93 protein-coding genes and 1 pseudogene (2 of these 94 running past the window's edge) are annotated in these 114665 nt (G+C 73.1%); 39 read left to right on the top strand and 55 right to left on the bottom strand.

The window, feature by feature from the left end; all coding sequences use genetic code 11:
- The 9 genes from WME75_RS34250 to WME75_RS34210 form a co-directional block, all read right to left on the bottom strand.
- Nucleotides 1-652: the 5' portion of a hypothetical protein gene (locus WME75_RS34250; protein ID WP_437479681.1), read on the bottom strand. Its footprint begins 185 nt before the window's first position; 652 of the gene's 837 nt are visible here — the first part of the coding sequence; the start codon lies at nt 650-652; its stop codon lies off the left edge, out of view.
- Complete coding sequence (locus tag WME75_RS34245; RefSeq protein WP_437479678.1) at nt 649-2613, bottom strand: BatD family protein; 1965 nt, start codon at nt 2611-2613, stop codon at nt 649-651. Before WME75_RS34245 ends, WME75_RS34250 begins: the two co-directional genes overlap by 4 nt.
- Nucleotides 2610-3683: a tetratricopeptide repeat protein gene (locus WME75_RS34240; protein ID WP_437479675.1), complete on the bottom strand. Its 1074-nt coding sequence runs from the start codon at nt 3681-3683 to the stop codon at nt 2610-2612. Before WME75_RS34240 ends, WME75_RS34245 begins: the two co-directional genes overlap by 4 nt.
- Nucleotides 3670-4824: a vWA domain-containing protein gene (locus WME75_RS34235; RefSeq protein WP_437479672.1), complete on the bottom strand. Its 1155-nt coding sequence runs from the start codon at nt 4822-4824 to the stop codon at nt 3670-3672. Before WME75_RS34235 ends, WME75_RS34240 begins: the two co-directional genes overlap by 14 nt.
- On the bottom strand, nt 4821-5966 hold the full coding sequence (locus WME75_RS34230) for a vWA domain-containing protein (RefSeq protein WP_437479670.1): 1146 nt from the start codon (nt 5964-5966) through the stop codon (nt 4821-4823). Before WME75_RS34230 ends, WME75_RS34235 begins: the two co-directional genes overlap by 4 nt.
- Complete coding sequence (locus WME75_RS34225; RefSeq protein WP_437479667.1) at nt 5963-7225, bottom strand: hypothetical protein; 1263 nt, start codon at nt 7223-7225, stop codon at nt 5963-5965. The genes WME75_RS34230 and WME75_RS34225 overlap by 4 nt, the downstream gene beginning before the upstream one ends.
- A complete protein-coding gene (locus WME75_RS34220) occupies nt 7222-8130 on the bottom strand; it encodes a DUF58 domain-containing protein (protein ID WP_437479665.1) in 909 nt (302 codons plus the stop codon). Before WME75_RS34220 ends, WME75_RS34225 begins: the two co-directional genes overlap by 4 nt.
- Nucleotides 8127-9113 carry an AAA family ATPase gene (locus tag WME75_RS34215; protein WP_437479663.1) on the bottom strand — a complete coding sequence of 329 codons (987 nt, stop codon included), beginning with the start codon at nt 9111-9113 and terminating at the stop codon, nt 8127-8129. The genes WME75_RS34220 and WME75_RS34215 overlap by 4 nt, the downstream gene beginning before the upstream one ends.
- 123 nt (nt 9114-9236) lie before the next feature.
- Complete coding sequence (locus tag WME75_RS34210) at nt 9237-10589, bottom strand: serine/threonine-protein kinase (protein WP_437479661.1); 1353 nt, start codon at nt 10587-10589, stop codon at nt 9237-9239.
- Nucleotides 10590-10788: 199 nt separating this feature from the next.
- Here WME75_RS34210 and WME75_RS34205 point away from each other — a divergent pair, with 199 nt between their 5' ends.
- Nucleotides 10789-11937, top strand: a complete 1149-nt coding sequence (locus WME75_RS34205) for a hypothetical protein (RefSeq protein ID WP_437479658.1) — start codon at nt 10789-10791, stop codon at nt 11935-11937.
- The gene (locus tag WME75_RS34200) at nt 11934-13628 is read left to right on the top strand and encodes a hypothetical protein (protein ID WP_437479655.1); all 1695 of its coding nucleotides are present in this window, start codon (nt 11934-11936) and stop codon (nt 13626-13628) included. The genes WME75_RS34205 and WME75_RS34200 overlap by 4 nt, the downstream gene beginning before the upstream one ends.
- 27 nt (nt 13629-13655) lie before the next feature.
- On the opposite strand, the gene WME75_RS34195 is transcribed toward WME75_RS34200, so the two are convergent.
- From WME75_RS34195 to WME75_RS34185, 3 genes are all read right to left on the bottom strand, one after another.
- Nucleotides 13656-15221: a dipeptidyl-peptidase 3 family protein gene (locus WME75_RS34195; protein WP_437479654.1), complete on the bottom strand. Its 1566-nt coding sequence runs from the start codon at nt 15219-15221 to the stop codon at nt 13656-13658.
- Nucleotides 15222-15391: 170 nt separating this feature from the next.
- Entirely contained in the window at nt 15392-16327 is a 936-nt protein-coding gene (locus WME75_RS34190) for an SDR family oxidoreductase (protein WP_437479652.1), read from the bottom strand.
- Nucleotides 16324-17187: a lysophospholipid acyltransferase family protein gene (locus WME75_RS34185; RefSeq protein WP_437479649.1), complete on the bottom strand. Its 864-nt coding sequence runs from the start codon at nt 17185-17187 to the stop codon at nt 16324-16326. Before WME75_RS34185 ends, WME75_RS34190 begins: the two co-directional genes overlap by 4 nt.
- Before the next feature lie 379 nt (nt 17188-17566).
- On the opposite strand from WME75_RS34185, the gene WME75_RS34180 reads away from it, so the two are divergent.
- Nucleotides 17567-18037, top strand: coding sequence for a GNAT family N-acetyltransferase (locus WME75_RS34180; protein ID WP_437479647.1), 471 nt, complete (start codon nt 17567-17569; stop codon nt 18035-18037).
- Here the strand turns inward: WME75_RS34180 and WME75_RS34175 are convergent.
- The 3 genes from WME75_RS34175 to WME75_RS34165 all read right to left on the bottom strand — a co-directional run bounded on the left by WME75_RS34175 (nt 18004) and on the right by WME75_RS34165 (nt 22720).
- The gene (locus WME75_RS34175) at nt 18004-18324 is read right to left on the bottom strand and encodes a hypothetical protein (RefSeq protein ID WP_437479644.1); all 321 of its coding nucleotides are present in this window, start codon (nt 18322-18324) and stop codon (nt 18004-18006) included. The two genes, WME75_RS34180 and WME75_RS34175, sit on opposite strands and share 34 nt — an antisense overlap.
- Nucleotides 18325-18814: 490 nt before the next feature.
- Nucleotides 18815-20614, bottom strand: coding sequence for a protein kinase domain-containing protein (locus tag WME75_RS34170; RefSeq protein WP_437479642.1), 1800 nt, complete (start codon nt 20612-20614; stop codon nt 18815-18817).
- A 213-nt stretch (nt 20615-20827) separates the two neighbouring features.
- Entirely contained in the window at nt 20828-22720 is a 1893-nt protein-coding gene (locus WME75_RS34165; protein WP_437479639.1) for a radical SAM protein, read from the bottom strand.
- Between the two features lie 183 nt (nt 22721-22903).
- On the opposite strand from WME75_RS34165, the gene WME75_RS34160 reads away from it, so the two are divergent.
- The 4 genes from WME75_RS34160 (at nt 22904) to radC (ending at nt 27130) form a co-directional block, all read left to right on the top strand.
- A complete protein-coding gene (locus tag WME75_RS34160) occupies nt 22904-25099 on the top strand; it encodes a HEAT repeat domain-containing protein (protein WP_437479637.1) in 2196 nt (731 codons plus the stop codon).
- Between the two features lie 2 nt (nt 25100-25101).
- The gene (gene xseB / locus WME75_RS34155; protein WP_437479634.1) at nt 25102-25449 is read left to right on the top strand and encodes an exodeoxyribonuclease VII small subunit; all 348 of its coding nucleotides are present in this window, start codon (nt 25102-25104) and stop codon (nt 25447-25449) included.
- A gap of 16 nt (nt 25450-25465) precedes the next feature.
- Entirely contained in the window at nt 25466-26194 is a 729-nt protein-coding gene (locus WME75_RS34150) for a competence/damage-inducible protein A (RefSeq protein ID WP_437479631.1), read from the top strand.
- Nucleotides 26195-26341: 147 nt separating this feature from the next.
- Nucleotides 26342-27130: a RadC family protein gene (radC, locus tag WME75_RS34145; protein ID WP_437479629.1), complete on the top strand. Its 789-nt coding sequence runs from the start codon at nt 26342-26344 to the stop codon at nt 27128-27130.
- On the opposite strand, the gene WME75_RS34140 is transcribed toward radC, so the two are convergent.
- Nucleotides 27114-28304 carry a tetratricopeptide repeat protein gene (locus tag WME75_RS34140; protein ID WP_437479626.1) on the bottom strand — a complete coding sequence of 397 codons (1191 nt, stop codon included), beginning with the start codon at nt 28302-28304 and terminating at the stop codon, nt 27114-27116. The genes radC and WME75_RS34140 overlap by 17 nt on opposite strands.
- A gap of 101 nt (nt 28305-28405) precedes the next feature.
- Complete coding sequence (locus WME75_RS34135; RefSeq protein ID WP_437479623.1) at nt 28406-29125, bottom strand: hypothetical protein; 720 nt, start codon at nt 29123-29125, stop codon at nt 28406-28408.
- A 265-nt stretch (nt 29126-29390) separates the two neighbouring features.
- Here WME75_RS34135 and WME75_RS34130 point away from each other — a divergent pair, with 265 nt between their 5' ends.
- From WME75_RS34130 to WME75_RS34115, 4 genes are all read left to right on the top strand, one after another.
- The gene (locus WME75_RS34130; RefSeq protein ID WP_437479620.1) at nt 29391-30728 is read left to right on the top strand and encodes a Stp1/IreP family PP2C-type Ser/Thr phosphatase; all 1338 of its coding nucleotides are present in this window, start codon (nt 29391-29393) and stop codon (nt 30726-30728) included.
- Nucleotides 30729-30928: 200 nt separating this feature from the next.
- Entirely contained in the window at nt 30929-32503 is a 1575-nt protein-coding gene (locus WME75_RS34125; protein ID WP_437479618.1) for a hypothetical protein, read from the top strand.
- Nucleotides 32504-32563: 60 nt separating this feature from the next.
- Nucleotides 32564-34063: a hypothetical protein gene (locus WME75_RS34120; RefSeq protein WP_437479616.1), complete on the top strand. Its 1500-nt coding sequence runs from the start codon at nt 32564-32566 to the stop codon at nt 34061-34063.
- 5 nt (nt 34064-34068) lie between these two features.
- Nucleotides 34069-35013 carry an RluA family pseudouridine synthase gene (locus tag WME75_RS34115; RefSeq protein WP_437479613.1) on the top strand — a complete coding sequence of 315 codons (945 nt, stop codon included), beginning with the start codon at nt 34069-34071 and terminating at the stop codon, nt 35011-35013.
- 62 nt (nt 35014-35075) lie between these two features.
- Here WME75_RS34115 and WME75_RS34110 read toward each other — a convergent pair whose 3' ends face one another.
- The 6 genes from WME75_RS34110 to WME75_RS34085 all read right to left on the bottom strand — a co-directional run bounded on the left by WME75_RS34110 (nt 35076) and on the right by WME75_RS34085 (nt 42694).
- Entirely contained in the window at nt 35076-35996 is a 921-nt protein-coding gene (locus tag WME75_RS34110) for a M23 family metallopeptidase (protein WP_437479610.1), read from the bottom strand.
- A gap of 211 nt (nt 35997-36207) precedes the next feature.
- A complete protein-coding gene (locus WME75_RS34105; RefSeq protein ID WP_437479608.1) occupies nt 36208-38508 on the bottom strand; it encodes a CapA family protein in 2301 nt (766 codons plus the stop codon).
- Between the two features lie 523 nt (nt 38509-39031).
- On the bottom strand, nt 39032-39367 hold the full coding sequence (locus tag WME75_RS34100; protein ID WP_437479605.1) for a hypothetical protein: 336 nt from the start codon (nt 39365-39367) through the stop codon (nt 39032-39034).
- Between the two features lie 102 nt (nt 39368-39469).
- Nucleotides 39470-39955, bottom strand: a complete 486-nt coding sequence (locus WME75_RS34095; RefSeq protein WP_437479603.1) for a hypothetical protein — start codon at nt 39953-39955, stop codon at nt 39470-39472.
- Nucleotides 39956-40057: 102 nt separating this feature from the next.
- On the bottom strand, nt 40058-42043 hold the full coding sequence (locus tag WME75_RS34090; protein ID WP_437479600.1) for a hypothetical protein: 1986 nt from the start codon (nt 42041-42043) through the stop codon (nt 40058-40060).
- A gap of 132 nt (nt 42044-42175) precedes the next feature.
- On the bottom strand, nt 42176-42694 hold the full coding sequence (locus WME75_RS34085) for a hypothetical protein (RefSeq protein ID WP_437479598.1): 519 nt from the start codon (nt 42692-42694) through the stop codon (nt 42176-42178).
- Nucleotides 42695-42763: 69 nt separating this feature from the next.
- Here WME75_RS34085 and WME75_RS34080 point away from each other — a divergent pair, with 69 nt between their 5' ends.
- Both WME75_RS34080 and WME75_RS34075 read left to right on the top strand, forming a co-directional pair.
- Nucleotides 42764-43321: a hypothetical protein gene (locus WME75_RS34080; protein ID WP_437479595.1), complete on the top strand. Its 558-nt coding sequence runs from the start codon at nt 42764-42766 to the stop codon at nt 43319-43321.
- Nucleotides 43322-43332: 11 nt separating this feature from the next.
- Nucleotides 43333-45192, top strand: a complete 1860-nt coding sequence (locus tag WME75_RS34075; protein WP_437479592.1) for a hypothetical protein — start codon at nt 43333-43335, stop codon at nt 45190-45192.
- Between the two features lie 146 nt (nt 45193-45338).
- Here the strand turns inward: WME75_RS34075 and WME75_RS34070 are convergent, their stop codons facing one another.
- From WME75_RS34070 to WME75_RS34045, 6 genes are all read right to left on the bottom strand, one after another.
- Entirely contained in the window at nt 45339-45587 is a 249-nt protein-coding gene (locus WME75_RS34070) for a hypothetical protein (RefSeq protein WP_020739535.1), read from the bottom strand.
- A gap of 225 nt (nt 45588-45812) precedes the next feature.
- Nucleotides 45813-46304, bottom strand: a complete 492-nt coding sequence (gene rraA, locus WME75_RS34065; RefSeq protein WP_437479589.1) for a ribonuclease E activity regulator RraA — start codon at nt 46302-46304, stop codon at nt 45813-45815.
- Nucleotides 46301-47665 carry a sigma 54-interacting transcriptional regulator gene (locus WME75_RS34060; protein ID WP_437479587.1) on the bottom strand — a complete coding sequence of 455 codons (1365 nt, stop codon included), beginning with the start codon at nt 47663-47665 and terminating at the stop codon, nt 46301-46303. The genes rraA and WME75_RS34060 overlap by 4 nt, the downstream gene beginning before the upstream one ends.
- A gap of 130 nt (nt 47666-47795) precedes the next feature.
- Nucleotides 47796-48722 carry a Grx4 family monothiol glutaredoxin gene (gene grxD, locus WME75_RS34055; RefSeq protein ID WP_437479585.1) on the bottom strand — a complete coding sequence of 309 codons (927 nt, stop codon included), beginning with the start codon at nt 48720-48722 and terminating at the stop codon, nt 47796-47798.
- 216 nt (nt 48723-48938) lie between these two features.
- On the bottom strand, nt 48939-49457 hold the full coding sequence (locus WME75_RS34050) for a hypothetical protein (protein WP_437479582.1): 519 nt from the start codon (nt 49455-49457) through the stop codon (nt 48939-48941).
- Between the two features lie 145 nt (nt 49458-49602).
- Nucleotides 49603-52641: a beta-propeller domain-containing protein gene (locus WME75_RS34045; RefSeq protein WP_437479580.1), complete on the bottom strand. Its 3039-nt coding sequence runs from the start codon at nt 52639-52641 to the stop codon at nt 49603-49605.
- 417 nt (nt 52642-53058) lie between these two features.
- On the opposite strand from WME75_RS34045, the gene WME75_RS34040 reads away from it, so the two are divergent.
- Entirely contained in the window at nt 53059-53973 is a 915-nt protein-coding gene (locus tag WME75_RS34040; RefSeq protein ID WP_437479578.1) for a hypothetical protein, read from the top strand.
- A 226-nt stretch (nt 53974-54199) separates the two neighbouring features.
- On the opposite strand, the gene WME75_RS34035 is transcribed toward WME75_RS34040, so the two are convergent.
- Nucleotides 54200-57061, bottom strand: coding sequence for an Hsp70 family protein (locus tag WME75_RS34035; protein WP_437479576.1), 2862 nt, complete (start codon nt 57059-57061; stop codon nt 54200-54202).
- A 133-nt stretch (nt 57062-57194) separates the two neighbouring features.
- Between WME75_RS34035 and WME75_RS34030 the strand changes: the two genes are divergently transcribed.
- Both WME75_RS34030 and WME75_RS34025 read left to right on the top strand, forming a co-directional pair.
- A complete protein-coding gene (locus WME75_RS34030; RefSeq protein ID WP_437479573.1) occupies nt 57195-57704 on the top strand; it encodes an OmpA family protein in 510 nt (169 codons plus the stop codon).
- A 436-nt stretch (nt 57705-58140) separates the two neighbouring features.
- Entirely contained in the window at nt 58141-60582 is a 2442-nt protein-coding gene (locus tag WME75_RS34025; RefSeq protein WP_437479570.1) for a GH36-type glycosyl hydrolase domain-containing protein, read from the top strand.
- A gap of 6 nt (nt 60583-60588) precedes the next feature.
- Here WME75_RS34025 and WME75_RS34020 read toward each other — a convergent pair whose 3' ends face one another.
- On the bottom strand, nt 60589-62007 hold the full coding sequence (locus tag WME75_RS34020; protein WP_437479567.1) for an amidohydrolase family protein: 1419 nt from the start codon (nt 62005-62007) through the stop codon (nt 60589-60591).
- 676 nt (nt 62008-62683) lie between these two features.
- Here WME75_RS34020 and WME75_RS34015 point away from each other — a divergent pair.
- Complete coding sequence (locus WME75_RS34015; protein ID WP_437479564.1) at nt 62684-63172, top strand: hypothetical protein; 489 nt, start codon at nt 62684-62686, stop codon at nt 63170-63172.
- Nucleotides 63173-63294: 122 nt separating this feature from the next.
- Here WME75_RS34015 and WME75_RS34010 read toward each other — a convergent pair.
- From WME75_RS34010 to WME75_RS33995, 4 genes and pseudogenes are all read right to left on the bottom strand, one after another.
- Nucleotides 63295-63516, bottom strand: a pseudogene (locus WME75_RS34010) (transglutaminase N-terminal domain-containing protein); the annotation flags it as partial.
- 155 nt (nt 63517-63671) lie between these two features.
- Complete coding sequence (locus WME75_RS34005) at nt 63672-65549, bottom strand: Hsp70 family protein (RefSeq protein ID WP_437479561.1); 1878 nt, start codon at nt 65547-65549, stop codon at nt 63672-63674.
- Nucleotides 65546-66160 carry a DUF2760 domain-containing protein gene (locus WME75_RS34000; protein ID WP_437479558.1) on the bottom strand — a complete coding sequence of 205 codons (615 nt, stop codon included), beginning with the start codon at nt 66158-66160 and terminating at the stop codon, nt 65546-65548. The genes WME75_RS34005 and WME75_RS34000 overlap by 4 nt, the downstream gene beginning before the upstream one ends.
- A 101-nt stretch (nt 66161-66261) precedes the next feature.
- The gene (locus tag WME75_RS33995) at nt 66262-66906 is read right to left on the bottom strand and encodes a hypothetical protein (protein WP_437479555.1); all 645 of its coding nucleotides are present in this window, start codon (nt 66904-66906) and stop codon (nt 66262-66264) included.
- A gap of 351 nt (nt 66907-67257) precedes the next feature.
- On the opposite strand from WME75_RS33995, the gene WME75_RS33990 reads away from it, so the two are divergent.
- The 3 genes from WME75_RS33990 (at nt 67258) to WME75_RS33980 (ending at nt 71355) form a co-directional block, all read left to right on the top strand.
- Nucleotides 67258-67467: a Sec-independent protein translocase subunit TatA/TatB gene (locus WME75_RS33990; protein ID WP_437479552.1), complete on the top strand. Its 210-nt coding sequence runs from the start codon at nt 67258-67260 to the stop codon at nt 67465-67467.
- Between the two features lie 89 nt (nt 67468-67556).
- The gene (locus WME75_RS33985; protein WP_437479550.1) at nt 67557-70709 is read left to right on the top strand and encodes an MXAN_5808 family serine peptidase; all 3153 of its coding nucleotides are present in this window, start codon (nt 67557-67559) and stop codon (nt 70707-70709) included.
- Nucleotides 70710-70800: 91 nt separating this feature from the next.
- Entirely contained in the window at nt 70801-71355 is a 555-nt protein-coding gene (locus WME75_RS33980) for a TerB family tellurite resistance protein (RefSeq protein ID WP_437479547.1), read from the top strand.
- Nucleotides 71356-71381: 26 nt separating this feature from the next.
- Here WME75_RS33980 and WME75_RS33975 read toward each other — a convergent pair whose 3' ends face one another.
- A complete protein-coding gene (locus tag WME75_RS33975; RefSeq protein ID WP_437479544.1) occupies nt 71382-71687 on the bottom strand; it encodes a hypothetical protein in 306 nt (101 codons plus the stop codon).
- A gap of 69 nt (nt 71688-71756) precedes the next feature.
- Here WME75_RS33975 and WME75_RS33970 point away from each other — a divergent pair, with 69 nt between their 5' ends.
- Nucleotides 71757-72743, top strand: coding sequence for a uroporphyrinogen-III synthase (locus WME75_RS33970; protein WP_437479542.1), 987 nt, complete (start codon nt 71757-71759; stop codon nt 72741-72743).
- On the opposite strand, the gene WME75_RS33965 is transcribed toward WME75_RS33970, so the two are convergent.
- Nucleotides 72731-73552, bottom strand: a complete 822-nt coding sequence (locus WME75_RS33965) for a hypothetical protein (RefSeq protein WP_437479539.1) — start codon at nt 73550-73552, stop codon at nt 72731-72733. The two genes, WME75_RS33970 and WME75_RS33965, sit on opposite strands and share 13 nt — an antisense overlap.
- A gap of 94 nt (nt 73553-73646) precedes the next feature.
- Nucleotides 73647-76421, bottom strand: a complete 2775-nt coding sequence (locus tag WME75_RS33960) for a tetratricopeptide repeat protein (protein ID WP_437479536.1) — start codon at nt 76419-76421, stop codon at nt 73647-73649.
- A 534-nt stretch (nt 76422-76955) separates the two neighbouring features.
- On the opposite strand from WME75_RS33960, the gene WME75_RS33955 reads away from it, so the two are divergent.
- From WME75_RS33955 to pdxA, 3 genes are all read left to right on the top strand, one after another.
- Nucleotides 76956-78401, top strand: coding sequence for a TldD/PmbA family protein (locus WME75_RS33955; RefSeq protein WP_437479534.1), 1446 nt, complete (start codon nt 76956-76958; stop codon nt 78399-78401).
- A 107-nt stretch (nt 78402-78508) separates the two neighbouring features.
- Nucleotides 78509-79462, top strand: a complete 954-nt coding sequence (locus tag WME75_RS33950; protein ID WP_437479532.1) for a winged helix-turn-helix domain-containing protein — start codon at nt 78509-78511, stop codon at nt 79460-79462.
- Nucleotides 79459-80568 (top strand): 4-hydroxythreonine-4-phosphate dehydrogenase PdxA, encoded by a 1110-nt coding sequence (pdxA, locus tag WME75_RS33945; RefSeq protein ID WP_437479529.1) that lies wholly within the window; start codon nt 79459-79461, stop codon nt 80566-80568. The genes WME75_RS33950 and pdxA overlap by 4 nt, the downstream gene beginning before the upstream one ends.
- Before the next feature lie 24 nt (nt 80569-80592).
- On the opposite strand, the gene WME75_RS33940 is transcribed toward pdxA, so the two are convergent.
- The 4 genes from WME75_RS33940 to WME75_RS33925 form a co-directional block, all read right to left on the bottom strand.
- Nucleotides 80593-81573, bottom strand: a complete 981-nt coding sequence (locus WME75_RS33940) for a ketopantoate reductase family protein (RefSeq protein WP_437479526.1) — start codon at nt 81571-81573, stop codon at nt 80593-80595.
- A 73-nt stretch (nt 81574-81646) separates the two neighbouring features.
- Nucleotides 81647-82096, bottom strand: a complete 450-nt coding sequence (dtd, locus tag WME75_RS33935) for a D-aminoacyl-tRNA deacylase (protein ID WP_437479524.1) — start codon at nt 82094-82096, stop codon at nt 81647-81649.
- 2 nt (nt 82097-82098) lie between these two features.
- Nucleotides 82099-82563: a hypothetical protein gene (locus WME75_RS33930; RefSeq protein WP_437479521.1), complete on the bottom strand. Its 465-nt coding sequence runs from the start codon at nt 82561-82563 to the stop codon at nt 82099-82101.
- Nucleotides 82560-83309 (bottom strand): hypothetical protein, encoded by a 750-nt coding sequence (locus WME75_RS33925; protein WP_437479519.1) that lies wholly within the window; start codon nt 83307-83309, stop codon nt 82560-82562. Before WME75_RS33925 ends, WME75_RS33930 begins: the two co-directional genes overlap by 4 nt.
- A 765-nt stretch (nt 83310-84074) precedes the next feature.
- On the opposite strand from WME75_RS33925, the gene WME75_RS33920 reads away from it, so the two are divergent.
- The 8 genes from WME75_RS33920 to WME75_RS33885 all read left to right on the top strand — a co-directional run bounded on the left by WME75_RS33920 (nt 84075) and on the right by WME75_RS33885 (nt 91023).
- Nucleotides 84075-85490: a YcbK family protein gene (locus WME75_RS33920; protein ID WP_437479517.1), complete on the top strand. Its 1416-nt coding sequence runs from the start codon at nt 84075-84077 to the stop codon at nt 85488-85490.
- Nucleotides 85491-85502: 12 nt separating this feature from the next.
- Nucleotides 85503-86051 carry an NUDIX hydrolase gene (locus tag WME75_RS33915; protein WP_437479514.1) on the top strand — a complete coding sequence of 183 codons (549 nt, stop codon included), beginning with the start codon at nt 85503-85505 and terminating at the stop codon, nt 86049-86051.
- A gap of 485 nt (nt 86052-86536) precedes the next feature.
- Nucleotides 86537-87784, top strand: a complete 1248-nt coding sequence (locus WME75_RS33910; protein WP_437479511.1) for a serine hydrolase domain-containing protein — start codon at nt 86537-86539, stop codon at nt 87782-87784.
- A gap of 104 nt (nt 87785-87888) precedes the next feature.
- Nucleotides 87889-88269: a hypothetical protein gene (locus WME75_RS33905; protein WP_437479508.1), complete on the top strand. Its 381-nt coding sequence runs from the start codon at nt 87889-87891 to the stop codon at nt 88267-88269.
- A gap of 226 nt (nt 88270-88495) precedes the next feature.
- Complete coding sequence (locus WME75_RS33900; protein ID WP_437479506.1) at nt 88496-89008, top strand: hypothetical protein; 513 nt, start codon at nt 88496-88498, stop codon at nt 89006-89008.
- A 197-nt stretch (nt 89009-89205) separates the two neighbouring features.
- On the top strand, nt 89206-89490 hold the full coding sequence (locus WME75_RS33895) for a hypothetical protein (protein ID WP_437479503.1): 285 nt from the start codon (nt 89206-89208) through the stop codon (nt 89488-89490).
- Entirely contained in the window at nt 89402-90271 is an 870-nt protein-coding gene (locus tag WME75_RS33890; protein ID WP_437479501.1) for a Smr/MutS family protein, read from the top strand. The genes WME75_RS33895 and WME75_RS33890 overlap by 89 nt, the downstream gene beginning before the upstream one ends.
- The gene (locus WME75_RS33885) at nt 90268-91023 is read left to right on the top strand and encodes a hypothetical protein (protein ID WP_437479499.1); all 756 of its coding nucleotides are present in this window, start codon (nt 90268-90270) and stop codon (nt 91021-91023) included. Before WME75_RS33890 ends, WME75_RS33885 begins: the two co-directional genes overlap by 4 nt.
- Before the next feature lie 9 nt (nt 91024-91032).
- On the opposite strand, the gene WME75_RS33880 is transcribed toward WME75_RS33885, so the two are convergent.
- Both WME75_RS33880 and WME75_RS33875 read right to left on the bottom strand, forming a co-directional pair.
- Complete coding sequence (locus tag WME75_RS33880; protein ID WP_437479498.1) at nt 91033-91869, bottom strand: hypothetical protein; 837 nt, start codon at nt 91867-91869, stop codon at nt 91033-91035.
- Nucleotides 91870-91894: 25 nt separating this feature from the next.
- Complete coding sequence (locus WME75_RS33875; protein WP_437479496.1) at nt 91895-92911, bottom strand: isocitrate/isopropylmalate dehydrogenase family protein; 1017 nt, start codon at nt 92909-92911, stop codon at nt 91895-91897.
- A gap of 348 nt (nt 92912-93259) precedes the next feature.
- Between WME75_RS33875 and WME75_RS33870 the strand changes: the two genes are divergently transcribed.
- Nucleotides 93260-94084 carry an OmpA family protein gene (locus tag WME75_RS33870; RefSeq protein WP_437479494.1) on the top strand — a complete coding sequence of 275 codons (825 nt, stop codon included), beginning with the start codon at nt 93260-93262 and terminating at the stop codon, nt 94082-94084.
- Between the two features lie 161 nt (nt 94085-94245).
- Here WME75_RS33870 and WME75_RS33865 read toward each other — a convergent pair whose 3' ends face one another.
- Both WME75_RS33865 and WME75_RS33860 read right to left on the bottom strand, forming a co-directional pair.
- Nucleotides 94246-96147, bottom strand: coding sequence for a hypothetical protein (locus WME75_RS33865; RefSeq protein WP_437479492.1), 1902 nt, complete (start codon nt 96145-96147; stop codon nt 94246-94248).
- A 302-nt stretch (nt 96148-96449) separates the two neighbouring features.
- On the bottom strand, nt 96450-99011 hold the full coding sequence (locus WME75_RS33860) for an alpha/beta fold hydrolase (RefSeq protein WP_437479490.1): 2562 nt from the start codon (nt 99009-99011) through the stop codon (nt 96450-96452).
- Nucleotides 99012-99309: 298 nt separating this feature from the next.
- Here WME75_RS33860 and WME75_RS33855 point away from each other — a divergent pair, with 298 nt between their 5' ends.
- Nucleotides 99310-99594 carry a transcriptional regulator gene (locus WME75_RS33855; RefSeq protein ID WP_437479489.1) on the top strand — a complete coding sequence of 95 codons (285 nt, stop codon included), beginning with the start codon at nt 99310-99312 and terminating at the stop codon, nt 99592-99594.
- A 16-nt stretch (nt 99595-99610) separates the two neighbouring features.
- Here the strand turns inward: WME75_RS33855 and WME75_RS33850 are convergent, their stop codons facing one another.
- Complete coding sequence (locus tag WME75_RS33850; protein WP_437479488.1) at nt 99611-100582, bottom strand: hypothetical protein; 972 nt, start codon at nt 100580-100582, stop codon at nt 99611-99613.
- Nucleotides 100583-100929: 347 nt separating this feature from the next.
- Here WME75_RS33850 and WME75_RS33845 point away from each other — a divergent pair, with 347 nt between their 5' ends.
- On the top strand, nt 100930-101541 hold the full coding sequence (locus WME75_RS33845) for a hypothetical protein (protein WP_437479487.1): 612 nt from the start codon (nt 100930-100932) through the stop codon (nt 101539-101541).
- A 241-nt stretch (nt 101542-101782) separates the two neighbouring features.
- Entirely contained in the window at nt 101783-102982 is a 1200-nt protein-coding gene (thrS, locus tag WME75_RS33840) for a threonine--tRNA ligase (protein WP_437479485.1), read from the top strand.
- 152 nt (nt 102983-103134) lie between these two features.
- Here thrS and WME75_RS33835 read toward each other — a convergent pair whose 3' ends face one another.
- Entirely contained in the window at nt 103135-104451 is a 1317-nt protein-coding gene (locus WME75_RS33835) for a cytochrome P450 (RefSeq protein ID WP_437479483.1), read from the bottom strand.
- A gap of 37 nt (nt 104452-104488) precedes the next feature.
- Nucleotides 104489-104818, bottom strand: coding sequence for a hypothetical protein (locus WME75_RS33830; RefSeq protein ID WP_437479481.1), 330 nt, complete (start codon nt 104816-104818; stop codon nt 104489-104491).
- 478 nt (nt 104819-105296) lie between these two features.
- On the opposite strand from WME75_RS33830, the gene WME75_RS33825 reads away from it, so the two are divergent.
- The 3 genes from WME75_RS33825 (at nt 105297) to WME75_RS33815 (ending at nt 108214) form a co-directional block, all read left to right on the top strand.
- Nucleotides 105297-105617: a hypothetical protein gene (locus WME75_RS33825; protein ID WP_437479479.1), complete on the top strand. Its 321-nt coding sequence runs from the start codon at nt 105297-105299 to the stop codon at nt 105615-105617.
- 345 nt (nt 105618-105962) lie between these two features.
- Nucleotides 105963-107294 (top strand): aminotransferase family protein, encoded by a 1332-nt coding sequence (locus WME75_RS33820; protein ID WP_437479477.1) that lies wholly within the window; start codon nt 105963-105965, stop codon nt 107292-107294.
- A 92-nt stretch (nt 107295-107386) separates the two neighbouring features.
- A complete protein-coding gene (locus tag WME75_RS33815) occupies nt 107387-108214 on the top strand; it encodes a Uma2 family endonuclease (RefSeq protein WP_437479475.1) in 828 nt (275 codons plus the stop codon).
- Between the two features lie 12 nt (nt 108215-108226).
- On the opposite strand, the gene WME75_RS33810 is transcribed toward WME75_RS33815, so the two are convergent.
- The 6 genes from WME75_RS33810 to WME75_RS33785 all read right to left on the bottom strand — a co-directional run.
- Nucleotides 108227-109522, bottom strand: coding sequence for an RNA polymerase sigma factor (locus WME75_RS33810; protein ID WP_437479473.1), 1296 nt, complete (start codon nt 109520-109522; stop codon nt 108227-108229).
- Nucleotides 109523-109575: 53 nt separating this feature from the next.
- Nucleotides 109576-110001: a YciI family protein gene (locus WME75_RS33805; protein ID WP_437479471.1), complete on the bottom strand. Its 426-nt coding sequence runs from the start codon at nt 109999-110001 to the stop codon at nt 109576-109578.
- Nucleotides 110002-110198: 197 nt separating this feature from the next.
- On the bottom strand, nt 110199-111137 hold the full coding sequence (locus WME75_RS33800; RefSeq protein WP_437479470.1) for a tetratricopeptide repeat protein: 939 nt from the start codon (nt 111135-111137) through the stop codon (nt 110199-110201).
- A gap of 62 nt (nt 111138-111199) precedes the next feature.
- On the bottom strand, nt 111200-112768 hold the full coding sequence (locus WME75_RS33795; RefSeq protein WP_437479468.1) for a protein kinase domain-containing protein: 1569 nt from the start codon (nt 112766-112768) through the stop codon (nt 111200-111202).
- Between the two features lie 209 nt (nt 112769-112977).
- The gene (locus tag WME75_RS33790) at nt 112978-113748 is read right to left on the bottom strand and encodes a VTT domain-containing protein (RefSeq protein WP_437479466.1); all 771 of its coding nucleotides are present in this window, start codon (nt 113746-113748) and stop codon (nt 112978-112980) included.
- A 170-nt stretch (nt 113749-113918) separates the two neighbouring features.
- Nucleotides 113919-114665 carry the end of a deoxyribodipyrimidine photolyase gene (locus tag WME75_RS33785; protein WP_437479465.1) on the bottom strand. The gene runs 780 nt beyond the window's last position, so only the last 747 of its 1527 coding nucleotides appear in the window; its start codon lies off the right edge, out of view — the gene reads right to left on this strand; the stop codon is at nt 113919-113921.

Genomic DNA, 114665 nt, shown 5'->3' with positions numbered 1-114665 from the left:
CGACGCCTGCCCGGGTCGTGAGGCGGAGGTGCCGCGCCGCATAGGTGAGCGGCACCAGCGCGAGCAGCGCGACGAGCGCCGTCGGCGCGAGGACGCTGCCCGCGACGTGCGCGGGGCCGGCCGGACGGCGCCGCAGGACCACGCCCAGCGAGAGCAGCAGCGACGCGAGGAGCGCGGCCGCCGCCCAGGTGCGCTCCGAGGCGAGGCCGACGATGACGCGGTCGAGCGTGGGGCGCGCGTCGACCGCATCCGCGGCGCGGCGCGAGCGCCGGCGGGTGATCTCGGCGCGCACGAGATCGAGCGCGCGATCCGCGTCCGCGTCGCCAGGGCGGAGGCGCAGCGCCTCCTCGAAGGCGGCCGCCGCCCGGCCGAGGTCGCCGGGGCGATCCGCGCCCTCGCGGATGCGCGTGACGTAGGCGAGGCCGCGGTTGTAGCTCGCGTCCGGATGCACGAAGCCGCGGTCGGCGAGCAGCTCGAACGTGTCGACCGCCGCGCCGTACTCGCCGCGGCCGAGCGCCGCCGTGCCCTGCTGGAACAGCGCCTCCGGCGGCCCCGCCGGCTGCGCGCGCGCCGCGAGGGGCAGCGCCGGCGCGAGGCACGCGGCGAGGAGGAGCGCGGCGGCGAGACGGCGCCTGCAGCGGCGGCCGTTCATGCCGGCTTCCTTCGGGCGAGCTCGTTGATGACGGCGCGGCCCTTCTCGAGGAGCGCCGCGGCGGTCGCCGCGCCGCCCTCCTGCGCGGCCGGCTCGAACCGGATCGCCTCGCACGCGGCCAGCGCCTCGCAGGCGCGCGCCGACAGCGGCTCGGGGAGGCCGCGCTGGCCGAGCTCGTCCGGGAGCGCCGCGAGCAGGACGCCTCGGGAGCGGAGGCCCGTCGCGGACTCGATCGCCCGGTGCACGGCGCGCTCGATCGCCGCGGCCGTCGCCCCGAGATCCCCCTGCGCGGCGGCCTCTTCCGCCTCGCGTTGCGCGACCGCGGCGAGCCGGGCGGGCGAGCTCGCGCCCGCCGCGCGACGCTCGCGCGCCCGGCGCACGAGCCGATCGCCCGCGCCGAACAGCGTGACGACGAGCGGCGGCGCGGCCAGGAGCAGCCAGAACGGCGCCCCGTCGAGGGGCAGCGTCGCGGGCGGGGAGTACGGGCCGAGCGACGTGCGGAGCCCCGGGATCCCGGCGAACGGCCCGGCGCTGCCGGCGGCGTCGCCGGCGCCAGGCGCCCCGGACGGCGGCCCGGACGGCGCCGGCGGCGCGACCGGGGTCACCTGGATGACGCCGAGCTCGGCGCTCTCGACGACGTAGCGCTTCTGCGCCGGATCCCAGTAGGGGAGCTCGATCTTCCCGAGATCCACCGCGCCGCTCTCCTGGACGCGGACGACGTAGCCGAACGAACGGAAGCCGCCGATCGCGCCGCCGCGCGGCTCGAGCGACTCGCGCTTCTCGGGGTCGAGCCACTCGAGGCCGGTCCGCTCCGGCACCCGGAGCGACTGCGGGAAGTTGCCGGTGCCCGCGACCTGCACGGTCACGGCCACCGAGCCGCCCTGCTCGATCTGGCGCGGCTGCACCGTCGCCTTCAGGGTGAACTGACCGACGTCGCCGAGGACGTAGCCGGACGGGCGGCCGGCGAGCGGCGGCTCGGTGACCCGGACGACCACGTCGTTCGACTCGCGCAGCACGCGCGCGCCGATCCGTCGCCCCGTGATGCGCGCCTGCATGCTGCCCGTGTGCAGCTCGCCCGCCTTCAGCGGGAACAGCGCGAGCTTGTCGACGAGGCGGGCCGCGTAGCGGTGCCCCCCGACCCGCGTGTACACGGGCCGCTCGTGGCGCGGGTCCTCGAGCAGGGCGTGGCGGAGGAAGTCCGCGGTGGGCGCGGCGCGGGGCTCGCTCATCTCCGCGTTCTCGCGGAAGTACAGGTAGAACGAGACGGTGACCTGCTCGCCGACCACCGCGGTCGTCTTGTCGGGGATGGCGCGCAGGAACACCACCGGGGCGGGCTCGCTCGGCATCGCGAGCTCCGGCGCCTGGTCCTCGGGCTCGTCCTCGACCACCTCGTCGTCCAGGAGGCCGCCCGGACCGCTGAACGGCCACGGGAAGCCGTGCAGCGGGCCGCCGGGCAGCAGGAACGGGTTGTTCGGCCGGCGCGGCCGCCCGCTCGCGGGCACGACCTTGATCAGGATCGGATCCGCCGGCAGGCGCCTGCCGTTCCACACGATCGTGGGCCCCGGGATCGTGTAGCGGCCGGGCTTGTTCGCGACGATCTGCCACGTCGCGCTGATGCCCAGCTGCGTGGTCATCACGCCGCCGCTGAGCTGCGTCTTCATCTGTGTCCCGATGCTCGGGCCGGAGGCGACGGAGAGGTCGGGCGGGACGCGCAGCTCCGGATCGGACGGCATGCCGGCGCCGCGCTCCACGAGCGCCTTCACCTCGACCGTGAACGGCTCGCCGACCTCGACCTCGGTGGAGCTCGCGCGCGCCGAGAGCTCCGGCTGCTGGGCGCGCGCGCGGAGCGGAGCGAGCAGCGCGAGCAGCGCGAAGAGCAGCGCCGTCGCGAGCGGCGCAAGGCGCGGGGCGGCGAGCGCGGCGAGCGTGAGCGGGGCGGGGGAGCGCGGCGGGCGCGTCACTTGTCCTCCATCGCGCGGCCGCGGCGCATGCCGGCTTTGCTCTTCGCTTCCTGCTCCTGGTACGTCGGCGCCTCCTCGAGCTGGTCGAGGATGCGATCGTCCTGCCGCCCGGTCGGCGGCTGCTCCTGGGGCTGCTCGGGCGGCGGTTCGGGCTGCTCGGGCGGGCCCGCGTCAGGCGGCTGATCCTGCGGGCCGGCGTCAGGGCTCTGGTCCTGGTCGCCGGCGTCCTGGTCGCCGCCGTCGTCGCCGGCGTCCGGCTCGCCGCCGTCGTCGCCGGCGTCCGGCTCGCCGCCATCGTCGCCGGCGTCCGGCTCGCCACCATCGTCGCCGGCGTCGGGCTCGGCGTCCGGCGGGGCATCGGGCTCGGCGTCCGGCGGCGCGGCGTCCTTCTGCTCCTCGATGCGCCGCAGCGCGATGGCCCGGTTCCAGGCCGCGTCCCGGCCGATGCCGTCGCCGCCCGCCTCCTCGAAGATGCCGGGGATGATGGCCAGCGCCTGGTCGTAATACGTCACGGCGTCCTCGTACTTGCGCCGCAAGAACTCGAGGTTGCCCGCGAGGTAGCGGGCGCGCGCGCGCAGGTCGGCCGGCACGCTCGGATCGGCGCCGATCGCCTTCACCAGGATCAGCGCGCAGTCGATCTCGATCCCGCGCAGCGCGTCGTTCTGCTCCTGCTCCGGCCCGCCGTCCGCGAGCCCCTCGTCGCCGAACCGGTGGCCATAGCGCTCGGCCAGGTGGAACAAAGTCAGCCCGAGGTCGAACGAGCCGTTCGGCTTCTGGCGCACGGAGTCGGGCAGCCCGATGCCGGCGTCGCTGCACGCGCCCGTCCCCAGGTAGCTCTCGAGCGCCTGCTCGGCGGACTCGAGGTCGCCCGCGTCGAGATCGCGGATCGCCTGATCGACCGCCGGCGCGTTCCGCTCGAACGGGGACGACGGATCCCACCCGCTGCACCCCGTCGCCGCCGAGAACGCGGCCCCGGTGAGGCACGCCGCGGCGAGCCCCATCGCGAGCCAGCGCCCGTGGCGCGCGAAGAACCCGGAGAGATCTACCCGCTTGCGATCACGACGCGGCATGCTGCCCTCCCGCGTTGCCCTCCGCCGCCGGCCCCGCCTCCGCGGCGAGGTCTGCGCCGCCCGCGCGCCCCTTCAGCAGCGCGGCGCGCTTCGGCGTGGCCTTGGGGCTCGTCGCCACGAACCGCCGGCGCGGAGCGTCCTTGAGGAACACCTCGGCGATGAGGAGCAGGATCGCGAGGCCGAGCGGGTAGAAGTAGACGTCCGCATAGACCGTCTCGACCCGCTCCGAGAGCTCGCTCTTCATCTGCCGCCTGAGCTCCGCCGCGATCGTCTCGATGCCCGTGGTCCCCTTCTCCGCGCGGATGATCTGCCCGCCCGGCGTCGCCTGCGCGATCGACGCGAGCTGCTGCTCGCCCGACAGCGACAGCTCGGTCGTGAGCGGCTTGCCCTGGCGGTCGGTCCGCCACCCGACGATGCGGCCGTCCGGGCCGATCTCCGGGATCGGCTCCGGCGTGCGACCGCCGATCTGCACGACGTGGACCGTCGTGCCCTGGGCGCCGATCGCCTGGGCGACGCTCAGCGGGTAACCCTCGAGATCCTCGCCGTCGGTGACGAGCAGGATGATCCGCTTGTGCTCGGCGGACTTCGGATCGCGCTTCAGGAGATCGTTCGCCTGGTCGAGCGCGCGCGCGATCGCGGTGCCGCCGATCGGCATGTCGTTCGGGTCGAGCTGGCGGAAAAATTGAGCGATCGCGGCGCCGTCGGCGGTGAGCGGGAAGCCCATCGGCTCGCCGGCGAACGCGACCGCGCCGAAGCGCGCGCCCTCGAGATCCTTGATCAGGCGGGCGACCTCGACCTTCGCCCGGAAGATGCGGGAAGGCTCGACGTCGCGCGCGTACATGCTCTTCGAGTAGTCGAGCACGACCACCACGTCGACGTTGGTCGCCGGCACGAGCCGCGTGCCCTTGCCGTACTGAGGCCGCGCCGCGGCCACGAACGCGAGCGCGGTCGCGAGCACGAGGAGGACGCCCTTCCACGCGCGGCGCTTCGCCGGGTCGGCGGTGGTGAGCGCCTTCACGCGATCCTCGTCGCCGAAGCGCTTGATGGCGCGCGCCACGCCGAAGCCGCCGAGGATGAGCAGGAGGCCGATCAGCGCGGCGAACGCCGTGCCGAGCAGGAACCACGGGGCCGCAAAGTTCACGGGAACCTCCGGAGCAACCAGGCGCGCAGGAGCGCGTCGAGCCCGATCAGCAACACCCCGGGCAGGAGCAGGAACGGGAAGAGATCCTCGTACGCGGCGCTCGAGGCCTCGAAGCGGGTCGTCTCCAGCCGGTCGAGCACGTCGTGCATGCTGTCCGCGAGCGCCTTCGCGTCGGTCGCCACGTACGACTCCCCGCCGGTCTTCTGCGCGATCTCCTGGAGCAGCGCGGGGTTCACCGGGAAGCGGTGGCGCACGTAGCGCGGCTGCCCGAAGAGATCGACGCCGTCCTCGACCTCGACCTCGTCGTCGGTGCCGATCTGGATCGTGTAGACCTTCACGCCGAGCGAGGTCGCGAGGTGGGTCGCGTACTCGGGGGAGATCGACCCCGCGTTCGAGTCGCCGTCGGTCAGGAGGATGACGACCTTCGACTGCGCGTCGCTCCTGCGCAGGCGGGCGACCGCGGTGCCCACCGCGTCGCCGATCGCCGTCGCGCTGCCGTCGATCACGTTGAGCGTCATCTGCGAGACCATCTGCGTCAGCAGGTGGTAGTCGAGCGTCGGCGGCGACAGCACGTACGCGGCCTTGCCGAAGACGACGACGCCGAGGCGATCGGTCTTCCTGCGGCCGATGAAGTCCTGGAGGACGAGCTTGGCCGTGTCGAGCCGGGTCAGCCGCTTGCTGCGCGGCAGCTTCGGCTGGCCGGGCAGGTCGCTCGGCCGCGCGTCGAGGATCGCGCGCATCGAGCCCGACAGGTCGAGCGCCACGACGATGTCGATGCCCCTGTCGTCCGTGCGCTGCTCGCGGAGCACGCTGACCGGCCGCCCCATCGCCAGGATCAGGAGCGCGAGCGCGACGGTGCGCAGCACGCCCGGCAGGTCGCGCAGGTGGCTGCGCAGGCCGCGCGGGCCGCGCACGAGCGGCGCGACCGTGCCGAGCCGGAGCCGCGGCTTGCGCGCGTCCTCCGCGAAGATGCCCCAGTACCAGACGACCGGCACCGCGAGGAGCGCCAGCAAGAACCACGGGGTCTGCCAGCTCGCGCCCGTCCAGGCGTCGCGGCGGGCCAGGTAGGGGTAAACGCCGGCGAGCGCGGCGACGACAAGCGTCGCCCCGATCGCGAGCGCCGCGCGCCTCGCGCGGCTCAAGGCGCCTCCTCCGGCGCCCGGGACGGGCGAGCGGGCGGGGGCTGCTTGGCGGCGGGCGGGCCTCCGGGCCCTGCGCCCTCGGCGGGCCGCACCGCCGGCGGCGTCGTGCGGTGCACGATGACCTCGCCGCGCTCGATCGCCTCGAGGCAGTCGGCCTCGCTCGGCTGGAGGCGCGCGAACTTCACGAGGTCGCAGTCGGCGAGGAACCGCGCGATCTGCGGCAGCACCGGCACGGGCGGGCGCACCCGCGCGAGCAGCGCGCGCATCTCGTCGCTTGTGGTCTCGAGGCCGTCGAAGCCGTACCGCGCGCCGAGGTACTTGCGCACGCTGTCGCTCACGCGGTCGAAGTACTCGTCGGTCCGCCCCTCGCTGAGCAGGCTCGAGCGCCGGAGCGCCTCGAGCTCCTCGAGCGCGGCGACCCACGGCAGCTTGGGCGGCGGGGCGGCCACGACGCGGGGCCGGCGCATCCAGCGCCGGACCAGCCAGGCCACGATGAGCCCGAGCGCCGCGCCGATGAGGATGCCGGCCGTGAGCTGCTTCGCGAGCACCCACTCCTCCCGCTGCGGCCGCGGCGGCGGGTTCGGCCTGACCTTGGGATCCCGCTCGTTGGCGATCGGATCCTCGACCACGATCTCGTGCGGCCGGGTGCAGACGGTGACGAGCTCGCCGCTCGCGCGGGACACGGCGATCGGCACCGGCGGCAGCTGCAGCACGCTCCTGCCCGGCTCCTTGGGGAGCGGGACGAACGGGATGACCAGCCGGGTCGTCGCGCCCGTTTCGGTCGCCGTCGTCGTGCGGGTCGGCCCGGCGCCCGCGTCGGCCTCGGGCAGGATGAACCCCGCCTTCTCCAGCGCGCGCGCCGCGTCGCTGTCGCCCTGGACCTTGAACCCCTCCGGCAGCACCGTCTCGCCCTTGCCGTGCGCGACCGTGATCTCGAGGGGCGCGGCGTACCCGCTGAACCCGTTCTTCGGGAACGTCTCCTGGAGCTTGGGCCGCGTCGCGCCGGGCGGCACGTGCTCCGCGCACGAGGCCCACACGCTCCCGCCGCGCTCCGTCGCGGCGGGCGGCGGCGGCGGCGGCGGCGGCGGCGGCGGCGGCGCGTCGTCGTCCCGAGCGGCGGGCCCGCCGGCGCCGCCCGCGTCCGGCTGCGCGAGCGCCGGCGCCGCGCACGCGAGCGCCGCCGCGAGCGCGGCCCACGCGGGCAGGCGCGCGGCGGGCGAGGCGCCCGCGCCGTCGATCCAGGAGCGGCGCGGCCTCATCGCCTGAGCCTCCGCGCCCGCTTGGCGAACAGGTCGCGCAGCGGCGTCACGAAGCTCTCCCCCGTCTTCACCACCACGGCGTCGAGCGCGAGCTTCTTGAAGAGCTTGTCCCGGTCGCCCCGCAGCTTGCGCATGGCGGTGCGGTAGTGGTCGCGCACCGCCCGGTCGCCGGTGTCCACCACGACCTCCTCGCCGGTCTCCAGGTCCTCGAAGGTCGCGAGCCCCACGTCGGGCAGCTCCTCGTCGCGCGGGTCGACGAGCATCACCGGGATCACGTCGTGCTTCGCGCTCGCGAGCGAGAGCGAGCGCTCGAAGCCGGTGGCGAAGAAATCGCTGATCACGAACGCCACGCTCCGCCGCTTCGCCACCTTGACCAGGGTCTCGAGCGCGAGCTTCAGGTTCGTCCCCGTGTACTTCGGCTCGTGCCCGAGGATCTCCCGGATGACGCGCATCACGTGCTTGTCCCCCTTCTTCGGCGGGACGAGCTTCTCGATGGCCTCGGTCGCGAGCACGAGGCCCACGCGATCGTTGTTCTTGATGGCGCTGAACGAGCAGAGCGCCGCGATCTCGGCGGCGATGCGCGCCTTCGACGCCCGCCGCGTGCCGAACTGCTCGCTCTGCGAGGCGTCGACGACCAGCATGACGGTCATCTCGCGCTCCTCGACGAACACCTTCACGAACGGCTCGCTCATGCGGGCCGAGACGTTCCAGTCGATCCAGCGCACGTCGTCGCCGGGCATGTAAGCGCGGACCTCGCGGAACGAGAGGCCCTGCCCCTTGAAGACGGACGAGTACGTGCCGGAGAGCTGCTCGTTGGCGAGCCGTCGCGTCCGGATCTCGATGCGCCGGAGCTGCTTCAGGAGCTCGGGCGGCAGCGGGTTCTTCGAGCCCGAGGCCTTGATCACGGCACCTCGACCACCTCGAACACGCGCCGGACGATCTGCTCGGACGTCACCTCCTCGGCCTCCGCCTCGTAGGTCAGGACGACGCGGTGCCGGAGCACGTCGGGGCCGATCGCCTTCACGTCCTCCGGCGTCACGTAGCCCCGGTGGCGCAGGAAGGCGTGCGCGCGCGCCGCGAGCGCCAGCGCGATCGAGGCGCGCGGGCTCGCCCCGTACTCGATGAGGCTGCTCAGCTCCCGCATCCCCTTCTGCCCGGGCTCGCGGGTCGCGAAGACCACGTCGACGATGTAGTCCTTCACGCGATCATCCATGTACACGTCGCGCACGACCTTGCGCGCGGAGACCAGGTCCTCGGGCGTCGTCACCTTCGCGGCCTTGCCCTCGATCACCGAGGTCGTGCGGTCGATGATCAGCCGCTCCTCGGCGCGCGCGGGGTACCCGACCTTGACCATGAGCATGAACCGGTCGACCTGCGCCTCCGGGAGCCGGTAGGTCCCCTCCTGCTCGATCGGGTTCTGGGTCGCCATGACCACGAACGGGCTCGGCAGCGGGTAGGTCGTGTCGCCGATGGTGACCTGCCGCTCCTGCATCGCCTCGAGGAGCGCGCTCTGCACCTTCGCCGGCGCGCGGTTGATCTCGTCGGCGAGCACCAGGTTCGCGAAGATCGGGCCGAGCTTCGAGGTGAAGTCGCCCTTCTGGTGGTTGTAGATGACGGTGCCGATGAGGTCGGCGGGCAGGAGATCCGGCGTGAACTGGATCCGGGAGAACTTCGCCTCGATGGCGTCGCAGAGCGTCCGCACCGTGAGCGTCTTCGCGAGCCCCGGGACGCCCTCGAGGAGCACGTGCCCTCCGGTGAGCAGCCCGATGAGGATGCGCTCGATCATGTACGTCTGGCCGACGATGACCTTGCCAACCTCGTTGAGCAGGGTCTCGATGAAGGCGCTCTCTTTGGCGACCAGCTCGTTCAGGGCGCGTACGTCGTGCATAACGGGTGGGAGCTCATAGCAAGCCCGGCCGCCCGAGGACAACCGGCGCCGCCCGAATATTCCTCGAGGCGCGCCGGGGCGCGGCGCGCGCCGAGCTTCTAGCGCCCCGCGCGCCGCGCGGCGCTAGAAGCCGGGCTCGCGGAACCTGGCGCGCCCGGTCTCGGCGGGCGCTCGCGGGCGCGGCGGGCCCGGGCTCGTGCTCGCAGCCGGGGCGGAGGACGGCGGCGTCGCGGGCGAGGCGGAGGGCGCCGGCGCGGAAGCGCGCGGCGGCTCCGGCGCGCGCGGCTCGGCGGTCGCGACCCCTGGGTGCGGCTCCACCGTGAGGGGCGGCACCGCGGGCACCTCCACGGCCGGCGCGGCGGGGCCCTCCCCGAGGCCGATCCACAGGAGCGTCGCCGCACCGAGCAGCGCGCCCGAGGCGACGAGCGCCGCCGCGGTGGCGATCGTCCGGGCGCGGCGGCGCGGATCGAGCCGGGAGGGCGACCGCCCCCGCGACCTGTCGTCCGCGGCGCGCAGCGCGTCCTTGATCACCGCCGCGCGCCGCGAGGAGCGCGAGGCGAGCGCGTCGCGGATGTACCCCGTGACCTCCTCGTGGCGGCCGCCCAGCGTCGCGTTCACCGCCTCCAGCGCGTCCGCGAGTTCGGCCATCGTCGCGAACCGCTCGGCCGGATCCTTGGCGAGCGCGCGCATCACCGCCGCATCGAGCGCGGGCGGGTAGCCGGGGGCGAGCGAGCTCGGCGGATCGACCGGCTCGGGCCGCGCGATGCGCGCCATCGTCGCGAGGTCGTGGCTGGCGGCGAAGGGGTGCGTGCCCGTCGTCAGCTGATAGAGAACGATCCCGAGCGCGAAGATGTCGGACCGCCGGTCCAGCTGCTCGCTGTAGACCTGCTCGGGCGCCATGAAGAGGATCTTGCCCTTCATGTGCCCGGTGTTTGTCGTCGGGTTGTCCGCCTGCGCCATGGCCTTGGCCACGCCGAAATCGGCGATTTTGACCGAGCCCTCCCGCGTGATCAGGATGTTGTGCGGCGAGACGTCGCGGTGCACGAGCCCGACCAGCGCGCCGTCCTCGTCCCGGAGCTCGTGGGCCGCGTGCAGGCCGCGCGCCGTCTCGATCGCGATCCGCACCGCGACGGGCAGGGGGAGCGGCCGGCCCTGCGTGCGGGTGCTGCCGCCGAGCAGCGCCACGAGCGCGTCGCCGTCGATCCACTCCATCACGAAGTAGAGCACCCCGCTCTGCTCACCTTGATCCAGGATCGCGCACACATTCGGGTGCTTGATCCGGGCCGCGATGCGAGACTCCGTGAGGAACATGCGCTTGCAGCGCGGATCGCTGGAGAGCGCCGGCAGCATCGTCTTGACTGCCACGATCTTGTTGCCCGCCGCCCCACCGCGCTCCCGGGCCGCCCACACCGTGCCCATTCCGCCCTGCGCGATGGCGATCAGCAGCTCATAGCGGCCGAGAAATTGGCCTGGCACAAGATCGACGGGCGCTATCACAGCTCGTACCTGCGACTCCTGTGTCGTCCTGAATCCGACCATGTTGAAGCTCTCGCGGGCTGTGCAAGAGCGTTCCAGGATCGGGCACCAATCTCAAACAATTTTCCAGTTGTCTAGAATAGTGCAGCGTGAGTACGTTTAGATTGCCTCTATCGCTTCGTTGAGGAAGGAGGCGTGGGTGGAGCATCGGATCACCATCGGCGGAGTGGTATTCTTCGCCGTGGTCGGCGTCGGTCCGGCTGCGTTCGCCGAGCCTTACCCGGAGGGCGCCGACCGCGGTCCGCCGGGCGCCGTCGCGGGCGACACGGCGGCGGCCGCTGCGCCGGGCGCCGTCGCGGGCGACACGGTGGCGGCCGCTGCGCCGCGGCAGCCGAGCGCCGCGGAGCTCGCGTCCGCGCGGCACCTCTTCGCGCTCGGCCTCGCCGCCGAGGACCAGGGACGGTGGGCGGAGGCGCTCGAGACCTACGAGCGCATCCGCAAGATCGTCGTGTCACCGGCGCTCTGGTATCACCTCGGCGTCTGTCACGAGGCGCTCGGCCACGTCGTCGAGGCGCTCAACGCGTTTGAGCTCGCCATGTCCGGCGCGGCCGCGCGGAAGGAGCTCGCGCTCGCCAGCGAGTCGCGGTCACGCATCGAGAAGCTCCGCACGAAGACGTCGCAGATCGTCCTGCAGCTGCCCGAGGACGCGACCGGCGTGCGCGTCGCGATCGACGGCGAGCCGATCCACCCGGCGCTCGTCGGCGCGGCCATCCTCGTGAGCCCCGGGGCGCGGCGGATCGCGGTGAGGGCCGAGAATTACGCCGAGCGGTTCGAGGCCACGGTGCAGGCCGAGACGGGCGCGGTCGTCGAGCTCCGGGCCGAGCTCGGCCGCAAGCGCCCGCTCGCGGTCCTGCGGCCGAGCGCGCCGGCTCGCCCGGCGCCGCCCCGAGCGCCCGCGCCGGGCCTGAGCATCCCGCCGGTGGCCGTCGTGGGGGCGGCGGCCGCGCTCGGCGCCGCCGCCGTGCTCACGGGCGTGATGGCCTACGACGTGCGGCACACCTTCCTGAAGAAGAACGCGAGCCCCGCTCCGGGCTCGCTGGGCGAGCGGCAGGCGCTGCGTGATCGCGGGCAGGCGCTCGCCATCACGAGCACGGTGCTCACCGGGGCGGCCCTCGTCGCGGGCGGCTTCGCCACGTACCTCTTCTGGCCTTCTGCCTCGCCGCGCGCGGCGCCTCAGGACGCCGCCGGCCGGCGGCCGTCGCCCGCGCCGCGCGCTCCCGGCCCGACGGCGCTCTCGCCGTGGGTCGGCGTGACTGGCGCGGGCGTCGCCGTGCAGGGGGTCCTGTGAGCGCCGCGCGCCGCCTCGGAAGGGGCGCCGTCGCGGCGCTCGCCCTGGCCTGCTCCGGCATGGGCGCGTGCGCCTTCCTCGCGCCGTTCCCCGACGTCGCGCTGGACCCGGTGGTCGAGGGGGGAGGCGGCAGCGGAGGCGGCAGCGGTGCGGGCGGGGGCAGCCCGGAGGTGGAGGTCTGCGTCCCCCGCGTCGCGACGGCCTGCTACGCCGGGCCGCAGGGCACGGAGGGCGTCGGCCTCTGCACGCCCGGCGTCGCCACGTGCAACGACGACGGGACGGACGCCGGCGCCTGCGTCGACGAGGTGCTGCCCGCGTTCGAGAGCTGCGCCACGCCCGAGGACGAGAACTGCGACGGGCGGGCGTGCACGGGCGATCCCGTGCAGAGCGTCGCGCTGGGCGGCACCGGCGCTCAGCACGGCATGGGCGTCGCCGTCGGCGCGCGCGCCGCCGTGGTGGTCGGGTCGGCGTCCGGCAGCACCGATCTCGGCGCGGGCCCGTCGGATGAGCTGGGCGCGCTCGCCGAGCCGGACGCCTTCCTCGTCTCGTTCTCCCGCGACGCCTCCAGGCGCGAGGGGCGCTTCCGGTTCAGCCGCCGCTTCGCGGACAGCGTCGCGCGGGGGGTCGCGCTCGCGCCGGGCGGCGACGTCGTGCTCGCGGGCAGCGCGTCGGGCGACGTCGATTTCGGCGGCGGCGTGCGCGAGGGCCGCGGGCGCCGCTCCGACGTCGTCGTGGCGCGGTTCGACGCCTCCGGGGCGCACCAGTACAGCCGGCGCTTCGGCGACGGCGCCACCCAGCACGCGACGGCGGTCGCCGTGGACGAGGCGGGGAACGCGTTCGTCACCGGCGAGTTCTGGGGCACGCTCGACTTCGGCGAGAGCCGCCAGGGCGAGCGCTTCCTCCTGGAGAGCCAGGGCAAGAGCGATGTGTTCCTCGCCAAGCTCGATGCCGCCGGCAACGTCCAGTGGGCCAGGCAGTTCGGCGACGCGGAGGACCAGGCCGGCACCGGCGTCGCCGTCGACGGCCACGGCGACATCGTGCTCGTCGGCCGGTTCGGCGGGAGCATCGATTTCGGGGGGGACGAGAAGGGGCTCTCCACCGTGGCCAAGAGCGACCTGTTCATCGCGAAGCTCGACCCCTCGGGCGACCCCATCTGGAGCAAGTCGGCCAACGCGACAAACGCCGCCGAGGCGCTCGGCGTCGCGGTGGACGGCGCGGGCAACGTCGTCGTGACCGGCTCGTTCCGCAGCTCGGTCACCGTCGGCGAGTCCGTGCGCACGACCGCGGGAGACAAGGACATCCTCGTCATCCGGCTGGACGAGAACGGTGTCCTGCAGTGGTGCGAGGACTTCGGCGACGACGCCGACCAGGAGGGCGCGTCGGTCGCGATCGACCTGGCCGGCAATATCGTGCTGACCGGGGCCTTCCACGGGAGCATCGAGCTCGGGGACGTGGTGCGCTCGGCCACGGGCGCCGCCGACGCGTTCGTGGCCAAGCTCGACCCGGCCAGCAACCCGATCTGGTTGCGCTCGTTCGGCGACTCGGGCGAGCAGCAAGGCGCCTCGGTCGCCGTCGATCCCCTCGGCGGCAGCTGGGTGACCGGCCGCTTCGACGGCGTCCTCGATCTCGGGAGCGGTGTGGTCACGAGCCGCGGCGCCGGCGACGCGTTCCTTGTCCAGCTCGGGCCGTGAGCGCCGCTCGCTCGCCGTGAGCGCGGCTCACTCGCCGGCGAGCGGGTAGATCGGCCGGATGTCGATCGGGATCCCCTCGAGGCCGCCGAGCGCCAGCCGCATGGGCTCCGAGACCTCCCCGTAGCGGGCGAGGAGCTCGCCGGCGGCCTGCCTGTCGCCGCGGTGCTGCAGGAGGCAGAGGTCACGGACGAGGCGGGTGATGGCGGCCTCGAGCTCCGCGGCGTCGACCGTGAAGCGCCGGGTCTGCGGCTCGAAGCGGGCGGCGCGCTCCTCGAGGAAGCGGTTGATCTGGAGCGCGGCGCCCTTGCCGTGCGCCTCGGCCACGCCGAAGCGGGTGCTCCGGAAGAGCCCCGCGAAATACGAGACGAGGAGCTTCTCCCGGAAGTCTTCGGCGAAGTGGCCTCGCTGGATCATGAAGAGGACGTTGTAGGCGCCCATCACGTCGGCCTTGGCCTCCTCGATGGCCGAGTAGGTCGCGCCGAGCGCGAGCCGCACCTCGACCCGCTCTCCGTCGGCGCGCGTGAACGCCGGGCCCAGGCTGTGCGAGAGCTCGTGGAAGAGCGTCTCGTTGAAGAACGCGTCGGCGGACAGGTGCTCGAGCTGCGCCGGGTCGAGGATGCGCTCGGCGATGGGCCGCATGATCAGCTCGAACTTCGTCTCGATGACGTTGCGGAGCAGGACCTTCTTGGCCCCCTTCTCGGCGCGGACGCGCTCGTCGTTCGGCAGGTTGAACGCGATCGTCTGGACCGATTTGCGGGCGTCGCCGGCGCTGAAGACAAGGTCCACGACCTGGATGGGGCTCTCTCCGCCGCGCTGCGTCTTCACTTCATCGGGGATGGGCAGGTTGCGCTCCATCTCCGGGAGGAGCTCCTTGTACTTGGAGAGCCTCCGGGAGGCCGCCGGGTCGCTCACCGTGACGAACGACTCGAACGATGCCTTGAGGCCGAGGAGCTCGTCCTCGTAGGTCTCGTAAGGGCCGATGGTCACCTCGACAGGGCTGTCGAGATCCATCCAGTCCTTGTCGGATGCATAGTAGTCGTCCGAGCGGAACGCCGCGGCCCGCGACCTCAGGAACCGGCGGAGGCTCTCGTTCGCCGTGAGCGCCGCCGCCTCCTCGAGGAGCGCGCCGGCGGGGCCGAGCCACGCCGCGTAGGCCTGGCTGTACGGCACGGCGACGAGCCCGCCCTGGTCGCGGCGGATGAGGGTGAACAGGCCCTCGAACGCCTCCTTGTCGCCCGGGTGCTGCTTCGTCCACGCGTGGAGCTCGTCGGCCGCGAGATCTTCCGGGTAGAAGCCGGCGCCGGGCGGTCGGGGCCTGTCGATGGCGAAGGGGCGGTGGTGATCCTGCCTGTCCCACGGGCCCCGCATGATGTCGAAATAGGCGAGCTTGTCCCGCCCTTCCGGGGTGGCGTCCGAGAGGAGCCGCTCGCGGAGCTCGGGGTTCGCGGCGTAGGCCTGCCGGTCGAACACGGGATCGAGCCACCGCGAGGCCTCGATGAGCTTGCCGAGCGCCCTCCTCTCGGGCTCGGGCAGCGCGCTGACGTCCGCGGTGAGCCTGGCCGGCGCGAACTGCTTGACCTTGTCCGACAACAAAGGGACCTCCTATCGCGGGGCGCATCTTCGTGCGCTGTGGGCTCAGCCGCGTCGTTCGGCTCGCTGCGGCGTACTTTCGTACGCCTCACTCGCCTGCCTAGCGGCTGAGCCCGTATCACACGAATCTGCATCCCGCTATGAGCGGTGATGTCCGGAGATCTCCGGACGGTTCAGGGGCGGCCCGCCTGGACCGGGTGCGCGTCGCGGAACTCGCGGACGGCCTGGGCTTCGTCGATGGCGTGCTTGAACCCGGTGGCGGCGCGGAAGGCGGCGCTGTCCACGACGACAGGATATTTGATGTGGGTCAGCGCCGCGCGCGGGAGCTTCGGGAGGCCGAAGCGGCCGAGCGCGTTGCGCAGCACGAACTCGGGGAGGGGGACCGCCACCCTGCCCGCTGCCCGGATGATGAGCGACAGGGGCACGGGCTGGGGGCCCGAGACGTTGTAGACGCCGCGGATGCGCTTCTCGAGCGCCAGGCAAATGGCGGTCACGACGTCCTGCTCATGCATGAACTGGAATAGCGGGTCGAACCCGAGGACGTACGGGACGTGAGGCCCGCGGAGGAAGCTCGCCAGCGTGCCGTGGCCCGTCGGGCCGAGCGTGTAGCACATCCGCAGCACGGTCGTGCAGAGCTCGGGAGCGCGCCAGAGCGCCGTGCAGGCGTAGAGATCGGCCGCCACGAGGTCGGCGAGCTCGGGGAAGGTGGATACCGCCATCGGCGGATCCTCCTCTGTGTGGTAGAGCGGCGACTCGGGGCCAGCGCCGTAATACGTGTGTCGTCCGACGAAGATCACGTGCTCGGCCCCGCAGGCGCGGCTGTTGTCGAAGACGACGCGCGTGCCGCCGAGGTTGATCCGATACCGCTCCTCGGTCTGCTCCACGAGGTGCGTCACGGTCGCCATGTGGATGACGGCCTGGGGCCGGCTCTTGCGGAACACCTCCTCGGCGGCGCGCTTCTGCAGATCCACGTTGTGCATCTCGACGCCGGCCGGCGCGGTGGGCCACGGCCGCCGGTCGATGCCGATCACCTGGTGCCCCTCCTCGAGGAGGCGCGTCGCGACCCTGCGGCCGAGCTGACCCGTGATTCCAGGGATGAGGACCCTCATGCGCGCTCCTTCGACGAAGCAGGCCTGGGCGGCGCGGCGCCGCGCTGGTCCAGCGCGAGCTTGCTGCGTCGCCGCCTTCGCCCGGCCTCGATGAGCTCGGCGATCCTCGCCTTCACCTGCTCCACGTGGCCCAGGATCACCTCGTCTTCCTCCGCGCCGGTCCCGGCGAACGTCATCGGCTCGCCATAGGTGATCTCCAGCTGGACCGGCAGCGGGGCCGGGACGAGGTACGGGGTGATCGGGATATACGGCACCCCGAACAGCCGGCCGATCGTGTACGAGTTGGCGACGGTGGGCACCGCGTCCCCGCCGCCGACGAAGCCGAAGGGGAGGATGGGGGTCCTCGTCTTCATCGCGAGCCGGACGAACCCGGACCCGAAATTCACGAGCGAGTTGCGCTCGCTGTAGAGCTTGGCGGTGCCGCGCGCCCCCTCCGGGAACACCATGAGCAGCCGCTCGTCCTCGAGCAGGCGGCTCGCGTGCTCGGGGAGGCCGGTGAAGTGCCCTGTGCGGCTCGACCAGAGCGAGGTGAACGGGAGGCGATTGATGAATTTCTCCGCCATCCCCTCCGCCAGCCGCGGCGGCTCCATCTCGAAGAACATCGATGCGACCACCATCGCTCCGTCGATGGCGATTCCCCCCGAGTGGTTGCCGACGAGCATCGCGCGCCCGCGCACAGGGACATTCTCCGTGCCCGTCACGCCCACCGAGAAATAATGACGGTAAAAGAAGTCGAGGAGCGAGAAAAAGAGACCCAGGTGCTTCCGGGAGATGCCGTAAGGATCGACCCCGAAGCTGTTGAAAGGGATTTCCAGGCGCTGGACGCGCTGGGCAATCGAGTCGCTGACGAGCAGTGTCAAGGGGCACCCTCCGGAGGCTGCGCGCCCGGAGGGTACGCGCGATCGGGCGGGGAGCACAACCTCCCCGCCGGCCGGCACAGGGGGCGGCCGGACGGCGCCGCGCCGGCGCGAAGCTCCGTGGATCACCGCGGTGCGCCGGATTGCCCGCCGCTCACGTCGATGATCGCATCTCGAAACATAACGCACCGCGGCGGCGCCTTCGCCGCTGCCTTCTGCGCTCTCGCCGCGAGACCGGGACGCAGCCGTTGAGCAGCCGCGCGGTCCGCGGTATGGGGTCGGCCATGTCGATCCGACGCCGCGCTCCCGAGCTCCCCTGCAGGCCGCCCTCCGGCCGCTCGCCGGGAGCACGCCCCTGCGACGCCCGCCGGGAGGTCGCCCCGTGACAGAGCTCGTCATCCGCCGGGCGGTCCCCACGGACGTGGCGATCATCGCGGCGAACAACCGGGCCATGGCGCTCGAGACGGAGGGCAAGGTGCTGGACACCGCCACCACCCTCCGCGGCGCCGCCGCGCTGATCGCGGATGAGGCCAAAGGGTTCTATCTGGTGGCCGAGCGCGCCTCCGACGTGGCTGGGCAGCTGATGGTGACCTACGAATGGAGTGACTGGAGAAACGGCACTTTCTGGTGGATCCAATCCGTCTACGTGTCACCCGCGGCGCGGCGCAGCGGGATCTTCCGGGCGCTGTACAGGCGAGTCCACGAGGTGGCGGCGGACGCGGGGGACGTATGCGGCATCCGCCTCTACGTGGAGACCGCGAACGCGCGTGCTCAGTCGACCTATGTCGCGCTCGGAATGAAGCGATCGCACTACGAGCTTTACGAGCTCGATTTGGCGTTCGGCTCCTCCTGATGTGTCCGGCTCTCCTGGTTCTGGGCGGGGGGGACGACGGCGGGCATCGACGGCCAGGAGCCCTTGACGAGGGCGCGCATCGCGGCCGTCTTCAGCGCGACCTCCGAGGGCTCGAGGAAGACGCCGAGGGCCTGGCGGATCTGGGGGAGTGAACGGATGAGATCGGCAGGCGTCATCGCTTCGGGCGGCGACACACCGCTCCGGTCGCAGGCCTCCTGGATGATCTTCCTGGCGAATGTGGGCGCGAGGCCGCAGCACTCGACCACCTGCTCGAAAAGCGAGCGCATGAGCTGGTTCCCCCGGGGTAACGTCTGACGCGCGGCGCGTCTTTCACTTGGGCGAGCACATACCGCCCCACGACAAGAATAGCCTACCTCCTATGTCGCGCTCGTGAGATGACGACTGACCTTCTGCTGTCTCTTGCGACGATGTAGGTGACGCAGCGAGGCGTTCAATGTGTGACAGCGCGACCTCGGGTCGCGCGAGCTGAGCCGAGGCAGCGGAAGGTCGTGGTCGCCGGAGCATTGGACGGGCCTCCATGGCCGGAGTGTTGGACGAGGCGGCAAAAAGGAGCATCGCCAGGCCGGCGTCGCGCGACGCGCTCCGCCGCGCCGGTGCTCAGGCGCCGCGTGCCGCGTCTGTCCAGCGCTGACGTCTTTGGGACGCAGGTGCGCCGATGGCGTCTCACGACCGTCGTGACGTCGCGCGTCACCGCTTCGCCGGGTTGCGCGTCACCGCTTCGCCGGGTTGCGCGTCACCGCTTCGCCGGGTCGCGCGTCACAGCCCTGTTGGGTTGAACGGCGTCCGGGAGGTCGCCCGCGGAACGCTCCGCTTCGGCTCCGGCGCCTTCGGCGCTGCGCTGCGAACGGCCGATGAGCGGGGCGCCGGCTTCGTCTTCGAGACGTTGGAGCCGCTCGCTGTGCGCGTGTCCGGCCGGCTCGTCCTGGGCTTGACGGCCACGGGCGGGGTCGCTCTGGGAGCCGGCCGCGGGGCCGCGTTCGTCGCGCGGTTGGCGGTGGAAGCAGGGCCGTGTGCGGACCTGCCGAGAGCGGAGCCCTGGGCGGCTCGGCCAGCCACGGGGGTCTGAGCGGGTCGGTCGGGAGGAGGACCGTGTGCGATCACGCCCGGGGCAGGGCCCTGGGCGGAGCCGCCGGGGACGGGAGCCTCGGTGGGCCCGCCGGGCTGCTCCGGCGCGGCCGCGTGGACCGTCGCGCTGTCGGCCACGGTCGTGGGGAGAAGCGGTGAGCTCGGGGGGGCGGGGACGCTCTCCGCCGATTCTCGAGCGGCGGGCTCGCGCTGACCGACGGCGAGGAAGGCGCCCACCCCGGCCGCGAGCGCGACCGCGCAGACGCTGGCGATCACGCTGCGGCGCACGATGTGCTGCCGGCGGAACACGGCCTCGGAGACGACGGCGCTCAGCCCCGGCGCGCTGCCGTCGGCGCCCGAGCTGTCCGGCGCCGCCCCGAGGATCCGCAGGCCCAGAGGAGAGCGCTGGCTCAGGGGCTCGCTCGGTGGAGAGCGCTGGCTCAGGGGCTCGCTCGGCGGAGAGCGCTGGCTCAGGGGCAGGGGCTCGCTCCGAGGAGAGCGCTGGGTGAGCGGCGGGCGCGCCGATCTCGGCCCGGACGCGGGGCCGCTCCGCACGCTGATGGGCGCGGTGACGTCGCGCAGGCCGATCTCCTTGATGAGCGCCTCCACGGCGCGAGGCGACGACACCGCGACGCCCGGCGTGTGCGCGGCCGCCTCTTCGAGCGCCTCGGCGAAGGCCGCTGCGGTAGGGAACCGCTCGTCCGGGTCGGCGCGCAGCGCGCGCAGGCAGATCCCGTCGATCGCGGCCGGGACCGACGGCACCACGCCGCGCGGACCCGCGGGCGGGCCCTGGAGGATCTGCGCGATCAACGCACCGTCGTTGTCGGCCTTGAACAGGCGCTCCTCCGTGAGCATCTCCCAGAGCACCACGCCGGCCGAGTACACGTCGCTGCGGCGATCGACCTGCTCGGCCCGGATCTGCTCGGGCGCCATGTACGAGAGCTTGCCCTTGAGCGCGTTGCCCTGCGTCGACATGAGCCTCGTCTCGGCGCGGGCCACGCCGAAGTCGGTGATGCGCGAGACGCCGTCGATGCCGACGAGCACGTTCTGCGGCGAGACGTCGCGGTGCACGAGGTGGAGCGGCTCGCCGTCGGACCCGGTGAGCTCGTGCGCCGCGTGGAGACCCGCGAGCACGTCGAGGAAGATGCGGAGCACGATCCCGATGGGGACCGGCCGCTTCGCCCGCGCGCACGTGCGGAGCAGGAGGTGCAGCGACGGGCCCTCGATGTACTCCATGACGAGGAACAGCGGGTCCTCGACGAGATCGAAGGTCGCGACGACGTTGGGGTGGCGGACCCGCGCCGCGAGGCGCGCCTCGTCGAGGAACATCGCGACGAACTCGGGCTCCGCCGCGATGTGCGGGTGCATCATCTTCAGGGCGACGAGGCGCTCGAACCCGCCGGCGCCGACGGCCCGCCCGAGATACACCGTGGCCATGCCGCCCGACGCGATGGCGCGCAAGCTCTCATAGCGGCCACCGTGCAAGGTCACATGGCCAGGCTACACCATGCGTGGCGCGTTCTCCACGAGTCATGCGCCGCTCTCCGCATTGCGCGCGCCCGTCCCACACAGCCACGGCGACAACCCGACTCCCTGCCGATGTGAGGTGTACTACGACCGTTCGCCGACAGGCGGGGCCGGCGTGACCTCTCTGTCGGCGCTCGGGGACGGTGGCGCAACGCGCGCGGGGGGGAGGATGCGCGATCAGCTCACGATCGGCAGCCGCCTGGCCGGCGGTCGCGCGCGCGGGACGCCCTGCTCGCGCTCGTGCAATGCAAGATCGTGCTCGATGATCGTTAGGGGGTTGTCGTAGGCCGGTAAAGGAAGATCCTTATTCTTCGCGTGCACAGGATGCCTGCCGTGCTTCTTGTACCACTCGGCCACCGTGGCGTTTGCCTTCATCTTCTCGAGGATGTTTCGCCACCCGGCGCCGGTGTTGTACGCGCAGAAGCTGATCTCGCCGAGCTGCGTTCCGTACGGAATGATGCACATCTCGGTGCGGCGGAAATCGTAGTTGAACAGATCCTGAAACCACATGCCCGCGACGAACAGGACCCGCCACTCGTACGCGCTGGCGTCGCCCTCGCCGGCGTGCGCGGCGCCGGTCTGGCTCATGAACTGCTTCACCAGCGTCGCGAGATTGAAGTTGGACGGCGCCTTCTCGGGCTGGTAGTGGCGCAGCAGCGCGGCGACGACCTGGGCCTTCGTGAGCGTGGGGCCGCGCCCGGCGTCGAAGATGGCGCGCAGGTCGGAGAGCAGCCCCTCGACATCGATGAAGTCGAGCAGCGGGACCATCTTCTTCGTCTTCTTGTGGACGAACAGCACGGTCCCGATCCCGCAGTTCGGGTGGCACCCGCAGTTGATCTGCCCCCAGTCCTTGTCGGGGCCGTCGAGCAGGTCGGTCACGTTGCCGAAGGGGCTGAGCGCCGACAGGGGGAACCAGTCGCGGAGCGGGTCGGTCACGCCGGTCTGCCGGGCGATGTCGTGCGCGAGGTGGCTCAGCGTGTAGCGCTGCTTCTCGCGCAGCTCGTCGGAGATGTCCTCGTCGCGTCCGGTGAAGCTGACCGGCTGGAAGCTGACGACCGTGATCTTGTCGGCGTTCTGGACCGCGAAGTCGATGATGGGGCCCACCTGGTCGTTGTTCACGCCGTTGACGATCGTCACGACCAGGATGACGTCGATCCCGGCGGCCGAGAGCTCCTCGATCGCCCGCAGCTTCACGTCGTAGAGGTTGCCGATCTTCCGGTGGCTGTTCGCGGTGTTCGTGACCCCGTCGAACTGCAGGTACGCCATCCGGAGGCCGGCCTCCCTGGCCTTCATGGCGAAGCCCGGCTCCTCCGCGAAGCGGATCCCGTTCGTCGCGCACTGCACCGCGAAGTACCCCTTCTGGCGTGCGTACCGGATCGCGTCGAGGAAATGCGGGCTCAGCGTCGGCTCGCCGCCGGAGAACTGGATCGACATCTGGCGGCGCGGGCGCACGTCCGCCGCGTCGTCCAGGATCCGCGTGATCTCCTCCCAGGACAGCTCGTGCACATAGCCGACCTGATTGGCATCCATGAAGCACGGGTCGCACATCATGTTGCAGCGGTTCGTCAGATCGACAGTGAGCACCGCGCCGCGCCCGTACCGGATGGTGCTCGATCCGTGGTTGTGGATCTTATCCGGCGTCATCTCGACGTCGCGGCCGGCGAAGAGGCGCTCGATCCGGGCGAGGAACTCCGGGTCGATCGAGATCGTGTCCGAGAAGAAGCCGTGCTTCGGGCACGTCTTCTCCATGACCACGCGCCCGTCGCGCGCGACGATGCTGGCGCGGATCTCCCCGGGCTTGTCGTGGATGAGCTTCGTCCAGTCCGCCTTGCCACTCAGGATCTCGGCGCGCGCCTCCTTGACGCAGCGCGGGCACAGGCTGTCCGTCTCGCGAGGCCAGCCGAGCGGGGGCTTCGAGCGCTGGCCGCCCCTCGGGATCGGCTTGTCGCTCCACTTCGGGTGAAACGGCTTGGGCTCGCCGCCGAGCCGGCTCAGGCGCTGCAAGACGGGCCACGCCTTGTTGGCGGATACCGTGATGGCCTTTTCCAGTGTCCGTACCAGGTCGATCAAGCGTCACCTCACTCACAGGCGCATTTCGCGGCTGCACCGTAGGTCGACCTAGCGCGTGCTTCCATCAAATTCCAGGCTCGCACGGGGCGCTGAGCGGCGTTGAGCGGCGCTGACAGGGCCCGGCGCCGCTCAGCCTGGGGAGTGACAGCGGGCCGTCGATCGCGGGATAGTACGGCGCAGCGTATGCGATTCCTCCCTGGAAGCCCCCGCGCCCTGGGCCTCGCCGCGGCGATCGCGGCCACGGCGGTGGCGGGCTCGGCAGCGCCGCAGCCGGTCGCGCGGGCGCCGCAGGCCGCGGAGGAGGGCGGCAAGACGCCGGCGGGCGCCGAGGCCGGCGCGGCGCCGCTGCGCGGCAGCCTGGGCGTGCCCGTCGCCGAGCGGCTGCTCTCGTCGGGGGACCCGGAGGCGCGGCTGCGCGGCATCGAGCGGCTCGGATCGATCGGCACCGAGGAGGCGGTGAGCGCGCTGCTCGCCGCGCTCGAGCAGGGGTCGCCCGCGGCGCGCGATCCCAGGGCGCGCCTCGCCGCGGTGCGGGCGCTCGCCGCGCACGCACCGCGCGACAGCGTGCGCCAGCTCCTCTCGCGCGAGCTCTCGGAGGGCGGCGGCCCCGCGCGCGGCGCCGCCTCGCCGCTCGGCGAGGTGCTGCGCGGCACGGCCGCCCTCGCGCTCGCGCGCACCGGCGAGCGGCGCGCGCTCGGCGCGCTCGTGAACGCGATCGTGCAGGGCGGGGCCGCGGGGGAGGCCGCGGCGCGCGCGATCAAGGCGTACCCGCCCGAGTCGCTCCAGCTCCTGCTCGGGAGCCGCAAGCGGATCGAGCCCGCGCTCGTGAGCTTCCTCGGCGAGCTCGGCGATCTCCGGGCGATCGCGGCGCTCCGGCCGATGCTCGAGGGCGGCGACCGGGCGGCGCAGGTGGCCGCGGCGCGCGCCCTCGCGCGGCTCGGCGACGAGGCGGCGCTGGCGAAGGCGCGCGCGTGGCTGCGCAGGCCGGAGCCGGGGCTCTTCGAGCCGACCGTCGAGATCCTCGTCCACCTCGGCGCGCCGGAGGCGCCGGACGCGGTGGCCGCGCTGCTCGGATCCGAGCTCGGCCGGCTCGACGGGCTCAGGATGGCCGAGCTCGCGCCGGCGGAGCGGCTCGCGCCGGCGCTCGCGCGCGCGCTCCCGCTGCTCCCGGCGGACGCCCAGCCGCGCGCCGTCGCCGCGATCGGCCGCGCGGGCGGCGCGGAGGCGGCGCGGCAGCTGCGCCGGCTGACGACCGAGCGCCCCGAGCTCGCGACGGCGGCGGCGTTCGCGCTGGCGACGATGCCCGGGGCCGAGGCGCGGGCCGCCGTCGCGGAGCTCTTCGAGGGCCCGCGCGCCGCGAAGGACGCAGACCTCCGCAGGCTCGGCCTGCGCGCGGGCGTCGTGCGCGGGCTCGTGCTGCGCGACGCGCCCGCGGCGCTCGAGGGGCGGCTCCTCGCCGCGCTCGCCGCGCCGAAGGGGTCGAGCGATCGCGCCGTCGGGGTGTTCGGCGCCGTGGCGCTCGGCCTCCGCGACGCGGTCGAGGTCGTCGGCGGGTGCTCTCCGGCCTCCTGCGATCGCGCGGCGGTCCACGCGGCGGCGCGCGGCGCGCTCGCGCTCGGCGATCGCGCCCTCGCCGCGCTCGCGCCGCTCTTCGCGGAGCTCGCCGCGCGCCGCGCCGCCGCGCCGGGCGGCGACGACGCCGCGCCCGACGCGGCGGCGATCTCCGCGGGGGTCGCGCTGCTCGCGGAGCCCGGGGGCGGGGCGATCGCGACCTCGCGGCTCGCCGCCCTCGCGGAGGAGGGGGGGCCGCTGTCGCCGCTCGCGGCGCGCGCGCTCGCGACCCGCGACGACGAGGTGGTCCGCGGCAGGCTCAAGCGGCTGCTCGAGGGGAGCGATCCCGTCGTGCGCGCGCACGTCGCCCTCGGCCTCGGGAGCGACCCCATGCCCGACAGCGTGTCGCTCCTCGCGCGCGCCTACCGCTTCGAGGACGACCCCTCGGTGCGCCGCGCGATCGTGCGCGGGCTGTCGCGGCGCACCGAGGTGCAGCGCAGGCGGGTCCTCCTCGCGGCGCGGGATCTCGATCCCGACGAGGGGGTGCGCGCGCTCGCGCGGGCCGCCCTCTCCGGCGCCGGCGCGCCGGCGCTCGCCCCGCCGCGCTCCGCGCTGGCCACGGGTGTGGTGTGGATCGCGATCGTCCCGAACGACCGGAGCGCGGCCGCGAGCGCGTCCTCGCGGCCGGCGCGGCTCGTCCGCCCGGATGGGCTGGCGGTCCCGGTCGTGGCCGATCCTGACGGCGTGCTCCTCGTGCCGGCGGTGCCGCCCGGCGTGAGCTCCGTCCTGCTTGCGCCGGCCGCACCTCCGGGGGACGCTGGCTCATGACGATGAGCAACGCGACGGACGGGGGCGGCGCGGCCGTGGAATCGAGCGCTGAGCCCCGCGCCGCATCGACGCCGTCCGCGACCGAGGCCGATCGCGCTCCCGCGAGCGGCGACAAGGCCGCGGTCGCGGGCGCGACGTCGTTCGAGGAGTCGACGCGCCGCCTCGCGAAGATCGTGGCGGAGCTCGAGGGCGGGGACCTGCCGCTCGAGCGCGCGCTCTCGCTCTTCGAGGAGGGCATCCGCCTGTCGCGGTCGGCGCAGGAGCGCCTCGACCGCGCGGAGAAGCGCGTCGAGGAGCTGCTCGGGATGGACGCCGACGGGCGCCCGGTGACGCGCGAGTTCGAGGGCTGAGCGGAGCGAGGGTGAGATGAGGACGGCAGCGGCGCTGATCATCGGCAACGAGCTGCTCAGCGGGAAGATCGCTGACGAGAACCTGTTCGTGCTCGCGAGCACCCTGCGCGCGCTCGGCGTCAAGCTGGAGCGGGCGGTCATGGTGCTCGACGACATCGAGGTGATCGCCGCGGAGGTGCGCGCGCTCGCGGCGTCGCACGACTGGCTCTTCACGAGCGGCGGCGTGGGCCCGACGCACGACGACCTGACGATCGCCGGCGTCGCTCGTGCGTTCGGCGTGCCGGTGGTCAGCGCGCCCAACATGGAGAGCATGCTGCGCGAGTACTACGGCGACCGGCTCACCGAGGGGCACCTGCTCATGGCGCGCATCCCGGACGGCGCGCGGCTCGTGACCGGCGGCAGCGCCGCGTGGCCGGCCGTGGTGATGCGCAACGTGTGGATGCTGCCCGGCGTGCCGCAGATCTTCCGGGCGAAGCAGGCGCTCATCCAGGCGGAGCTCTCGGGCGGCACGCCGTTCATCTCGTTCGCGGTGTTCACGACGCTCGACGAGGGGCAGCTCAAGCCGATGCTCGACCGCGTGGTCGAGGCCCACCGCGACGTGGACATCGGCTCCTATCCCCGGTGGTCCGGCGTCGAGTACCGCACGAAGCTCACGTTCGACGGCCTCGTCGAGGCGAAGGTGCGCGCGGCGCGCGACGCCTTCGCCGAGAGCCTGCCCGCGGGGACGGTCGTCCGCGTCGAGTGACGCGCGCCGCGCTCGCCGCGCGCCGGGCCCGCCGCGCGGCCCTGGCGGTCGCCACCCTCCGCCGCCGCTCCGCCGCCTCGCCGGCGCGCTGATCCCCGAGGCCCCGCGCGCCGGCCGCCGGGCCCGTCGCGTGCTTGTCGCCCGCGCATGAGCCTGTGGAAGCGCGCCGCGCTGCCGTCCGATCACCTCCCCGATCCGTACGCCAACGATCCCGCGGCGCTCGCCGCCTTCGCCGGCCCGCGCGAGCGAGCGCTCGAGGAAGGGATCTGGTCGCTCGGCGACGCCGACCTGCTCGCGATCGTGCTCGGCACCGGCCTGGTCGGCACCCCCGTGACGATCGTCTCCGCCGCGCTCCTCTCGCGCTTCTCCGGGCTGGAGGGGATCTCGCGGCTCGGTCCGCACGCGCTCGCCGAGCACCCCGGCCTCGGCCTCGCGAAGGCGCTCCGCATCGCCGCGTCGCTCGAGCTCGGGCGGCGCGCCTTCGAGCGCGCGGTGCGCCCGCGGCCTCCGGTGCGCACCTCGGCGTCGATCGCGGCGTGGTGCGCGGCGCAGCTCGGCCCGCTCGATCACGAGCAGATGTGGGTGATCTCGCTCGACGGCCGCAACGGGATGAGGGGAGCGCGACGGGTCGCGCAGGGCGGGCTCCACGGGTGCTCGGTCACGGCCAGGGACATCCTGCGCGCCGCGCTCGCTGACGCGGCCTCGGCGCTCGTGCTCGTGCACAACCACCCGAGCGGCGACTCGGCGCCGTCTCCCGAGGACGTGGCCATGACCGACGCGGTCGCCGCGGCCGGCGAGGTGATCGGGGTGCCGCTCGTCGATCACGTCATCCTCGCGCCGGACGGCCACTACTCGTCGCTGCACGATCTCGGGATGATCAAGGCCGGCGACGCGCCGCCCGGCACCGCCGATCGGCCGCCTAGCCGCGCCGGCTGACCAGGACGCCGTGCCGCTCACCGCCGGGCTTGCCCGCGGCGCCCGGGACGCTCGCGAACCGCAGCGTCGCGCCGCCCCAGTCGACCGAGGGGCTCCCCTGGAGCAGCGAGGCGTAGAGCGCGCTCGCCTGCGTCATCGGGCAGCCGATCGCCTCGCGCAGGAACGTGAGCGACGCGCCCGTCGCGTAGCTCACCGGCGCTTGCCGGCCGTCCTCGCCGATCACGGTGACGTTGAAGACATCGTCCTCGGCGCGCGCGGCGCGGTCCGGATCGGTCAGCGCGAGGTGCAGCGCCTCGATCGCGCCACCGCCGGGGCCCCCGCTCGCGTCGAGGGTCACGCGGAGCTCGAGGAGCGGCGCCGTGTAGCGGACGATCCGCCGCGCCGCCCCTCCCTCCGCCGCCACGGGCGGCGCCAGCGTCTCGCGGCGCCTGAGCTGCGCCTCCACGACGAGCGCCGATTGCGCGAGCTCCCGCTCCGTCTTGCCGAGCAGCCGGCGCGCTCGCATCTCGGCGAGCGCGCGCTGCAGCACCTCGCGGTTGCGCGCCGCCCGCTCGTGGCTCCGCTCGCGCGCGAGCAGCGCCTCGAGCTCGCGCAGCGCCTGCTCGTGCTCTCCGATCGACGCGAGCGCGTCGGCGAGCGTGAGCCGCGCGTCGGCGAACGCCGGCGCGCGCCGCACCGCCTCGCGGTAGGCCGCGATGGCCGACGCGATGTCCCGCCGCGCCTCGTGCGCGAGCCCGAGCGCGAAGGCCGCCCGCCCGTCCTCCGGCGCCGCCTCGCACGCCCGCGCGAGCCAGCGCGCCGCCTCGTCATGGAGGCGCTCGTCGTAGAGCACGATCCCGAGCTCGCGCAGCACCCGCGGGTCGGGCGGCTCGATCGCGGCGCCCTGCCGGAGCTCTGCGGCCGCGTCGTCGAGCCGGCCGAGGCGGACCAGCGCGCGGGCGTAGGCGAGGCGCGCCTCGACCTCGCCGCCGTCGAGATCCACCGCGCGCGCGAGCGCCCGCGCCGCTTCCGCCCAGCGGCCCGCCGCCGAGCACGCCGCCCCGAGCGCGCGCCACGCCCCCGCGTCGTCCGGCGCGCCCGCGAGGTACCCCTCGAGCCCGGCGATCCCGCCGGCCATGTCTCCTCGGCTCAGCAGATCGAGCGCGCGGGCTCGCTGCGCTTCGGACGGCGTCATGCCGGCAAGGGTACGCCCGCGCGAGGAAGCGGGTCGAGCGTCGCCGGGCGCGCAGCGCGCGGCATCGGTGGAGCGGGCCCGGCCACGCCGGGGGCGCGGCGTCAGTAGCCCGGCGGGAGATCGGCCGTCAGGCACGAGACGGTGTTCGGCGCCGTGCGCGACGACCACGCGGCGCCGGCCGGCTGCCCGCCGGAGAAGCGCACGCCCTCGCGCGGATCCCACGACGGCGCCTCGCCCGGGCGCAGGGAGTGCGCCCCGCTCTGATAGAACGCGATGATGTACGTGTGCCCCGCGACCCGGCAACCGAGCCGGCTCGCGAGCGCCCGCGCGAACGCCTGGCCGGTGTGGCCGAAGGCGCTGCAGCAGCGGAGCCACACGAGCGCGTCCGGCCCCGCGAGCTCGGCCCTCAGGGCGTCGAGCGCCCCGTCGAGCGGCGAGCCCGGCTGCAGCGCGGCCTCGTCGAGCCGGGTCTCTCCGAGGCGCATGTACCCCCAGCCCCCGTGCCCCCAGGCCTGCAGCGACGTGATCTTCCGGCCGCGCTCGCGCGCCGTCCGCGCCGCCCACCCGAGCGCCTCGGTCCAGCTCGAGGCCGCGAGCCCCGCGTCGGCCGCGCCCCGCAGGCGGTGGAGGAGCGCTCCGGCGCGCCAGATCGGCGTGAGCCCGATCGTCGCGCCCACCGCCTCGCCCACGACCGCGAGGTCCTCGGCTTCGGGGGCCGGACCGTGCGCAGGCTCCGCGCCCTCGCGCCGGCGGCGCGCGCCGTTCCCCCGCCGCGCGCTGCCCCACCCGAGGTCGGTGTTATCGAAGAGGACGAGCCGCATCGAGCCTCCATTCTACCCATTCCGAATGTACCGCCGCTCGCAGCCGCGGCCACGCGGTCGATCCCCCACCCGCACCCCGAGCGCCTCCCGACGGCGCCGGCACGCTCCTGGTGCGGCGGTGCGGCGGTGCGGCGGTGCGGCGGTGCGGCGGTGCGGCGGCGCGGCGGCGCGGCGGCCCGTCGAGACGCGAGACGGACGTCCCGTTCGCGGCGGGCGCAATCGCTAGTGATTTCCTCCCGCGGCCTCGGGTAGCCTGCCCGAACCGATGGGCCTGTCCGAAAACATCAGGTTTTATGCGGCCACCGATGTCGGCCGCATGCGGGACCACAACGAGGACAACTACCTCGTCGACAAGAAGCTCGCGCTCTTTGTGGTTGCCGACGGAATGGGCGGACACGCCGCCGGCGAGGTCGCGAGCGCCCTCGCCGTCCGCATCATCCACGAGGAGCTGAAGAAGGAGCGGGACCTCATCGAGAACCAGGCGCGCAGCAACGTGCGGCGCGCCGCGATGAAGGAGGTCCTCAGCCTGCTCGAGCACGCCGTCCAGCGCGCGTGCGCCCGGATCCACGAGGAGGCGAGGGCCGACGCGACGAAGCGCGGCATGGGCACGACGCTCTCCGCGCTGCTCATCGCCGGCTCGCACGGCTACATCGCCCACGTCGGCGACAGCCGCATCTACCTCCTCCGCGAGGGCCGCATCCAGCAGGTCACCGAGGACCACACCGTCTACAACGAGCTCATCAAGCGCGGGAAGCTCACGCGCGATCAGATCGAGAAGGTCGCGCAGAAGAACGCGATCACCCGCGCCGTCGGCGTGTACGAGCGCGTCGAGGTCGACACGCTCACGATCGAGGTGCTCCCGGGCGACCAGTTCCTCCTCGCGTCCGACGGGCTCCACGGGTACATCGCGCACACCGCCGAGCTCGAGCCGTTCTTCGAGGAGGAGAACGGCGAGGTCGCCGCGAACGGCCTCATCGATCTCGCCAACAGGAAGGGCGGCAAGGACAACATCACCGCCGTCCTCGTGCGGCTCGGCCAGGGCGATCACCGCGACAGCGTCCGCGCCCGGCTGCTCGCCCTGAAGCGCGACGTGCTCGCGAAGATGCCGCTCTTCGCGCGCCTCCAGGAGCGCGAGATGCTCCGGGTCATGCAGGTCGCCGAGGTGCTCTCGTTCGAGCCCGGCCAGATCGTGGTCCGCGAGGGAGATCGCGGCGACGAGCTGTTCATCGTGCTCTCGGGCCTCGTCCGGATCCTCCGCGGCGACGCCGTGCTGAGCGAGGTCGGCCCGGGCGAGCACTTCGGCGAGATGGCGCTCATCCGCAGCATGCCGCGCTCGGCCACCGTCTCGGCCGTCGAGCAGAGCGAGCTCATCGCCGTCCGGCGCGCCGACTTCTTCGAGATCCTCCGCAAGGAGCACGAGCTCGCGGTCAAGCTGCTCTGGCAGTTCCTGGGGGTGCTTGCCGACCGGCTCGATCAGACGTCGCGCGACCTGACCACCGCCCGCGAGGAGCTCGCCGCGGAGGACATCACGAACGAGATCTTCCCCGACAGCGAGGAGGGGAAGAACCCGTTCGCCGTCGAAGAGAGCTCATCTGCCCGCTGAGCCCCGCCCCGCGGCCGGCCGCTGCCCGACACGCCGGACGGAGCGCGGCGGCCCGGCGGCCGCCGGTGGTTGCGCCCGTGGCGGCGGCCGTGGTGGCGATCGACGGGGCTCGGCGGGGCCGTGCGTGCCGGGCGAGCGATTCGCGGATTGACACCCTCCTGCCCCGGCCGGTAGCGTCCGTCCGACGGATAACCATGAGCATGCACGGCAGAAGGTACTGCGAAGGCCACCTCGCTCGCGTCGCCATCAGCTTGGCTGGGGGCCCGGCGTTCGCGTCGCTCGCCGTCGCTGCGGCGGCTGTCCTCTCGGCGCTCCCCGCGGCCGCCGACGAGCCTCGGAGCGCCACCGAGCCGCGGCTCATGATGGAGACCGGCGAGCTCACGAGCGTCGTCGACGCGTTCGACGAGGGTGACACCTTCGATCTGAACTTCAGCTTCGGCTTCGAGCACGCGTCGAAGAGCGCGAAGATCCGCCGCGAGACGAGCATCGCGGGGCCGGGGCTGTCGACGGGCGGCTACACGTCGAACCTGCTCAACGTCGCGAGCTACAGCGAGGCGACGTCGAAGTTCAACATGCGCCTCGACGTCGGTCTCTACCGCGACCTGGCGCTCTACCTCAGGATGCCGCTCATCCTGAACCACTCGCGCGAGCTCACGGATCTCGACGGCAGCGAAGGCCACCAGAGCGTCGCGCTCGCGGGGGCTCCCGGGGAGCAGCTGTTCTCGCTGCCCTTCACGTCGCCGAACCGGAGCGGCATCGAGTACCTCGCCGTCGGCCTCGACGTGAACATCATGAACCAGGCGCGCGACCGGACGAAGCCGACCTGGCTGTTCGGCGTCGAGGGGCGCTTCCCGGTGAGCGAGCCGATGCACGCCTGCACCGAGTCGCCGAGGAGCGGCCAGGTGAAGTGCGCGGCGCCGGGGGACATCGACCGGAGCGGCGCGAGCAACGGCGAGTTCGAGGCGGCGAAGGTCGACCAGCGCGACCCCGGCGTCTCGCGCGGCACCATCGGCCTCGAGGTGCACACGTTCCTGTCGAAGCGGGTCAAGTACGTCGAGCCGTACGGCGGGTTCAAGGCGCTGTTCGAGTTCCAGCAGGAGTCGAGCGACTACGGCCTCACCGACCTGAAGACGTCGCTGGTCAACCACCCGCCGCTCGTCGGCAGCGTGCTGCTCGGCGTGATGATCATCCCCTGGGAGAACCGCGAGAAGTTCACCGGGCTCACGTTCGATCTGCGCTTCACCGGCGAGTACCACTCCGAGGGGCGCGACTACTCGGAGCTGTTCGACGCGCTCGGATCGAGCGACGCGCCGACGCTGCGGCAGCCGCAGTGGGCGTCGTTCCGCGAGAACGAGGCGTACAGCGTCGCCTCCTGCCGGAGCGGCGACGCGCGCGCGTGCGCGCCGTCGGTCATCGACGAGGGCTCGCAGCGGACGTACTTCACGGGGCTCAGCGACATCCAGCCGTACGGCTCGTACCGCGGCTCGGCGAGCGTGACGTGGAGGGCGGCCGAGCTCGTGAAGTTCCAGCTCGGCGTCGGCTTCCGCCACGACCAGGGGCACGGCATCGGCGGCGATCAGCCGTGCAACTCGCAGTACAAGGACAGCGTCGGCGCGGCCGGGCCTTGCCGCCGCCAGCACGATGACGGGAGCTTCACCGTCACCGGCAGCCCGAACCCCAACTACCGCCCGACCATCAACGCGATCGGCCGGCGCTTCTACGTCAACGACAGCAACACGTTCGACCTCTTCGCGAGCGGCACGTTCATGTTCTGAGCGGCGCCCCAGCGGCGGTGGCCACCGCGGCGCGCGCCCGGTGGCCGAAGCATCGACACCATGATCGACCTCTGGCACCTCCGCGGTCGCGCGGGCGTCCTGGCGCTCGCCGCGGCGTTCACCGCGGCGCTGCCGGCGTCGGCCGAGCCTGCGGGTGCGGCCTCGCCCGCGCGGCTCGGGCAAGCCGCCCAGGCCGCGCAGCTCACGGGCTCCGGGCGAGCCGCGCACCCGGCGGGCTCCGGGCAATCTGCGCGGCCCGCGCGGCGTTCCGTGGTGCTCCCGACGGCGCTCGCGCCCGAGGCCGTCGAGCGCGCCGCGCCGCTCGCGAGCGCGCTCGACGGGCTCCTCTCGGACACCGCGCAGGACCTCGGCCTGTCGGTGGATCTGGCCGACCGCGCCCCCTCGCGATCGCGGCCCGACGAGGCCGAGCTCATGGAGCGCGCGCGCTCGAGCGACAGGCTCTTCATCGCGCCGAGCCTCGACCTGCGCGGCGACGAGGTGGTGCTCAGGCTGGCGCTCGCGTCCGGCGGCGCGCGGTCGCTGCGGGTGCGCGTGGAGCGCGTCGCGCGCGACGACCTCGCGGTGCGCGCCGCGGTGATGCTCCGCGATCTCGTGGCCGAGCTCGACGCCGGCGCCGCGGGCCCGTTCCCCGGCCACGAGGCGCCGTGCGCCGAGCGGTGCCGCGGGCGCCTCGCCACGCCGGCGCGCAGCCTGGGGAAGGCGACGCTCGCGGCCAACGCGACGCTCTACGGCGGCCTCGTGGGCTTCTCGATCCAGCGATCGAGCGGCTCGGACGACCCGCGCCTGCTCTACCCGCTCCTCGCGGTCGGGGCCGGCATCGGGCTCGGCGGGGCGATCATCATCGCGGAGGAGTGGGACGTCGGCGTGGCCGACGCGTGGTACCTCGGGTCCGGCACGTGGTGGCCGACGATCGCGGGCCACCTGATCTACCAGGGCCGCTTCGCGAAGCACGCCGCGGATCCGGGCCAGGAGCGCTGGGCTTCCGGGCTCATCGGGGGCACCGCCGGGATCACGCTGGCCGCGCTGGGGCTCTCGCTGGGCCGCATGTCCGAGGGCGGCGCGCTGATGGCGCAGTCGGGCGGCGGGCTGGGGCTCCTGCTGGGCGGGCTCGTCGAGTGGGCGGCCCGGGGCGACGTGCAGCGCACGCCGATCGCGGGGATGGGCTACGGCGCGGCGCTCGGCTGGCTGGCGTCGGCCGCGGCGGCGACGCAGCTCGACGTCACCGCATCGGAGGTCCTGACGGTCGACGTGGGCGCGCTGCTCGGCGGCCTGGGCGCCGCCGCGCTCGCCAGCCCGCTCGTCTTCGAGTCTCCGACCGAGGCCCAGCAGCGGGCCTGGGTCGGCGCCGCCGCCGGCGGGTTCTTGCTGGGGGCGGGCGTCGCGTGGTGCGTGGCGCGCCCGGCCGCCACAGGCGCCCGTGCCGCGAGCCCCTCGTGGAACCGGTTCGGCCTGCCCATGCTGGGAGTGATAGGAGAGAGCGTGGTCGGGAGCCGGCGAGCGCCCGCGCTCGGCCTCGGGTGGCAGGGGGCGATTCCGTAGGATTTATGAAGATCACGATCACCGAGCTGGATGCAGGGACGCGCCTCGACAAGCTGCTCGTGCAGCTGTTGCCCGGGCTTGGCCGGGCGGGTGCGAAGCGGCTGTTCTCCGAGGGGCGCGTGCGCGTGCTCAGCGAGGGGAGCAGCGGTGCCGGCCGGCGCGCGTCGAAGGGCGACGTTGCGGCGGCGGGCGAGGTGCTGGAGGTCGACGTCGAGCCGACCGAGGCCTCCGGGGCGGCGACGCCGGATCCTGAGGTGCCGCTCGAGGTGGTGCTCGAGCGCGACGACCTCGTGGTGGTGAACAAGCCCGCCGGGATGCCGACGGCGCCGCTCGATCCCGGGGAGCGCGGGACGCTCGCGAACGCCCTCGTCGCGCGGTACCCCGAGATGGCGGCGATCGGCTTCTCCCCGCGGGAGCCCGGGCTGTGCCACCGGCTGGACACCGACACGAGCGGCCTCGTGCTCGCGGCGCGCACGGCCGCGGCGTTCGCGGCGCTGGGCGCCGGGCTGAAGGAGGGGCGGCTCGACAAGCGCTACCTGCTGATCTGCCAGATCGGCGATCTCCCGGAGATGGGCTCGATCGAGGTGCCGCTCGCGCCGCACCCGAAGGACAAGAAGCGGGTCTACCCGTGCATCCACCCGCGCGACGTGGTGCGCTACGCGCCGCGGCCGGCGGCGACGATGTACAAACGCGTGCGGCAGGTGGGGCTCTGGGAGCTCGTCGAGGCGCGCGCCCCGCGGGCGCTGCGGCACCAGATCCGGGCGCACTTCGCGTCGGTGGGGCATCCGCTGGCCGGCGACGTGCTCTACGGCGGGCCCGCGGTGGAGGGGCTGAGCCGCCACGCGCTGCACGCGCACTACATCGGGTGGGGCGGCAGCGAAGCGGTGCCTGCGTTCGTCGTGACGTCGCCGCTGCCCGCGGACATGGCGGCGGTGGTCGGCGAGGTCTGAGCCGGGCCCTCCCGATCGCCGCCGCCGGCCGCGCGCCCGCCGAGCGCGCGCGCCGCGGCGGCTCAGGGCGCGCTCGCCTCGACGACATGACCGTTCACGTCGCGCGCCCGCGCCGTGATCCGGAGGTCGTCCGCCGCCGCCGTCCCGTCGAGGTTGCTGAAGCGGAACGCGATGAGATACGCCGAGGACTCCGCGTTGAACTTCGCCGGCTCGATCCGGATGCCGCCGAGGCTCTGTTCGTCGATGATCGCGGCGTCGCCCTCCGCTGTATATTTGCGATTCCACTCGTCGTAATTGAACACCCGCTCCTCGATGACCTCGCCGGTCGAGCGGCTCTCCGTCGCGACCGCGATCTCGGTGAGGCCTGGCGCGATGCCGGGCAGGGTGGCCTCGACCTCGACCGAGACGCTCGACGTGGAGTCCTCGTCGGTGCGGCGCACGGCGAGCGCCGGGGGCAGCCCGCCCGGCGTCGGGAGGAAGCGGAGCGGGTGCACGCAATACACCTTCTCGGTCCCTCCCTCGCGGATCTCGAAGTGCAGGTGGGGGAACAGGCTGCTGGCGGCGAGGCCCGTGTAGCCGATGTGCTCTCCGCGCCCGACCTGATCGCCGGTCTCGACGAGCGGTAACGCCAGGTGGATGTAGGTGCTGTAGAAGCACGCGCCCGGCCCGTCGCAGTGCTCGATCTGCACCACGACGTCCTCGAAATCGTCGTAGCGGCCTGCGCGCGTCACCCTCCCGTCGGCCACCGCGTACACCGGGGTGCCCATGACGGTGGGGATATCGATGCCCCGGTGAAAGTCATAGACGCCGTCGCGCGAGGTCTGAAGACGGGGCCCGAAGCTCGACGACATCGGCTGGAGCTCGTCCGTCCCCCCGATCGGCCACACGAGCTCCGCGCCCTCCGGGTCCGAGCCGCAGCCGGCGACGACCGCCGAGAGGGCCAGTAAAAGCGCGAGATACGGTGGCTTCCGCGATGGCTTCATGGTGGGGAGTCCGTGGCGCGCGGGCGCAGTGCAGGTGTCGAGTCCACGACGCGGCGCCGCGCGCTCATGGTATCGAAGCAGAGCACGGAAGTCGAGGCCACGGGCCCGCGCGCGGCCCTGCCGGATCGGCGCCGTCGACGTCGCCGACGTCGTCGACGTCGCCGACGTCGCCGGCGATCTCGCGGGGGGTCGCTCCTCTGCGGCCGCGCCCTCAGGGCGTCGCCGGGGCCAGCGCGTACGACCGGTGCGTCATCGTCACGCCGAGGCTCGTGAGCGCCGGATCCACGGCGGTGCAGCGGACGAAGCTCCAGTTGTTCGGCGTGGCGAACGCGAACCCGAGGGAGCTGTCGGCGACCGTGCCCTCCCACTCGACGAGCGACACGTCGTCGAGGAACGCGGCGGCCTCGCCGCTCGCCGGCGCGCCCGCCCGGAAATAGAGCCGCACGGAGCCCGCGTTCGCCGGCGGGGTGAGGTTGACCGAGAACTGCTGCCAGCCGTAGGTGCCGCCCACGCGCGTGAACACGACGCTGTTCGACACGCTCGCCCCGCCGCTCGTGTACCAGTAGACCTGCACGCGCATCTGCCCGGCGTTGTCCCCCTTCATGAATCCGGTCAAGGTCAGCTTGCGGCCGGGCTCGAACTTGACGCGGTTGTTCATGTACGTCGAGACCTCGGACGTGCTGTTCGACTTGCGCAGGAACACCATCGCGCCGGTCCCGCCGTGGACGACGCTGTTCTGGATGTAGCGGTATTCGCTCATCGACCACATCGAGCCTTCGTGGAAGGCGTCGTCGACGTCGCTGTCCTCGAAATCGCCGTAGAGCATGATCTCCCGGCCGTAGTCGCAGCTCGCGGCGGCGGTCGTCCGGAGGGCGGCGAGCGAGTCCGAGGCGGAGGGCCGCAGGTGCTCGACGGGCCCTGTGGTGCGGCTCCTGAGCGGCACATCGCGCGTCTCGGCGTGCTCGCTCGTCGTGTACTGCGACGGATCGCTCACCGCGACGGCCCGCGGGCCGCTCGCGAACACGACCGCTCCGGTCATGCCGTCCGCCGCCTCGCTGGGCGACGGCGCCGCCGGCAGCGTCGTGGAGAGGTGGCCGATGTGGCGGGCCGCCCGGCCGAGCCAGGCGCCGCTCACGAGCTTCGGGACGTAGTCCTCGTTCTGGAACGGGATGAGCTGCACGCGGTGCACCGCGCGGTTGCCGCTCGAGTCCTCGTCGACGTCGATCGCGGCGAGGTACGACTGGTACGTCTCGAAGACGTCCTGATCGAAGACCATGTTGCCGAGCGACATGAAGACGAAGCGGGGGCCGGCGCCGGCGTCGTACAGCCCGACGCCGTGGATCGTGTGCGGGTGGTGCGCCACGACCATGCCGGCGCCCTTCTGGACGAGCTGGACGAAGCGCCGCCGCATGCCGGACGTCGGATAGTCGCTGTACTCGGTGCCCCCGTGCAGCACCGGGATGCCGAAGCGCCCGGCCGCGTCCTCCTCCATGAAGTCGCTGAGCTCCGCGAGGCTGAGCTCGAGCGCGCCGGCCTTGGCGGGAGGCCCGTCGGAGGCGGTGAGCGTGTACGCCGAGGCCGTCGTCCCGTCGTTGACGAGCTGGTTGAACCCCTGGAAGGCCATGTCGACGCCGCGGAGCGTCCGGTAGAGCACGGTGCCCTTCGCCGTCGTCTCGTCGGGCCCGGCGCCGAACCAGTCGAGGCCGGCGCTCGGCACGGCGATGAGCGTGTCGGTGACGCCTCCCTCGAGGTAATCGAACATGTGGTTGTTCGCGAGGCTCACGGCGTCCACGCCGGAGAGCGCGAGCGCCCTGACCGTCTCGGGGTAGGAGAAGAACGTGAACGACTTGTACGGGTGGGGCGTCGCCGCGTTGGCGGTGGCGGGGGACTCCAGGTTGACCTGCGTGTAGTCGGCCGACGAGAGGACGTCGCGCAGGAAGGAGAGGACGGCGAGCGCGTCCGCCTCCCGCGTCTCGGGGCGGATCAGGTCGCCGGTCTCCCCCTCGACCCCGTCGGCGTCGCTGTCGACGAAGCGCCGCCCGAACATCGTATCGCCTCCCACGAGGAGCCTGGCGCGGCCCGCGCGCTGCTCGGTCAGCACGACGCGGCCGACCTCGGCGCTGGCCGCGGCGAGCGGCCGGTGCAGGTCGGCGGGGACGATCTCGCTGTAGTACCCGTCGACCTCGACGCGCAGCAGCACCGAGCGCCGCGCGAGCGTCGCCAGCGTGAACGCGCCCGTCTCGTCGGTGAAGGCGAGCTCGCCGTCGTTGACCGCGCCGCTCCCCCAGCCGATGGCCGTCACCTCCGCCCCCGCGATCGGCGCCCCCGCCTCGTCGACGACGACGCCGGTGGCATCGATGGGGGTCGCCGCGTACGTCGCGTCGAACGCCGCCTCGGTCGCGTCGAAGCGGTAAGCGGCCATCGCCTCGCCCGCGGGGAGCGCGGCGCAGAGCGCGGCGCACGCGGACAGGGAGGGGAGAGTGGTTGCGGAGAGGACGCGTTTTCTTGCCATGATCGCTCCCGGTCTGTTGGGGCCTGTCCTAGACGACCGATATCAAGAGAAGGGTGCCGACGCCGGAAGAGGAGAGCTCCGCCGGGACCGGTCAATCACGTGCCAAAACGCCGTGTGGCCGGATACCAGCGTTTCTCATCAGGCCGCTGGTAGGGCCGTGAGCGCCGATTGGCCGCTCAGCTCTCACTGCAGAGACAGCGAGAGCGCCGACCCATGCATGATTCGATCCGTTTCAGCGCTGGCGTTTGAGATAAAGACGATTGATGCGAGATTATCATGCTTGGGTCGGCGCTCGCTATGGGTTCGAGTGGAGCTGCCTGCGATTTGTTGTCTCGTCGACGTGGCGAGGTGTCACTGCACGTGGAGGCATGCGCATGGACGGCGCGCTGTGGCGATGCGCGCCTGTGTCGCACAGGTGCACGCCTCGTTGCATGGGCGCTGTCCTGGTAGGGCGTGTGTCTCTCGCGCTGACGCCGAAGCACCGACGGTGGCCGGCGAGGGCGATTGAGATTGCCTCGTCGGGCTATCGGCGCGACCTCAGCCCGCCGACCATGCTCACCAGCGCGACGATGCCCCCGAGCGGCACAGCGAACAGCCCCGCCGCGGCGCAGTTCAGCAAGGTCGCGAGGGTCTCTGCGAGCAGCTGGGCCTTCTGCGCGGCGTCCGCGCTGCCCGATGCAACGGCGGACGCGAGCACGACGGGCAAGGCGCCGCACGCGACGCCTCCCGCCACGGCGAGGAGGCCGAGCGTCGTCCCGCGACCCCACCGGCGCTGCAGCAGGGCACGCAGGCCGAGCGCGGCCGCGCCGAGGGTGGCCAGCCCGAGGACGATCATCAGCGCGCAGAGCGCCTGTATCACGGGTTCGCTCTGCTCCGCTGCATGGTGGAGGTCATTGCGGCGCGAGCCTGGCTGATGCGGACAGCCGCCGAACGAAGCCGTTCGGTGGTCGAGCTCGCGGCGTCATTCCTTGGGTCCAGGTCTTTCGTCCTCTTCAGGCCCCACCCATTGATCCCAGCCTTCGGCGGGCTCGTGTTCCCCGTACGCCGCGAGCCAGCCCCGCGCGGCCTGCACGATCGGCGCGGGCGCCTCGAGGCTCCACGCCCAGGTCTCGAGCAGCGCCCGCAGCCGGCGGGTCGCGTCCTCGGTGCGCAGGAACTCATGGTCGTGGATGTTGGCGGTCGTGCGCTTCCAGCCGTCGAGGAGCGCGATGTATTTGTCGAAGAGCCCGAGGAGCTGCTCCGGCGTGGGGCGTTTGTCGGGATTTCCCCGCGCGAGATAGCGTGGCGCCGCGAAGGCGTACATGAGATTGAGCACCCCGAACAGCGTGCCCATCACGTCGTTGAGCTCGTCCCATGAAGCCTTCCACCTCTCTGGCTCCTTGGTCGCCAGCTCGTGGGCTGCTGCCAGGGCAGCCCTCCGCAGCTCTTCATCTGCATGCTGGGGCATGGAGCTTCCTCACGGGGCTTTGCAGATCGGGCCGATGAATGGATTGCGTATCGGTGAGATCCCTCCAGCACCTATTGCGATCGGCTTGCCGTCGTACACACCTCAGGCCGCAGTGGAGACCGTCTTGTTCCGGGGGCGCAGCACCCGGGGCGCGCCGGCGCCCTGCGGCTTTGTCGGCGTGGCGCCCGCGGGCGGGGTGGAGACGGCGCGGGCGAGCGCGGCGGCGATGGCCGCCGTCATCCGCGCGGTCGGCAGCCGCGGCGTGAAGGCGAGCACGCGCTCGCCGGGGCGCCGGCCGCGCGAGGACCGGCCGCTCCTCGCGAGCCGCTCGACGGCGCGCTCGCACGGCGAGCCCGGGGCGACGCGCAGCAGGATCTCGGGCAGCCCGATGGCGCCGCCGGCGCCGGGCGCGTAGACGACGCCGACCTCGATCGCCACGAAGCCGGGGAGCGCTGCGCGCGGCGAGAGGCCGAGACGGAGCTCGTCGGCGTCGGGGCTGCCGTCCGGGATGCGGAGGCGGCCGACGATGCGGAGCTCCGGCGCCGTGGCCGCGGCGCGGGCCGCCGCGCTGGTCGCCCTGGCCGTCGCGCTCGCGGGCGTCTTGGCCGCAGGGCGTGGCGCCGCGCTCGCGGGCGCCTTGATGGACCGCCGCACGCGCCGCGCGACGTCGCGCAGGAACGCGACCGGCCGCGCCGCCGGATCGGCGGGGAGCTCGGCGAGGCGGCCGGTGCAGAAGATCGCGAGCAGCGCCGTCGCGTCGAGCGCGAGCAGGTGGGCGTGGTACGGCGAGATGCCCGCCACGGCGTAGACGCCCGCGCCGAGCGCGCCGAGCAGCGCGGCGAGCAGCGCCTTGCCGGCGCGCGTCGAGACGTCGAGGTAGACGCCGCGCGCCCGCGGAGGCTCGCGAAAGGCCTCGGCCTCCGAGACGGGGAGCCACTTGCCCGGGCGCCGCAGGGCCGCGCCGGCGCGCTCCGGGCGGGGGGTGCGGTGCGCGGCGAGCGCGGTCGCCGCGACCACGAGGGCGGCGCCCGCCGTACCGTCCCGCAGCAGGAGCTCCAGCGCGACGCCCGCGACGAGCGCGAGCCCCGCGAGGGCGGCGCGCGGCGCGAGCGGGATCGGGACGAGGGGCCGAGGCGCGACGCCCGCGGCGCGCGCGAGGCGCTCGTGCTCGCGCCCCTTGAGCGCGACGAGGGCGCTGTAGAGCGCGAAGAGGACCGCGCCGGCGGCGAGGTAGAGCGTGCGGCTGCGGTCGGGGCTCGAGGCCGCGGCGTCCGCCAGCCGTCCGAGCACGTCGGCGCCCGGTGGCGCCGCGGCGGGCTCGGGCTGGAAGGCGCGCGCGTCGGCGCGGATCGCCCACCTCATCGGCTCGGCCTTCGGGGCGTACGGGCGGAGCAGCTCGATCTCGTCCTTGTCGACCGAGCGGCGGAGCGTGGAGAGCGTCGTCGGCGCCGCGAACGCGCCTTCGTCCTGCGCCTCGCCCGCCGCGTCGGCGCGCGGCTCGTCGACGCGCGGCTCGTCGGGCGCGGCCGGGAGCGCGACGGTGAGCCGCGCCGAGTCGTAGCCGTCGTCCCAGAGGGGCCCGGTCCACGAGATGCGGGCGCTCGGGCCGTCCTGCTGGATGAGCCCTCGCTTCATGAGGTCCGTGCGGTAGCGGAAGAAGAGCACGAACACGCCGCGGCTCAGGCCCTTGCCGTCGAAGCGGGCCCGCAGCGCCGGCGGGCGGGGCGTGCCGTCCTCGCGCGGGCGGAGATCGGGCGGCAGGAGCTCGATCGCGACCGGCGTCGCGGACGCGAGCGAGCTCGCCTCCGCGGCCTTGAGGGGCACGGCGTAGCTGCCCGGATCGAGCTCGGCGTCCGGGTCGACGCCGCGGATGTCGAGCGCGCGGAGCGGCCCGCCCGAGATCTTCAAGGTGACCTTGTGCTCGATCGTGGCGGCGCCGGCCCGGTCGATGGCGAGCCGCACGTCGTCTCCGGCGACGTGCACCTCGACCCACGCGCGCGCCGGGAGCGCGAACGCGAGCGACACGAGCGCCGCCAGGAGCGGGAGCAGCAGCGCCGGCCCGGGGCGGCGGGCGATGCGAGAGGGCATGGTGCAGACGTCCCACGGCGCCGCGCGCGGGGCCAAGTTCCGGGGGCGGCGCTCGGCCCCCGGCGCCGGCCTGCCGGCGCGGCGGGGGCCGCGCTGCCTGCGCGATCGCCGATCAGGGGGCGGCGGGCGTGATCAGAACGCGACGCCGAGCGAGAGCGACCCCATGAGCTTGATCTTGCCCGTCTTCTCGTAGAAGACGTACGGCTGGTAGTTGCCTGCGGTGACCTCCGCCGGAGGGGCGAGCGCGACGCCGAGCCCGAACCCGCCCGACATGGCGAACCCCCCGTCGCGGCCGAAGATGTTCGTGCTCCCGATGATGAGGCCGAGGACGGCGCTGCTCACGTCGCGCTTCCCGGTGACGGCCTGGGAGGGCGTGTAGACCGCCTCGAACGACTCGTAGCCGAGGCGTCCTTTCACCCAGAAGCCCCGCAGCGGCTTGCCCTCCACGTAGACACCGATGTCGGCCGCGAGCGCGTATCCGGTTGTGTCCATGGTCGCGTCCTCGAGCGAGCCCCAGATCCAGGACGGCGCGAGGCCGATGGTGAGCGGTCCGAGGATGGCCATCTCGCCCTCGAAGGTCACCCGGCCGAACAGGAGATCCAGGGCGTTGTAGCGGATCGACCAGCGGCAGCAGGTCGCCTCGGGCGGCATCGGGGGCGGCGGCGGTCCGGCCGGGAGGGCGTAACCCTGATCATACCCGGGCGGCTGCTGGGGATAGCCTTGCTGAGGGTAGCCCTGCTGAGGGTAGCCTTGCTGCTGGGGATAGCCTTGCTGCTGGGGATAGCCTTGCTGCTGGGGATAGCCTTGCTGCTGAGGGTAGCCTTGCTGCTGAGGGTAGCCCTGCTGGGGATAGCCTTGCTGCTGGGGGTAGCCTTGCTGTTGAGGGTAGCCTTGCTGCTGAGGATAACCCTGCTGGGGGTAGCCTTGCTGCTGGGGATAGCCTTGCTGAGGATAGCCCTGCTGCTGAGGATAGCCCTGCTGCTGAGGATACCCGGTCTGCGGCTGGGCAGCTCCGCCGGGCTGTCCCTGGCCTTGCGGGAGCGGCTGAGCGGGCTCTTGCGCCGCCGACGCGGGCGCGAGGAGGAGCGCGCCGAATCCGAGCAGCACGCCGCAGGCTGCCGAGCGGGGAGCCATCCCGGAGGAGGGCGCGCGCGCTGCGCCCCGACCCGTGGTGAAAGCGCAATCCATGGCGGTCGACTCTACCGAATCCCGAGCAGGCCGGCTACACGCGCGCCGCGGACCGTCGCTGCGCTCGCGCGCGCGATCTGCTGCCTGTAGTCTCCGTCCCAATGCCGCCGGTCCCCGACGTCGTCACCGCTGCCTTTCCCGCGCCCGGAAGCCTCGTCTCCAGCGGGCCCGCGGCCGTGCCGGCGGCCGATCCGGGCCCGGGGCGCGGCGCCGAGACCTCCCCGGCAGAGCTCGATCGCGCGCTGTTCGAGCTGGGCGAGGCGGCCCTCGGGTTCGCGCGCATGCCGCCCCGCGAGAAGGCCTCCCTGCTCCGCTCGTTGCTCCCGGGCCTGCTCGCCGCCGCGCGCCCGCAGGTCGAGGCGTCGTGCGCCGCCGCCGGGCTCGACCCCGGCGCGGCGGCGAGCGGCGAGGCGTGGCTCACGGGGCCGTGCGCGACGCTCTCGCAGGTGCGCCTCCTGGCCGAGGCGCTCGAGGACATCGCCGCGCGCGGCCGCCCGCAGCTCGGCCGCGGCGCGGTGCGCGCCCGCGCCGACGGCCGGATCGAGGTGGACGTGTTCCCGGCGGGCCTGAAGGACGCCGCGCTCCACGGGCCCCTCCGCGCGCGCGCCCTGATGCAGCCCGGAGCGACGCGCGCCGGCGTCCGGGAAGAGCAGGCGCGCTTCTACCAGCAGCGCGACCCCGAGGGCGGCGTCGCGCTGGTGCTCGGCGCGGGCGACGCCGCGAGCCTCCCGCTCCGGGATGCGCTCCACGAGCTCTTCGTCGACGGGCGGGTCGTGGCGCTCGCGATGAGCCCCGGGAGCGCCCCCCTCGGCGCCCTCCTCGAGCGCGCCCTCGCGCCGCTCGTCTCGCGCGGGCTCCTCCGCTTCGTGTACGGCGGCGCCGAGGCGGCCGCCTACCTCGCGGCCCACCCCGCCGTCTCGGAGGTCCACGTCAACGGCGCGGCGGCGGCGCACGACGCGCTCGTCTGGGGGCCCCCGGGCCCTCTGCAGACGCTCCGGCGGGCGTCGGGAGAGCGGCTGCTCGACAAGCCCGTCTCCTCGGTGCTCGGCGGCATCCGCCCCGTCCTCGTGACGCCGTGGCTCTACGGCGAGGACGAGCTCTGGTTCCAGGTGCGGCTCCTCGCGAGCCGGATCGTGAGCAGCGCCTCGCTCGGCGACCCCGCGGCGCACGTCCTCGTGCTGCCCAGGGGCTTCGTGCAGCGGCCGCTGCTCCTCCGGATGCTCCACCGCGCGCTCGCCGCGGTGCCGCCGCGGCGCGCCGCCCATCCGGAGGCCGAGGCGCGGCACGCCGCGCTCACGGCGGGGCGCCCGCCGCTCGAGCGCGAGCGCCTCGACGGCTCCGCCGACGCGCCGCTGCCGAGCGGCGTCGTGCGCATCGGCGAGCCCGCGCCGGGCGCGCTCCCGTGGACGCTGATCGCCGGGCTCTCCGCGTCGGACGCCGACGAGCCGCTGTTCTCGACCGAGCCGCCCTGCGGCGTCCTCTCCATCGTCGAGATCGGCTCGAGCGATCCGGTGGAGTTCCTGGAAGCGGCGACCCGCCTCTGCAACGACCGCCTCCAGGGCACCCTGGGCGCGTCGATCATCGCGCACCCGATCAGCGAGGAGGACCCCGCCGTCGGCGCCGCGCTCGACCGCGCCCTGATCGAGCTCCGGTACGGCGTGATCGCGGTGAACCAGGCGCCCGCCGCCGCGCACGCGATCGTCGTCCCGCCCTGGGGCGGCCACCCGAGCGCCACGCTCGCGGACATCCAGAGCGGGCTCGGCTTCGTGCACAACACGGCGATGCTCGGGCAGGTCGAGAAGACCGTCCTGCGCGCGCCGCTCACCACCTTCCCTCGGCCGCCCAGCTTCGTCGATCACCGGCGCTCCCACGTCGTGGGCGAGCGGCTCGCTGCCTGCTGCGCAGCCGATCGACGGTGGGGCCACGTCGCGCGCGTCGTGGCGGCCGCGCTGCGCGGGTGATCCAGCGCGGGGGCGCCGCGGCGCTCGGGCGAGGACCGGACCCACAAAGCAGAGGGCGCCCACCAGGCTCCTGGTGAGCGCCACCCATCGCGCCCTCGCCGTCGAGAGGCGCTCTCTTCACTCACGCCGTCATGTCGACGCCGCGATCAGGAGGGAAGCGACGAGCGGAACTCCTTCACCTTCTCCAGGATGTCGCGCAGCGCGTTCCGCGAGGTCTCCGAGACGTCCTCGGCCAGCTTCTCTGCGTCGAGGAGCGTGGGCTCCAGCTTGCCCCAGGCGTCCTTCGCCTCCATGCCGGCGAGGTGGAGCCTGACGCGGATCTCGTCGCGCAGGGTCTGGAGCGACTCCAGGCTCTTGGTCAGATCGCTCTTCAGCTCGGACGTGATGTTGCTCATTCTTGTCCTCCCGTATCTACGAGGTGTGGGTAGCTCCGGCGCCAATGCATCGGCCGCGCCAGGCAGCGCGCTTCGACGCGGCGCGCGACGCCCGCGCGTCCAGACCGGAGCCGAGCCCATCCATCCCGCGAGCAACCGCCGCGCGGCGCCCTCCTCCGGTGTGGCGAAATTGCTCGGTAACGTGCGTTTTTGCCCCGTCGAGGCGCGAGCGCGCCTGCGAGCTCCTCAGACGAGCGCCTTCTGCGCGAAGACGATCCCGTCGTGGTCGGCATAGACAAAGCCGCCAGGAACATAGGTGATCCCGGCGAACGTCACGGCGACGTCGCGGTCCCCCGCGCCCTTCTTGTGGCTCTTTCGCGGGTGCGTCGCGAGGGCCTTCACGCCGATCGGGATGCGGGCGATCTCCTCCGCGTCGCGGATGCAGCCGTACACGAGCACCCCGGCCCAGCCGTTCTGGTGCGCGATCGCGGCGATGTTGTCCCCGAGGAGCGCGCAGCGGAGCGAGCCGCCTCCGTCCACGACCAGCACCCGCCCCTGGCCCGGCTCTTCGAACGCCTTGCGGACGAGCACGTTGTCCTCGTGGACCTTCACCGTCGAGACGGGCCCGTGAAACAGGCGAGCTCCGCCGTAATCCCGGAAGATCGGATCGGCGACGGCGACGGCGTCCGGGTGGTCATCGCATAGATCCGTGGTTCGAACCGTGGTGTGTGAGCTCATGACGACTCCTTGGCTGCTCCGCTGCCCTTGCCTGCGCCCGTGCCGGTGAAGGCCGCCGCGTCGACCCCGTGGCGGACGAGCCATCGGCGCAGCTGGTTCCGGTGCATCCCGAGCGAGCGGGCCGCGCGCGTGACGTTCCCCTGCTCGCGCCGCAGCGCCATCTCGATGGCGATCCGCCGCAGCTCCACCGGCGCCGGCGTGCGCTTCGCGACCTCCGTGATGTCGAGGCCCGCGGACGGCGCGAGGTCCGACGCCGCCACCACGGCGCGCCCGGCCGCGTGCGCCGACTGGCCCGCCTGCCGCACCTCGCGGAGCAGCTCCCGCACGTTGCCCGGCCACGCGCGCAGCGCGCACGACTCCACGAGGCTGACGCCCGGCGCGAGCCGCGCGCCGTCGCGCCTGAGCTCCGCCGCGATCAGCCAGGGCAGCTCCTCGAGCCGCTCCGTCAGCGCGGGGAGCCGCACCTCGGGCCGGCCGATCCGGTAGTAGAGGTCCTCCCGGAAACGGCGCGCCGCGACCTCGGCCTGGAGATCCCTCAGGGTGGCCGCGCAGAGCCGGAACTCCACCTTGCGCGGGCGCGTGTCGCCGAGCGCGAGCACCTCGCGCGTCTCGAGGACGCGGAGCAGCTTGGGCTGCACCGACGCATCGAGCTCCCCGATCTCGTCGAGGAACAGCGTGCCGCCGTGCGCGGCCTGGACATAGCCCTCCGCGTCGGCGTTCGCGTCCGAGTACGCCCCGCGCCGCGCCCCGAAGAGCAGCCGCTCCGCGAGGCCCTCCGGGATCGCGGCGCAGTTCACGGCGACGAAGGGGCCGCCGCGCCCCGTCGCCGCGTGGAAGGCGCGCGCCGCGAGCTCCTTGCCCGAGCCGCTCGGCCCGGTGAGCAGCAGCGTCTCGCCGCGCGTCCCCGCGCGGGCGATCAGCTCGCGGGTCTGCCTCAGCGTGGGGCCGACGACCTCGTCCACGTGCTCCAGGACGCCGCCCCGCTGGAACGGCGCGACGTCGGCGGTGAAGCGCAGCAGCGTGCCCCCGATCCGGAGCAAGCGCGGCAGCGACGGGAAGACCTGCTCCTCGACCTGCTCGCCGTCGACGAAGGTGCCGTTCCTGCTGCCGAGATCGGTGATCTGCAGGCCCTGGCCCGAGAGCGCGACGCGGGTGTGCCGGCGCGACACCTGCTCGTCGTCGACGACCACCGTGTCGTCCGCAGACGCGCGACCGAGCACGACCGCGCCGTCCCCGAGCGGGATCGGCGCGCACGCAGGCTGCCCGCGGGTGAAGATGACCACGAGGCCGGGCGTCGCCGCCGCCGTGGGCGCCGCCTCTGCGTCGGACGCCCTGACCGTGGACTGATCGTCAGCACCCACACGGTAGGCATACCCGATCCCGGGCAACCCTGGAGGATCCGCGGAGCAGGTTGCGTTGTAGCTGTATAAATCTAGTCGCGGTGGGACGCCTGCGCGATCCTCGTCGCGAGCGCGTCGCGGGTGGGGGCGGTCAGTACCGCGGCACCGAGGGGTCCACGTCCTGCGACCACGCGTCGATCCCGCCCTGGAGGTTGTAGAGGTTCCGGAAGCCCCTCGCGAGGTAGTGCTCGGCGGCCGCCTGGCTGCGCCCGCCGTGGTGGCAGTGGAAGACGATCCGCGCGTCCTTGGCGAGCGTCTCCAGGTACTGCTGGCCTTCCTGGTCGAGGTGGCGAGCCCCCTCGATCTTCGCGATCGTGCGCTCCTGCTCGGTCCGGACGTCGAAGAGCTCGAGCGCCTCGCCGCCGTCGCGCATCGCCTTGAGCGCGGCGGGCGAGAGCTGCTTGACCTTCGGCGCGTCGTTCGGGCTCTCCAGCTTGAAGCCGCCGCCGGAGGCGCCCTCGACGAAGTCGATCGACAGCCCCTCAGCGCGCCGCGCGCTCGCCCGGTCGAGCAGGAACACCATCCCGCCGGCCTCGACCTCGACGTCGCCTGCCTGCCGCGGGCCGAAGTAGAGGCCGTAGGTGTGCGAGGGGTCGATCTCGATGTGAACGAAGTCGGCGTCGGACTCCCGCGCGGACGTGAACGCGGTGATCGCCGCCTGGGTCACGCGGATGGAGGGCGGCGCCTGCGGCTCGCCCTGCGCGAGCCCGAGCGTCTTCACCAGCTCCCCTGTCGCGTGCAGCTCCTTCACGATGTCGCAGCCGCCGACGAACTCGCCGCGGATGTAGAGCTGCGGGATCGTGGGCCAGCTCGAGAACTCCTTGATGCCGTCGCGCAGCGCGGGATCCGAGAGGACGTCCACCGTCCGGTACTCGGGCAGGTGCTCGTCGAGCATGCTCACCACCGTGGCGGAGAAGCCGCACTGAGGCATGGTCCGCGTCCCCTTCATGAACACGACGACGTCGTTCTCGCGGATGATGGTGGCGATCTTGGCCCGCATGGGCTCGCTGAGGCTCATGTGCTTGCTCTCCGTCCGCGGCCGTCGCGGCGCGATCGACTCCCGCGCGCTTCCGCGGGGCTCTCGCTAGCATGAGCCCTGCACGGCAGCGAGACCCTGCGGGCGGCCTCGCCCCCGTCTGCCGAGGGCGGCGGCGCGCGATCCGCGGCGCGGCCGCGCCCGACGGAGGACGCGCGCGATCCGCGGCGCGTCCAGGGACGCCCGCGACCGGCGCGCTCAGCGGCCGAGCAGGAGCCCCACGACCGCCGCGATGGCGGCGAGGGTCGCGAGGACGGCCGGCGTGCTGAGCTGCGCGCCGAGCCCGCGCAGGCGCCCGCCGCCCGGCGTCGAGGAGCGCGCGAGCGCGTCCGAGGGGGGCGGCGTGACGCGGAGCACGCCAGGCGACGCCGCGTCGCCTTCGCGGAGCTCGACGAAGAGCTGGTCGAGCGGGGCGTGCTCGCCGAAGGGGCGCACCAGGCGGAGCGTCACGCCGCCGGTGAGATCCGGGGGCAGCCGGAGCCGCAGCGTCCTCGCGGCGACCTCGGCCGGGGCGCGGTGGGCGCCGCTCCGGGCGCAGCTGTCGCAGCCGCCGCCGTCGCAGCGGGCGCAGGCGACGAGGGCTGGCACGGTGATCTCGACGTCCGCGCGATCGCTCGCCCACGCCGCCGGGACCGTGATCGCGAGGCGGCCCCGCGCGCCGTTCGAGGCGTCGAGCCCTCCGCGATCGATCAGCTGCCCGAGCTCGGCTCTGCCCATGGACCTTGTGTGCCGCAGCCGGGCCCCGGCGCCAAGCGCCGGCGGCGGGCGGAGCCTGCCGGGAGGGTAGGGGGTAGGGGTCGGGCGGCGCCTTCGCTGCGCTGCCCGTGACGGGCGGCGGGCGGCGAAGGCGCGGCGCGCCGGGTCAGTTCCCGAGGTCGACGACCTCGAGCCCGTGGTGCCCGAGCGAGCAGAGCGCGCGGTCGCCGTCGAGCGTCACCCGGTAGACGTACGAGGAGAGCTCGGCCTTCGTCTCGAAGGTCAGTTCGTCGAGGTCCGACGCGTCGAGGACGGCGATCGATGGCGGGTTGGAGCTGGAGACGAGGAGGCGCGTACCGTCCGCGAGGAGCGGCGAGCCGACGCTGAAGTCCGCGAGCGGCTTCCTCGCGAGCTCGATGCTGCCTTCCTCGAGCCCGCTGGCCACGAGGATGCCGTACGGGGACTCCGGGGACTCGTCGCTCCCCGTGGTGTAGATCACGTAAGTGTACAGGAACACGCGGTCATCGCCCACGAACACCTGCGAGATCGCCCGGTTGTCGTCCAGCGGGCTCTCGTCGCGGAGGCGCGCTGTCTCGGCGCCGACGTCGACGAGCTTGAGCGTGTGGCTCGTGCCTCGGCAGAGGCCGCGGCCCTCCCGGGTCTCCTGGTTGTGCGGCAGGAACTCGGCCCGCCCGAAGGTGGCGTAGCACGCGATGAAGTCCGCCGCCTCGAACTCGACCGTCTGGTAATCCATCGTGAGCGCGCGGCCGGACGTGCGGTCGAAGGCGAGCAGCGAGCCGGGCACGTTGACCGGCGTCCGCACGACCGGCGAGGACGGGTCGGACACGTCGATGCGGTCGAGGTAGAAGCGCGCCCTGGAGGGGTCCTCCGGCAACGGTACCCAGTGCGAGGTCAGCACGGTGGTGCCGTCGATCTGCAGGCCCGTGTGGCCAGCGCCGGAGGGCAGCGCCACCGAGCGGTGCGCCGGATTCGACGGGTCGGAGAGGTCGAGGACCTCGAGCCTCGCTTTGGCGGGCGCCGGCACCTGGGCCCCGTCGTCGTCGTAGTAGTACTCGTCGTCGGCGTCGCGGAGCACGAGGGTGCTCCCTGCCTGCACCACGGAGTCGCCCGTCGGGATGGCGGTGCCGTAGTACCCGTACCAGTACCAGTAGAGCGCGCGGCTGCTGAACGGCAGCTCGCGCTGGCTCGCGATCCGGGGGGATTCGGGGTCCCTGAGATCGATGACGGCGAGGTGCGTCTTGGTCCAGTCCGCGTACGAGGGCCAGAGCAGGTAGGCGTATTGCCCGTGCGCGAAGAGGCGCGCGTCGGCGATGCCGGATCCGTAGCACTCGACGTCCGACGCGGAGGTCAGCGCCTCGAGGTCGAGCTTCCCGAGCGGCTCGGTGCGGGCCGGATCCGCGGCCGACACGACCTCGAGCTGCGGGCCGCTCGTCCACCAGTCCGCGCTCATGCGGACCACGAGATCGCCGGTGGTGACCGCGTTGCTGACGATCGTCGCGAGGCTGAGGTCGGTGACCTCGACCGGGGCGCTCCGGTCGTCGATGTTGAACGTCCCGACCTCCTGATCGGAGACGGCGAAGAGCCGCTCGTCGTGGACGAAGGCGCGCCGCGCCTGGCCGCGCGCGGGGGCGGAGCCGCGCTTCGTGAGCGTGTTGGTCGTGAAGTCGATGAGCTGGATGCCGCTCTGGTACGAGCCGCAGCCCTTGTCGTCATTGACCTCGAAGCCGCTGTAGGGGACGAGGATCGTGCCGAGGTCGTCCAGGAGGGTGAAGGCCTTGTGGATCCGGTCCTGGTCCTCGGCGAAGTTCCCCCACGAGCCGCCGAAGTGGATGCGCTCCAGCATCGTCGGGGTCGTGAGATCCGAGACGTCGAAGAGCGAGACGTGGAGCGAGCCCTCGGCGGAGGCGTTGTCGAACCCGAGGGCGAGCAGCCGGTTGCCGCGCGGCTCCATGTGATAGACCCAGCCGGGCATCTCGAGCTCGCCGAGCTGGGCGGGGTGCGCCGGGTCGCTGAGGTCGATGGTGAACAGCGGGTCGGTCTGCTCTGCCGTGATGGCGTAGGCGCGGTCGCCGTCGAAGCGGACGGAGCGCAGCGACTCGGGCCGGGGCAGGGTGAGCTCGGTGTAGCCGAGGGGCGTGAGCTCCTGCGAGGACGCGACGGTGAAGGTCTGGACGCCTGGAAGTGCCGCGTTGTTCCACCACGTGCCGGGCTGGCTGACGACGCGGAGGACGCCCTCGTGCTCATCCATCTGCCAGCGGCTCTGGATCTGGCCGACGGCCTCGACGCTCGTGCCCTCGACGAGGTCGCCGCCGGGGTCGGAGATATCGATGACCTGGATGGTGGAGTGTCCCTCGTCGTCGCCGCCGTTCCACTCGATGCCCGCGACATACATGCGGTCCTGCGTGACGGTCACGCTGCGGCGCCACCCGTAGCCGTAAGGGTCGTCGTCTTTGTAGCTCAGCTTGTCGACCACGCTGATCTCGGCCGGGTCGCCGACGGCCAGGGAGGTGACGGTGGTGTTCGGCGAGCTTCCGCACCCCCAGCAATAGTTGTTCTCGAAGGTGACGGCATAGAGCACGTCGCCGACGATGCGCGAGTCCGAGAGGGTGCCCGGCAGGTCGAACGAGCCGATCAGCCGGATATTCGACGGGTCGGAGACGTCGAGCGCCTCGATGCGGCTCGACTCCTCATAGGTGTACTCGCCGGTGTCCGCGTCGTAGAGGTACTGCGTCCACGACGAGAACATCGCGTAGACGATGTCGTCACGCAGGTACATCTCGAAGGGCATTCCGCTCGCCCGGTAGCGCCCGATCAGGCTCAGCCGGTCGCGTTGCGAGATGTCGATGACGCTGAGCCCCGCATATTGCGAGAGCGCGTAGAGCGTGCCGTCCTTGACCTGGATGATGTCGGCCTCGGTGATCGCGCGCTCCGGGTCGTCGTCCGCTCCTTCGTCCGGCGCCCCGGAGCCCTCTCCGGAGCCCGTACTACCGGCGGAGCCGACGCTGCCGCCGTCCTCGCCCGCGCTGTCGTTGCTCCCACTCGGATTGCCAGAGATGAAGTCGGTCGGAGCGTCCTCCGGCAAAGGCCCGGTCGCGCCTCCCTTGCTGCAGCCGGCGAGTCCGGCCGATGCTGCTGCCGCCACAAGGACGAGCCAGCCGGCGTAAGTTCTAGACAGGAAGGTCATGGTTCACCTCGTTCACGAAGACACAGGGCGTCATGGCTGCGCCGGTGCGTGTTGCGCTATCCGCGTCATCGTGCACGGCGCATCAAGCAAGCCTCAGGCCAGGCAGAAGGCCGTAAAAATGCCCGGATTTCGACGGTGCACGTTGGGCCTGTGCCAGAGTGTGCAGCCCCGTGGGCAGCCGCGGCTGGGGTTCGCCCGCAAAGCGTGCGCCTCGTCGCCGCCGGTGCGCCGTGATCCCGGCTGAGCTCTCATGACCTGGAGGGCGGATCGCGCCCCTTGTGGGACGCGGCTCGTCACGGCGGGAGATCGCGTTCACGCTTCGAGGACGCGCCGGCCCGGTCCGGTGATGCGGCCATCTAATCCTGGCGCCAGCGGCTGCCGGGTGGCAGGGTCGATCACTTGATAGGAGGCTTGATTATGGATCTGTTCAGCAAGCGTCATCGGCTCGTCGTTGCGATGCTTCTTCTCTTCGTCCCCCTGCTCACCGGCGCCAAGGGCAAGGGCTGTCAGGGCCCGGTCGAGGGCGGCGGATCTGGGCCTGGGGGCGGGGGGTCTGCGGGCGGCCCGCCTGGGTCCTGCGTGGTGACCGGCTGCAGCAGTCAGGTCTGCGCGGACGAGGACGTCGCCACCACGTGCGAGTTCCGCGAGGAGTACGCGTGCTACCCGAAGCACGGCGTATGCGAGCGGGGCGAGTCGGGCGAGTGCGGCTGGCGGCCGACGCCGGAGCTCGAGGCGTGCCTCGGGGGCGGCGAGCCTGCCCCGTGCGTGGTGACCGGCTGCAGCGGTCAGGTCTGCGCCGATGCCGACAACGACGTGGTCACCACGTGCGAGTGGCGCGAGGAGTACGCGTGTTACGCCGATCACGGCGTGTGCGAGCGGGGCGAGTCGGGCGCATGCGGCTGGCGGGCGACGCCGGAGCTCGAGGCGTGCCTCGGGGGCGGCGAGCCTGCCCCGTGCGTGGTGACCGGCTGCAGCGGTCAGGTCTGCGCGGACGAGGACGTGGTCACCGACTGCGAGTTCCGCGAGGAGTACGCGTGTTACCCGAAGCACGGCGCGTGCGAGCGGGGCGAGTCGGGCGAGTGCGGCTGGCGGGCGACGCCGGAGCTCGAGGCGTGCCTCGGGGGCGGCGAGCCTGCCCCTGCCCCGTGCGTGGTGACCGGCTGCAGCGGGCAGATCTGCGCGGACGAGGACGTCGCGAGCACCTGCGAGTGGCGCGACGAGTACGCGTGTTACGGGACGCACAGCGTGTGCGAGCGGGGCGAGTCGGGCGCGTGTAGCTGGCGGGCGACGCCGGAGCTCGAGGCGTGCATCGAGGCGGCTTCCGGTACATGACGCCGGCCAGCGGGCGCTGAACCCGGAGCAGCGGTGATGCGTGCACCTCGGACGCACCACGTCTTCGACTCGACCGAGCTCCCCTGAATTCGTCGCCACCACGCGCCCGAGCGGCCCGTCCGAGAAGGTCGTTTGCGCAATCCACCTGTTGCAAGGCCTTCTTCGCTGTTGCCCATCATGCAGCGTATCGTCGGCTCGTTGAGCGAATTCGGTCTGAACAGGAGCCCTACTCGCTCACGAGCCGCAGACCCACCGGCAGCCCCTCTCCGAAGAACGCCGCGCGCTCGGCCTCCTCGACGGCCACGACCTCGCGCACCGCCCTCACCCACGCCTCGGGCGCGCCCGCCTTGGCGAGCCGCCGCTCCACCTCGCCGCGGATCCGGTCCGAGACGTCGCGCGCCCGGTCGCCGGTCCTGCGCGCGAGCTGCACCGCGGCCGGCGCGGCGGACGGCAGCTCCTGCCACTTCTCGCGCATCAGGTGATCGAGCCACCGCTCGGCCGCCGCCGGCGACACGACATGGTGAACGCTCGCGTAGGCCGGGACGCGCGCCCCGATGCGGCCGATCGCCGCCCAGAGCCGCGCGTCGCGGTCGGTCCACGTGCGCTCCAGGATCCAGGCGCCGAGCTCGCTCCGCCGCCCGGCGGGCACGCGCTCGAGCGACGCGCAGAGCTCGAGCAGATCGTCGAGCGCCTCCGGCTTCACGCCCTTCGGCTTCTTCAGCCGCTGTTCGGCCGGGGCCAGGAACGGATCCGCGAGATCCCGGATCGCGACCTGCAGCGGCTCGTCGAGGCCGCCCGCGATGCGGCGCCACGCGATCCAGAACTGCTGCCAGGAGCGCGCCTCCTGCGGGAACACGAGCCGCTCGGCGAAGAGCGGCGCGATCGCGGCGACGCGCGCCGGATCGCCCGCGTCGCCGAAGCCCGGGCGCAGGCAGTAGCCGGCGAGCGACCAGAACACGCGCTCGTGGTCGGCCGAGCGCCGCCGCGAGCGCGCGCTCGGCGCGAGGGTATCGAACAGCGCCCGCGCGGTCTCGGTCGTCCAGGTGGCGCGCTCGCCGAGGACGCGCTCCAGCTCGCGGACGAGGTTCTTCACCTCCCGCGGCGCGACGTCGGGCCGCCCCTTGCCGAACACCCGCTCGATCGCCTCCCGCGCCTCCTCGAGGCGCCTCCCGCCCTGCGTCGCCGCGGTGGGAGGCCTCGCCTGCGCCCGCTCCGGGGCGCCCCCCTCGGCAGCGCGCGCGCCGCGGCCGTCCTCGCGCAGCTGGAACGCCAGCCGGAAGCGGCGCGGCGCCGGGACGCCCACCTCGACGCAGGCGAGATCCAGCGTGCCGATCGCGGTGAGCTCTCCCTCGATCTGGACGCGCACCTCGGCCTGCTTGCCCGCCGCGGCGCGCGCCGCGTCCCCCGCGTCGAACGCCACGGCGACCGGCGGCAGGGGCTCGAACCGGTCCTCCTCGAGGGGGACGAGGTCGCCCGCGCGATCGGCGCGCGCGTCGTCCGACGCGAACAGGTCGAACCGGACCGGGCGGCCCACGGCGAGCGCGAAGGTCCGCCCGGCCGCCGCGTGCACGCTGCCCTCCTTCGCGCCGCGCGGCACCACGCAGACCGCGGGCCGCGGCCCCCCGCCGGCGGGCGGCTCCAGGCCGACGTAGTAGCCGCGCGCCGCGCCCCCCTCGATGCGCACGCCGCGGCCCGCGAGCGCGAGGCCGTACGCGACCGCGCCCCGCGCCACCGCGAGGTCGGGGTCGGCGTGCGGGAGCACGTCGAGCCGCGGGCCGCCCCAGCGCTCGATGACCTGCGCGAGGCGCTCCGCGACGCGGCGCGCGCGGAAGACGCCGCCGTTCAGGAGCAGCGCGGTCGGCCCCCGCGCCTCGGGGGCGTGGCGCGCGAAGAACCAGGCCACGTGCCGGGTGATCGCCGCGTCCCGCTCGTAGGGCAGGCCGAACGCGACGAGCCCGCTCCGCCCGCGCTGCGGCCGGGCGTCGCGCGGCGCCTCCGGGAAGAAGCCGTCGAGCACGATCCCCTCGACCTCCTCGCGGCGGAGGCGCGTCGTCAGCGCCCCGCCCACGAGCCGCGCCCCGTGCGAGAGCACGGTGACCGGCGCCTCGTCCGGCGGGGCGGGCGCGTCGCGGCTGCCGGCCGAGGCGCCGCCGCCGGCCGAGGCGCCGCCGTCGAGCAGGCGCTCCTTGGCGGCGCGGCAGGCGAGCACGAGCTGCCCGAAGCGCGCCGGATCGAGCTTCTCCCCCGTGCCGCCGACGAGGCGCGGCTCGCAGAGGTGGGCGAGCGCGAGGTCCATGTTGTCGCCGCCGAGCAAGAGGTGGTGGCCGACGGCGACGCGCGAGACCTCGGCCGGGCGGCCCTCGGCGGCGCGAGCGACCCGGATGAGCGACAGATCGGTGGTGCCGCCGCCGACGTCGCAGACGAGGACCGTCGCGTCGCCGCCCGAGCGGGCGAGCAGCGCGTCGAGGCCCTCCGTGCCTGCGAGCCGCATGAAGTCGTAGAAGGCGGCCTGCGGCTCCTCGAGGAGCCGCGCCGAGAGGCCGGCGCTGCGGGCCGCCTCGACGGTGAGCTCGCGCGCGACCTGATCGAACGAGGCCGGCACCGTGAGCACGACCTCCTGCGCCGCGAGCGGGCGATCCGGGAAGGCGTCGTCCCAGGTGCGCCGCACGTGGGCGAGCAGCCGGGCGCTCGCGTCGAGCGGCGAGACGCGCGGCAGGGAGGCCGCGTCCTCGGGCGCGCCCCACGGCAGGATGGGCGCGGTGCGGTCGACGGTGGGGTGGCAGAGCCAGCTCTTCGCCGAGGCGATGAGCCGGCCGGGGACCTCGCCGCCGCGCCGGCGCGCGTGCTCGCCGATCGCGAAGGGCGCGTCGCCGAACGGGTCGGCCGGCGCCTCGCCGGGGAGGGGCGCGTAGAGCAGGGAGGGCAGCAGCGGGCGCGCCTCGACCTCGGTGGCGGTCACCAGCTGCGGGATGGAGAAGACGCGGATCCCGCCCGGCCCGGCGTCGCGTTCGGCCCATGCCACGACGGTGTGGGTGGTGCCGAGGTCGATTCCGACGATCAGGCTCGGGTGGTTCGCGGGGGCGGACATGCGTGCGCGCAGCAACGATACTGGATCGTCGCCGCGCCTTCCGCAGGTCCAGCGCGCGGCCGCGTCGGCTCGCACCCGCGGCGGGCCGCCGCCGGCGCTTCTTCCGGGCGATGCCCCGTGCTAGAGGCGCGAAATGCGAGCGAACCGAGCGATCTGGCTTGTGGTCATGGGCGTCCTTGCGGCGGGGTGCGGGTCGGCGAATGCCGAGATGTCGCTGGCGGCGAGCGCCACGCCGCCTCCGCCGCCTCCGCCGGCGCCCGTCCAGCCGGCGGCGCCTGCCGAGGCGGTCATCGAGGGGGATCGCATCAAGATCGCCCGGCCGATCTTCTACGACCTCGACAAGGACGAGATCCGGCCCGAGTCGTTCTCGGTCCTCGACGCGGTGGCGCACATCCTGAGGACGCACCCGGAGATCACCGCGCTGACGGTCGAGGGGCACACGGACAACCAGGGGACGGTGGAGCACAACATCAAGCTGTCCGAGCGCCGCGCGAACGCCGTGGTCCGCTACCTCGTCCAGCGCGGCGTCACGACGCCGATGACGGCGCCGGGGTACGGCGCCGCCGCGGCCATCTGCTTCACGAACGACGAGGGCTGCCGCGCCATGAACCGACGCGTGGAGTTCCGTATCAAGACGAAGTGACCTCGGGGCATGTCGCGCGATCGTGGTCAATCCATCACGGGAATACGCGCGCTGAGCGCGACGTGCCGGTCCGAACAAATCATTGTAGTGTGTGGCGCGCACCCCACCCGCGGAGAAGCGCTATGCAAAATTCTCCCCGCGTCGCAATTCTGGGTTGTCTGCCGCACACCGGCGGTGCGGTGGAATGCCTCCGGAGCGCCGTATTCCCCCAGGAAAACCGCCGCCGGACGCGGCCGCAGGCCCCGTTGACAACCGGAGGCGCCGGGATCTAGAGTGGCGGCCCTCTGAGCTTGCTCGGAGGCCCCAAGCCCAACACTCATCGGCACCGACCCGGGGCAGCTCTGCCGCCGGGTTCTTTTTTGTCGCTGATGGGGAAGAAGCCCTCCGCTTTCGACCCAGCTTTCGACTCCACCGAATCCACGGAGACCGCGCGTCCATGAGCAATCAGTACGGCCACTTCGACGACGAGAGCCGCGAGTACGTGATCACCCGGCCCGACACGCCGCTGCCCTGGCTCAACTACCTGGGTTCGGACGAGATGTTCGGCCTCTGCACCAACACGGCGGGCGGCTACACGTTCTGGAAGGACGCCAAGCTGCGCCGGCTCACCCGGTATCGTTACAACAACGTGCCCATGGACGTCGGCGGGCGCTACCTCTACGTGAACGACGGCGGGGTCGTGTGGAACCCCATGTGGAAGCCGGTCAAGACGGCCCTCGATCGCTACGAGTGCCGCCACGGCCTGGGATACACGAAGATCACGGGCGAGAAGAACGGCGTCGAGGTGGAGGTGCTCTTCTTCATCGTCCCCGGCGAGAACGTCGAGATCTGGCGCACCCGGGTCACGAACAAGAGCGGCGCGAAGAAGGATATCCAGCTCTTCTCCTTCCAGGAGTTCTGCTTCTTCGAGGCGCTCAATGACATGACGAACTACCAGCGCACCTACTCCATCGGCGAGGTGGAGATCGAGGGGAGCGCCATCTACCACAAGACCGAGCTCCGCGAGCGCCGCTCCCATTACACGCTCTTCGGCTGCACGCGGGCCGTCGACGGGTTCGACACGAGCCGCGACGCCTTCTGCGGCAGCGTCCACCACGGCCTCCACGAGGCCCAGGTGCCGGCCGGGGGCAAGGCCACGAACTCCAAGGCGTTCGGCTGGAACCCGATCGGCAGCCACCAGGTGAGCCTCTCGCTCGCGCCCGGCGCGAGCGAGACCCTGAGCTTCGTGCTCTCGTACGTGGACCAGGGGGACCTGCCCAAGTTCAAGGCGCCCTTCGTCATGAACAAGCAAAAGGGCAAGGAGATCCTGGCCAAGTACTCGGCGCCCGGCGCCGTGGACGGGGCGTACGCTCAGCTGAAGGACGACTGGGCCGGGCTGCTCTCGAACTTCCAGGCCGACTGCCCGGACGAGCACGCGCGGCGCATGCTCAACACCTGGAATCAGTACCAGTGCATGGCGACCTTCAACCTCTCTCGGTCGGCCAGCATGTACGAGACCGGCATCGGCCGGGGCATGGGCTTCCGCGACTCGAACCAGGATCTCCTGGGCTTCGTGCACCTCATCCCCGAGCGCGCCCGCCAGCGCATCCTCGACATCGCCGCCACCCAGCTCAGCGACGGCACCTGCTACCACCAGTACCAGCCGCTGACGAAGAAGGGGAACGCCGACATCGGCGGCGACTTCTACGACGATCACCTGTGGCTCATCCTCTCCACGTGCGCGTACATCAAGGAGACCGGCGACAGGGCCATCCTCAAGGAGGCTGTGGGCTACGCCGACAAGCAGGGCTCCAAGGAGGACCTCCTGCACCACCTGGAGACGTCCATCGCGTACACGATGAAGAAGCGCGGCCCGCACGGCCTGCCGCTGATCGGCCACGCGGACTGGAACGACTGCCTCAACCTGAACTGTTTCAGCACCGAGCCCAACGAGAGCTTCCAGACCGCGGGCGACGTGAAGGACTCGAAGGCCGAGTCCGTGATGATCGCCGGCCTCTTCCTCTACGCCAGCCGCGAGATGGCCGCCCTGTACGACTGGATGGGCCAGAAGCCCGACGCGGAGCGCATGCGCGGGCAGTACGCGGAGATGCTGGCCGTTGTCGAGAAGGAGGCCTGGGACGGCGAGTGGTACCGCCGCGCCTATGACGCCGAGAGCCGGCCGGTCGGGACCCACGAGAACGACGAGGGCAAGATCTTCATCGAGAGCCAGGGCTGGTGCGTGCTGGGCGGCGCCGGCGCGGACAACGGCCGCGCCAGGCAGGCGCTGGAGAGCGTGCACAAGCACCTCTACACGAAGAACGGCATCGTGCTGCAGCAGCCCGCGTACTCGACCTACCACCTCGAGCTCGGGGAGGTCACCTCGTACCCGCCGGGCGTGAAGGAGAACGCCGGCATCTTCTGCCACAACAACACCTGGATCCACCTGGGCTGGTGTCTGCTGGGCGAAGGGGAGCGCGCGCTGGAGTACTATCTCTCCATCTGCCCCTCGGCCAAGGAGAGCCAGATCGAGACCTACCGGGCCGAGCCCTACGTCTATGCGCAGATGATCGCGGGCAAGGACGCCCCGGTCTTCGGTGAAGCGAAGAATGCCTGGCTCACCGGCACCGCGGCCTGGACCTTCGTGTCCGTCAGCCAGGGGATCCTGGGCGTGCAGCCCCAGTACGACGGCCTGAAGCTCGATCCCTGCGTGCCCAAGGCCTGGAAGAGCTTCTCCATCTCCCGCCGCTTCCGCGGCGCCACCTACGAGATCAGCGTCAAGAACTCGGGGGTGTGCAAGGGCGTGAAGAAGCTCACCGTGGACGGCAAGACCGTCGCGGGCAACGTGATCCCCCTGGCCCAGGCCGGCAAGACGGTGCGCGTCGAAGTCGAGATGGGCTGAAGGGCCTCACCGGAGCGCGCCGCGCGCTGGCCGCGGCGCGATCCACGCAAGGCTCGTCGCAACAGCGCGTCGCAAAGGCTCGTCCGACAGGGCCTGATCGCCCTGAGGCAGGGCGACCCACCTCCCGTTCAACATGACCCGCTTCACGCGGCGCATCGCGCGGATGTCCGCCAGCGGGTCGCCCTCGACAAGGACGAGGTCGGCGAGCTTGCCCGGCTCGACGCTGCCGAGCCGGTCGTCGGCGCGGAAGAACCTGGCGTTCTCCAGCGTGCCGGCGACGAGGACCTCCATGGGCGAGAGGCCGCTCTCGACGAGCAGCTCCATCTCGCGCTGGTAGGCCCATCCACGCTCGGCGCCCGGCACCGTGCCGTGGGAGCCGACGACCACCCGCACGCCGGCGCGGCGCGCCGCGCCGGCGAGCTTCATCATGTTGTCGAAGCCGCGCACCTGGGCGTCCGTCGCGCCCTCGTCGCCGGCGCGGCGCTCGAAGATGGCGAGGGTGGGGGTGACGAAGGTGCCGCGCGCGGCGAGCAGCCGGAGCAGCTGGGCGGTCCGGGTCGCTTCGAGGGAGATGCCGCGAAAGACCTCGTAGCGGCCCTGAAAGCGCGCCGCGTTGTCGGCGATCACCGACTGTCGGTAGCGCTCCGCCTCGCGCGGCGGCACGAGCGCCGTGCCCAGCGAGGTGATGTGCTCGATGCCGTCGAGCCCGGCGCGGATCGCCGCGGCGGCGTCCACCGTCTCCAGGTGCGCGACGGCCACCACGCCGCGCGCGCGCGCGGCCTGCGCGACCGCCTCGACGAGCCCGAGCGACAAGCGGAAATAGACCTTGATCCCCGACGCCCCGCGCTCGACCAGCTGCTCGACGGCCCAGCGCGCCTCGGCCGCGTCGCGCACCAGCATCGCGCTCTGCGGATAGGCGGGGTACGGCCCGTCGAGCATCGGCCCCGTCAGGAAGAGCCGCGGCACCGGGCCGAGCCGGCGCGCGGCGTCGTACGCCTCGATCCAGTTCCCCGGCTCGCGCAGCGAGGTGACGCCGCGCTGGAGGAAGAGGCCGGGCAGCCCGTCGTCGCCGTCGATGTGGAAATGCGCGTCGATGAGGCCGGGCAGGACCCAGAGCCCCGCGCCACGGACGATCTCCGCGCCGGCCGGGACGTCCGTTGCGCCGCGCGCGCCCGCGGCCACGATGCGATCGCCGCGGACCACGACGACGGCGTCCCGCACGGGCGGCCCTCCACGGCCGTCCACGAGCGTCGCCCCGACGATCGCCACGGAATGCGCGGCGTCCGGCCGCGGGAGCGGGTTGATCTCCCGCGCGGGCGGGGGCTTCGGCTGCCCTTCCGGCGAGGGCCACTGCAGGGGCGTGCTCGCGCAGGCGCACAGGCCTGCGAGCGTCGCCAATAGACACACGCGCAACCGATAGCTCATCGTGCCCTCCCCGTGTCCCCAGACGCGCGACGAGCCACGCGCGTCGCCGGCGCCCCGCGACCCGCGTGGGGCCGTGTCGCTCTCGCCCAGCGCGCGCGGTCGCAGGGCGAGGCCCGATTCCGCGGTCGTGCGCGCCTCTGGCGTCGCACCTCTGATCATAGCATGTCCGGGCCGCAGGGCCGCTATCGCGAGCGCTTTCCAACTTCCACCTTCAAGTCGAAGGCGCGCTCCCGTCGATGTCCGCCTCCATCTCCAGATTCGCTCGATGCATCGAGACGCGCCGACGCTGCGGGCACCGCCGTGCGTGCCGATGGCCTGTCCGGGCTCCGTCGCGCGGCGCCCCGCGACGGCGACTACGGCGCTGTACGGCGCGGCGCAGGAGTCAGGCGATTCCCGAGCCGTTCCGGCGCTGCCGGGCTGGTCCGAGGAGCTCATGCCATGGTGTTTTGCTCGCCTGGACCGGGCGGAGCGCGGGCAGTCGGTTCTGTGCGCCGCATCGAAGATAGTTGAGCGTCACAGCCGGGGTGGAGTAGTGTGCCACCGCTGGCGCGCGGGATATGCCGCGACCGGCAGGTCCCGTTGGGACCGGCTGACGAAGCGATTCTCGAAGACTTGCGCTCATTCAAGCGCGCTGGAGGACATCATGCGTAAAATTAATCTTGTTAGCGTTGGCTCGGTGGCTCTCATCCTGGGCGCGACCGCGTTCTCCGCGGGGTGTGGGGACGACGGTGACGCGGGGTCGGGCGGGGGGACCACCGCGAGCAGCACGTCCGGGACGACCGGGACGACCGGCACGACCGGCACGGGCGGTGACGGCGGCGAGGGTGGAGCCGGCGAGGGCGGCAGCGGCGAGGGTGGCGCCGGCGAGGGTGGCGCTGGCGAGGGCGGCAGCGGCGCGGCGTGCGTGCCCTGCTCGGCGCCCCTGCTCCTTGGGGCCGACCCGGACGATCTGTGCGCCTCCTCGAAGGAAATGTACGAAGCCGTCACGGCGTGTCTCTGCGAGGCGTGTGGCGCAGCCGAGGGGGATGCCTGCTATGACTCGTGCGACCCGACAACGGACGTGGAGCCGAACGAGGCGTGCACCCTGTGCGGGCAAACGGCGGCCGCCGTTGGCGGCGCGTGCGAGACGGAGGGCGGCGCGTGCCTCGCGGACAGGGGCGAGTGATCTCGACGCGCTGAGGTCCCGGGGCTCTGCCCGGCCGACCTCCGGCGATTCACGCCGCGGCCGCAGGGGCAGGCTGGGCGCCTGCCTCCCTTGCCCCGCGTTGTTGCGGCGCTGAGCTCGGTCGACGGGGCGGTGATCTCGAAGCACGTGACCCAGTCTCCGAAGATGTCCTCGAGCTCCACCGAGGGCGCCTGTGTGTCGATCGTGAGCGCGTGCGAGAGCACGCGTTGACCCCGGTCGTACATCGGGCAGAGATGCAGCTTGTGCACGCTGCGCTCGACCGGGCGATCGTAGGTATATTTCGTCGTGTGGACGACACGGAGCTTGCGAGTCGTCCGGGTCATGTCGTGTCCTCGGTGGGCTCTCCTCGACCCGGGCGCCTGGGTCCTCGCCCGTTCGCGCGCCGGGCGCGCGTGCGCCGGGAGGATAGGGCGCCCAGCGGCCGGGCGGGCGCGGCTCGGCCGGCTCCGGGTCGCTCCCGGCGCCGGCGCGCCGCCCGTCACGTCTCGGCGCGCACCGACAGCTCGACCCGCCAGCGCTCGTTCGGCTTCTGCGCCTCGCGGGGGATCGCCTCCAGGAGCAGCGTCCCCACCTCGGTGACCGAGGCGCGCAGCTGCACCGGCACCATGTCGCCCTCGCGGCGGCCCTCGGTGGGCAGGGTGACCTCGATCGGGGAGAGCTCCTCGAGCTCGCCGGGCTTCCAGGCCTCGAGCTCGGCCCCGGCCTGGTCGTCCCGGCGCACCGACGAGCTGAAGAAGCGGAAGCGCACCGGCTCGCCGACCACCACGCCGAACTCCTGCGGCGGCAGCGTCGCCTCGGTGCCCTCCTCCATGCCGAACGGCGCGAGGCAGAGCGCCGTGATCGGCGGCTCCAGGCCGGGCACCGCGGGCACGGCCCCCTCGATGCCCACGTAGTAGGCCCGCGCCGTCCCGCCGCGGATCCTGAGCCCCCGGCCGCGCCGCGCCAGGCCGTAGGCGGCCGCGCCGCGCGCGACCGCGAGATCCAGGTCCTCGGTCGGGAGCACCCGCGGCCGGGGCGCGCCGTCCTCCTCGAGCCAGGCGCCGAGCGTCGCGATCAGCCGCTCGCGCAGGGCCGCGCTCTTCATGACGCCCCCGTTGAAGAGCACCGCCGTCGGGTGCAGGAGGAGCGGCGCGCGGCCGGCCTCGGCGCCCTCCGCCCCCCTCGGGACGAAGCCCTCCAGCTTCGATGTCGCGCCGGCCTGCCGCCCCAGGAACGCGGCGAGGTGGCGGGTGATCGCCGGGTCCTGCGCGTACGGCAGGCCGAGCTGCGTCAGGCCGGCGCGCGCCCGGGTCGCGGGGCGCGCGGAGGACGGGACCTCGGGGAAGAACCCGTCCACGAGCGTCCGCGTGATCTCGTCGCGCGTGAGCTCGGTCCGGATCGACGCCCCGAGCAGCTTCGAGCCGCGGCCGGCGATCACGATCGGCGCCTCGGTCATCGACGGATCGCCGAGCAGCCGCTCCTTCGCGACGCGCGCCGCGTGGGTGAGCGACGCCATCTGCCAGCGGTCGAGCTCCTTGCCCTCGGCCGCGAGCTTGGCCTTCACGACGTGCGCGAGCGCGAGGTCCATGTTGTCGCCGCCGAGCAGGATGTGGTCGCCGACCGCCACGCGGACGAGCTCGAGCGAGCCCTCGCGCGGGACCGCGGCGATCGCCGAGAAGTCGGTGGTCCCGCCGCCGACGTCGACGACGAGCAGCACGTCGCCCGGCTCGAGGTGCTTGCGCCACGCCTCGCCGGCCGCGTCGATCCAGGCGTACACGGCCGCCTGCGGCTCCTCGAGCAGCGTGAGGTCCTCGAACCCCGCGGCGCTCGCCGCCTCGACGGTGAGCTCGCGCGCGGCGGCGTCGAACGACGCGGGCACGGTGATCACGAGCTCCTGCTTCGCGAGGGCGAGCTCGGGATCGTCCTTCGCGAGCTCTTGGTCCCACGCCTCGGTGAGGTGCTCGAGGTACCGCCACGACGCCTCGACCGGCGAGATCTTCTCGATGTCCTCGGGCGCGCCGATCGGCAGCGTCGGCCCGCGCCGGTCGATGCCCGGGTGGCACAGCCAGCTCTTCGCGCTGGAGATGAGGCGCGCCGGCGCGTCGACCCCGCGGGCGCGGGCGTGCTCGCCGACCGCGAAGCGCCGCTCGGCGTCCCACGGCAGCGCCTGGAGGCCCTCGCTCTCGTGGGGGATGTACATGAAGGAGGGCAGGAGCGGCCGCGGCTCGAGCGCGCCCTGCGCCACGAGCTGCGGCACGGCCATCACCTCGGGCGACGGCGCGAGCCGCGGGTCGGCGCCGTCCTCGGGGAGGCGCGCGTAGGAGAGCGCGCAGTGGGTGGTGCCGAGATCGATGCCGATGATGTAACGCGCGCTCACAGCTCGACCTCCGCGGGGGCGAGGATCCTGGCGTCGTGGCCGGCGACCGGCGTCGGCAGCGACAGCTCGTCGACGCGCCAGCCCCGGTGGCGCAGCGCCCCTCGGTACGGCGCGCTCCCGGACACGTTGCCGATGAGCTTGATCTCGGACGGGTTGTAGCCGGACTCCAGCGTCACCTTCGCCCCCTCCTCCTCGCGCCGCACGGGCGCGAGCTTCGCATGGCTGCGCAGCGCCTTGCGGCAGCCCTCATGGACCATCCTCGCCGCCACCCCGACGTCCGCGTCGCCGAAGGAGGCGATGTCCTGCTCGAGGAAGTCGACAAGCCGCCCTTCGCGCTGGAGCAGCGAGAGCAGCTGGAGCGCCGAGCTCACGCCGGGTGCGGGTGCGGGCTCGATCGACACGGCTTCGGGCGCGGGCGCCGCGCCGCTCTTTCGAGCTCGCTCGAGCTTCTGCGGCTCGGCCCGCTCAGCTGGCGGCAGGGCGGCGGCCGCCTCGCGCGCCTGCCAGGCCCGCGCGGCGAACCGAGGATCGAACAGCACGCGGAAGAAGCATGCGAAGGCGAACCAGAGCCGCGTGGACCAGGGGAGCGGGGGATCGTGGAGATCGGCCACGGCGAGAGCCTAACGCCGGGCGTCGCGATCGGCACAGAGACCGGCGCGCCGGGCAGGGGAGCGGAAGCCCGGCGCCGCCGTCCAGGCCAACGCCGCCCCGGTCAGAAGGACGCCCGGAGGACGGGAACGCGGAGCTCGTGCCCCTGCGCCACGCCGAATTTGAACATTTCGTCCTGCGAGTACAGCGGCTTCAGCGAGAGCGCCGGCATGCCGAGCGCGACCCGGCGCGGCGTGATGTCGACGAGGCCGAGCCGGGGCTCTTCCCGGCGGAGGCCCCGCAGGACCGGCGCTGCGTCCGTCGTGATCTGGACGTTGACGCCCGGCTGGGGAGGTTCGGCGGCCGGCTCGTTGCGGATCGGCTCGCTCTGGTCGGTCTCCGGGGGCTTGTACGCGGTGGCGTTCAGGGTAACGACGAGGGTCGGGATGACCAGCGCCATGCCGCCGGCGAGCATGTAGAGCGGCACCTCCGCGGGCGGCTCCGAGGCCTCGATGAAGTAGCCGGCGACGCCGCCCCCCACCGCGCCGAGCCCGCCGAAGACGAGGTACGGCCAGGCGCGCTCGACCCCGATGGCCCCCATGGTCAGCATCACGACCTCGCCGCCGAGCAGCGCGCCGCCGACGATCCCCTTGCCGTCGACGCTCACCCTGTCGCTCGTCTCCTGGGCGCTCGCGCGCCCGGGAGCGCCGGCGAGCACCGCCGCCGCCACCGACGCTCCTGCCAGACAATGCGCTGCCTTTCGATTCATGCGGTTGATCGGCATCGTGTTTTCCCCGTGTCGATGGTCGCGGAGCCCGCGAGGGCTCTCGCTCTGGACCGCCGCCGGCCGCGCGTCGTGCAGGCGTCCGGTCCGGCCGGCCGGCGGCCCCACCTGGGCCGTCGAGCCGTTCTCGATTTGTGAACCGCTGGCGGAGCGAGCGGGTGCGCACGCACGTCCTCTCTCCTCCAGCGAAGCCGGTTGGGCGAGCCTAGCACGGGTTTCAAGGCTCCGAACCGCTGCATTGCCCGTGCGGAGGATGGGTGGTATGGGTCCACCGGCGTCGGGCCGTGGTCCGCCGCCTGCCGCCGCGCGCGCGGCATCCTTCGAAGGAAGACCTCTATGGGCCGCATCGGACCGCTGGAAATCGCCCTTCTCATCGGGGTTGCCTTGCTCCTCTTCGGCGCGGGCAGGATCGCTGACATCGGCAAGGGGATCGGCGAGGGCATCCGGAACTTCAAGAAGGGGATCCGCGACGACGACGACGAGGAGCCCAAGCAGCTCCCCGCGAAGCCCGAAACGAAGGAAGAGGACACACAGAAGCCCGTGTAGCGCCCGCACCGGATCGCGGTGCTCGAGGCCAGCACGGGTCGATGTCGGGTGTCGACGCTCGCCGGCGCGCGTCTATACTCGATCGCCGTATGCCTCACCGACTCCTGGAGCGCATCCTCAAGGCGCTCGTTGTCTCCGCCGCGTTCCCGCTGGCAGCGTACTTCGTTCTTCAGTTCGGCCCCGGAGGGCTCTGGCGTGGGTTCGAGCCGGCGCTCGCGGTCACCGGGCAGGTGGCCAAGGCGCCGTACGACCTCACCCGCCTCGAGGCCGTGAACGAGACGCTCAAGATGATCCGGGACAAGTACGTCGAGCCGGATCGCGTCAAGCCGAAGGAGATGCTGCTGTCGGCGCTGAACGCCGTGCAGCGCGACGTCGCGCAGGTGATCGTCCTCAACGAGGATCCGAACGAGGTCACCGTCCGCGTCGAGACCAGCGAGAAGAAGTTCCGGATCGACAACATCCAGGGCCCCTGGGACGTCTCCGCGCGCCTCCGCGAGGTCTTCGGCTTCCTGCAGAAGAACCTCAAGGGCACGGAGGTCGATCTGCGCGACGTCGAGTACGCCGCGTGCAACGGCATGCTGCACACGCTCGACCCGCACTCGTCGTTCCTGAGCCCCGAGGCGTACAAGGAGATGAACCTCTCCACGTCGGGCGCGTTCGGCGGGCTCGGCGTCGTGATCTCGATCCGCGACCAGATGCTCACCGTCCTGAACCCGATGCCCGACACGCCCGCGGGCAGGGCGGGCCTCAAGCGGCTCGATCGGATCGTGAAGATCAACAACGAGTCGACGCTCAACATGCCGCTCGACGACGCCGTGCGGAGGCTCCGCGGCGACCCCGGCACCGCGGTCACCGTGTGGGTGACGCGCGAGGGCGAAGGCGGGTGGCAGGGCTCGAAGGCGTTCGAGCTGACCCGCGAGGTGATCAAGGTCCGGTCCGTCGAGTCGCGCGCGCTGGACGGCGGCGTCGCCTACGTCCGGCTCAAGACGTTCCAGGCGACCTCGACCGCCGAGCTCGACGCGGCGCTCGACGGGCTGCGCGCCAAGGGCCAGCTGAAGGGGCTCGTGCTCGACCTGCGCGGCAACCCGGGCGGCCTGCTCGATCAGGCCGCGCGCATCGCCGACAAGTTCCTCGCCGACGGCGTCATCGTCTCGACGGTCGGCGCCTCCGAGGGGCGCGAGGAGAAGCGCGCCAAGGGCCCCGGCACGGAGCCGCCGTACCCGATGGTGGTGCTCGTGAGCGGCAACAGCGCGAGCGCGAGCGAGATCGTGGCGGGCGCGCTGAAGAACAACGACCGCGCCGTCATCGTGGGCTCGCAGACGTTCGGCAAGGGCAGCGTGCAGCTCGTCTTCCCCGACGTCACGGCGGAGAAGGCGGCCCTCAAGCTGACGATCGCGCAGTACCTGACGCCGGGCGACATCTCGATCCAGGGCGTCGGCGTCACGCCGGACATCGAGCTCGATCCGATGACGGTCGACGAGCTCGAGATGGATCTCACCGTGCAGAAAGACGGGCTCCGGGAGCGCGACCTCTCGGCGCACCTCTCGAACGCGCGCGCGGCGGCGGCGGGCAAGCCGTCCGAGGTCGTCCGCTACCAGCTCACGAGCGCCGAGCGCGAGGCGATGCGCGATCGCGGGGGCGACATCGACGAGGACTTCGCCCTCGACTTCCCGATCCGCTTCGCGCGGGAGCTCGCCGCGCGGATGCCGCCCACCACCCCGAGGATCCAGCAGCTCCGGGCGGTGCACGACTACATCGAGCAGGTCGGCAAGGAGGAGCTCGGCAAGGTCGCGTCCGAGCTGGCGAGGCTCGGCGTCGACTGGTCCGACGCGCCCGAGGGCGCCGCCGCCACCCCGGCGGCCAAGTCCGAGCTCGACGTGAAGGTCGAGACCGATCGCCCGAACGCCGAGGTGACCGCGGGCCAGCCGATGGAGCTCCGGGTCACGGTCAAGAACAACGGCAAGCAGCCGGTCTATCGCCTGCGCGGGACGACGGAGAGCGACAACCTGTACTTCGACAGCAAGGAGCTCATCTTCGGCAAGATCGGCCCCGGCCAGACGAAGACCGCGAAGACGCCGCTCGGCTGGTGCGAGGTCGAGGGGCGGAAGGTCGGCTCGACGAAGCCGAGGAAGGCGAACGAGAAGCGCGCCTGCAAGATCCCGATGGACGCCCTCTCGCGGAGCGACGGGCTCAAGGTGAAGTTCGAGATCTCCGGCGCGCCGGAGCCGTCCGCCGTCGAGATCCGGCCCACGGTGCGCGCGCTCGACCGGCCGCTCTTCCAGTATGCCTACCAGATCGCCGACGACCGCGAGGGCAACGGCGACGGGCTCATCCAGAAGGGTGAGCGGGTCAGCATGTACCTGACCGTCAAGAACGTCGGCAAGGGGCCGTCGTACGAGACGCAGGCGAACATCGCGAACCTCTCCGGCGACGGGCTCCTGCTGCACGCCGGGCGCTTCGACGTCTCGAACATCAAGCCGGGCGACGTGCGCAAGGTGGTCTTCAGCTTCGACGTCGAGCCGCAGCTGTCGGAGCCCGAGGCGACCCTCACGCTCTCAGTCGGCGATCGCGATCTCCGCGAGTTCGCCAGCGAGAAGGTGAAGATCCCGATCTCTCCGCGCGTCCAGCTCACGGGCGGCGGCTCCACCGTGAAGGTCGGCGCGCAGGGGGCGGCGCTGCTCCCGTCGCCGGAGGCGAGCGCGCGCGGCTTCGGCCGGCTCCAGGCGGGCGCCCTGGTCAAGGTGCTCGGCGAGGCGCCGGGTGGGTTCCTCAAGGTCGATCTCGGCGCGGGCCGCTTCGCGTTCGTCGCGGCGCGGGAGGTGGGCGCGGGCGGCGGGCCGGCGCCCGTGGCGATCGCGTTCGAGGACGTCTACTCGCACGCGCCGCCGACGCTCGACATCGCCGCGGCGGCGCTGGCGACGACCGCTGGCACCGTGAAGATCACGGGGACGGCGTCGGACAGCGAGCGGCTCCTCGACGCCTTCATCTTCGTCGGGTCGCGGAAGCTCTATTACAAGTCGAACCGCGACGGCGCGGACCCGAAGAGGACCGAGTTCTCGTTCGAGGCGCCGCTCCGGCCGGGGGTGAACGTCATCACCGTGGTCGCGCGCGAGACGCCCGACACCACCACGCGGCGCACGCTTGTGGTGCGCAAGGACGGGCCTGATGGCTCGATCCTGAAGACCCCGAAGTCCGACAATCCGGTGGACGACTGGATTGCGGAGCGCGGGGGCGAGGACTAAGGCGCCCGGCATGAAGGGGATGGATGACGGTCGTCGAGGGCGGTGCTCCGCCGGGCTGCCCTGCCCGGCGAGGATCTGGTAGCCTCTCCCCGTGGGACTCCTCGCCTGGCTCGGCCTTAAGCAGGGGGGTTCATTTCCGAACCTCGACGCCCTCCTGCAGGAGCTCCGCACGGCGCTCCCGGACGACGAAGCGGTGGTCCTCCGCTACATCGCGACCGTCATCGTCCTGCTCGGCAAGGTCGCCTGCGTCGACGGCCGGTTCTCCGACAAGGAAGACGAGCTGCTCCGCGAGCTGCTCACGCACATCGACGGGCTCGCGCCGAGCGGGGTCGAGGCGGTGTTCAACGCCCTCCAGGGCAAGCTGCCCGCGCTCCAGGAGGGCGAGGTCGACCGCTGCTACCGCGAGCTCAAGGCGCTCTGCAACGCGAGCGAACGGGTCGAGGTCGTGCGCCTCCTGATCCGGCTCGCGGCAGCGGACGGCGCGCCCACGCCGGCCGAGCGGGCCGAGATCGAGCGCATCGCCGAGGAGCTCGGCGTCTCGCTCGCCGACATCGAGCCGGACCTCGCCAGCGAGACCGGCGGTCAGGCCGGCTCCACGGCCCCGGCGGATGATCGCGGCGAGCCCGGCGACGAGACCCCGGCGTGAGCAGAGCCGCGGCGCCGCTCGGCTGATCAGTCGCGCGCGTCGCGCTGCTCTGCGCCGGCCTCAGGGCTCGATGCGCGGCTCGCCCGGCGCTGCTTCAGCGCCGTGAGCGTCACGAAGAGGACGAACAGGACGGCCCCGAGCACCGCCACGAGCACGCCGAAGTTGAAGAGGTAGTGCGCGCCCTGCGCGCCGCCCACCCCCATCAGGAAGATGCCGAGCAGCGCGATGCCCGCGCCGATGACGGGATCGGGGCCGGCGTTGTTCTCCGAAGTCGCACGCGAGAGCCCGCTCCCCTGGACCCCGCCAGCCTCGTTGCTCATCGGATGGCTCACAGGGGGAGCTTAGCAAACTGGTCAACGGGCCGAAACCCGCCAGCGCCGTACCCGGGCTATGCTGCCCGGGTGAGCACGCCCACGCACCCCCTGAACGACCGTCCTCCCCGTCCCGTGTCGCCTGATTTCGCCGGGCGCCGCGTCATCACCTTCGAGAGCCGCCGCGCCGCCGAGATGGCCTCGTTGATCCAGCGGAATGGCGGTGTCCCCGTCACGGCGCCGACGCTCCGCGAGGTGCCCATCGAGCGGAACGAGCGCGCGCTCGACTTCGCGCGGCGCCTCGCGGCCGCCGAGTTCGACCTCGTGATCCTGATGACCGGCGCCGGGACCCGGGCGCTCGTGGCCGAGGCGGCCCCCGCGCTGGAGCCGGGCCAGGGCGGCGGCGCGGCGCCCGACGGCGCGGCGCCCGATGGCGACGGGGGCGCAGGCGCCCAGGGCGTATCCCTCATGACGGCGGCGCTCTCTTCCGTGCAGCTCGTCGTGCGCGGCCCCAAGCCGGCCGCGGCGCTGCGCGAGCTGGGCGTGAGCCGCTTCATCACCGTCCCGGAGCCGAACACCTGGCGAGAGATCATCGAGGTCGTCCGCGGGCTCGGCGACCTCAGCGGAAAGCGCATCGCTGTCCAGGAGCACGGCGCGCCGAGCCACGAGCTCTACGCCGGGCTCGAGGCGGCCGGCGCCCGGGTCACGCCGGTGCCCGTGTACCGCTGGGCGCTCCCGGAGGACACCGCGCCGCTCCGGCAGGCGCTCCGTCTCCTGGCCGACGGCGGCGCGGCGATCACGCTCTTCACGAGCCGCGCGCAGGTCGAGCACGCGCTCCTCGTGGCGGCCGAGGAGGGGCTCGTCGAGCGGCTGCGCGCCGGGCTCGCGCGGGGCGTGGTGGCGTCGATCGGGCCGGTCTGTTCGGAGGCGCTGCGCGCCGAGGGGATCGAGCCCGACTTCGAGCCCGAGCACCCGAAGATGGGTCACCTGGTCAAGGCCGCGGCCGTGCGCTCGGGCGAGATCCTCGACCGCAAGGGGAACCAGGGCGACGCGCCCCTGCCGGCTCAGTCTTCGTAGTCGTCGTACTCGCCGTCGCTCTCGTCGGCGGACCGCGCCACCGTCGCCGGCCGCGGCGCGAGGCCGGGCTCCGCGCCGGCGGCCGCGGCGGACGCGGGCTGATGCGCGTGCCCCCGGTCGATCAGCTCGGCGCGGTAGAGCACGCGCCCGTCCTCGGAGGTGATCTCGCCGCCCACGTCGCCCCAGGCGAAGTCGTCGCTCTGGAGCGTGCGCATCGTCGCCTTCGTCCTGCCGATGCGCACGCGGAAGCTGGTCTTCTGGCACGCGATGGAGGCGCCGCCGACCTCGACGTTCACCGCCTCGCTGCCGAGCACTTCCTCGTTCTCGTCGGCGGCGAGCGCGGTCTTGGCCATCATCGCGTCGTAGACCGAGAGGGTCGCGGGCCGCTCGGCGCCGTCGTCGACCCACGCCGCGCTGAGGATCTCGCCGCGCCGGCTGGGCGCGTCGCTCATGCGGACGCGCAGCGCCTCGGTCTCCTTGCCGTCCTCGAGGGTCACGTCAACAACGAGGACGTCCCCCTCGCGCGCGACGACCCGCTGCGTGAGGAGCAGCGGCGTCTTCCTGAAGCTGCCCGAGAACCGGTGGGCCACGTAATCGCCGGGCGCGCGCGCGGGGGCCGTCTCGTCCGCGACCGGGCCGCTCGCCTCGGTCGAGCCCTTCGCGCGCTGCGGGACCTCGCGCTGCGCCTGGGCCGCTGCCTTGGCGGAGGCGCCCTGGGGGCGGTCAGCTCGAGCGTTCGTTCCGATCCCGGCGCCGCAGCCGGCGGCCAGGACCGAGGTGAGGACGGCGAAGAGCAGCGGTCGGTTCATGCACCTCCGGTACAGGAGGGCGCTGGCCACGGCCCAATTTCTGGCATTTCCATGGACGCGCCGGGCCTCGTGCGAGGCGGCGCGCCGGCGGTGCTCAGGGCAGCTTGCCGCTCGGGAGGAGATCGTCGAAGGCGGCGTCGAACTCGTCCGCGATCATCTCGGCGCCGACCGCGCGTGCGGCCGGCTTCGGGACGTCGATGCGGCGCAGCCGCTCCGCGACGCTGCCGCGCGGGTCGCTGTAGCTCGGGCTCATCCGGGCGACGCGCTGGAAGTAGTAGTGCGCCTGCTCGGGGATGCCGCGCACCTCGTAGGCGTTCGCGATCTCGTACGTCAGCGCGAGCTCCTGCTCGACCGTCTTGTGCGAGGCGTGCAGCCCCCGGATGAGCGCGTCGACGCCCCCCTCGATGTTGCCCATCTGCAGGTAGGTGACGCCGATCATCGACTGGCAGACGCACTCGCGCCCGGGGTCGCGGGCGGCGAGCTCGAACTCGGCGATGGCGTCCGCGTAGAGGCCCATCTCCTTGTACGCGACCCCGAGATCGTAGTGCGTCGACGCGTCGGACTCGGAGATCTGCGCCGCGACGCCGGCCTTGAACTGCTCGAAGACGCTCTCGACGCTGACCTGCCGAGGATCGTCCTGGACGCCTGTCACCGAGCCCGGCGCGACCTCGAGCTCGTCGATCAGCTTGAGCGACTCGGCGATGTCGAACGCGCGGTCCTCGTCCGGCCGCTCGCTGCCGCGCGGGACGACCCGCGTGCCGCTCTCGTTGTCGGTCGCCGCGCGCGCCACGCGCGCATCCGACGCCAGGTCGGTGACCTCGCGCAGCCGCTCCATCAGGAGCGGGTGGTTCGGCAGCCGCGCGAGCTGCTCCTCGAGGATGTTCCGCGCCTCCTCGAACATCCCGTGCTGCGCGAAGAACTCGACCTCCTCGAGGGCGTCCTCGTCGAGCGCGTCGGCGCGCCGCAGGGACCCCGGCGGCACGGAGCGCCCCGACGCCGGCCGGACCGACCCCGGCCGGGCCGACGCCGGGCTGTACAGGGCCGGCGGCGCGGCGAGCACGGGGGGCGGCGGCATCGAGGAGGGCGGCGGCGGCGCCTGCGAGGCGGCGACCGCCAGGGGGTGCTCGGGCGAACGGCTCGGGCTGACCGACGCCGTCTCCTCCTCGTCGTCGACGTCGTCCAGCTCATCGAGCGGCTCGGCGTCCTCGACGTCCTCGACCTCCTCGACCTCCTCGACGTCGTCGATCGGGAAGCTCGGCAGCGGCGGCTCGTTCGCGAACGGATCGTCGAGGTGCGTGACGAGCTGCGGTCGCCGGGGGAGCGCCTCGACGACGCCGTCCTCGTCGAGGGTGTACGCGGGCAGCGGCGCGTCGGGATCGTAGAGATCCTGGCTCGGCACCTCGGACGCGTACGCGTCGTTCTCGCCGGACATCGGCGAGACCTCCGGCCCGGTGTGCTCCTCGTCGGCGAGCTCGTCGTCCTGCGGCACGGCGTAGCCGAGGAGGTTGAGCATCTCCGTGGCCTGGGCGTGGCCGGGATCGAGGAGCAGCACCTCGTCGAGGAGCCGCGCGGCGTCGTCGACGGCGCCCTCGCCGGACAGCTGCTGCGCGAACGCGAGCATCTGCTCGATGGCGCCGTCCTGGTCGCCCGCCTCGATGAGGACGTCGCAGAGCTTCTCGCGCAGCTCGCGCGCGGACGGCAGCCGGGCGATGCCGCCCTTGAGGAGGGCGACCGCCTTGTCGTACTGGCGGTCGCGCCGGAGGCTCTCGGCGTGCGCGACGAGCTGCCGCGGGCTCGCGACCGGGGTCGTCGACGGCTGCGACGCGCGCAGCGGGATCGGCGCCGCGGACGAGGGCTCGGCGTCCTCGACCTCGAGCTCCTCCGCCTCGTCGTCCTCGTCGATCTCGACGTCGATCGACGCGCGCGTGCTCCTCGAGGAGGGCACGAGCTGGGCGGCGAGCTGGCGCACACCCTCGTCGTTCGGGGCGCGCGCCACCAGGGCGGAGATGAGGGCGGTGAAGTGGTCGACCCGCCCGGCCTCCTTGGCGATGCGCGCCGACTCCTTCTGCACCTCGATCGCCTTGGCCGGCTGCCCGAGCAGGTCGAAGGCGCGGGCGAGGAGCGCGAGCGTCTCCAGGTCCCGCGGGTTCTCCTTGAACGCGATCTGCAGCTTGGTGAGGGCCGACATCCCGTCGCTCGGGTCGCCGCGGTCGAGGTAGATCTCGGCGGCCATGCGGGCGAAGCGGGCGTCCGGGCGGTGCTGCAGCAGGCGCTCGACCACCTTGAGCGCGTCGTCGTACCGGCCGAGCTTGAGCAGGAGCTCCGCCGCCGTCCCGAAGCGCTGGATCGCGCCGTCGTAGTCGCGGACCCGGATCAGCGCCTCGGCGAGGCGGAGATAGGCAAGCGGGTTGTTCGGGTCGAGGTCGACGACCCGCTTGAAGATGTCGATCGCGTCGCGGTCGCGCCCCGCGCGGAGGAGGCGCGTCGCCACCTCGTCGTAGGCGGCGAGCGCGTCGCTCGTGAGCCCGAGGTGCGTGTAGATCTCGGCGAGGCGCGGGACGATGTGGCCGAAGCGGTCCTCGTACTGCGGGACGTGCTTGTGGATGATCTCGCGGATCTGCTTGTAAACGGCGATCGCTTTGAGCGCGAAGCCCTGAAGGGAGTAGAACTGGCCGACGCGCTCGTAGGTGGTGATCGCCTCGACGTACTCCTCCGTCTTCAGGTAGAGGTCGCCGATCTTGAGCAGCGTCCGGACGTCCTTCGGATCCTCCGCGACCAGCTTCTGGTACTCGACGATCGCCCTGTCGAAGCGCTTCCGCTCGACAAGCTTCTGCGCGGTCTGGAGCACCTTGTCGCGATCGACCGCCACGGCGATGGGAATCTCCTACTGAGGACAGCGAGGCGTGGCTCGGGCGCCCGCCGGCATCCCTCGCCTCACCATCTAAAAACACCTAGCCAATCCCGCCACCACGTACAAGCGCGCGGCATCGGAAGTTCCGAAGCTACCGCCAAGGTGCTTGTTTGCAGCGTGCGCTCCCCGCGGGCTCGCCCGGGGACGCGGCGACCGCGGGGGCGGCCGCCGCGAGCCCCCGCCCCGGTCGGACGCTGGGCGGTCCGGTCGAGGCGCGTTGAAGAGCGCGCCCTACAACGTAGAAGCGCGCTGATCAGCCGGGGATTCGCGGAGATCGCGGAGAAGGCGGCGACCGCCGCCATCGACGCGAGGACGACTGGAAGCATAGCAGTCGAGCGGCGTTCTTGCACATTTCTGCATACATCTCCGCAGGCGCGCTGGCGGTCGCCGCTCGCCGCGCTGCCCGCGCCGGGCCGAGCGGCGGGCGGGATGGCGCCCCGGAGCGCTGCCGCTTCTCGACCGCCCCGGCGAATGGACCTAGAGTTGGGCACCATGTCGCGCAGCCAGGCCTACCGTGCCCCGTTCGCTCCCGGAGAGGAAAATGCAGTCGACGCCGCGCTTTGCGAGCGGCTCCTCTCGGTCGCCCTGTCCAAGGGGGGCGATTACGCCGACCTCTTCTTCGAGTACCGGGCGGCGGGCGGGTTCACCTTCGACGAGGGCATCCTCAAGGCGGCGTCGCGCGGGGTGTCGATGGGGGTCGGCGTCCGCGTCCAGCGGGGAGACGCGACCGGGTACGCCTACACCGAGGACCTCACCTGGGACGCGATGCGGCGCGCGGCCGAGACGGCGGCGCAGATCGCGACGGGCTCCGGCGGGACGGAGAAGATCGAGCTCCGGCGCCGCGAGCTGCCGAGCCGCTACGAGCTGCCCAGCATCTCGCTCGACGCCCCCGGGCTCGCGAAGCGCGCCCTGCTCGAGCGCGCGAGCGCCGCGGCGCTCGCCTACGATCCCAGCATCATCAAGGCGGAGGCCAGCTTCGTCGAGGAGGTGCGCGAGGTCCTCGTGGCCACGAGCGACGGGCGGATGTCGCACGACGTCCAGCCGCTCATCCGCTTCGGCGTGCGGGCGATCGCCGAGCGCAGCGGCAAGCGTCAGGAAGGCTCGAGCGGCGGCGGCGGGCGCATGACGACGGCCTACTTCGAGGACAGGTCGCCGGAGTGGCACGCCAGGGAGGCGGCGCGGCAGGCGGTCGCGATGCTCGATGCGCGCGAGGCGCCCGCCGGCGAGATGAACGTCGTGCTCGCCCCGGGCGACAGCGGCATCCTGCTGCACGAGGCCGTCGGGCACGGGCTCGAGGCCGACTTCAACCGCAAGGGGACCAGCAACTACGCCGGACAGGTCGGCAAGGACGTCGCGAGCCCGCTCTGCACGGTGGTGGACGACGCGACCCTCCTCCAGTCGCGCGGCACGATCAACATGGACGACGAGGGCCACGAGCCCGAGCGCAGCACGCTCATCGAGAACGGCAAGCTCGTCGGGTACATGCACGACCGGCTCTCGGCTCGGCACTACGGGCTCACGCCGACCGGCAACGGGCGGCGCGAGAGCTTCGCCTCCGCGCCGATGCCCCGCATGACCAACACCATCCTGCTCGCCGGCCCCCATGATCCCGAGGAGATCGTGAAGTCGGTGAAGCGCGGCGTCTTCGCGAAGAAGTTCGGCGGCGGCCAGGTCGACATCTCGAACGGCGACTTCGTCTTCTCGCTGACCGAGAGCTACCTCATCGAGGACGGGAAGCTGACCGCGCCGCTGAAGGGCGTGAACCTCATCGGCAACGGCCCCGAGGTGCTCCGGCGCGTCACCATGCTCGGCCACGACGTCGCCACCTCCGACGGCATCTGGACGTGCGGCAAGGACGGACAGAGCGTTCCGGTGGGTGTTGGGTGCCCCACAATCAAGATCGATCTCATCACGGTCGGCGGAACGCGGATCGGCTGATTCTCAAGGCTGGAACGCCGGGGGGACGGTGGGCGCCGTGCCGGTGTGGGTGGGTTTAGCGCGGTGCGTCTTGCGGGCCCGTCGTGACACCCGTATACGGGGCGTACATGGCGCGTCGTTCGTTCATAGCCATCGTCGGACACGGACCTGACCTGGAACGAGAGGAGGGCGCTGCATCGGTCTTACGCTCGCTGGGCGCTGACGTTCGGACCCTGGACCTCTGGGACGATCCACCGCGGCTCTTCCACGACGATGAGAGCAAGGCGCGGGCGATCGTCGTCGAGGCGCTCGATCGGCCGGATCTGGCCGCGGCAGCGCTGCGCGCGCTGCGCCGCGAGCCCCGCCTCGAGGAGGTCGGCGCGCTTGTCGCGGTGAGCGTCGCGCAGATCGCGCGGATCGAGCCGTCCAGCGGCTTCGACGACTTCCTGCTCGTGCCGTACGTGCCGGCCGAGCTCTACGCGCGCGTGCGCCTCGTCGAGTGGCGCCGCAGCGAGTTCGCGACCGAGGAGCGGGTGAAGGTGGGCGCGATCGTCATCGACCGCGCGGCCCACGACGTGTCGGTCGGCGGCATGCACGTGCCGCTCACCGCGAAGGAGTTCGCGCTGCTCTCGTACGTGTGCGAGCGCCGCGGGAAGGTCGTGTCGCGGACAGAGCTGCTCCGGCGCGTCTGGGGCAGCCAGTACGAGGGCGGCGCGCGGACCGTCGACATCCACGTGAGGCGCCTCCGGGCGAAGCTCGGCTCGGCGCTGCCGCTCGTCACGCTGCGCGGGGCCGGGTACCGGCTCGAATCGCCGCTCCCCGGCTCCGGGGGGCCCGAGGGCAGCGACGCGAGCCGGGCGCAGCAGCGAGGCGGCGCCGGCGCGGAGGCCCACGGCGAGGAGCCGCGCGACGACGACGAGGCCGACGACGACGAGGACGGCGACGACCAGGGCGACGCGGACGAGGGCGACGAGGACGAGGGCGAAGGCGAGGCCGAGGAGCCCGCGCAAGGAGAGCGGCGGTCGGGACCGTCGGCGCACGACGCCGCGACCCCCGGGCGCGAGCGGCGCATCACCCGATGACGCCGCCGGACCGCCGCGGCGCCGCGCGAACGGCCGCCGGCGCGGGGCGCGGCGGCGCGGGGCGCAGCGGCGGTCGTTCGCGTAGCGCCGCGCCGCCGATCGTCGCGATCAGCGTCGGGTGCCCCAGCGGCGTGGGCCCCGAGGTCGCCGTGGCCGGCGCGGCGTCCGTCGAGGGCGTACGCTGCGTGCTCGTCGGCGACGAGGCGGTCCTCCGGCGCGCCGCGCGGCTCGTCCGGGTCGCGGCCCGCCGGCTCGTCGTGGTCGATGGGCGCGCCGCCGTCGAGCAGCTCGCGCCCGGCGCGATCGGGCTCTGGGCGGGCAGCGCGCGGCTCTCGCGGCCGAGCGCTTTCGGCCGACCCGAGGCCGAGGACGGCGCGGCGCAGCTCGCGTGGATCGACGCGGCGACGGATCTTGTCCGCGAGGGGGTCGCGGCGGCGCTGGTCACGGGGCCCGCGTCGAAGCACGCGATCGCCACGAGCGGCGCGCCGGGGTCCGCGGATTTCCTCGGACACACCGAGCACCTCGGCCGGCGGCTCCGCGCGCGCGAGGTCACGATGGCCTTCGCCTCGGGCAAGCTCGTGACCGCCCTCGTGACGACCCACATGCCGCTGCGCGACGTGCCCGAGGCGGTGAGCCCGCGCGAGGTGGCGCGCGCCGCGGTGTGGCTCGCGCGGCTGCTCGCCGACCTCGGCCGCGAGAGGCCGCGCGTGGCCGTCGCCGCGCTGAACCCGCACGCCGGCGAGGGCGGGCTCCTCGGCGACGAGGAGAAGCTGCGGATCGCGCCGGGCATCCGCCTCGCGGCGCGGCGGCTCGCGCGCTCGGGTCCGGCGGCGGAGCTGAGCGGGCCCCTCGGCGCGGAGACGGCGTTCCGGCTCGCGGCGCGGGGCGCGCTCGACGGGGTCGTCGCGATGTACCACGACCAGGCCACGATCCCGAGCAAGCTCCTCGGCTTCGGCGAGGCGGTGAACGTCACGCTCGGCCTGCCGATCGTGCGCACGAGCGTCGACCACGGCACGGCGTACGATCTCGCGGGCACAGGGCGCGCCGACCCGCGCGGCATGCGCGAGGCGATCGCGCTCGCGGCGCAGCTCGCGTCGGCGCGCTGACGCGCCGGCGCTCCCGGGGGCGGATCAGCGCGCTCCGGCGCGGCCCTCGATCAGGGTCATCAGCCGCTCGAGCGCCGGCAGGCTCACGCCGTGCTCGCGGCCCATCGCGAGCACGGCGGCGCCCATCGCGAGGTGCTGCGCATGGAGCTTCGGGCCGAAGTGGGCGTCGAGGAACCGCAGCGCCTCGGGGACCACAAGGCGCGCGAGCGCGACACCAGGTTTCAGCGTGAACGGTCCGAGCGCCCGGGTGAGGAGCTTCGTCCAGGGGGCCACTCTGCCCACGCGGTCCGCGAGCGCCACGCACTCCCTGGTGGCCTCGAGCGCGGTGCCGAGCACGCCCTCGTTCTCGAGGAGAGCGCTCGTGCCGCCGCCCGCGTCGATGGCGGCGATCAGCGGGAAGAACGCGGTCGTCGTGGCGGCGTTCTGCGCGCCCACGTCCGGCTCGAGCCGCGCCGGGAGATCGGCGCTCGTGAGGCGGCGCGCGAGCTCCTCGAGCAGCGGTTGCTCGGCGGGGGCGCCTCCCTCTTCGTCGATGAGCGTCGACGCGAACCCGACGAGCCAGTAGCGGACCACGCCGCGCTCGTCGAGGTAGCCCGAGACGCTCGGCATCGCGGGGGTGATGCGGCGCAGGGCGGCCTCCTCCAGGCCCGCGCGCTGCGGGGGCAGGAGCGGCGTGAGCACGACGACGGGGGCGGCCGGTCCGCCGCGGAGGAGGTCTGCGACCGTCCTGCCCCCCGCGGCGCCGCCGACACCGGGGCCGGGAGCGAGCTGATCGAAGCGCACGGTGATCAGGACGACCTCCGCGTCGGCCGGGATGTCGGCCGCGAGGCGCGGGCGCTCCAGCGTGTCGCGTCGATCGGCGCTGTTGACCTGCTCGATGACGAACGGCCGCACGTCCGCGACGCGCTCGGGCCGGACCACGAACGTGACGTCGTCTCCCTGGGCGGCGAGGCGCACGCCGTAGACCCGCCCGAGCGCGCCCGCACCCACGATGCTGATCCGCATGGCGTCCCACGTAGCCCGCGGGACACCGAGAGGGAAGGGGGGCGGCGGTCGCTGCCGGGCGCGGCGGACCGCGTCAGAACGTCCGCTTCGAGTCGATGAGGACGGTGACCGGCCCGTCGTTCTCGACGAACACGCGCATGTCGGCGCGGAAGCGGCCCGTGGCCACCTCGAGGCCGCGCGCCCGCAGGGCGGCGACGAAGCGCTCGTACAGCGCCTCGGCGCGCACGGGCTCCATGGCGCCGTCGAAGCTCGGCCGGAGGCCGCGCCGGACGTCGCCGAAGAGCGTGAACTGGCTGATCGCGAGCACGCCGCCGCGCACGTCCGCGAGCGCCCGCGACATCTTGCCGGCCTCGTCGCTGAACACCCGGAGGCCCGCGATCTTGTTGGCGATGTGGTCGGCGTCGGCCTCGTCGTCGTCCTTCGCGGCGCCGACGAAGGCCACGAGGCCGCGCTCGATCGCGCCGACCACCTGGCCTTCGACCTCGACCCGCGCGGCGAGCGCGCGCTGCACGACCGCGCGCATCGCTAGCGCTGCGCCGCGCGCGGCGCGGGAGCGGGCTCCGCCCCGCCGCCCGCGCTGAGCCCGAGCTCGCGCATCAGCTTCGCCGTGAGCTTGAAGTACGTGCCGCGATCGTACGGCTGGTTGAGGATGTGGAAGTCCTTGCGCGCGAGCCCCACGCAGCCGAAGCAGTAGGTGCAGCCGGTGCAGTCGACCGAGCGCACGAGGTACGACGACTGCGTGCACCGCTCGGACGCGACGCAGTGGCTGCACGCGATGAGATCGCGGCAGCCGCGGCAGTGCGTGCTGTCCGAGCAGCGCTGGGAGTCGACGCAGTAGTGGCACCTCTGCAGCGCCTTCGCGTTGCGGCAGAACGTGCAGTCGACGCAGCGCTCGCACGCGACGCACGCGACGCAGCGCTCGTTGTCCGTGCCCGTCTCGAACGCCTGGATCAGCTTGCGGAGCTCGGCCTCGAATTCCGCGCGCGTCATTCCGCCTCGACGCTCGCCTCGGAGAGGGCGCCGTCCTCGCCGCGCTGGGCCGCGCCGTCCGCCGCGCAGGGCGGGGCGGCCTGGGGGCTCGACGGCCGCGCCTGGGAGATCGGCTCAGCGGAGCCCGCGGCCGGGGCCTCAAGCCTGCCGCTCACCTGGCGGCGCAGGCGCTCGGCGGCCTCGCGCGTCGCGGGCTCCTCGGCGAACTCCTCGATGCGCCGGAGCCGCGACTCGAGCACGGCGCGCCGCTTCGGCAGCTCGCCGACGAGGATGCCCGAGAGCTCGTCGATCGCGTGCTGGATGCGCTGCTCGTCGCTGTGCTCGAGCAGCTGCAGGTACACGTCCTGCTCGGCGGGGAAGGTGTGGCCGGCGCGGAGGAAATCGCTCGCGGCCTTGGAGATGTTGGGTCGGCCCGACGCGCAGAGCAGCTTCGACAGGAGCCGCTGGCGCTCGATGGCCTTCGGGTCGCTCTGCGGAGGCGGCGCGAGGACGATGCGCCCGGGCGCCTTGGACGCCCCGTCGCGCCCGGACTTGACCCGCCCGCCCTTGCCGTCGTCGACCTCCGGCTCCTTGCGCGGCGTGAAGAGCGCCTCGAGCGCGGCGCGGTGTTGCTTCGCTGCCCGCCGGTCCTCGCCGCTCTGCGTTGGGCGAGGTAGCCCTGCGCTGTTGGGCTGGCCAGGGCCATAGGCGGTGTGGAGCTCGGGATTGTGCCAGACCTTGGTTGCGTCTCTACGAATTCGGCGCATGTCGTGCCCCTGCTGACCTCGGAGCGATCATGGACGCGCCACCGGGTTCGGCTTCCGCGTCCCGCGTGTGGCGCCCCGCTTGCATTGATGGTGTGGTGAATGAGGCTGGTGCGTGGTTGACCGGGCTTCCCCCGCGATTCGCGACGGCCCGGACGTGTTCCGCAAGGGGCGCGACACCTGTCTCCGCGCGTATCACGCTGGACGCGCTGATCGTGAAGGCAGGGTCCCGTCGCAGTGCGTAGCGCGCCGGGCGATACCCGGCCGCGGACCTGGTGACGAGGGGCTGTGCCCCCATGCACCCCGGAACCGCGCTCACGACCCGACCGCAGTCGCGAGGCAGCTGGTTCCTACCACAGCCTTTGGTCAGCGCCGCAGAAAATTGGGCTGGCCTCCGCACTTCATGACATTCGTGTCCTCAGGGCTCCTCGACCCTTTCGAGCTTCCCTTCTGAGCTTCCGCGAGGGGCGTCTCGGAGACGCTATGTCGAGGCCGCTGACCTCGTCCCAGGTTGATTCAAGAAGCGGACCGCCGACTGCCTTTCCCAACCCCACATCCTGCGGGCGGGCGGCGACGCCGTGCCCGGGAGATCCGATCCGTGGTGGATGCCACTCGCACCCGACCCGACTGGAGCTTTCCATGATGAGCCTTCGATCCGTGAGCAGTGCAGGCCCGGCGCCGCGGGACGCAGGCGGGGCTGTGCGCAGCGCGGAGCCGCGAGCGCGTCTGAGGCGTGCTCGCGCTGCCGCGCTGGCGGTGCTTGTGAGCATGGCGGTGCCGGCCGTCCCGGCGGGGCGGCTGTGCGCGGAGCCGCTGCCCAGGGCGCATGCGGCCGAGAAGACCGAGAAGACCGAGGAGAAGACGGGCAAGCGGGACCGTCGCGATCGTGCGCCGGCTTCTCCCGCCTCACCGCCGGGCGCGGAGCGCGCGCAGCGGGCGGAGACGCGGGAGAGGCCGATCCGCGGCCGGGGGAAGACCGCCTCCGTGGCGACCGGTGACGAGAAGACGAGCGGAGCGGGGAGCCGGAAGGTCCGCGGCCGCGCGAAGGCGCCGCAGGCGGCCGAGAGCGCCGCTGCGAAGGAGGGGGGCGCGGCGAAGGCGGTCAAGAAGAAGGAGAAGAAGAAGCGGGCGGCGCGGACGGCCGAGAGCAAGCGTCGCGGGGCGAAGAAGGGGTTGGACAGGGAGGCTCCTCCGAAGCCGTGCCATGGGCCGGTGCTCTCGATGGATCGGAGCGGGATCGAGCCGGAGCGCCTCGAGCTCGTCGACTGCAAGGGGAAGCCGCGCGAGGAGGCCCGGCGCGCCCTCTCCTTGCTCGCGCGCCCGTGGGGCACGCCGCGGCCGATCCTGGAGGGCGAGCGCGCGCCTGCGCGGAAGCCGGAGGCGTCCAGCCGCAAGCGGCAGTCGGCGGGCGGCAAGAAGCCGGGGGCCGCCGGGGGCAAGGCGAGCAAGGCAAGCGGGGTGCAGGTGGGGGAGATCGCGCCCGGCGTGCGGCTGCTCGACCCCGGGCTGCTCTCGCGCATCGACGCGCTCGCGCGGCGGTATCCGGGCCGGCTCGTGTCGCTCGTGAGCGGGTACCGGCCGCAGAGCCAGGGCAGCCTGCACCAGACGGGGCGGGCGCTCGATCTGCGCATCGCGGGGGTGCGCAACGACGAGCTCGCGGCAGCCTGCCGGGGGCTCGTGGACACGGGCTGCGGGTACTATCCGAACAGCTCGTTCGTGCACATCGACGTGCGCGCTCCCGGGACGGGGAGCGTGTCGTGGATCGACGCGTCCGGGCCCGGCGAGGTGCCCCGCTACGTCGCCGCGTGGCCGCCGCCGCAGGACGACGTGCGGGCGGCGACGGGAGGGGTGTCCGGCGAGGATGCGGAGGAGGTGCTCCGGCGGGAGCGCCGCGAGAAGCCCGCGGCCGCGCCGGAGCGCGAGAAGCCCGCGGCCGCGCCGGAGAAGGTGGCGAGCGCGGCGCCGGCGGCGGTCGAGAGCGCCGTGCTGGAGAGGGCGGCGAGCGCTGTGCCGGAGAAGGCGGCGAGCGGCGCGGCGGAGAAGGCGGCGGGCGCGGTGCCGGGGAAAGCGGCGGGCGGCGCGGCGGAGAAGGTGGCGGGCGGCGCGGCGGAGAAGGCGGCGGGCGGCGCGGCGGAGAAGGCGGCGGGCGCTGTGCCGGAGAAGGCGGCGGGCGGCGCGCTGTAGTAGGAAGGCGCAATGGGCATCACGATCCCTCGCCGGCACGCCTCGGCGGTCGCCGGTACGTTCGGTCCGCTGGCGGTGCATCGCCATGAGGTCGTGGCCGCGGGCGCGCCATACCCCGTCTTCACGCTGGAGCTCGCCGACTGGATCTCGGTGGCCGCGATCACCGATGCTGGGGAGTTCGTCCTGGTGCGGCAGCACCGGCACGGGCTCGACGCGGTGACCATCGAGACCGCCGGCGGCATCGTCGATCCCGGGGAGGAGCCGGCGGCCGCGGCGCCGCGCGAGCTCCTGGAAGAGACAGGATATGCCGCGGGGTCGCTCGAGGCGCTCGGGTGGGTGCACCCGAATCCGGCGCTTCAGGCGAATCGCTGCTTCCTTTACCTGGCGCGCGGCGCGCGGCGGGTCGGCGAGCCCTTGGGCGACGAGCACGAGAGCACCGAGGCGGTCGTGATGAGCGCTGACGAGGTGACGGCAGCGATGCAGGACGGCCGGATCAGCCACGTGATCGCCGTGGTCACCCTGCTGCGCGCGCTCGCTGCCGCGACCTCGGCCCCGCGCTGACCGCGGCGCCTGCAAGGCGGTCAGCCGGTGCCGTTCGGCGGCGATGGGAACCGCTCCGGTCGACGCGCGTTTGGCCGTGGTGAGGCCGAGCTTGAGCTGGGCCTTGACGCCGAAGACCTGCCGGAAGGTCGTGGCCCGGTCGTTGAACCAACCGTCCGTCGGGATGAGCTGCAACTTCACGATGAGCTTGCCGACGAGCGTCTGCCTCTCCGTGCCAATGGGCGCTCCGGCGCTGAGCGGAGGACCCAACTTGGCTCCTTGGGTCGCATGCCGAAGTAGCACGGCCTACTTCGCCAGCGCCGAGCACGGCTGATTTGACTGGCAATCGTGTAGGCGAGAGCACTCCCGCCGTGCGCGCTGGTTGACACGCTCGGATCTCTCGCGTCTTGATGCGCGCCCTTCGCGGGGCAGCCCTGAGAGCCTCTCGGGAGCAACGCGGCGGAGCGCAGCAGTGGTCCTCGTGGGGGGAATCTGGAGATCTATCGATGAGCCGTGTTCTTCGGCGAATAGCATTCTTTGCTTGCGCCGGCGTCGTCCTGCTCACGGGGTGCAGCAGCTCCTCGGCCACACCGCTCGACGGGGTGACCGAATCACACGACGACGGCGACGGGAGCGACGGAGTCGGGAGCGCCGGCGCAGGCGGCGCTGAACCCGGGGGCGCAGGCGGCGCTGAACCCGGGGGCGCGCCGGACGTAGACGGCGCGCCGGACGCGGCGTGCGACACCCTCTCGGCCGAGCTTCAGGGAGCGCTCGACGCGGCCGTGGAGGCCCAGAGGCTCCCCGGCGCGGCCGCCGCCGTGGCCATCGGCGGGTGCAGCTGGCTCGGCGCCGCGGGGGTGGCGGACGCGGAGGCCGACGTGGCCATCCAGCCCGGAGATCTCTTCCGCGCAGGGAGCATCACGAAATCCTTCGTCGCCACGCTGGCGCTGATGCTCCGCGCGGAAGGCCTGCTGTCGCTCGAGGACTCGGTCTCCACGTACGTGGACGGCATTCCCCGCGGCGAGCAGATCTCCGTGCGACAGATCCTGAACCACACGAGCGGTATCTTCAACTACACCGGGATGGACGAGTTCTGGACCGCGGCGCTCGAGGATCCGACGCACACGTGGACGCCCGCGGAGCTCATCGAGCTCGCCGCGTCGAAGCCGCCGTATTTCGAGCCGGGGCAGGGCTTCGCCTACTCCAACACGAACTACATCATCGCCGGCCTGCTCGTCGAAGCGGCCTCGGGAGAGCCCATCGGCGAGCTGCTCCGCACCCGCGTCCTCGAGCCGGCGGGGCTCGCGCATTCCTACCTCGACGGCGCCGAGGCGGCCCTCCCCGGCCTCGTGCACGGCTACGGGCGAAGCCGCGGGGAGCTCGTCGAGATGACCTCCGCGCTCCACGCGTCCGCGGCCGGCGCGGCGGGCGCGCTGGTCTCGACCTCGAGCGATCTCGCGCGCTTCTACCGCAAGCTGCTCGACGGCACGCTGCTCGGCCCCGACGAGCTCGCGGAGATGACCACCTGGGTCGACACGCCGCCCGGCCAGGTCAACGGGTACGGCCTCGGGCTGTCCCGCCGCGAATCCCCGCTCGGCGTCCAGCACGGACACGACGGCGGTATCTGGGGATTCACGTCGTCGTCCTATTACGCGATCGACAGCGATGCTTCTATCACCGTGCTCGTCAACCTCGAGGGAGCTGACGTCGGCCGGGTCGTCGACGACCTGTCGCGCGTCCTCGCGACCCCCTGAGCCGAGCGGTCCGCCGGGAACGGGCCTCGCGCTTGCATCACCCTGGACGCAGCCTGCATGGGATGACACCCGGCAAGCCGCTCCCATCGTGAAAGGAGTCCGCGATGAAGCTGGTGAAAGCGCTCGGTGCGCTGGCGCTGTCCGGGCTCGCGCTCGGCGCCGCGCAGCTCGCTGCAGCGGAGGACACGATACCCATCCAGGATCTCGTGATCGTCGAGGAGACGACGAGCCCGGCGCTCGCCGACGCCAGGATCCCCCCGGACGACCTCCCGTATCACCGGCCCTTCCGGCCCTATGGGGACTTCCGGCCGTACAGGCCATTCATGCCGTACAGGCCCTTCCGGCCGTATGGGCACTTCCGGCCGCACAGGCCGTTCGGGCCCCACGGTCCCTTCCTTCCGCACGGGCATGACCACGGGCGGTCCGAGGCAACGCCGGCAGGGGATCTCCCCACGCCGGCCGTGAACCTCCAAGACCGTCGCTGACCTCACGGCAGGAGCGGCGGTGGTGGCCGGATTTGAACATGAAGGCGGAAGGCGGGAAGGCGGGAAGAAGAGATCAAGGATCTTCCTGCCCTCCCGCCTTCATGGGATTTACTCCGGGGCAAATCAGGCCACCACCCGCCACGCGGGATGGGCCGGTCCTCCAGGGCGGGGGCCATCGGAAGGGGGCCGCATGGGTGGAAGACAGCGACGCCGGAGCCTCGCCCTCATGGCCCTGGCCGCCGCCGCGGCGCACCTCGGCTGCGTCCTCCTCGGGGCGCTCCACGTCGACCTGCAGAGGGCAGGGCGGCTCGGCAGGGGGGTCGCTTATTACGGCGCGCTCTCCGGGGCCGACAGCAGCTACAACTTCTTTGCGCCCTCCGTCGGCGCGCTGCCCTGGGCGAGATTCCAGGTGACGGACGCGCGAGGGAGGCGGATCGACGACGTCCTGGAGTCCGGCGCGAACCCCGAGGCGCAGCTCCGGATCAGGAGCCTCGTCGCGCTCTTCGTGACAGAAGAGGACGCGTCGATGCGGCGCTCGCTCGCGGCCTCGTGGGCAGGCAAGGTGCTCGCGAGGTACCCCGGCGCGGAGAGCGTGGTCGCCCGGGTGGAGATCTGTGACCTCCCCTCGATGCAGGAATACCGCGACGACAAGCGGCCAGCGTGGAACCTGATCTACGAGGCGAAGCTCGTCCGGCAGCACAGGCCCCCGGCCGCCCCGCAGGAGAACGGCGCGCCGTGAGCGGGCCGAGCGGCGTCGCCGGCGCGGCAGGGCTCTCCCGCGCCGCCGGCTCGCCGGCGTCCGAGCGCGCGGCGGCTCCGGTCCGATGAGGTATCCTGCGCCCGATGCGCTCTCCCGACGCAGCCGGCCCCGGCGCTCCGCAGGCCTGCCTCTCGCCCACCGAGCTCTTCCATCGCGTTTTCGAGCTCCTCGCCGCCATGGAGGAGGCGCAGCGGGGCAAGGTCATCGATCTCGCGCGGCGCCTCATCCCCACCCTCACGGCCGAGGACATCCGCAACCCGCACGACTTTCCCGGCCTCGACGACCCCGACTGGCACTTCGAGGACGGGCAGCTCGCCGGCATCGAGGCCGTACGGTTTGCGCTCCGCGGTCTCGCGAGCGATGTTCTGGGGGATGGCGAAGGGCGCGAAGCGCGAGAGAGATCCGAAATCGGCGGCCAGCCCGGCGCGAGCCGCGAAGGCGGCGGCACGCAAGGCGAGTGAGGCGTTCTACCAGCCGTTCTCCACGCTCCGGCAGCTGACGAAGCCCAAGCCGGCCGCGGCGCCCGAAGCGAAGGGCAGGGCGGCCGCGGCGCCCGAAGCGAAGGGCAGGGCGGCCGCGGCGCCCGAAGCGAAGGCCAAGCCGGCCGCGACACCGGAGGCGAAGGGCAGGGCGAACGCGGCCGCGCCCCCGGGCGCCGGCGCGGCGGCACGGACAGGCGCCGAGCCGGCGCCGCGGCCCGTCGACCCCGAGACCTTCGCCATCTACATGGCCGGCGTCCGCGTGCTCGAGGACCGCGCGAACCGGATCCCCATCACCGCGAGCCGCGTCGAGCGCGCCGCGCCCCCGACGATCGTCGCCGATCCGGACGAGGAGGCGCGCTCGCGCATGCGTTCGCTCGTCATCGAGGGCATCAAGTTCGAGACAACGGACGACAGCGAGCGCATCGAAGGCAGGCGCCTCGACGTCGATCCGCGCGAGCTCAGGCGGCTCCGCCGCGCCCGCTACGCCCTCGACGGCACCCTCGATCTGCACGGCCTGAGGCTCGAGGCGGCGCGCGAGGCCGTCGAGGCCTTCGTCTGCAAGCGCCAGCGCGACGGCGACCGCGTCGTCGCCATCGTGCACGGCAAGGGCAACCACTCGCCCGGCGGGCACGCCGTGCTCCGCGGCGAGATCGCCGCCTGGCTCAGCAACGGCCGCGTCGCCCGCCACGTCGCCGCGTTCACGACGGCCCCGGACGCCGAGGGCGGCGCCGGCGCCGTGCTCGTGCTGCTCGCGCGATGATGCCGAAGGCGCGCGTCGAGCCCACCGAGACGCCGCGGCACGCGCCGCGCTGCACCCTGCTGCCCGCCGTCCGGGCGGTCTGCCGCGGCCTCGTGCCGGCCGCGCGCGCGATGCGCCGCGGTCTCCTGCCCGCCGCCGCGCTGCTCGCCCTGCTGCCCGCGTGCGCGCCGGCCCCGGCCGCGGCGCCGTCGCCGCCGCCGAGGCCCGCGCCGCCCCCGCCGCCGTCGACGCTCGGCGACGGCGAGCTCGGCGAGTACCGCTCCGAGCGCTTCGATCTCCGGCTTCCGCTGCCTGACGCGCGCGGCTTCCGCGTCGAGGACGGCGGAGGCCCCTGGCTCGTCGCGACCCACGCCGCGTCGTCGACGTCGCTGCTCGTGCGCACCTGGCGCGCGGACGGCCGCGCGAGCCGCGCCGCGTGCGAGGCGCGCGCGCGGCTCTGGCGCGACCTGCCGCGCCCCGACCTCCGCCTCACCGCCGTGGAGCGCCGGATCGACGTGCCCGAGGGCTTCGACACCGTCGTGGCGATCGGCGTCGCCGACGCCCCGCCCGGCGCGCCGATCGACGGCTTCGCGGTCGCCTTCGGCGGCTCCGGCCGGCGCTGCTTCGCCTTCATCGCCGAGACGCGCGCCGCGGGCCCCTCCGCCGAGCGGCTCGTCGCCGAGCGGCTCGCCGCCGTGGTCGAGATCTCGCTCGGCGGCCTCCGCCTCGTGCGCGAGATCGCGCCCGCCGTGCCGCGCGAGCCGCCGCCCTGAACCCAAGGCTCAGCGGTAGACGCCCCCGCGGGCGCGGGACTCGAGCGCCGCGGCGAGCTCCTCCTCGCCGATCGACCACGCTTCGGCCGACAGCTCGCGCGCCTCGGCGGGCTTGAGCGCCTCCACCGCGTGCGGCACGAAGCGCAGCCGCGACAGCGACAGGAGGCGCTCCAGCGCCTCGGACGTCACGCCGCTCTGGAGCTCCCTCCGCCACGCGCGATCGATCGCCTCGAGCCGCGCGGGGCTCTTCCAGGCGTCGGCGAGCACCACGCGGCCGAGCCGCGCGTCGATGGCGTCGATCCCCGTGGGCAGCGCGACGATCGCCTGCTGCGCCGCGCGCGCCGGATCGCCGAGGCCGAGCGAGAGCAGCGCCCGCGCCGCCTCGAGCAGCCGCGCCTCGTCGGGCCGGAGCGCGGCCCGATCCACAGACGGCAGCCGCTCCAGCGCGAGCGCGTACCGCTCGCGGCGCGCGGCGTCGACCACGGCGGCCAGCGCGCGCAGGACCCTCGCCGTCGGCGGCGAGAACCACGGATCCACGCACTCGCTCGGGCGCTGCGCGGGGTCGTCGAGATCGAGGGCGGCGGCGCGCCACAGCGACGCGCGCGCGTCGAGGACGGCGCGCGAGGCCTGCACCGCGAGCAGGAAGAGCGCGACCGCGGGGAGCAGGCCCTTCGCGCCCCAGAGCTCGCCGAGGAAGCAGCTCGCCGCGACGAGGAGCGAGAGCAGGAGAACGAGCACCAGCCGGCGCCGACGCCTCGCGACGCCGCCCGCCGAGCGGGCAGCACCGTCCGTCGCGCCGACGACCTCGGCGCACCGCTCGAGCAGCCACGTCCAGGCAGATCCCACGTCCGCTGGATCAGGATGCCTGGCGCTACGCTTCCGCGCGAGGCCTTTCGATCTCGGCGCAGAGCGCCCGGGTGAAGTCGTCGGTGCTCGCGGCGCCGCCGAGGTCGCGTGTGCGCACCTGGCCTGCCCGGTAGACCGACGTGAGCGCCCGCTCGATCCTGTCGCCCGCCTCGTGCTCGCCGAGGTGCCGCAGCATCATCACGGCGCTCTGCACGAGCGCCGTCGGGTTCGCGTAGCCCTTGCCCGCGATGTCCGGCGCCGACCCGTGCACCGCCTCGAAGACCGCCGCCTCGTCGCCGATGTTCGCGCCGGGCACGATCCCGAGCCCGCCGACAAGGCCGGCGCCGAGATCCGAGAGGATATCGCCGTACAGGTTCTCCGTCACGAGCACCCCGAGCTTGTTCGGATCGCGGACCATCGTCATGGCCGCCGCGTCGACGATCATCTCGCCGAGGTGGACCTCGGGGTGCTTGACGGCGACGCGCCGCGCGCAGTCGAGCGCGAGGCCGTCGGAGAGCTTCATGATGTTCGCCTTGTGGACGATCGTCACCTTGCTCCGGCCGTGCTGCTTCGCGTACCGGAACGCGAACTCGGCGATGCGGGTCGAGCTGCGCTCGGTCGTGAGCTTGATGCTCTGGGCCACGCCGGGCAGGATCATGAGCTCGAGCCCGGCGTAGAGCCCCTCGGTGTTCTCGCGCACAATGACCATGTCGACGTCGAACCGCGGCTCGACGCCCGGCAGGCTGCGGATGGGCCGCACGTTGGCGTAGAGGTCGAGCGTCTGCCGGAGCGTCACGTTGACCGACCGGAACCCGCCCCCGATCGGCGTGGTCACCGGGCCCTTCAGGGCGATCCGGTTCTTCCGCACGGCGTCGAGGACGGGGAGGGGGAGCGGCGAGCCCGTCAGCTTCGCGACCTCGATGCCCGCGTGGTGGATCTCCCAGTCGACGGTGACGCCGGCGGCGGAGATCACATCCTGAGTCGCGCTCACGACCTCCGGACCGATGCCGTCGCCCGGGATCAACGTGATGCGATAGGCCATGGGCCGTCCCCTTAGCAGGTGTGCGGGCCGGAACAATGGGCAAGCGAGCTCGAGCGCGAGGGCGCGCGCCGCGCGCCGCGCCGGTACGCGCCGGTACGCGCCGGCAGAGGCGAGGCGCCGGGGAAGCGCGCGGGAGGGCAACGTGGTGCGATGCGCCCTTTTACAACCGCGCGCGACCTCGCTAGGGTACGCCCCCGCACGGCCTGACGGGCCGCTGTCACCTGGAACCGGGCGCGGGCCGGGCCATCGGCCCGCGCTCATGTTCACCAACTAGATTGAAGGAGCGTGCTCATGCACCCTCGTGTCTTGAAAGGTCGCCGAACCGCTTTCGCGGCCTTCCTGCCTGCCGTGATCGCGTCGTCCTCGCTGGGGTGCGGCTACTCCGAGGAGGAGTGGAAGGCCCAGCTCGACAAGTACAGCCGCCTTCAGGGCCAGCACCAGACCACGGAAGGCCGCCTCGCCCAGACGCAACAGGAGCTCGAGGCCGCCCAGGCGAAGATCGCTGAGCTGACGAGGCAGCTCGAGGCGGCCGGCGTCGACATCGGCAAGCTGAACGAGAACCTCCAGGCGACGAGCACGCAGGTGTCGCAGCTGAGCTCGACGCTCGAGGAGCGCGAGAAGGCGCTCGCCGAGTTCAAGGCGCGCGCCCGCCAGCTGGAGCAGATCAAGGCGCGGTTCGAGACGCTCAGGAAGAAGCTGGACGAGCTCACGAAGCTCGGCCTGGCGGTGAACATCCGGAACAACCGGATGGTCATCTCGCTGCCGGGGGACGTCCTCTTCGACTCCGGGCGCGAGTCGCTGAAGAAGGAGGGTAAGGAGATCCTCCTCAAGGTGGCGACGGTCATCACGAACGACAAGTCGTTGCTCCAGCGCGACTACCAGGTCGCCGGCCACACCGACAACAAGCCGCTGGCGGGCGGTCAGTTCCGCGACAACTGGGGCCTGTCGCTGATGCGCGCCCGCGAGGTGCTGCTGTTCCTGGTCAGCCCGCCCGACGTGAAGGGCGGCGGCGGCGCGCTCCCGGTCGCGAAATGGAGCGCCGCGGGCTTCGCGGAGACCGACCCGGTCGCGACGAACGACACGGACGAGGGGCGGCGCAAGAACCGCCGGTGCGACCTCATCGTGGTCCCGAGCGTCGAGGAGATGCTCGACCTCAAGGCGATTACGCAGTAGCCCGGGATCGCGCGGCGCGCGCCGCAGGGAGAGCGCGCGCCGCAGGGAGAGCGCGCGCCGCAGGGAGAGCGCGCGCCGCAGGGAGAGCGCGGCGCCGGGCGGCGCCTCAGCCGCCAGGCGCGCGGCTGCCCGTGGCGCTCGTGACGCGGGGGCTCCGGAGCTCAGGGCAGCGGCGCGGCCGGGCAGGAGGCGTCGGTCGTCGCCTCGACGTCGTCGACATGCAAGGTCTCGTGGCCGAGCGGCTCGTCGCAGACGCCGCTGGCTCCTATCTTGAAGGAGAGGTGCTGGGGTCTGCCCGCCGTGCGCGGATCCAGGCAGATCGTCTGTTGCGTCCAGCTCTCGCTGGAAGGCAGGGTGGCGCCCGGGGTCGAGGAGGCGGTCGCCGCGTGGAGGTGACTCGTGCGGTACCAGAACTTCAGCGCCGGGCCGGCCGTCGCCTCGGGCTCGGGCACCGTGAACACGGTGGAGGCCGAGGGCTCCCGGCACGGCTTCTTCACGGACAGCGAGAGCGAGACATCGCCGGAGTGGGCGGTCGCCGCGTCGACGGCGAGCTTGGCGCTGCCACGCGCGGGATCGTCCGCGGTCAGGACCCATGTCGGCGAGAGGCTCGCGCCGGCGCCGGCGTTCTCGAAGCCGGGGTCGAAGAGCGGCGTGTCGCCGGGGCAACGATCGTCAGAGACGAAGGCGAGGTCATCCACCGTGAAATCGCGCTTGTTCTCGGCCGTGCACGGCTGGCTGTTCCGGTTCCGATAGGTGAAGGCGAGCCGGTGCGCCATGCCGAGCGCCCACCGGGGCAAGCAGACATGCGCGACCTGCGCCTCGCCCGTGCCCGTCAGGGCCGTCAGCTGGTGCGTGCTCAGCGTCACGTTGAGGACCGCGCCCGGGCTGCCCTGGCTCCAGATGCGGAGCGCCGGGTTCGGCAACGCGGCGGAGGGCAAAGGCGCCGAGACCGCGCCCTCGAGCGAGGGATACTGGCAGAACAGCGTGGTGGCGAGCTGCCCGCCCTTGCCGCCGCCCTGGCCCAGGCCGCTCACGATCCCGGAGACACCGTTCTCCGGCGTCGCCGTCCAGCCGGCGGCGCCTCCCTCGAAGTCGCCGTTCAGCACCTGGCCCGGCAGGGGACATTCGCTCATCTCATCCGGCCGAATCGCGACGTCATCGAAGGCCAGCGTGTAGCCCTGCCCGGCCGCCTCATCGCACAGGGGAGACCTCCGGGACGGCCCGAAGAGCAGCTCGACTGGCCCGCCATAGGCGCGCTCCCCCAGGCACACGCGCTGCGGGGCGAAGGACGAAGAGGGCATGAGATCGAGGTTGCTGAAACCCCCGTTGATGCGGACCCCCACGCCCGGGGGGCCGAGGCAGTCCATCGCGGCGTCGCACCCGATGCGCGCGGCGAACGTGAGGAGCAGCGGCTCGGCGCACGCGAGGTCCGGCATCGTGAGCTGCTGAGTGAAGCCCGCCATCTGGCACACCGCGTCTCTCCCGATGACCCCGGCCCCCGGGTTGCCGTTGCCCTCGGCCTCGGGGTGGACGAGCGCGGCGCCCGTGGTGCTCCAGGTGTCCGCGCTCTGGAACGATGGATCCAGCGGGCCGCCCTGCCAGACGCACTCGCCGTCGACCATCGCGTATCCATCGGTGCAGGCACAGCCCGCGATACACACGCCGTCCACGCAGCGGAGCTCGCCGTCGCACCGGTCAAGGGACCCGCACGGGCAGCCTTCCTCGCCGGGAGGGCAGCCCGCGCCGCCCGCCTCCCCGCCAGCGCCGCCCGCGCTCTCGGCGCCGCCGTCGCCCGCGCTCTCGGTGCCGCCCGCGCCCGCGCTCTCGGCGCCGCCGCCGCCCGCGCTCTCGGCGCCGCCGCCGCCTGCGCTCCCGGCGCCGCCGCCGCCCGCGCTCCCGGCGCCGCCGTCGCCCGCGCTCCCGGCGCCGTCGCCGCCGTCTTCACCTCCGTCGCCCGCCGCGCCCGACGCTGCGGCGGCGCTCGGCTCCGTCCCGGAGCAAGCGCTCGCGAGCGCGCCGATCACGGCGCAGCCACAGGTCAACGCGCGTGTCCACAGGATCATCTATTCAAGCTAGCGGGCGATACCTGCAGCGGCAAGGCGGATACCCTCTTTGAACAACAAGATAGTTAACTAAGGAGATCTCTCAAGTGGTGTCGGGCAAAACCGGAGAGAGCGGCGCCGCGCGCTGAACACGAGCGCTCCGCGAGGCGCTCAATGCGCTCGAACACGCGTTGAGCGAGCGCGAACGCCGGCCCGGTGGCGCGTCGCGCGAGCGGCGTATCCCCCACACGAGCTCCGCGGCGCGAGCGCCGTCGCGGCGCCGGCGGCCGTCCAGCGACTCACGACGTGCTCGGGACAGCGCGTCAACCGCCGGAGGCCGCGTCGGCCGTGTCGAGCGCCGCGGCGGGCACGAGGCTCGAGACGGGGCTCCCCCCGGCGGCCTCCGCGCCGAGGAAGGCCCGCAGCTCGGCGAGCAGCGGCCGCGACGCGCCCACGAAGGGCAGGTGATCGTCGCCCGGCAGCTCGACATAGCGCGCGCCGCGGAGGCGGGCGGCGAGATCGCGCCCGGCCGCCGCGGGGACGGCCCGATCGCCGGCCCGGTGCAGCACCAGCGACGGGGCGCTCACCTGGCCCAGCGCGGACCGGATGTCGGCCGCCGCGTGGGCCCGGAGCATGCGCGCCGCCCCGGTCGGGCTCGCGCCGTGGCGCAGGTACGCGGCCCAGGAGCGCCGGAACGCGCCGTCCTGCGCGGCCGAGGGGGCGAGTCGATCGAGGAAGAGCGGCTCGCCCCAGCCGCTCCGCAGCGCGCGCTCGGCCTCCTCGACGCCGTCGCCGGCGAGGCCGAAGAGGCACCCGGGCCAGGCCGCCATCTGCGCCGCGCTCCCGAGCGCGACAAGCGCGCGCGCCCGCGCCGGGTGCGCCGCCGCGAGCAGCGCGCACGGCGCGAAGCCGCCGCCGACGCCGAGGAGCGCCGCCCGCTCCACGCCGGCCGCGTCCAGCACGGCGAGCAGATCCTCCGCCTGCTGCTCGGCAGGCGCGCCGGCGCCCTCGCGCTCGCTCATGCCGGTGCCGCGCTGATCGAGCACGATGAGCCGCGCCCCCGCGCCGAGCTCGGCGAAGAACCGGGACATGCGCGCGTCCTCCCACGCGGCCTCCACGTGCGTCACCCACCCCTGGACGAGCACAAGATCGAGCGGCCCGTCGCCCACGGCCCTGTAGGCCAGGCTCGCGTCCGCGCTCGTGGCGAACCGGGTCTCCGCCGCGCGCAGCTGCGCCGGCGCCCGCGTCGAGGAGACGGCCGCCTCCCGCGCGGCCTCGAGCCCGCGCCGCATCGCCTCGGCGAGCTGCGCGTACGCGCCCGCCCACGCCCGCGCGGTGGCGGGCGCCCACGCGTCGCCCTCCAGCTCCTCGAGCGCCTCGAGCAGCGCCCGGCCCACGGCGTCGAAGTGCTCGGGCAGCGCGGCGTAGGACGCGTGGCGGCGGCCGAGCGCCTCGAGCATCTCGACCAGCTTGTCCGGCGCGCGCAGGTTGTCGATCACGAGCTGCAGCGCCGCGGCGAGCTTGAGCCGCTGCTCGCGCATGTCCGGCGGGAACAGCGCCCGGAGCGCCGGCTCGCGGGCGAAGAGCCGCTCGTAGAAGCGCGTCACGAGCTCCTCGGCGCGCGGCGCGAGGCGCGCGAAGGAGGCGCTCACGACGTCCGCGTCCGTCTCCCGCGCCCCCGCGCTCGCAGGCCCGGAGCGCACGATGTGGAACGCCCGGCAGAGCGCCTCGGTCTCCTCGAGCGCGGCCTGCACCTCCTCGGCCGACGCGAAGCGCGCATCGGGATCGCGCAGGACGCAGCGATCGATGATCGCCGCGAGCATCTCCGGGATCTCGGGGCAGAGCGAGCGCAGCGGCGGGAGCGCCCGCGCCGTCACCCAGCTGGCGATGGCGTGCACGTCGAGCCCCGCGTGGGGCAGCCGGCCCACGCACAGCTCGTAGAGGACCAGCCCGAGCGCGTAGACGTCGGAGTGGAGCGTGCCGGCGGTCCCGGTCCAGAGCTCCGGCGCGAGGTAGAGCGGCGTGCCCATCATCATGCCGCCGTCGGTCAGGCCGGCGGTCTCCAGCGCGCTGAACGCGCGGGCCTCCACGGGGATGGCGGTCGTCACCGCCGATGCGTCCGCGGGCGCCCAGCGCGCGGGCGCGGCGGGGACCCTCGGCGCGGGGCGCCCCGCGCCGAGGCCGCCTTCGGCGGGCTGGTCGACGAGCTTGGCGAGCCCGAAGTCGAGCAGCTTCACCTCGCCGCTCGCGTCGAGCATCACGTTCGCCGGCTTGATGTCGCGGTGCAGGACGCCCCGGCGGTGCGCCGCGGCGAGCCCGCGCGCGAGGCCGAGCGCGATGCGCAGCGCGGCCGGCCACGGGACCGGCTTCGAGAGCAGCTCGAGCGGCTCGCCCTCGACGAACTCGTAGGCGATGTACGGCCGCCCGCGCACCTCGCCGATCCGGAAGACGGCGACGACGTTGGGGTGCTGGAGGCGCGCGATCGCGCGGGCCTCGACGCGCAGCCGCTCGATGGTCTTCGGATCGGGGTTGTCCGCGGCGACGAACTTGAGCGCGACGGGCCGGTCGAGGACGTCGTCGTGGGCGAGGTACACCTGCCCCATGCCCCCGCGGCCGAGCGGCCTGATCACGCGGTAGTCGCCGAAGGCGGAGGGCGGCGCCCACGGCTCCGAGGACGACGGCGGCGGCTCTTCCTTGTCGGAGCACCGCTGCGTGGTGGGGAGGAGGAGCGGCGCGCCGACGTCGCTCTCGCTCGGGGGCACCGAGATCAGGGCGCGGCAGTCGGCGCAGCCGTCCACGTGCCCGCGGACCTCCTCCGCGGCCTCGTGCGGGAGGTTGCCCTCGAGCCAGGCGGCCAGGGCGTCTTCGGACGGGCACGGGCTCATCTGCTGCGGTTCTCCGGAGCGGCATTCTCCATGCACGCCGTGGTCTGCGCAATGGCCGCGCGGGCTCTGCCGCGTCGCGCTGCCCCGCCGCCGTCGCGCGACGGCGCCCGTCTGTCCCGGCCGCGCCGTGTCAACGCGCGGCGCCGACCGGCGCAGGAGCGCGCTGGCGGAGCGCACGTGAGGGAGGGTCGGCTGTGGAGGAGGGCCGGCTGTGGACTGATGCGGCCGGGGTGTCACGATCCGGAATTCTATGAGCGAGCCGAAGGCACCGCCGAGCCCAGCGCCCCGGTCGGAGACGGTGCGGCACACACTCCTGGAGGAGCTCCGCAGGGGCGCCGCGACCGCATGGGAGCTCTCCACCCGACTCGGGCTGCGCGAGCGCGACGTGACGCCGCACCTCGAGCACCTCGCGCGCTCGCTGCGCGCGCGCGGCGAGCGGCTCTCGGTGACGCCGGCGCACTGCCTGCGGTGCGGCTACGCGTTCGACGAGCGGCGCTCGCTCGCGAAGCCGAGCCGCTGCCCGGCGTGCCGGGGGGAGCGCATCGAGGCGCCGCGTTTCCGGGTCGACACCGGCGGCGGGTGACGCTCCCGGCGGCCGCTCACAGCGCCGGCCGGTCGAGCGGCTCGGGGCGCCTCCGCTGCGCGGCGCGGGCCTCCACCTCGCCGAGCAGGCGCGGGCCCGCGCGCTCGCCCGCGCCGGCGAAGAACGCGCGGGCCCGGGCGAGGTCGCCGTGCGCCGCGTAGAGCTCGACGAGCTCTCGCTCCGCGGCCTCGTCGATCGTCGCCTCGAGCGAGCCCGCGGGCGCGGGGCCGAGCCGCACGATCGCGCGCAGCGCCCCCAGGGCCTCCTTGACGGCGTCTCTGCCGCCGAGCCCCCGCAGGCTCCACGACTTCACATAGAGCGCGCGCTTTCGCAGCGCCGCGCCCGCGGCGCCGCCGAGCGCGCCGTCGCAGGCGCTCACGGCCTCGTCGAGGCGCCCCGCCGCGAACGCCAGGTTGGCCAGCGCGAGGTGGGCCTCGGGCGCCTCGCGCGACGCCGGGTGCTCGAGGGCGAGCTGGCGCAGCCGCGCCTCGGCGCCGCGCAGGTCCCCGCTGTCCTGGAGCGCCAGCGCGAGCCCGAGGAGCGCCGGGGGCCGCTGCTTCGCCGCGCGCAGCGCCGGCGCGTCGACGAGCGCGGCGTAGGCCGCCGCGGTCCTCGCCAGCACCCGCGCCGCCTCTGCCTCGAGCGCCGCCCGCCGCGTCTCGGCGCGCTCGCCCGCGGCGCCGGCCTCCGCGGCTTCATCGAGCACGAAGAGCTGCACGCCGATCACGCGGCGGCGGCTCGCCAGCGATTCCGCTTCGCGCAAGAGCGGCTCCGCCGCCGCGCTCGCGCCGGGGGCCGCGTCTGGGCCGGGGGCCGCTGCGCGCGCGCCCGCGCCTGGGGCCGCGCCTCCGCCGGCGCGCGCCGGAGCTCCCTGCGCGGCGCACGCCGCCGAGGCGAGGGCGAGCGCCGCGACGGCGGCGAGCCGCCGCGCCGCCCCCCTGCGCGGTTCCGTGAAACTCCCGGCGGCCTTCGCTGCGCGCTTCAGCACCCGTGACACTCCCTCTCCCTCGTGAGCCGACGGCGGCAGACGACGCGAAGCGCCGCGCGCCTCGGCGAGCCGAACGGCGCGGGAAGATAGCGGCGTGCGCCCCCGGGACCAGGCCAATCCGCGGCGAGCGCGCCGATTCTCGCCCTGAACCGCGCGGAGATCAGGGCCTTTCGAGCGCCCTGCGCGGCGGACCACACGCGGCGCGTGAGGCGGAGCGAGGCGCCGCCGAGCCCACGCCGGGAGCGCGCGCCGCCTCGGCCCATCCATTGCGTCTTGGCCTTCATCTTCCCCGTCCGAGCCGTCGCTTCACACCCGGCGGGGAACGCACCGAGATGGAGAGTCACGACATGGCGACAAAAGGGAACTGCATCCCGTTCACGATTCCCACGATGCCGCGCCTCGGGCTCGCCGACATCGAGGACCGCCTCAGGCGCCTTTCGCTCCTGATGTACGACACGAGCGTTCCGCTCGCGACGCTGGAGAAGGAGGTCTATCCCTACCTCGCCCCTGGCATCGAGTTCGTCAATCCGTGGCGGCGCGTCCGCGGCGTCGAGACGTACCAGGTCGACCTCTGCGGAGCTCGAGGCGGCGCCCGTTTCGACCTCGACATCTCCCAGCTGAGCGTCCGGCTCTGCGAGCGGCGCGACGCGGGCCGCGCCCTCGTGGACAGCACCCTCTACCTGAGGCTGTTCCCGCGCTGCGCGTACGCCGTGCGGATGATCCTGACCTACGAGTTCGACATGATCGATGGAGGCGAGAGCTTCAAGGTCACGCGCCACGAGGAGAGCTGGCGTATCGGGGACCTCCTCCGGAACGCCCCGCTGATCGGCCGCTCCTACGATGTCTTCCGGTCCTGCTCGGGTTACCTCTTCACCGGGGCGGTGCTCCTGTCCCGCGCCCTCGCCGGCCGACCGGCCGGCCCCGAGGCCGCGCGGGATGCGCCGGCGCCCTCGCGCTGACCTCGCGCTGGGGGGCGCGCGGGCGTTCCGCTTGACGAGCTCAGCTCGCCGCGATACGACTCTCCTCGTGAGCCACCCTCTCACCGCGACCACGACGACCACGACCCGCACCGGCGGGCTGGGTCTCGTGTGCATGCGGTGAGCTGACGATCACACGAGAAACCAAGCCCCGCCGGGATCCGGACGGGGCACGTCGCTTTGCAGCGCTCCGTCTGGCCGGCCACCGCCGACGGAGACTGACATGCTCGACGAAGACGATCATCGCTATCTAGGCCAGCGCCTCGACCTGTTCCACCTGCAGGAGGAGGCGCCCGGCATGGTGTTCTGGCACGCGCGCGGCTTCACGCTCTATCGCCTCCTGGAGGAGGCGGTCCGGCGCCAGATGATGCGTGACAGCTATCGAGAGGTCCGCACCCCGCTGATCCTGCGGCAGGCGATCTGGAAGACCAGCGGCCACTGGGACAACTTCTCTTCCAACATGTTCCGGCTGTCCGAGGAGGATCACGCCGCCGCCATCAAGCCCGTGAACTGCCCGGGTCACATGCAGATCGTGGCGCGCATGGCGCCGTCGTACCGGGATCTGCCGCTGCGGATCGGCGAGCTCGGCATGGTGCACAGGGACGAGCCGAGCGGCACGCTGCACGGCCTCTTCCGCCTGCGGCAGTTCACCCAGGACGACGGCCACATCTTCTGTGTCGAGGAGCAGATCGAGGCCGAGGTCGTGCGTTTCGCGAGCGCGCTCCGCGACTTCTATGCCGGCTTCGGCTTCCAGGACATGGCGGTCGGCTTCTCGACCCGCCCCGCCGAGCGCCACGGGAGCGACGCGGTGTGGGACCGGGCGGAGGCGGCGCTGTCCGCCGCGGCGAGGAGCGCTGGGCTCGAGTACCGGTTGCAGCCCGGGGAAGGGGCCTTCTACGGGCCCAAGCTCGAGTTCGTGCTGCGCGACCGGCTCGGGCGGAGCTGGCAATGCGGGACGATCCAGCTCGATCTCGTGCTGCCGGAGCGCTTCGATATCACCTATGTCGACGCGTCGGGCGCGCGCCGGCGCCCCGCCATCCTCCACCGCGCGTTGTTCGGCAGCGTGGAGCGCTTCCTCGGCATCCTGCTCGAACATTACCGGGGCGCGCTGCCGCTCTGGCTATCGCCCGAGCAGGTCGTCGTCGCGCCGGTGACAGGCGCGCAGCGAGCTTATGCCGAGGAGGTCCTCCAGCGCCTCCAGCAGAAGGGGGTGCGCGCGATCCTCGACGCGGGCGACGATACGCTGTCGCGGAAGATCGCCCTCGCGCACGCGGCCTCGATCCCCCTCGTGGCGGTGGTCGGCAAGCGCGAGGCCGAGCGCCGCTCCGTGGCGCTCCGGGAGCGCGAGGGCGGACAGCAGCGCGAGCTCCCGCTCGACGAGGCGGTCGTCGAGGTCGTGCGGCGGTGTGAGCCGCAGGCCTGAGCGCGCGCCGGCGATCTCCCGGAACCGCTCAGGCGGACGCGGTGCTCCAGGGCGCCGCGCCCCCGCCCGCAGCGCGGTGCCCCATGGGCTTCTCCTGAGCGCCGCTCGCCGGCCTCCCCCGCGCATCGCGGGCCGGGGGCGCGCCGCGACGCTCATCGAACGATCGCCTGCTGCCGGTCGCGAAGGCCCGCGCTGCGGCGCCGCTCCACGAGGAGCGGCAATCCGTCCCGCGGCACGAGCGCCCGCCGGCCGCCGACGCCCGCCTCGTACCCGGCCGGCAGCTCGAACCGGAAATCCCGCACCAGCGCCGCCAGCATGAGCTTCATCTGCAGAACCGCGGTCCGCTCGCCGATGCACTTGCGCATCCCGAGCCCGAACGGAAGGTACGCCGCCGACGGGCGCTCCACGTGCCACGGCGAGCCCGGCAGAAAGCGCTCCGGGAGAAACGTCTCTGGATCGTTCCAGTATTGAGGGAGCCGCTGCACGACATAGGGGCTCACGAGGACCTCGTTTCCCGCGCTCACCGCGTGCGGCCCGTGGCGGAACTCCCTCCGCGCCTCGCGCGCCAGCACCCATACAGGCGGGTGCAGCCGCAACGTCTCCAGCACCACCGCCGACAGCAGCGGGGCGCGCTCCACCTCCGCTCCCCGCGCGCCGATCGCGTCGAGCTCCTCCTCGAGGCGACTCCGTACCTCCGGGCGCTGCGCGAGCTCGCAGAGCGCCCACGCCGATGCGGCGGCCGTCGGCACGTGCGTCACAAGCATCATGACGATCTCGTCGATCAGGGCCTGTTCGTCCATCTGGCCGGCGTCCACCGCGCGCACGAGCGGATCCAGCAGATCGATGGAGCCGGGGTTCCCTGCGGCCCTGCGGTGCTCCGCCGCCTTCAGGATGGACGCCGCGAGCGCCTCCCTGGCCCGGTCATACGCCGCCTCGTCGTCCGCGGCGTGCCCGAGCCACGCCTCCACCCGGGGCAGCTCGGTCGCGATGTGCTCCACGACCCGCTCTCCCGCGTCCCCGAGGAGCAGCATCGACGCGCTCCGCAGGGCGACGTCCTCGAGCACCGGCAGCACCGCGCGCGTCTCGCCTGCGCGCAGGCGCCCGAGCGCCTCGCGCACGACGCGCTCGGCGCCGTCGGCGCGCGCGAGGACCGCCTCCCGCTGAAACGCCGGCGCGAGGGCCCGCCGGCGCTCCAGGTGCTCGCTCCCCTCGAGGCGGGCGACGCTCTTTGGATAGGCGTCCTGCATCCGGTGCGGCGGCGTCTTGTCCGTGAAGCCTTCCCGGTCCGAGAACACCCCCTGGATCGCGGCCGGATCCGAGACGGCAAAGCACGCCTGTAGCCCCAGCCGGAACCGGAAGAAATCGCCGTATGCCAGGGTGCCCTCGAGCAGGAAGGCGAGGGGATCCGCGCGGAACTCCGGCCAGGAGCCGTGCAAAGGGTGCCCTTTCGGACCGGGGGATCGGATCATGGCCAGCTCTCCTCGCTCGAGGGCGCGCGCGTGGTGTTCAGGAAGGCAGCAGAGCGCCGGCGTCCGAGGGCGCGCGGAGGCTCAGGTACACCGCCGCGTGGCTCAGGTCCGAGGGCGCGCGGAGGCTCAGATAGATCACCGGATAACCGAAGTCATAGGCCGAGGCGCTGGGCTCCGCGCGCACGTGCTCCTCGTAAGCCCTCGTGAGCTCCTGCGCGGTGCACGAGCAGCCCGCCTTGGCGGCGATCGCGAGGATGCGCGTCATGTCCCCGTCCGCCTCGGCCATCGCCTCCGCGAGGCGCTCGTCCACCTCGACCCGCGCCAGGAACGCGCGCGCGTCGCTCCTCTTCGCGTCTCCTGCCCTCATCCCGTGGTTCATGCTCGAAAAACCGGTCGTAGCGAGTTGTCCGTCCATGGGCGCAAGACCTCCTTCAGGGTCTCTTGAGGCCACGGAACCATGGCGGCGGCGTGCCGCGCGCGGTCCGTCGTCTCCCCTCCCCAAAGCAGGTCCCGCGCCAGCGCCGCGGGCGCGCAAAATGGCCGATGAGGGCGGCCCTCGCGGGGCCCGTTGCGCGCGCCTTCGCGCGAGTTGCGTGCGAGTTGCGCGAGCGCTCGCGCAACTCGCGCAGCCGCTCCTCCCTGGACCGCCCCTGGGGCCCGCGGTGCTGCCGGCCCTTGCTCACCGAGCCGATCGAGCACCGCGGGGAGGGCCCGGCCGTGGAGGGGGCGGACGGCGGGCTCGTCCGACCTCGGCCCGGGATGCCGCTCCGGAGAGGCCGGACCGGCTTGTGATCCGGGCGAACGGCTCCAGGTTGTCCTTCCATACCCACTGCACGAGGAGAGCCATGCTGCAAAAGCCCATCGAAGGTGCGTGTTTTCTGTGCGAGACCGGCGCGGCGCGCTGGAACGATCCGGCAGCCGCCGGGGATCCTGCCGAGGCAGGCCACGAGAGGGAGGGCCTCGCGCGGCGGCTCGACGAGCTGAGGAGCGGGCGGTGCACCCCCGAGGAGCTCCGGTCCCACCTCCTGCAGATGTGCGCGATGTGCCAGAAGGTGCTGATGGATGTGGGCGAGGGCGCGACGAAGGAGGACGTCATCTCCCGGCTCGAGTACCGCGTCGCGCGCCTGCGGGACGTGGCGCGCGCCGAGGGCGGCGCCGCGGGCTGAAGCCGCCGCGCGTCCGTCAATGCCGCGCGCCGCGCGCCGCACGCGCGCGACTCAGCGGGCGGACAGATCCGGGCGCCGGTCGCGGAAGAGAGGAGCGCGAGCGAGCAGGAGACCGACGTGCAGGCGAGGCGACAAGGACGGATCACGACCGTCCTTGTTCATGCGATCTCGCGCGGCGCCGCGAGCGCGCTCGTGCCGTCCGGACATCGCGGCGGCGACGGCGACGCGCCGCACGGAATGGCGGGCGTGCCGCGCGGAACCGAGCGAGCGGCGCCGGGGAATTCGCGTGCGGGGAGGCCGGATCACCCACTACGCTGGGCACCTCCTCGAACCGCGAAGGTTGCCATGAGCGATGACATCGTCGAGCTGACCACGAAGCACACGTACGGTACCTGGCGCGCCCAGCGCGGCTGGAAGCCGATCCACGTCACCCGCGCGGAGGGCTGCGCGTTCTGGGATGCGTCCGGCAAGCGCTACCTGGACCTGTCCTCGCAGCTCATCTGCTCGAACCTCGGACACCAGAACGAGGCCGTGATCGAGGCGATCTGCGCGCAGGCGAGGCAGCTCGCCTACATCAGCCCGGCGCACACGTGCGAGGTGCGGGTGAGGGCGGCGCAGAAGCTCCTGGAGGTGATGCCGAAGGGGCTCGACAAGTTCTTCTTCGCGACGTCGGGCACGGAGGCGAACGAGGCGGCGTTCAAGATGGCGCGGCTCTACACGGGCAAGCACAAGATCATCGCGCGCTACACGTCGTACCACGGCTCGACGGCGGGCTCGATCGCCGCGACGGGCGACTTCCGCCGCTGGTTCGTCGAGCCGGCGGGCAAGATCCCGGGCGTGGTGTTCGGCCCGGAGGTGAACTGCTATCGCTGCCCGCTCGGCCGGAGCTACCCCGAGTGCGGCGTCGCGTGCGCCGACTACCTGGCTTACATGATCGACCACGAGGAGAACGTGGCGGCGGTGCTCGTCGAGCCGATCGTGGGCACGAACGGCGTCCTCATCCCGCCGCCCGAGTACCTGCCGCGGCTCGCCGAGGTCGCGCGGAAGCGCGGCGTGCTCCTGATCGCCGACGAGGTGATGAGCGGCTGGGGCAGGACCGGAAAGTGGTTTGCGGTCGATCACTGGGGGGTGGTGCCGGACATCCTGACGACCGCGAAGGGCGTGACGAACGCGGCCGCGCCGCTCGGGGTCGTGGCGACGTCCCGCGCGATCGCGGACTACTTCGATGACAACATGTTCCCTCACGGCCACACCTACGAGGCCCACCCGCTCACGCTGGCCCCGGTGGTCGCCGCGATCGACGAGTATCGCCGGCTGGACCTCCTGAACCGCGCGACGAAGATGGGAGAGATCGTGGGCGAGAAGCTCCGCGCCCTCAAGGAGAAGCACCCCTCGATCGGCGATGTGCGCGGGATCGGCCTGTTCTGGGCGGTGGAGCTCGTGAAGGACCGCGCGACGAAGGAGCCGTTCAATGTGCCGCAGGACAAGGCGGCCCGGCGGCCCCTCGTGGTCGACGCGGTGGTCGCCGAGGCGGCGAAGCGCGGCGTGTCGCTCATGGGGTGGGTGAGCCACCTGCTCGTGGCGCCGCCGCTCATCATCAGCGAGGCGGAGATCGAGGAGGGGATCGCGGCGCTCGACGCGGCGCTCGACGTCGCCGACCAGAAGCTCTCGGCCTGAGGCGCTCCGGGGGCCCGGCGATCCCCCGCGGCTGTCGGGCCCGGCTGGCCCGACAGCCGCGGGGGATCGGGCTGCCGTGCTATGCTCGCCGTATGATGGCACGCACGAACGGCTTGCCGACCCGTCCGCCCCGGAACACGGGGCCGATCGAGCTGCGGGACTTCGGGCCGAACGGCCGCCGGCTGGGTACGCCCGACGACTGTCACGACGGCAGCCCGTGGGAGCTGCACCGCGGGGAGCTGATCGAGCAGATGGGGAGCAAGGACATCCATGGCATCGTGATGGCCCTCCTCGCCGCCCTGTTCCGCACGCACGCGCGCAAGGGGTTCACGGTGATGACGGACGTGTACTGCGACCTCAGCGATCCGGCGGGGCCGTCGCTCCGGGCGCCGGACGTGGTGGTCGTGGGCGACCTCTCGTCGCCGCGGAACGACGCCTACCGCGGCACCCCGGTGCTGGCCGTGGAGATCCGGGGCACGCAGTCGAAGCGCTACCTCGAGGAGAAGGTGAAGCTCTACCTGGAGCACGAGTGGCCGTGGGTGTGGATCGCGCACGCGGAGCGGCGGGAGCTCGAGGTCGTGCGGCCGGGGACGGCGTCGATCACCTACCGGCTGGGCACCGAGGTGCCGCTCCTGCCGGAGCTGGGCAAGCACGGCCTCGGCGCCGTGCCGGTCGCGGCGCTGTTCGAGGAGCGCGACGCGTCGCGGTTCACGGACGAGTGGGTCGAGGTGCGCGCCCAGTCGCGCACCCAGTCGCGCGCGATCCTCGCGGTGCTCTCGGCGCGGGGGCTCGCGGTGCCCGAGGCGGTGCGGGCCCGGGTGCTCGCGTGCGAGGACCCGGCGGCGCTGGAGCGATGGCTGACCAGCGCGGCGACGGCGGCGAGCGGGGCGGCGTTCGCGGCGGCGGTGGACCGAGGGTGACGCCGGCGGCCGTCACCGGCCCGAGGGGGCCGGCGGCGGCGCCGAGCCGCGAGCGCACGCGGCGGCGCGCCCGAGGAGCAGCTCGCGCTCGCGTGCGTTGCGCGTGAGCGACGCGGCGCGCTCGAACTCCGCGCGCGCCTCACCGAGGCGGCCGAGCTTCGCGAGGAGGTCGCCGCGCACGCTCGGCAGGAGGTGGTAGCCCTCGAGCGCGCGCTCCGAGGCCAGCGCATCGACGGCGGCGAGGCCCGCCGCCGGGCCGAGCGCCATCGAGAGCGCGACGGCGCGGTTCAGCTCGACGATGGGCGACGGCGTGACCTGGGCGAGCGCCGCGTAGAGCGCCGCGATGCGCGCCCAGTCCGTCTCCGCCGCCGTGCGCGCCCGCGCGTGGCAGGCGGCGATCGCGGCCTGGAGCGCGTAGGGCCCGTGCGCGCCGCCGAGCTGCTCTGCGCGGGCGAGCGCCGCGAGGCCGCGCCGGATCAGGAGGTGATCCCAGCGGGCGCGGTTCTGATCCAGGAGCAGGATGGGCTGCCCCGACGGGCCGACCCGCGTCCCGGTGCGCGACGCCTGGATCTCCATGAGCGCGACGAGGCCGTGGACCTCCGGCTCCTCGGGGACGAGCTCGGCCAGGATGCGGCCGAGGCGGAGCGCGTCCTCGCAGAGGGCAGGCCGCATCCAGTCGTCGCCGGCGGTCGCCGAGTAGCCCTCGTTGAAGACGAGGTAGACGACCTGGAGGACCGACGACAGGCGGGGGGCGAGGTCGGCCCCGCGGGGGACCTCGAAGGGGACGCGCGCCTCGGCGAGGGTCCGCTTGGCCCGGACGATGCGCTGGGCGACGGTCGGCTCCGGGACGAGGAACGCGCGCGCGATCTCCTCGGTCGTCAGGCCTCCGAGCAGGCGGAGCGTGAGCGCCACCTGCGCCTCGGTCGAGAGGACCGGGTGGCAGGCGGTGAACACGAGGCGCAGGAGGTCGTCACCGACATCGTCGTCGAGCGCGGCCTCCAGGTCGGGCGCGGCCATCGCGCGCTGGGCCTCGAGCTCGTGGCCGAGCTCCTCGTGCTTGCGCTCGAGCCGCTTGCTCCGGCGGAGCTCGTCGATGGCGCGACGCTTCGCGGTGGCCATGAGCCACGCGCCCGGGTTGTCCGGGACGCCCGACTCCGGCCACCGCTCGAGCGCGGTGACGAGCGCGTCCTGCGCGAGCTCCTCGGCGAGGCCGACGTCGCGCACCATCCGCGCGAGGCCGGCGATGAGCCTCGCCGACTCGATCCGGAAGACCGCGTGGATCGCGCGATGCGCGTCGGGAGCCGTCACGGCGCTCGATCAGAGCACCTTCCTCCGCCGGCGCAAGCCCGAGCGCGCTGCGGCTATTTCTTCGCCTCCACCTGCGCCCGCAGGCGCTCGTCCTGCTCCCTGAGCTCGGGCGTGAGCTGGGGGCCGAAGTCCTCCATCTCGAACACCTGGCGGATCTCGATCTCGGACTCCTCGTACATGGGGTTGGGACAGCGCTTCACCCACTCGATGGCCTCTTCCTTCGAGCTCACCTTCCAGATCCAGAAGCCGGCGATCAGCTCCTTTGTCTCGGCGAAGGGCCCGTCGATCACGGTCCTCTTCTCGCCCGAGAACCGGACGCGCGCGCCCTTCGCGCTCGGGTGGAGCCCGTCGCCCGCGACGATCACGCCGGCCTTCACCAGCTCCTCGTTGAACTTCCCCATCTCGGTGAGGAGCTGCTCGCTCGGCATGACGCCCGCTTCGCTGTCCTTGGTGGCCTTGATCAGGATCATGAATCGCATGGTCGTGTCTCCTTGCTTCCGGGTGGAAGCCGGGCTTCCGGAGGGGCTCCGGCGGGGGTGAACCCTGGCTTCACCGTCACGACGAACAGAGGGCCACGGGATCGACACGCCGGGCGAGCTTTTTTTCAATTCGCCATAACCAATTGAAATTGTTGGTAATTTGTCAGATCGCCCGCCCTCCGCCCCGGGCCGGGAGCTCAGAAGCGGCTGCGCAGCAGCGCGCCGCCGCCGCCCGGCAGGATCGCGGGCGCGAGGGCGATCGAGGTGCGCTGCTCTGGCGCCGTCAGGAGGAGCACAAGGCCAGCGCCGATCCCCGCGAGGCCGATCGCGCCGAGCACGGTGCTCGTGGTGGTGAGCGTCTGGCCGCGGGAGCTGATCGACATGCCCTCGTCGCTGCACCGCGAGGGATCCGGGCACTCCTTCTCGAGATCGCCCATCGCGCCGATCGCGAGACCGCCCGTGATGAAGCTCCCACCCAGGGCCGCGACGCCGACGCCGCCGACCACGAAGGCGAGCGTCCGCCGCGCGCTGGAGGCGGGCAAGGGCGAGGCGTCCGGGGGAGGAGAGGGGGCCCGCGCCGCGTCGGACACGCGGTCCGGGGGCGGCGCGGCGGCGGCCGGCGGCGGCTCGAGACGCACGTCCTTGCGCGCCCCCTCGGCGACCGATACGCGCGCCTCGGCCTGCCTGCCGTCCGCCCATCGCGCGACGATCACGTGGTCCCCGGGATCGACCGGGAGCTCGCTGCCAAGGCTGGCCTGCGGCATCGCGGCCCGATCGAGCAGCACCTCCGAGGGCGCCGGCGCGCCGTCCGCGAGCTGGATGACCAGCCTGGGTAGACGCGGCTCGAGCTCCGCGATGCGCTGCTGGGTGATGGGCAGACGGGGGTCGTCGGGCGTTAGCTGTGTGATGAGCTCCTTGTAGTGCTGTGTTGCGCTGGCGAACCGCCCGAGCTCAACCTCGCACTGCGCGAGGTTGAACAGGGTGCCGCGAGCCGGATACGTTTCCTGGCTCTTACGGAAGAGCGGAATCGCACGGACGCAGTCCCGCGCCTCCAGGGCTGCGCGGCCCTGCTCGAAGAGCGCCTGCGCGTCGGCCGCTTTGGAGCTCTTGGGCTGCGCGGCGGCCGCGTGGCTCATCGCGCAAACGAGGGAGAGCGACAGGATGCCACGGCCCGCAGCGGGAACTCTTGCTTGCTTCGTCAAGGCCATATACTCCCTGGATCCACAGGTGTCTTCGGTGGGCTGGTCGTCGATCGTGAAGGCGCCCTGGCTGAGGGGGCGGCGCTTGCACGCGGCTTCGGCGCCGCGGACGCTGGTGCTGTCGGGGAAGGTGCCGGCTCCGCCGCGACCTCGACGGAGACGCTCGCGGCGGGCGTCCGGCTGGGCGGCGCTGGCGCCGGGGGCGCGGTCTCGGTGGGAGCCTCGGTGGCTGTCACCGTCACCGCGCTGGCCGCGCCGGGGGACGCAGACGGGGGCTCAGGCGCTGCGATCGAGGTCACGGGCGCGTTGCCGTTCACGGGCCCGCTCGCCGTCAGCCGCCACGCAAGGACGAACCCGGCCAGCAGGCACACGCCGGCGGCGCCGGCGAGCAGCGCCACGCGGCTGCGTGGCTTGCTGGTCCGCGTGGTGCTGCCCCAGGAGGCGTGGGGCAGCGTCGCGTGCGCCGTCCCCGCCGCCTCGCTGCCGGGCGACGACGGCGTGCCCGGGGGAGCCGGCATGGGAGCCGTCGTCGCGGCCTCGGGCGCCCCGACCCACGAGGGCGACGACGCGCCGACCGCACGGGGCGCCACGGTGGGCGCGGCCTCGGCCGGCGAGGAGCCGGCGCGGGGGGCGGGCTCCGGCAGGAGCCGATCGATGCTCTCGAAGGAGAGCCTCGCGCGATACGTCCCGAAAGGCGCGAGCACGCGGGCGATCTCGGTCACGCTCTGGACGCGGGCGTTCGGGTCCTTCACGAGGCATCGGCTCACGAGCGCCGCGACGGCCGGGGGCACGTCCGGCCGCAGCGCCATGACCGAGGTGGGCGTGTCGATCATGATGGCCGCCGTGACGGCGGTCATGCTGTCGCCCTCGAACGGGTGCCGCCCCGTGAGCATGCGATACAGGATCACGCCCAGGGCCCAGATGTCCGTGCGCACATCCGCGTATTTCAGGCTGCGAATCTGCTCGGGCGACATGTAATGGATGGAGCCCATGATGAGGCCAGTCGCGGTCAGGCTCGCCTCCTTGACGGAATCGCCGGTGGCGATGAACTTCGACAGGCCGAAGTCGAGCACCTTGAGGAGGGGAGTCCCGTCGGGGCGGCGGGTGAGGAAGAGGTTCTTCGGCTTGAGGTCGCGGTGGATGATGCCGCGCGCGTGGGCCTCGGCGATCGCCTCGCAGGCCTGGAGGAGGTAGTCGGTGGCCTCGACGAGCGGGAGGGTGCCGCGGGTCTGGAGCACCTGGCCGAGATCGTCGCCGGTCAGGTGCTCCAGCACCATGTAGGCCGCGCCCGAGTCCAGCGCGCCGACGTCGAGGACGCGCGCGATGTGCTGCCCGTCGAGGGCGGCGGCGGCGCGGGCCTCGCGGAGGAAGCGGGCGCCGGCGTCGGGGAGCGCGGCGGCCTCGGGGAGGAGGAACTTGACGGCGACGCGGCGCTCCAGGACGAGGTGCCACGCCGCGAGGACCACGCCCATGCCGCCGGCTCCAAGGACGCGCTCGATGCGGTACTTGCCCGCGAGGACGTCGCCGGGCGCGGGGACGCCGGAAGGAACGGCGGGTTGCTGCGGCATGGTGAGCGGAGAGCGTAGCGGGCAGGTGGCGCAGAGTACAAGAGGCGCACGGCCCTCGGGGAGAAGGGCGGGAGGGCGGCGCCGCGATGATAGGCGGGGACGGACGGCGGCCCTGGAAGCGCTTTGCGGGAGGGGCTATGGCTGGGTAGAGCTGACTCCGCGGGGGGATACGCGGCTGCCGCGCCCCCCGCCTCGCCGGAAGGCGGCGATTACGGCTCGGTGCCGAGCGGCGCGGCGGCCTTCTTCTGCTGGAGCCGGTGCTTGACGGCCCCGAAGATGACCGGCGCCACCGAGACGAAGATGATCAGGTAAACGACCCGCTCGATCTGCTTCGCGTCGAAGACCTTGCCAAGGAAGTACCCGAGGAAGGTCATCGAGAAGACCCAGAGAACGCCGCCCACCACATTGAACATCGCGAAGCGCCGGTACGCCATCTGCCCCACGCCCGCGACCACCGGGGCGAACGTCCGGGCGAACGGCATGAAGCGCGCGAGGATGATCGTCTTGCCGCCATGCTTCTCGTAGAACTTCTGCGTCGCGATCAGGTGATCCTTGCGGAACAGGAGCGACTGCTCGCGCGTGAAGATCTTCGGCCCGGCGCGCCGCCCGATCGAGAAGCCCACCGCGTCGCCGATGATCGCCATCGCCATCAGCGTGACGTTCATCAGGAGCAGGTTCTGGAAGTTCGTCAGATTGAGAGGGTTGATGAGCCCCGCATTGACGAGCACCCCGGCCGTGACGAGCAGCGAGTCCCCCGGGAGGAAGAACCCGATGAGCAGCCCCGTCTCGGCAAAGATGATGATCATCAGGACGGGGTAGCCGCCCCACTCGAGGAGCGACTCGAGCTCCCTCAGCCTGCTGAAAAATTCACGGAGGAGTTCCACGCCCGCTCGATAGCTCACCTCGGCGGCCGCGTCGAACCCCGCGTGCGCCCCTGCCAGGGCGCCCGCCGCCGGCGTCCAGCGCTGTCGTGTTCCCACGGGCGCCGCCGGCCCGCGCGGCAGCTCCGCGCGGCGCGAGAGGCCTCGCCGCCTCGCCGGGCCTCTCCAGCGCCCCGGGGGCGAGCTCCCTGGCCTCGCTCCCCGGAAATCCACCGGGGGGGCGAGCGCGCGGCCGCGCCGGTTGACCGCGCCGGCGGTGGCCGCGCGCGCTACGGCGCATAGCGCGCCAGGTACTCCTTGAGGTGCAGCTTCCGGGCGGTGTTCTCGGACGACATGTAACGTATCGTGCCGAAGATCTCGCGCTCCGGACCCCAGGCCCGATCGTAGCGGCCGAGCACCCAGAAGATGCCCGAGGTGGAGTTCGGGTCGCGGCCGTCGAGCGCATACCGGTCGTTGAGCTCGATCATGACCTCGAGCGCCTCGCGCGGCGTCCGCGACCACTCCAGGATCTTCTTGCCCCAGAGCATGCGCAGGTAGTTGTGGATTCGACCCTCGCGGAGGAGCTCGACCTGCGACGCGTTCCAGATCCGGTCGTGGGTCGCCCCGGCCGCGAGCGCCTCGATCGGGTAGACGCGCGGGCGCCTGTCGCGCGCGTGCTTCTCGAGCGTCGCGAGCGCCCAGTCCGGGAGAGACTCGTAGTCGGTCGGATCGCGCTTCCACGAGAGGCGCGGCCCGTCTCCCTCGCTCGCGCCGAGCGCGAAGGCGTTGAACCCGAGCTCCCGCCAGGTGACGAGCTGCTCGAGGAACGCCTCGGCCGAGGCGCTCATCCCCCAGAACCCCTCGCGGCTGCCGCTCGGCCTCCGGACGCCGTCGTCGGGGCGGCCGAGCCGCTCGGCGCGGAAGCCCTCGCGCCGGGCGACGGCGGCGAAGACCTCGTGCGCCGCGAGGTGGCCGAAATGCAGGTACGGCGACAGGCCGCTCGCCACGCCCGCGTCGGGGTGATCGCGCTCGTCCAG

It is taken from the genome of Sorangium sp. So ce1014 (genome assembly GCF_051521505.1).
In the GTDB taxonomy this organism is placed as follows: domain Bacteria; phylum Myxococcota_A; class Polyangia; order Polyangiales; family Polyangiaceae; genus Sorangium.
The sequence above is the reverse complement of the archived record's forward strand: the minus strand, read 5'-3'. Positions and strand labels throughout refer to the sequence as shown.

Excerpts from the sequence above, each read along its gene's own strand:
- WME75_RS34020 (WP_437479567.1), bottom strand. The coding sequence starts at position 62,007 with ATGAGCTATCGGTTGCGCGTGTGTCTATTGGCGACGCTCGCAGGCCTG.
- dtd (WP_437479524.1), bottom strand. The coding sequence starts at position 82,096 with ATGCGCGCGGTCGTGCAGCGCGCGCTCGCCGCGCGGGTCGAGGTCGAA.
- WME75_RS33860 (WP_437479490.1), bottom strand. The coding sequence starts at position 99,011 with ATGAGCCCGTGCCCGTCCGAAGACGCCCTGGCCGCCTGGCTCGAGGGC.
- WME75_RS34035 (WP_437479576.1), bottom strand. The coding sequence starts at position 57,061 with ATGTCCGCCCCCGCGAACCACCCGAGCCTGATCGTCGGAATCGACCTC.
- WME75_RS33890 (WP_437479501.1), top strand. The coding sequence starts at position 89,402 with ATGGCGAAGGGCGCGAAGCGCGAGAGAGATCCGAAATCGGCGGCCAGC.
- WME75_RS33915 (WP_437479514.1), top strand. The coding sequence starts at position 85,503 with ATGGGCATCACGATCCCTCGCCGGCACGCCTCGGCGGTCGCCGGTACG.
- WME75_RS33990 (WP_437479552.1), top strand. The coding sequence starts at position 67,258 with ATGGGCCGCATCGGACCGCTGGAAATCGCCCTTCTCATCGGGGTTGCC.
- WME75_RS33940 (WP_437479526.1), bottom strand. The coding sequence starts at position 81,573 with ATGCGGATCAGCATCGTGGGTGCGGGCGCGCTCGGGCGGGTCTACGGC.
- WME75_RS34045 (WP_437479580.1), bottom strand. The coding sequence starts at position 52,641 with ATGACCTTCCTGTCTAGAACTTACGCCGGCTGGCTCGTCCTTGTGGCG.
- WME75_RS33885 (WP_437479499.1), top strand. The coding sequence starts at position 90,268 with ATGATGCCGAAGGCGCGCGTCGAGCCCACCGAGACGCCGCGGCACGCG.
- WME75_RS33920 (WP_437479517.1), top strand. The coding sequence starts at position 84,075 with ATGGCGGTGCCGGCCGTCCCGGCGGGGCGGCTGTGCGCGGAGCCGCTG.
- WME75_RS34070 (WP_020739535.1), bottom strand. The coding sequence starts at position 45,587 with ATGAGCAACATCACGTCCGAGCTGAAGAGCGATCTGACCAAGAGCCTG.
- WME75_RS34190 (WP_437479652.1), bottom strand. The coding sequence starts at position 16,327 with ATGAGGGTCCTCATCCCTGGAATCACGGGTCAGCTCGGCCGCAGGGTC.
- thrS (WP_437479485.1), top strand. The coding sequence starts at position 101,783 with ATGCTCGACGAAGACGATCATCGCTATCTAGGCCAGCGCCTCGACCTG.
- WME75_RS33865 (WP_437479492.1), bottom strand. The coding sequence starts at position 96,147 with ATGATCCTGTGGACACGCGCGTTGACCTGTGGCTGCGCCGTGATCGGC.
- WME75_RS34175 (WP_437479644.1), bottom strand. The coding sequence starts at position 18,324 with ATGCGCTCGCTTTTCGAGCAGGTGGTCGAGTGCTGCGGCCTCGCGCCC.
- WME75_RS34140 (WP_437479626.1), bottom strand. The coding sequence starts at position 28,304 with ATGACGCCGTCCGAAGCGCAGCGAGCCCGCGCGCTCGATCTGCTGAGC.
- WME75_RS33830 (WP_437479481.1), bottom strand. The coding sequence starts at position 104,818 with ATGAGGGCAGGAGACGCGAAGAGGAGCGACGCGCGCGCGTTCCTGGCG.
- WME75_RS34130 (WP_437479620.1), top strand. The coding sequence starts at position 29,391 with ATGGGCCTGTCCGAAAACATCAGGTTTTATGCGGCCACCGATGTCGGC.
- WME75_RS33795 (WP_437479468.1), bottom strand. The coding sequence starts at position 112,768 with ATGCCGCAGCAACCCGCCGTTCCTTCCGGCGTCCCCGCGCCCGGCGAC.
- WME75_RS34120 (WP_437479616.1), top strand. The coding sequence starts at position 32,564 with ATGATCGACCTCTGGCACCTCCGCGGTCGCGCGGGCGTCCTGGCGCTC.
- WME75_RS34150 (WP_437479631.1), top strand. The coding sequence starts at position 25,466 with ATGAGGACGGCAGCGGCGCTGATCATCGGCAACGAGCTGCTCAGCGGG.
- xseB (WP_437479634.1), top strand. The coding sequence starts at position 25,102 with ATGAGCAACGCGACGGACGGGGGCGGCGCGGCCGTGGAATCGAGCGCT.
- WME75_RS34090 (WP_437479600.1), bottom strand. The coding sequence starts at position 42,043 with ATGCCCTCTCGCATCGCCCGCCGCCCCGGGCCGGCGCTGCTGCTCCCG.
- WME75_RS33895 (WP_437479503.1), top strand. The coding sequence starts at position 89,206 with ATGGAGGAGGCGCAGCGGGGCAAGGTCATCGATCTCGCGCGGCGCCTC.
- WME75_RS33995 (WP_437479555.1), bottom strand. The coding sequence starts at position 66,906 with ATGAATCGAAAGGCAGCGCATTGTCTGGCAGGAGCGTCGGTGGCGGCG.
- WME75_RS33805 (WP_437479471.1), bottom strand. The coding sequence starts at position 110,001 with ATGCGATTCATGATCCTGATCAAGGCCACCAAGGACAGCGAAGCGGGC.
- radC (WP_437479629.1), top strand. The coding sequence starts at position 26,342 with ATGAGCCTGTGGAAGCGCGCCGCGCTGCCGTCCGATCACCTCCCCGAT.
- grxD (WP_437479585.1), bottom strand. The coding sequence starts at position 48,722 with ATGAGCCTCAGCGAGCCCATGCGGGCCAAGATCGCCACCATCATCCGC.
- WME75_RS34135 (WP_437479623.1), bottom strand. The coding sequence starts at position 29,125 with ATGCGGCTCGTCCTCTTCGATAACACCGACCTCGGGTGGGGCAGCGCG.
- WME75_RS33905 (WP_437479508.1), top strand. The coding sequence starts at position 87,889 with ATGAAGCTGGTGAAAGCGCTCGGTGCGCTGGCGCTGTCCGGGCTCGCG.
- WME75_RS34215 (WP_437479663.1), bottom strand. The coding sequence starts at position 9,113 with ATGCACGACGTACGCGCCCTGAACGAGCTGGTCGCCAAAGAGAGCGCC.
- WME75_RS34075 (WP_437479592.1), top strand. The coding sequence starts at position 43,333 with ATGCCGCCGGTCCCCGACGTCGTCACCGCTGCCTTTCCCGCGCCCGGA.
- WME75_RS33875 (WP_437479496.1), bottom strand. The coding sequence starts at position 92,911 with ATGGCCTATCGCATCACGTTGATCCCGGGCGACGGCATCGGTCCGGAG.
- WME75_RS33800 (WP_437479470.1), bottom strand. The coding sequence starts at position 111,137 with ATGAGCCACGCGGCCGCCGCGCAGCCCAAGAGCTCCAAAGCGGCCGAC.
- WME75_RS33910 (WP_437479511.1), top strand. The coding sequence starts at position 86,537 with ATGAGCCGTGTTCTTCGGCGAATAGCATTCTTTGCTTGCGCCGGCGTC.
- rraA (WP_437479589.1), bottom strand. The coding sequence starts at position 46,304 with ATGAGCTCACACACCACGGTTCGAACCACGGATCTATGCGATGACCAC.
- WME75_RS34225 (WP_437479667.1), bottom strand. The coding sequence starts at position 7,225 with ATGAGGCCGCGCCGCTCCTGGATCGACGGCGCGGGCGCCTCGCCCGCC.
- WME75_RS33825 (WP_437479479.1), top strand. The coding sequence starts at position 105,297 with ATGCTGCAAAAGCCCATCGAAGGTGCGTGTTTTCTGTGCGAGACCGGC.
- WME75_RS34085 (WP_437479598.1), bottom strand. The coding sequence starts at position 42,694 with ATGCCGCCCGAGGCGACCTGCTGCCGCTGGTCGATCCGCTACAACGCC.
- WME75_RS33815 (WP_437479475.1), top strand. The coding sequence starts at position 107,387 with ATGATGGCACGCACGAACGGCTTGCCGACCCGTCCGCCCCGGAACACG.
- WME75_RS33835 (WP_437479483.1), bottom strand. The coding sequence starts at position 104,451 with ATGATCCGATCCCCCGGTCCGAAAGGGCACCCTTTGCACGGCTCCTGG.
- WME75_RS33950 (WP_437479532.1), top strand. The coding sequence starts at position 78,509 with ATGGCGCGTCGTTCGTTCATAGCCATCGTCGGACACGGACCTGACCTG.
- WME75_RS34105 (WP_437479608.1), bottom strand. The coding sequence starts at position 38,508 with ATGGCAAGAAAACGCGTCCTCTCCGCAACCACTCTCCCCTCCCTGTCC.
- WME75_RS34050 (WP_437479582.1), bottom strand. The coding sequence starts at position 49,457 with ATGGGCAGAGCCGAGCTCGGGCAGCTGATCGATCGCGGAGGGCTCGAC.
- WME75_RS33820 (WP_437479477.1), top strand. The coding sequence starts at position 105,963 with ATGAGCGATGACATCGTCGAGCTGACCACGAAGCACACGTACGGTACC.
- WME75_RS34095 (WP_437479603.1), bottom strand. The coding sequence starts at position 39,955 with ATGCCCCAGCATGCAGATGAAGAGCTGCGGAGGGCTGCCCTGGCAGCA.
- WME75_RS34025 (WP_437479570.1), top strand. The coding sequence starts at position 58,141 with ATGAGCAATCAGTACGGCCACTTCGACGACGAGAGCCGCGAGTACGTG.
- WME75_RS33985 (WP_437479550.1), top strand. The coding sequence starts at position 67,557 with ATGCCTCACCGACTCCTGGAGCGCATCCTCAAGGCGCTCGTTGTCTCC.
- WME75_RS33930 (WP_437479521.1), bottom strand. The coding sequence starts at position 82,563 with ATGACGCGCGCGGAATTCGAGGCCGAGCTCCGCAAGCTGATCCAGGCG.
- WME75_RS33845 (WP_437479487.1), top strand. The coding sequence starts at position 100,930 with ATGGCGACAAAAGGGAACTGCATCCCGTTCACGATTCCCACGATGCCG.
- WME75_RS34125 (WP_437479618.1), top strand. The coding sequence starts at position 30,929 with ATGCACGGCAGAAGGTACTGCGAAGGCCACCTCGCTCGCGTCGCCATC.
- WME75_RS33965 (WP_437479539.1), bottom strand. The coding sequence starts at position 73,552 with ATGAACCGACCGCTGCTCTTCGCCGTCCTCACCTCGGTCCTGGCCGCC.
- WME75_RS34115 (WP_437479613.1), top strand. The coding sequence starts at position 34,069 with ATGAAGATCACGATCACCGAGCTGGATGCAGGGACGCGCCTCGACAAG.
- WME75_RS33955 (WP_437479534.1), top strand. The coding sequence starts at position 76,956 with ATGTCGCGCAGCCAGGCCTACCGTGCCCCGTTCGCTCCCGGAGAGGAA.
- WME75_RS34240 (WP_437479675.1), bottom strand. The coding sequence starts at position 3,683 with ATGCCGCGTCGTGATCGCAAGCGGGTAGATCTCTCCGGGTTCTTCGCG.
- WME75_RS34110 (WP_437479610.1), bottom strand. The coding sequence starts at position 35,996 with ATGAAGCCATCGCGGAAGCCACCGTATCTCGCGCTTTTACTGGCCCTC.
- WME75_RS34040 (WP_437479578.1), top strand. The coding sequence starts at position 53,059 with ATGGATCTGTTCAGCAAGCGTCATCGGCTCGTCGTTGCGATGCTTCTT.
- WME75_RS34030 (WP_437479573.1), top strand. The coding sequence starts at position 57,195 with ATGCGAGCGAACCGAGCGATCTGGCTTGTGGTCATGGGCGTCCTTGCG.
- WME75_RS33900 (WP_437479506.1), top strand. The coding sequence starts at position 88,496 with ATGGCCCTGGCCGCCGCCGCGGCGCACCTCGGCTGCGTCCTCCTCGGG.
- pdxA (WP_437479529.1), top strand. The coding sequence starts at position 79,459 with ATGACGCCGCCGGACCGCCGCGGCGCCGCGCGAACGGCCGCCGGCGCG.
- WME75_RS34160 (WP_437479637.1), top strand. The coding sequence starts at position 22,904 with ATGCGATTCCTCCCTGGAAGCCCCCGCGCCCTGGGCCTCGCCGCGGCG.
- WME75_RS33925 (WP_437479519.1), bottom strand. The coding sequence starts at position 83,309 with ATGCGCCGAATTCGTAGAGACGCAACCAAGGTCTGGCACAATCCCGAG.